The sequence below is a fragment of the Catenulispora sp. GAS73 genome (assembly GCF_041262085.1).
GTDB lineage: Bacteria > Actinomycetota > Actinomycetes > Streptomycetales > Catenulisporaceae > Catenulispora.
In genome coordinates, this window is the sequence record NZ_JBGCCM010000018.1 from 1 (window position 1) to 115,343 (window position 115,343).

The window sequence follows — 115,343 nt, forward strand, 5'->3', positions numbered from 1 at the left end:
GCCTCGGCCTGCTCTGCCGCACCGTGCTCGTGGTCTGCCTCGGCCTGCTCTGCCGCACCGTGCTCGTGGTCTGCCTCGGCCTGCTCTGCCGCACCATGCCCGCGATCTGCCTCGCCCTGCTCTGCCGTGCCGCGCTCACAGTCCGCCTCGCCCTGCTCCGCCGCCGACCGCGACTCCCCGGGTATCGCTGGCTGCTCTGCGGGCGCCGACTGATCGGCCGGCGGAACCGGCGCGTCAGCAGGCGTGCGCTGCTCGGCTGGCTCCGTGTCCTCGACCGGTGCCGGCTGTGCCGTCGACGCTGGCCCAGGTCCGCTCACGCTTTCCGTCGCCCTGGCACGGGACTCGCCTGCGTCCGTTTCGTCGCCATCAGTCGGCGCACCGTCGCGCGCCGCAGTTGTGCCTTCGCCATCCGGACCGCGCACCGCGTCATCGGCGTCGCCCAAATCCGCCGGGTTGCACACCAGCACCGGCGTTCGTGTCGTCGGGCGGAGTGGCCCCGTCGCCGAGAGGGTCGTGCCGGCTAGGGCGTTCAGCAGTGTTGACTTGCCGACGCCGGTCGGGCCGGCCAGGGCGCACAGGAGTGGGGCGTCCGGGGTGCGGAGTCTGGGGAGGATCGCGGCGTTGAGGATGTGCTCGATCTCCGTGCGGGCGCGGCGGGCCGGTTCGGCCGTGGCGAGGTCGAGGGGGAGGGTGATGGCGGTGACCGCTGACAGGAGGGCGGTCGTCGCCTCTATGAGGGCTTCCGGCTGCTGTTCGCTGGGGTCGGCGTCGCCGGTCGCCGCGTTGTCTGTGACCGCCACAGCGCGAAGCATGCCGGAAGCGGCGCGTGCGGGGAACCTGGTTGGCGAAATCGCGGCGGGGTCGTGTTGGTGCACTAGTTCACAAGCGTTGGCGCCGCGTCTGGGGCGCTAGTGCGGCTGGCTCTGTGTGTGGCCCGGCGTGTCGGCGCGCATTGCCGCGAACCGCAGCTCCAGGCCGTCGAGCACGGCCGAGAGTCCGACCTCGAACGCCCGGTCGTCGATCTCTCGCTGGTGCTCGGCGAGTAGGTGCGCCTGGTCCAGGTGCGGGTAGACGCCCTCGTAGACGGATGCGTCGGCCGGGAAGCTCGCCGCGAACGAGCCCAGCGCCGAGCCGATCACCAGCGAGCGCATCAGGGCGCCGATGCTCGTCGCCTCGCGGCGTGGCCAGCCGGCATCGACCAGGCCGCCGAACACCGCGTCGGCGATGTGGAGCTGCGCCGGACGCCGTCCCGAGCCGCGCGCCAATGCGGGGACCACGTTCGGGTGCGCCGCCAGCACCTCACGATACGAACGGGCCCACGTCGCCAAAACGCCGCGCCACGCCGGCTCCTCGCCGACCGGACGGAGGTTCGCCGGGCCGGCCGCGTCACCGACGACCGAGCCGGCGGTCGCGGGGCCGCCCCCTGCCGCAGCAGCAGCGCCAGACCCCCCGCCCCCCGGCTCCAAAGCCAACCCCGACCCCGACGCCAATCCCGACCCCGACCCCAACCCCAACCCCAACCCCAACCCCTCAAAAGCCGAGACATCCACCCCCGCCACCACGCAATCGACCACCGCGTCGATCAGCTCATCCTTCGTCGCCACATGGTTGTACAAACTCGGCCCACTGACCCCCAACTCCGCCGCCAACCGCCGCGTCGACAAAGCCTCCAACCCCTCGGCGTCGACCAGGGCCAGCGCCGCGGCGACGATCCCGTCGCGGCTGAGCAGCGGCGTGCGTGGCCGAGCCATCCGTGCCTCCCTGGAAAACAGCCGTGGGTCCTCGTCGTGGAGAACCCAGTAAACCCCCCACCAAACCTTGCGCCGCTAGTTTCTCCCGACTACGTTCAAGAAAACTCCCGGCGCTAGTTTCTGCAACCCCCGAGGTGTGCCCGATGGACCTGTCCCTCACCGACGAACACGAGGCGATCCGCGCCCTGGCCGGCGACTTCACCGACCGCGAGCTCATCCCCCACGCCGCCGCCTGGGACCGGGTCGAGTCGGTGGACCGCTCCATCGTGAAACGCCTCGGCGACCTGGGCTTCCTCGGCATGACCATCCCCGAGGAGTACGGCGGCTCCGGCGGCGACCACCTCTCCTACTGCCTGGTCATGGAGGAGCTCGGCCGGGGCGACACGGCCGTCCGCGGCATCGTCTCCGTCTCGCTCGGCCTGGTCACCAAGCCCCTGCTCGCCTACGGCACCGAGGACCAGAAGCGCCGCTGGATCCCCCGCCTCACCGCCGGCGACGCCCTCGGCTGCTTCGGCCTCACCGAGCCCGGCAACGGCTCCGACGCCGGCCACCTCAAGACCAAGGCCGTCCGTGACGACGCCAGCGGCGACTGGCTCCTCACCGGCTCGAAGATCTTCATCACCAACGGCACCTGGGCCGACGTGGCCCTCATCTTCGCCCGCACCGGCGACAAAGACGGCCGGCCCGACGACGGCCCGCGCGGCATCACCGCCTTCCTCGTCCCCACCGACACCCCCGGCTTCCAGGCCCGCGAGATCAAGGGCAAGCTCGGGCTGCGCGGCCAGGCCACCGCCGAGCTGGTCCTGGAAGACGTCCGGGTCCCGGACGACGCGCGGCTCGGCGACGTCGGCCAGGGCTTCAAGATCGCCATGTCCACCCTCGACAAGGGCCGCATGTCCGTCGCCGCGGGCTGCGTCGGCCTGATCCAGGCCTGCCTCAACGCCTCCGTCGAGTACGCCACCCAGCGCGACCAGTTCGGCAAGCCCATCGCGCACTACCAACTGGTCCAGGAGATGCTCGCCGACATCTCCGTCGACCTGGACGCCGGCCGCCTCCTGGTCTGGCGCGTCGCCGACCTCATCGAACGAGGCCAGCCCTACGCCACCGCCGCCTCCACCGCGAAGCTCTTCTGCTCCGAGGCCGCCGTCCGCGCCGCCAACAACGCCATCCAGGTCTTCGGCGGCTACGGCTACATCGACGAGTACCCCGTCGGCAAATACCTGCGCGACGCCAGGGTCCTGACCCTCTACGAAGGCACCTCCCAGATCCAGAAGCTGCTGCTCGGCCGCGCCCTGACCGGTGTCAGCGCCTTCTGAGACCATGGGGAAACGGGGTACCCCGAGGCCCCACCGAAACCCAGCACCCACCGTCACGACACCCACCGCACCTCGGCAGGAAGCGAGCGACCAGCCATGACCTCCCTATCGCTGGCCAGCATCCTCGCCGAACCGGCCTGGCGCCGCCCCGACACCGTCGCGCTGATCGAAGGCGACCGCCGCTACACCTTCGCCGAGCTCTGGCAGCAGGTCCTCCGCCAAGCCGGCGCCCTCGTCGAGCAAGGCGTGCGCCCCGGCGACAAGGTCGCCCTGATGTGCCCCAACACCGCCGAGTTCCCGCGCGCCTACTACGCGATCCTCGCCGCCGGCGGCGTCGTGGTCCCCGTGCACCTGCTCCTCACCGCCGGCGAAGCCGAGACCGTGCTCCGCGACAGCGGCGCCACCGTCGTCATCGCCCACGCGATGTGCGCCGACACTGCGGCGGAGGCCGCAGCGAAGGCCGCCGAGCAGACCGGCGCGAAACTCCTCACCGTAGGCCCCGGCGGACGCCTGGAGGAGCTGACCGCGCAGGCCACACCGCTGCCCACCTTCGTCACCCGCAAGCCCGAAGACCCGGCCGTCATCTTCTACACGTCCGGCACCACCGGCACGCCCAAAGGCGCCGTCCTGTCGCACCTCAACCTGGTGATGAACGCGACCACCGACGCCTACGACGCCCGTGACGAGCTCCGCCGCGACGACGTCGTCCTGGCCTCCCTGCCGCTGTTCCACACCTTCGGCCAGACCGTCAGCATGAACGCCTCCTGGCGCCTGGGGCACACCGTCGTCCTGCTGCCGCGCTTCGACCCCGACGCCGCCATCGCGCTCATGGTCAAGGAGCACGTCACGACCTTCCACGGCGTCCCGACGATGTACGTCACCCTCGTCGAGGCGGCGGCGCGCGCCGAGCGGATGCCGACGCTGCGCCGCTGCGTCTCCGGCGGGGCCTCGCTTCCGGTGCCGGTGCTGGAGCGCTTCGAGGCGGCGTTCGGTGCGAAAGTGCTCGAAGGCTACGGCCTGTCCGAGACCTCGCCGGTGGCCTCGGTGAACCAGCTCTCGATCGGCACACGCGCCGGCACCGTGGGCCACCCGCTGTGGGGCGTGGACGTGGAGATCGCGGACCCCGACGTCCCCGACGCGATCGAGCTGCTGCCGCGCGGGGAGCTCGGCGAGATCGTGATCCGCGGCCACAACGTCTTCACCGGGTACCTCGGACGCCCCGAGGCCACCGCGGCGGCGGTCGTCGACGGCTGGTTCCGGACCGGTGACCTGGGGCGGCGGGACGCGGACGGCTTCATCTCGATCGTCGACCGCACCAAGGACCTGATCATCCGCGGCGGCTTCAACGTCTACCCCCGCGAGGTCGAGGACGCGCTGCTGCGGATGCCGGGGCTGACCGAGGTCGCGGTCGTCGGCGTGCCCGACGACGTGCACGGGGAGGAGATCGTGGCGGTCGTCGTGGCGGGGGAGGGGGTTCCGACGGCCGAGGAGATTCTGGCTTACGGCAACGAGCATCTCGGCCGTCACAAGTACCCGCGGCGCGTGGAGTTCGTGGACGCGCTGCCGCTGGGGCCCAGCCACAAGGTGCTGAAGCGAGAACTGCGCGAGCTGTTCGGCAAGCCTACGGTCGGCAAGCCTACGGACTGACCGCGAGGATCAGGTACCCGGCGCACAGGACGAGGTGCGCCCCGCCTTGGACCAGCGTCGCGCGGCCTCGGACGAAGGTCAGCGTGCCGACGGCCACGGTCATCGCCAGCAGCACCATGTGGCTGGCGTCCAGGCCGAGGAGCAGGGGGGTCGAGAGCCAGACCGTGGACACCGCGATGGCCGGGATCGTCAGCCCGATGCTGGCCATCGCCGACCCGAGGGCCAGGTTCAGGCTGGTCTGGATCTCGTCCCGCTGCGCCGAGCGCACCGCCGAGATCGACTCCGGCAGCAGCACCATCAGCGCGATGACCACGCCGACGACCGAGGCCGGCAGCCCGGCCCGGTCGACGCCGCGCTCGATCGTCGGGGAGACGCCCTTGCCCAGGCCGACCACCGCGACGAGGGCGCAGAGCAGCAGGGCCAGGCTGATCAGGGCTTGGCGGGCGGTCGGCGGGTCGCCTTCGTAGCCGTGTTCGTCGAGGGTGAAGTCGGCGTCCTGGTCGCGCCCGCCGGCCTCGCTCCCGGTGTCCACCGGCAGGTAGTCGGGCCGGTGCCGCACCGTGAGCGCGCTGATGAAGAGCCCGTAGACCGCGATCGACGCCAGCGCGGCGAAGGTGAGCTGGGTGTCGTTGAACTCCGGCCCGGGCTGCGAGGTGGTGAACGTGGGCAGCACCAGCGTCAGGCCGGCGAGCGTGATGATGGCCCCGAAGACGGTCGAGGCCCCGTCGGCGTTGAACAGTGCCAGGCCCCGCTTCAGCGCGCCCAGCAGGAGGCACAGGCCCGCGATGCCGTTGCAGGTGATCATGACGGCCGCGAACACCGTGTCCCGCGCCAGCCCGGCGCCCTTCGCGCCCTTCGCGGTCATCATGGTGATGATCAGCGCCACCTCGATGACCGTCACCGCGACCGCCAGCACCAGCGACCCGAAGGGCTCCCCGACCCGGTGCGCGACCACCTCGGCGTGATGGACGGCGGCCAGCACAGCCCCGAACAGGAACACCGCGACGAGCGCTACCACCCACGTCGGCAGATCGCGCCCCCACGTGAACGCCAGCAGCACGATCGCCAGCACCGGGACGACGTTGGACCAACTGGCCCACGCGGGCAGACCTTGCTCGGCTGAGGTGCTCATCGCAGGCCACGATCAGGCAGCGGCGCGGGCGGGGCCAAGTCGGTACGGCTGAATGGGGGAACGGACCCGGTCGCGGCGTCCGGCGCCCCTCACGCCGCAAAAAAGTGGCGGCGGCAAATCGCCGCCGCCACCAAAACCCGCCCCTACCTAAGAAGCCCGCACCCCGTGCAAAGCGGCATAAGCCCCATCCCGAGCCACCAACTCCTCATGCGTCCCGGTCTCCACCACCCGGCCGCCCTCCATCACCACGATCCGGTCGGCGTTCCGCACCGTCGACAGCCGGTGCGCCACGACGAACGTCGTCCGTCCGCTCACCAGCCGCCCCAGTGCCTCCTGGATCAGCCGCTCGGACTGCGTGTCCAGTGCCGAAGTGGCCTCGTCCAGAATCAGCACCCTGGGATCGCGTACCAACGCCCGTGCGATCGCCAGCCGCTGCTTCTGCCCTCCGGAAAGCCGCGCCCCCTTCTCCCCGACGCGCGTGTCCAGCCCGTCGGGCAGCCGCTCGACGAACTCCAGCGCGTTCGCGTCGCGCAGCGCCCTGCGCAGCTCGTCGTCGTCCACCCCGCCGAGGCCGTACAGCACGTTGTCGCGGATGGTGCCGTCGAACAGCGTCGTCTCCTGCGGCACGATCGATAGGTGCTTGCGGTACGTCCGCAGGTCCAGTCCGGCCATGTCGCGGCCGTCCAGCAGGATGCGGCCGCCGGTCGGCCGGATGAAGCCGATGACCAGGTTCAGCACCGTCGACTTGCCCGCGCCGGACGCCCCGACGAAGGCGACCGTCTCGCCCGGCCGGACCACCAGGTCGAAGTCCGCCACGGACGGCCGCTCGGCGTCCGGGTACTCGAAGCTCATGTCCTCGAACCGGAACTCGCCGCGGACCGAGTCCACGACCTCCCGGCCTTCGTTCTCCTCGATGTCCGGGGCCTGCAGGACCTCGCCGACCGAGCGCACCGAGGCCAGGCCGCGGGTGATGACCGGGGTCAGGTTCATCAGGGCGGTGACCGAGCCGACCAGCGTGGTGAAGAACGCGCTCAGCATCACCACGTCGCCCGGTGACGTGCCCAGCGCGCCGGTGTACGCCGCGTACGCGGCGCCGGTGAGGCACGCCACGCCCATGAAGTTCAGCGCGATCCAGGCCATCGCGCCGAAGGTGCCGTTGATCAGGTCCAGCCGGAGGCCGGCGGCCAGCACGCGGCGCAGCGTGCCGTCGACGCGCCGGTAGGCGTCGCGCTCCAGGCCGTGGGCCCGGGTGATGGGGATGAGGTGGGTCATCTCCACCACGCGCGACGACAGTTGTTCCACTTCCTCCCGGAAGGACTCGTTGTCCTGTTTCATCGGCTTGCGCAGCGCCATCGCCAGCAGCACCGTCACCGGTACCAGGGCCGCGAACACCGGCAGCCAGATCGGGTCCCGGAAGGCGATGATGACGGTCGCGCCGACCATCGTCACCAGCGCGCCGATGCCGTTGTCCGAGGTCTGCTGCGCGGCCTGCTCGATGGCCTCGACGTCCCGGATCACCTTGGCCTGCAGCACGCCGGCGCTGACCCGCGAGTGGTAGCCGATGGTGAGGTGCTGCAGCCGCCACACCAGTGCCGAGCGAAGCCGGACGCCCATGCGGCGGATCGAATGGCTGAAACAGCGGACATACAACAGATGCCCCGGAAGGTTGAACAGGAGCAGTACGAGGAGAATGCCCGAATCGATCCAGAGGCCGGATATCGGTCGGTGCTTCACCACGATGTCGATGACGTCCGCCGTCACCAACGGGAGCAGGAAAGTGGGGCTGTGCTTGACGAAATACGCCAAAACACCCAGGGCCAGGCGGCCCCGGTCCTCCTGGAAGAGGTAGGCGAGCGTGCGGATCGGGTGCTCGCCCCGGTAGTGGTGGTCGAGGGGATCGGCGGATGGCAAAGCCATGAACGCACTCCGCGAATACTTGCGGTCGGACGGGATATACGGATCAAGTCTTTCAGAGCGCGTCGAGCCTTGTCAGCCGCGTATCAGAGCGCGGTCGCCCCGCTCGGGCGGTGTCGCATGCCCGCCGACTTTGCCGGGACTTTCTGGTCTGCCTTCCCCCTAGGGGGCTATGGTGGGGCCGAACCTTACGGTGAAGCGGAGGCTACAAACATGGTGACGTCGCCCAAGGAAGCGGCCCATCGCGCGCCCAAGAAATACGTTCCGGTATCCCGGACCGCGATGACGGTGACGCTGGCGACGGCGGCCGCCGGCTCGGTGGCTCTGCTGCCGACCGCCGAGGCCGACCCGAATGCGAACGTCAATGACGTGAAGGCGCAGGTGGACAAGCTCCACCAGCAGGCCGAGCAGGCCGCGGAGGCCTACAACGAGGCCAACATCAGCCTCAACGACCTGCAGCACAAGGTGGACCAGCTGCAGGCCCGCATCACCGCGGAGCAGGGCTCCCTGGACTCCGCGCGCAGCTCCCTGGGCGGCCTGGCCGCCGCGCAGTACGTCAGCGGCGGCGTGGACAGCACCCTGCAGCTGATGCTCCAGCAGTCGCCGGACAACTACCTGCAGCAGGCCACCATGATGGCCCAGGTGACCGACGGCAAGATGGCCACGATGCGCAGCGCCGCGGAGATCCAGCGGCAGCTGAACCAGGACAAGGCCAGCGCCAGCGACGAGCTCGCGATGCTGGCCAAGACCCGGAACCTGATGGCGCAGCAGAAGGCTGACATCGACGGCAAGGAGCAGCAGGCGACGAACCTGCTGAACCAGCTCACCGCCGCCCAGCGCGTGCAGTACAACCGGCTGGTCAACACCACTTCGGGCAACGTGCCCAAGTCCACCGTCAACAACCTGCCGATCCCCAGCGACGCCCGTGCCGCGATAGCGGTGGCCTTCGCCAAGGCGCAGGTGGGCAAGCCTTATATCTGGGCCGCCGCCGGCCCCAACGCCTACGACTGCTCCGGCCTGACGATGGCCGCCTGGGGCAAGGCCGGCGTGATGATGGACCACGGCTCGCGCGACCAGTACGCGGCCTTCCCCAAGGTCTCCGAGTCCAACATGCAGCCCGGCGACCTGATCCTGTACTACGGCGACATGCACCACGTGGGCATATACGTCGGCAACGGCATCATGATCCACGCCGCGAACCCCAGCGCCGGCGTGCAGTACGCGCCGATACACGAGATGCCGATCGCCGGCATCGTGCGTCCCTAGGGACCCCAGGGGCGCGAGCCCGCGAGTAAGGACTTTGCGAAGCGGGCCGGACTCCAGCGGTGAGCCGGCCCGCTCGTTCGTGTTCGTACTTTGATTCAATCCCTGAGTCGGCCCTGCTTCTCCGCCACCCGCTGCGCGATCCACTCGTCCCGCAGAATCCCCCAGACCTGCATGTCGTGCCGCTTCCCGCGGCGCACGTGGCTCGACCGGAACGTGCCCTCGGCCGTCATCCCCAACCGCTTGGCGACGGCCCAGCTGCGCTCGTTTTCCGGGTCGCAGTGCCATTCGGCGCGCGCCATCCCGCGTTCGATCAGCGCGTGGTCCAGCAGGTGCCCGACCGCCGCGGTGATCAGGCCGTGGCCCTGGCCGGCCGGCTCGGTCCAGACCCCGATCTCGCAGGTGCCGCTCTGGTCGTCGAAGTGCGGGAACATACAGCCGCCGACCAGCGTGCCCCGGTACCAGATGCCGAAGATCCGGCCGGAGTCGGCCGCCTGCTTGTCGGCGTAGCGTTGCAGCATCGCGCGGGCCGAGGCCAGGTCGGGGGAGGCGTCGGCGAAACCGATCCAGCGGTTCAGGTGCTCGCGGGCCCGTTCGATGTGGGTGAAGAACTCCGCGGCCTGCCATACCTCCAGCGGGCGCAGTTCGGCGTCTTCGGTGAGCGGTATCGCGAACACGGCACTCCTGGATGCTGCGGCGGCGAGGTGTCCGGCCGGCGGGCCGGCCTCGTAAGGAGCGTACTGGCCTAGTTCCCCTTATGCCGGGCGTGTCGGTCCGCGGCCGATCAAGATTTGGTGACGGTCACCACGTCCCCGGTCGAGGAGGCGGAGACGACCGTGATCGTCACCCCGGCGGCATCGTCGTGGAACGACTGTCCGGGCTGGTAGGCGCCCCAGTCCACGGGCTCGTCGCAGGCGGTGGTGGTCGGCGCGTCCGGCGAGGAGTCCTGCACCCGGATCGGCCCGTCGCCGCTGATGGTCGAGGAGTCCACCTGGTAGATGACGACCCCGCTCTTGCACAGCCCCTTGTCGACGCCGTAGGGCCGGCGCGATTCGGCGACGTCCGCCGTCGTCGGCCCGGTCCGCACCACCGCGATCTTCGTCCCGCCGAGCGACTCCACCTCGTTCAGCCGCACCGAGAACTTCCCGGGCGAGTCCAGGCACGCCACCTGGGAGTCGGCCAGCCACCCGATCTTCCAGTCCTCCCAGCCGAAGTGGTGTGGTGCGTCGCCGTTGATGTTCCCCATGACGTCGAAGCCGCCGACCCAGTGGTGCACGTCGGCGTCCGTGAACGAGTACAGGTCGGGCAGCCCGAAGGTGTGGCTGGTCTCGTGCACCAGCACCTTCGGGCCCCAGAAGTACATGTCCTGCCCGAGGGTGACGCCCCACTTCATCTCCTTGCCGTTCACCACCAGGTTCGGCTGCTTCGGGTCGAAGACGTAGGCGGGGGAGAAGGTGATGGCCGTGGCGTTCTTCGGCGGCACGATGTAGACCATGTCGAACTTCGACAGGTCCACGTACTGCGCCGCCAACTCCCCGGCCTGCTTGACGTACAGTGCCTGCTGGGGCCAGCTGATCCCGCGCACGAAGCCGTACGAGGACGAGTCCTGCGGCATGTGCAGCCAGTGGTTCACTGGCGTGATGCTCAGGTCTACGGCACCGGCGGAGAACTGCGTCATCAGGTCGTGCGCGGGGGCCAGGAACTTGGAGTACGCGTCGGTGGGCTCCGTGGCCGGTGCGTCCGGGAAGTCGACGAACAGCATCGCCGCCGTCCTCGTCCCCTGCGGCCGCTGAAACTGGTTGTAGTCGGTGGTCTCGCCCTCGCCGGTCCAGCCGCTGGGGTTCGGCAGCACGCACTGCGCGCTCGTGTCGCGCCGGTCGGCCCGGACCGGTCCGGCACCGACCAGCGGCACTAACGCGGTCAGCAGCGCCACGGCGCAGGCCAGACCGGTCAGGTGGGCCGCTCGTCGGGAACCGGGCCGGCGGGGGAGCGTGCGCATTCGGGTCCTTCCGTCTGGAGCCAGTGGCGGGTGTCGCAGCTGGTGACGCGCAGCAGAACTGCCCGCAGGGGACGGATGCACACCTCGGTTCCTCCTCCTGCCGAACGGTGATCCACCAAAGGAGGGAACCTGTGTGCAAGGAATTGCCTCGGGCTCGTCCCGGCGGCCGGTTGCGGAGGCCGCGGAAACCCGGCGCCTCAAGCCGCGGGAGCCCAGCGCCTCACGCCGCGGAAGCTCGGCGCCTCGGGCCCGGGACCGCGACCGTCGGTAAGGGATAGCCTGCCCGCATGCTCAATACGCACCGCCTGCGCATCCTGGCCGAGGTCCACCGGTCCGGGAGCATCGCGGGAGCGGCGCGCGAGCTGAAACTGTCCCCGTCGGCGGTGTCGCATCAGCTCTCGCAGCTGGAGAAGGAGGCTGGCGTCAGCCTGGTCGAGCGCGGCGCGCAGAGCCTGCGCCTGACCGCCGCCGGCCGCCGGCTCTCGCTGCGCGGTCAGGAGATCCTGGCCCTGCTCGACGCCGCCGAGAAGGACCTGATGGCGCACTCCCGCGCCGACACCGGGCACCTGTGCATCGGGTACTTCGCCTCGGCGGGGCGCCGCCTGGTGCCGCAGGCACTGTCGCGCTTCGCGCACCGGTACCCGGCCGTCGAGCTGGACCTGGTCGAGGGGCAGCCGCACGAGCTGGCCCCGGCCGTCCAGCAGGGCGAGATCGACGTGCTGGTGATGTTCGAGCACGCCCTGGACCCGTGGTCGCCGCCGGAGGGCGTGGAGGTCCGCGAGCTGTTCAACGACCCGCAGCTGCTGGTCGTCCCGACCGGGCACCCCGCCGGACGACGCGGCCAGGTCCGGCTGGACGAGCTCGCCGGCGAGCAGTGGATCACCAGCTTCGGGACCGGCTCCCCGGTGCTGTCGGTGCTGGAGCGGGCGTGCGCGCTGGAGGGCTTCGTCCCCAACATCCGCTGCCGCAGCGACCACTACGAGGTCATCACCGGCCTGGTCCGCGCCGGCCTCGGCATCGCGCTGATCCCCAGCCTGGGCATCAGCGACACCAGCGGCGTGGAGACGACGCGGATCTCGGGCCCGCGGCTGTACCGCACGATCGGCGTGGCCTCGCGGCCGACGAATCCGAACCCGGTGCTGGCCTCGTTCCTGGCGTATCTGGCCTCCACGGCGGCGAACCTGCGCGCCGCGCACTGATTTTCTCCGCGCCGCGTGCAACCTCCGCCCCGCTCCCGCACTTGAGACAGTGACGGCTGATCGGACGACGGGAGCGGAACCAGGGTGGGTCACGACACAACGGAACGTCTCCGGAGCTTCGAAGAATTCGTCGCCGCACGCTCGCAGTCCCTGATGCGTACGGCCTACCTGCTGGTCGGCACCCGCGAGTCCGCCGAGGACCTGGTGCAGTCGGCGCTGGAGAAGACCTTCCCGCGCTGGTCGCGGGTCCGGCGGATGGACAGCCCGGAGGCGTACGTCCGGCGGATCGTGGTGAACAACGCGCACGCCGCCTGGCGCTCGGCCAAGCAACTGCCGACGGTCGCTCTGCCGACCGGGCCCGACAGCGCGGCGGCGTCGGTGCCCGGCTGCGGGGACCACGCCGAGGGCGTCACGCTGCGCGACAGCTTGCTGCGCGCGCTCGACGAGCTGCCGCACGGGATGCGGACGATCGTGGTGCTCCGGTACTGGGAGGAGCTGAGCGTGCAGGAGGTCGCCGACGTGCAGCGGTGCTCGATCGGCAACGTCAAGTCCCAGGCCGCGCGCGGTTTGGAGCGTCTTCGAGAACTGATGGCCGCCGACGCGAGGAGTGAATGATGAGTGAGGGTTTTGTCGGAGCCGCCGGGGACGCGGACCAGGACGCCGAGCAGCTCCACGACGTGATGGCGCTGGCCACGGCGCACATCGGCGCGGTCGTGGTGGACCGTGCGCGGCTGCGGCGCGCGCAGCGCCGGCACCGGGTGGCCGAAGGCGGGGTCGCGGCGGGGGTGCTGTCGGTCGCGCTGGTCGCCGCGACGGTCGTGATGCAGGGGGGAGGCGGCGCGGGCAAGGCGCCGGGGGGTGGTCCGGGGCCGACGCAGGTGTCGCAGAGCCCGACAGCGGTGGCATCGTCGGCACCGTCGGCGGCGAAGGTTGTCGCGCCGGTGGCGGTGACTGTTTACGACTCCGCTGACGGGCTTGAGGGCAGCGACGAGGTGAAGCGGCTGCTGAACGGGACTGGGGCGTGGGAGACGAATCAGTACTGCCAGGATCGCGCGACGTACCACGGCGTTCCCAAGAGTACGGGCTTGATCTTCGATCTCGGCGCCGCCACTAGCATCGGCGAGGTGACGGTGAGCGTCGGGGTTCCGGGGGCCGATCTGGAGATGTGGACGGCGGACGGTTCGGACACGGCTTTGCCGGGGATCCGCCCGAACCAGCCTCCGGCCGGGTTCACGAAGGTCGCGGGGGCTGCCGACGTCGGGACGACGGTGGTTCTCAGCCCGGCTCATCCGGTGACGACGCGGTACGTGCTGGTGTGGTTCACGGGCACGATTCCGGCGGTGCCGAACCCGAACAAGGCCATCATCTGCGCGCATGGTGACGGGCACCTTTACGGCGACTCCATTACGGCGGTGCGGTTCGCTCGGGGGTAGTAGTGGCGGCGGGAGCCGCCAGCCGAGCCACCGCAGCCCCGACGGCTTGCATCCCCTGCACCATTGCGAACTCGTCTCCGGGGGAGCAGCGGGTCAGTACCGCGTAGCAAACCTGCCGCGCGCCGCGCACCACTCCGACGTCGCACCGCGTCCCCACGTCGGTGCCGGTCTTGTTCGCGACCCATAGCCCGCTGGCCGGGAGGTCGCGGACCGCGAGGTCCTCGGGATCGTGGGGAATCGCGGCGGCCACCATGCTCCGGTCCAGGCAGCCGGCCATCCACTCCATCAGGAGCGGGCCCCACTCGCGGTCGTCGGCGACAACTTCGACGAGCGCCGCCAACTCGCGCGCGGTGCCGACTGCGAAGGTCGGCGGATGCTCCGGCAGCCGGGGCTCGCGAATGCGGTCCAGGATGCGTGTCTGTCGCAAACCGAGTGCTGCGGTGTCCGCCGCGACCCGCTCCAGCCCTACCCGACGCAACAGCGTGTTGGTCGCGGTGTTGTCGCTGACCGATGCGGTGAGGCGGGCCAGGTCGAGGAGGGTCCACTCGCGTGCCGAAAGGTTGCGGAGCAGGCCTGAGCCCGCGCTGTAGTCCTGGTCGAGGAGTGCCAGCTGCTCGTCGGGATCCAGCGCGCCGGCTGCGAAACCCCGCGCCACCGATGCCAGAAGCAAGAGCTTGCCGACGCTGGCCAACGTCAGCACCTCATCCGCACGACGCTCGCCCCAGCCCGGGACCGAGTACGCGAGCGTGCCCGGCAGTGCTGCTGCAAAATCATCGCCGCTCACTAGGCCACCTCTCACTCGCTCTCCGCGCCGCTGCCAGTCCCGCCGCTACACGGCCACTCAAACCGCCACCACACGCCCCGGGCGCGCGGCCGTCAGCACCCCATCGCGCACCGCGATCGCACCGCCGACGATCACGAGCCGCACCCCCTCCGGTGCTGCCAGTCCCGCCGCTACATGGCCCCTCAAACCGCTACCACACGCCCCGGCCGCGCGGCCGTCAGCGCTCCATCGGGCACCGCGATCGCACCGCCGACGATCACGAGCCGCACCCCCTCCGCCGCTGCCAGTCCCGCCGCCGCATGGCCCCTCAAACCGCCACCACACGCCCCGGCCGCGCGGCCGTCAGCACCCCATCGCGCACCGCGATCGCACCGCCGACCATCACGAGCCGCACCCCCTCCGGTGCCGCGAGCGGCTCGGCGAACGTCGCACGGTCCGCAACGCGTGCCGCGTCGAACACCACCAGGTCCGCGTGTGCGCCGTCGCGCAGGACGCCTCGGCCCGTCAGGCCGAAGCGGGCGGCGGTGGCGCCGGTCATCTTGCGGAGCGCCTCCGGCAGGTCGAAGAGTCCTGCCTCGCGCGTGTAGTGCCCCAGGACGCGGGCGAAGGTGCCGGCCCAGCGGGGGTGGGGGCGGCCGGGGGTGGGGACGCCGTCGGAGCCGATCATCGCGAACGGGGCGGACAGGACGCGGCGGACGTCGTCCTCGCACATCGAGTGGCTGATGATCGTCACGTCGCCGTCCTCACTCAGCAGCAGTTCCGCGACCAGGTCGACGGGGTCCACGTCGGCCGCGCCGGCAAGGGCGGCGATGGTCTGGCCCTGGTATGCGGCGTGCCGCAGGGCGCCGGCCACCACGATGCGGTCCCAGCCGCCGTTGCCGACCGTGTTCTCCCAGCCCGGCACGCCCTCGGCGATCGCCTTGCGCAGCGCGTCGCGCTGCCCCGGGTCCCGCAGCCGCTCCAGCAGCCGCGCCGGGCCGCCGTCGTGGGCCCACGGAGGCAGCATCGCCGACAGCTTCGTACTGCCGGCCGTATACGGATAGACGTCGCACGTGACATCCATCCCCGACTCCCGAAGCTCCGCCAGCCGCGCGAGCGTCACCTCAGTCCGTCCCCATGCGTACTTCCCAGCGGTCTTATGGTGCGACACGTGCAGAGCCGCACCACTGTCCCGCGCTATAGCGATCGCTTCCTCTAAGGCGCTCTCCACTCCAGACATCTCGTCGCGCAGATGCGTCACGTAGGGCTTCCCATGGCGTGCGGCGACGGTCGCCAACGCGGTGATCTCCGCAGCATTCGCATAAGAGCCCGGCGTATAGATGAGCCCCGTGGAGAGCCCAACAGCTCCGCTCTCCAGAGCTTCATCCAGAGCCTCAGCCATACGCGCCGTCTCCATGGCCGTGGCAGGACGTGCCTCATGGCCGACGACAAAAGCGCGCAGAGTCCCGTGCCCTACGAGGGAAGCTAAGTGATTGGAGCGTCCGGAAACGCTATGGGCGCGACTGAGTGCAGCGAGCCCTGAGTACGTTCCCGGAAAGGCGCTAACGCCGCAGTTCCCCGCGATCTCCGTCGTGACGCCCTGGAGTACCGAGGCGAATGCTTGAGAGCTATCCAGTCGGCGTTCAGAAGCGTCGATACAAGCCGTGTCGGAGTGCGTATGCGCGTCGATGAATCCCGGCGCGACCACCGAGCCCGAGACGTCCAGAACCTCGTCGGCCTGAGCGACAGTGCCAGGCGTCAGCAGCCTGACCCGATCGCCGACAACCCCCACATCGAGCGCCGCCAAAGGCGCCCCGGTCCCGTCCGCGACCAGACCCCCACGCAGAACAAGCGAGAAACCCCTCACCGCAGTCCCGCCGGCAGCACTCCACTACGAGCCACCAGCTCCTCGATGCTCTCCGCTGCGCGCAACACATGGAAGCGCACCACATCCCCCTCCGACACCTCGAACCCGTACACCGGCGGCATCGGCAGACTGTTGTACTGGAACGGCGAGGAGAAGTAGTACGCCCCCGTGTCCGGCACCACGACGATGTCCTCCGTGGCGAGCTTCGGCAGCTTCCGCTCCCGTGCCATCAGATCCCCCGCGAAGCAGCACGGCCCCGCGACGTCCTGCACTTCCAGCTCCGCCGTACTCGCCAGCCCGTGCCGGTCATACGCCAGCACCCGCAGCGGCCACGACTTGGGGGCGAACACGGTACGCGCCGCTACCTGCGCCCCTGCGTGCGTCAACGCTATAGCGCGCCCGCCAGAGGTCTTCGTGTACTCCACCCGCGAGGCGATGAACCCGTTCCTCGCCATCACCGACCGGCCGTACTCCGTGACCACCTTCAGCTCCCCGCTGAACAGCTCCGGCGCGGCGTCCCGCAACACCGCCACGTGATCGGCGAAGGTGGGATTGTCCTCGTCCCCGCTGAAGTCCACCGGCAGCCCGCCACCGATGTCGATGCCCTCGATCTGCCCCTCCCGCCGCGCGTTCACCTCCTGCGCGAACCGCACCGCCTCGGCCACCCCCGCCGCGTTCAGCTCCAGCGGGATGCCCTGTGAGCCCACGTGCACGTGGACCCAGCGCAGCCACGGCCGCGCCGCGTACGCCGCCAGCAGCCGCTCGCGGTTGCCGGGGTCGGCCATCGCGACGCCGAACTTCGTGGTCCGGCCGGCCGTCGACATGGCCTCGATCGACCCGATCCCCACCTGCGGGTTGATCCGCACCCCGGTCCGCAGCGCCACGGCCCCGTCGGCGACCAGGCGGTCCACGCGCTCCAGTTCCTCGAAGTTGTCGATGTTCAGCGCGATGCCGTCGCGCAGCGCCTCGGCCAGCTCCGCCTGCGTCTTCGCCGGGGAGTCCAGCACGATCCGGGACGCCGGGAACCCCGCGGCGCGCGCCTGCGCCAGCTCCCCGGGGCTGCTCACCTCGCAGCCGAGGCCGTGCCGCAGCAGCAGCGCCAGCACCGGGACCAGCGGGTTCGCCTTGGCCGCGAAGGCGTGCAGCACGTCCAGCTCGCGCGGCCAGGCCGCGAGCAGCTCCGCCGCCGTCCGCGCGATCCCGGCGACGTCGACGAACGCCGCCACCGGCGTGCGCCGCGAGTCGAGCAGGCCCTGGGCGACCGCGGCGTGGACGGCGCGGTCGCGGCGGATACGGCGGGCATGATGGTCAGGCATGACGGGTTCCTCGCAGGGCTCGGGTGGCGCCGGTGGCACGGCGGCTCCCGATCCAGCGTGGGACCTCGGACGCCGGCCGAGCGCGAGCCTCGAAAACCTCGCCGCTCACACTCCAAATCCCGACAACCACCTTGCCGATCGGCTCCCGACGGCCACGATGACGCCTCAGCCGCCTGAATCGATCACCGTACCCGCGCACTACGCACCCCGCACTCCACCGGCGCCGACCGAGCTGAGGAGAACCCGTGACAAAGGCCGACCAACCGTATGGCACCTGGCCGTCTCCGCTCACGGCCACGGACGTCGCCGCCACCCCCGGCGCGCCACAGTGGCCTGCGATCGTCGGCGAGCAGACCTGGTGGTGCGCGCCGGATCCGGCGACGGCCACCGTCGGGCTGGTGCGCCGGGACGCCGACGGCAAGGTCGGACCGGTGCTGGGTCCGGACTGGCCGGTCGGCAACAAGGCCATCGGCTACGGCGGACGTCCCTACCTCGCCACGCCCGACCTCGCGGTCTTCTCCTGCTCCCGCGACCAGCGGCTCTATCTGGTCGCTGAGCCGCCGAAGCCCCTGACCCCCGCCGACCCCGAGGGCGTCACCCGCACCAACTACTCCGACATGATCCTGGGCCCGACCGGCACCGAGATCTGGGCGATCCGCGAGACGCTACAACTCACCGGGGAACTGACCGACCCCGCCCCGCGCACCACCCGCGACGTCGTCGCCATCCCGCTGTCCGGCGCCGGCGCCGACGACCCCGAAGCCCTCCGAGTCGTGGCCCGCTCCCACCACTTCCTGTCCACGATCCGGCTGAGCCCCGACGGCATGCGGCTGTCCTGGCTCGGCTGGGACCACCCGGTGATGCCGTGGGAGACCACCGACCTCATGGTCGCCTCGATCGTCGACGGCGTCGCGGTCGCGCAGGCCCGCGTCCTCGGCGGCGACGAGGTCTCCGTCGCGCAGGCCGAGTGGGCGGACGCCGACACCTTGTACGCGCTCGCCGACCCCGACGGCTGGTGGAACCTGTTCCGCGTCGACCTCGCCGGGGAGCAGACGAGCGCGACCAACGTCTTCCCGACCGAGACCGAGTGCGGCCACGCGATCTGGCGCGTCGGCTCCACGTCGTTCGCCGTCACCGACGCCGGCGTCGTCCTGCGCCGCAGCCTCGGCGACGAGGCGCTGATCCTGTGGGACCCCGAGACCGGCCAGACCTCCGACCTGGCCGCGGACTGGACCGAGTTCGCGACCTCCGTCAGCGGCGACGGCGCCGCCACGATCGCCGTCGTCGCCGCGAGCCCCACCGAACCCTCGACCCCGCTCCGCATCGACGTGGCCCGTCGCCGGGCCGTCCGCTGCGTCGAGCCCGCCGTCCACCCGCACGAAGCCTGGGTCTCCGTCCCCGAACGCCGCCACGTCCAGGTCGCCGGCGGCTGGCAGGTCCCGTACATCTACCACCCCCCGACCAACCCCGAGTACCGCGGTCCCTCCGACACCCCGCCGCCCCTGCTGATCGACGTCCACGGCGGCCCGACCAGCAGCACCGTCGCCACCCGCCACCTGCCCTTCGCGCTGTTCACCTCCCGCGGCTACGCCGTCGCCTCCGTCGACTACGGCGGCTCCACCGGCTACGGCCGCGCCTACCGCGACCGCCTGCGCCACACCTGGGGCAGCACCGACGTCGAAGACCCGGTCGCGGTGGCCCGGGCGCTGGCCGCCGCCGGACTCGCCGACCCGGCGCGCACCGGCATCCGCGGCGGCTCGGCCGGCGGTTGGGCCACCTTGGCGGCGCTCGCGCACAGCGACTACTTCGCCTGCGGTGCCGTCTACTTCCCGATCAGCGACCCCGCGACCTGGTACGACGAACAGACCCACGACTTCGAGAGCCGCTACATCCACTACCTGGTCGGCGACCCCGAGAAGGACGCCGAGCGCTTCGCCCGGGTCTCGCCGCTGGCGCACGCCGCCGAGATCACCGCGCCGTTCATCATGCTGCAGGGCGAGGACGACGTGATCTGCCGTCCCGACCAGGCCGACCGGCTGGTCAAGGCGGTCGAGGCGGTCAACCCGGGGCTGTGCCGGGCCTACCTCCGCTTCCCCGGCGAGGGGCACGGCTTCCGCAAGGACGAGACCATGGCCGTCTGCTTGCAAGCCGAACTCGACCTGTACGCGAGCGTCCTCGGAGCCTGACATGAACGAACCCGGCCGGTCCGTACCCGATCTGACCGCACCCGATCTGACCGCACCCCGCCCCACCGACTCCGACCTCGAAAAGCTCGCCGCCGACGTGGTCGCCGCCTGCTCCCGCCTGATCCGCTTCGACACCAGCAACTTCGGCGCCGGCGAGAGCCGCGGCGAACGCGCCTGCGCCGAATGGGTCGCCGAGCAGATCACCGACGCCGGCTTCGACCCCGTCGTCCTGGAGTCCGCGCCCCGCCGCGCCAACACCGTGGTCCGCATCCCCGGCACCGACCCGAGCGCGCCGGCCCTGCTGGTGCACGGCCACCTCGACGTCGTCCCCGCCGAACCCGCCGACTGGCAGTCCGACCCCTTCTCCGGCGAGGTCCGCGACGGCGCCGTCTGGGGCCGCGGCGCGCTGGACATGAAGGACATGGACGCGATGATGCTCGCGTTCGTGCACCACCTGTCCCGCACCGGACAGCGCCCCCCGCGCGACCTCGTCATGGCCTTCGTCGCCGACGAGGAGGACACCGGGGACTTCGGCGCGGGATTCCTGAGCCGCGAGCACCGGGACCTGTTCGACGGCGTGGAGGCCGCGATCAGCGAGTCCGGCGGCCATTCGGTGCACCTGTCCGACGGCGCGCGCCTGTACCCGATCGCGGCGGGGGAGCGCGGCAGCGCGTGGATGACCGTCACGATGCGCGGCACCGCCGGCCACGGCTCGCGCCGCAACGACGACAACGCGATCGCGAAGCTGGCCGCGCTGGTCACCCGCTTCGCCGAGTACGAATGGCCGGTGCGGGTGGTGCCGATCGTCAGGGCCCTGCTGGACGGCCTGTCCGAGCACTTCGGCCGCGAGATCTCCCCGGACGATCTCAGCGCTCTGGGAGCCGCCGCGCCGCTGCTGGCCGACACGCTGCGCAACTCGGTCAACCCCACGATGCTGCGCGCCGGCTACAAGCACAACGTCATCCCGTCGGAGGCCAGTGTGGCCCTGGACGGCCGCCTGCTTCCGGGCACCGAGGCGGAGTTCTTCGCGACCGTCGACGGACTCCTCGGACCCGACGCCACCCGCACCGGCGAGCACAACCCGCCGGTCAGCGCCGACTTCACCGCTCCGGACTTCTCCGCGATGGCCGCCGCGCTGCGCGCCTTCGACCCCGAGGCGATCGTGCTGCCCTTCTGCATGACCGGCGGGACCGACGCGAAGGCGTTCGCCAAGATCGGCATCCCCGGCTTCGGCTTCGTCCCGGGGCGCACCCCCGAGGGCTTCGACGCCTGGCGGTACGTCCACGGCGTTGACGAGCACGTCCTCACCGACAGCCTGGCCTTCGGCGCCGGCGTTCTCGCCACCTACCTGATGACCGACCCCAGGACGCATACATGATCGCGCCGCCGAGCGCTCGCGGATAGAGCCGCAGGAGTTCTTCCGTAGACCGGCCCCGGCGCCGGCTTGTCGTCAAGGCGCCGGGGGCTCAGACTCGAATTCGCCACCCTTACGCCCCCTCATCAGGCGCAACTCGCGGGCCCCGTCGGCGCGTCCATCTCTCGGTCCCCTGGACCAAGAGCCCCGCAGGTTTTAGATTCTTGCTCGGACAGACCATCCGCTACAGCGTTTAAGCACAGGGTTTGGATTCACAGCGTCACCCGGCTCCGCCACCTCTCGTTCCGGTAACCCAGGAAGGACCCCCGCCGTGGCCGCTGCTCTTCGATGGCGCTTTCGCGCGCCTGGAAAAGGAAATCGCGACGATCCTCTGAGAACCCTGATAGCAGGGCGCGCCGTGCTCCTGATCACGGTCCTTGCCATCCTCTCCGCCGCCACCGGTGCGGTCGCGTTGGCGTCCTCGACAGGGACGTTGAACGCGCCGCCCGCGGTGACCGACCAGGAGCAGGGCATGGTCTCCGGCGCGCCGTTCCAGGATCCGCCCGACGCGGTCATGGCGGCCGGCGCCGGCGGCGGCCTGACCGTCACCCTCGATGCCCACGACACCCAGTTCGACTTGGGCGGGAAGACGGCCGACGGCCAGTCCTACAACGGCTTCTACGTCGCGCCGACGATCAGTTTCAACCCCGGCGCGACGCTCGACGTCCGGCTGGTGAACCACCTCCCGGTGGCCACCAACCTGCACTTCCACGGCCTGCACATCGATCCGATGAGCCATTCGGACGACGACTTCCTGTGTGTCGCCCCGGGCGACACCTACACGTACCACCTCGTGATCCCTGCCGACCATCCTCCGGGCACGTACTGGTACCACTCGCACGCCATGGGTACCACCTGCCCCGGCGGCGTCACCGGCCCGATCAACGGCACGGCCACCGGCACTGGCACTGGCACCGGCATGTCCATGACCGGAGACGTCGAGAACCAGATCTTCGCCGGGCTGTCCGGCGCCCTGATCGTCGGCGACGACAGAACCCTGCTCCCGGCCGCCTATCAGCACGTCATCGCGCACACCTTCGTGCTCAAAGACGTGCAGATCAACGCGAGCGGCACCATCGCGCAGAACACCGCGTCCTCGAAAATCGACTCCAACGCCCCGACCATCCGTCTGATCAACGGCCAGCTCCGGCCGATCGTCGGCATGCGGCCCAACGAGACCCAGCTGTGGCGCCTGATCAACGCCGGAGCCGACATCTTCTACCGCCTGCGTCTGGACGGCTACAAGTTCACCGTGGTCGGCGAGGACGGCGTCCCGGTCGCCGGCATCACCACCGTGGACACCCTGCTCCTGCCCCCGGCCAAGCGCTACGACGTCCTGGTGACGGCGAACAGCACCCCCGGTGACAGCTGGCTGCGCACCACCGCCTACAGCAACGGTCCGCAGGGAGACCAGTACCCGGACACCGCCCTGGCGCAGCTGGACGTCTACGGCACCGCGGTCAACCGCCTCCCGGCCCTCACCGGCGGGGTCAAGACCGCCCCCGCGAGCCTGGCTGACGCCAAGATCGCCCAGCAGCGTACCGTCGACCTCAGCGAGAGCCCCGACGGGCTCAGCTTCTTCATCAACGGCAAGCAGTTCGACCCGACCACCTCGGTCTTCCCCGACCCGGCCAAGCTGGGGACCGTCGAGGAGTGGACGATCCTCAACGAGAGCGGCGAGGACCATCCGTTCCACCTGCACACCAGCACGTTCCAGGAGATGTCGGTGAACGGCACGGCCGTGCCCTACACCCACATGCAGGACGTCGTCCCGGTGCCGCACGCGGTGGGCGGCGTCCCGGGCAAGGTCGTCATCCGCATCCCGATCGAGGACTATCCCGGCCGGTGGATGTTCCACTGCCACATCGGTGCCCACGAGGACAACGGCATGATGAGCTTTCTCAACGTAGTGAGTTGACAGACCAACCCGACCCGCCACAGGGCCCGGAACCGGCGCTCGCCCCGCCGGTTCCGGGCTCGTTTTCGTGCTGTGTAAGGATCTCCTCATGAGCGAGACCATGCGCCCGATGACCGTCGCGGACCTGCACCAGATCCTCGCCGATCTGCCGCGCTACTGGGGCGAACGCGACATGCGGGCGGGCCACCACTACCCGCTGGTGCACGAGTTCGGCCCGACCTGCATGGTCGCCGACTCCCCGGACGGCATCCGCGGCTACCTGATGGGCTGGGTGAACCAGGACCACGTCGGCTACGTCCACTTCATCGCCACCCGCGACGACACCCGGGGCTCGGGCCTGGGCCGCCGGCTGCACGAGGAGTTCGCCCGGTTGGCCGCGGTGCAGGGCGCCACCAGCCTGAAGGCGATCACCAGCGTGGCGAACACCAACAGCGTCGCGTTCCACACCGCCATCGGCTTCACCGCGGAGGTCGTCGACGACTACGCCGGACCGGGGGACCCCAAGGTGGTGTTCACGCGCAAGCTGTGAACGGTCGGCCCTCTCGCGCTACATTTGTTGGGCGCCACTTACCACGGCGCCGCCGGAGCTGAGAGGCGCTGCAACGGATCCTCGAATCCGCCACGCTCGGTCCCGACGACTTTCCCAAGGGCGCCTCCCTCGTGGAGGCGCGCTTCGTGCTTCCCCGGGGTTCCACCACCTCATGCGAAGACGGGAAAGCGAGCATGAAGCACCAACCCCAAGAGATCGACGGCCTGCGGTTCGCCGTCGCCGACCTCGAACTGGCCGAGTACGGCCGCCGGCAGATTGAATTGGCCGAGCACGAGATGCCCGGCCTCATGGCACTGCGCGCCGAGCACGCGGCGGCCCAGCCCCTGCGCGGCGCCCGGATCGCCGGCTCCCTGCACATGACCGTGCAGACCGCGGTCCTCATCGAGACCCTTGTAGCGCTCGGCGCCGAGGTCCGGTGGGTGTCCTGCAACATCTTCTCCACCCAGGACGAGGCGGCCGCCGCGGTCGTCGTCGGCCCCGACGGCACCCCCGACAAGCCCACCGGCACCTCCGTGTTCGCCTGGAAGGGCGAGACGCTGGAGGAGTACTGGTGGTGCACCCGCCAGCTCTTCGACTTCGGCGCGGGTCGCGGCCCGGACCTGCTGGTGGACGACGGCGGCGACGCCACCCTGCTGGTCCACCTCGGCGCCGAGTACGAGACGGCCGGCCGCGTCCCGGAACCGGAGCCGGGCGACCACGAGGAGCGCCGCCAGATCCTGGGTCTGCTGGCCGACAGCCTCAGCGAGGACGACACCCGCTTCACCCGCATCGCCGCCGTCCTCCGGGGCGTGTCGGAGGAGACCACCAACGGCGTCGCGCGGCTGTACAAGCTGGCCCGCGAGGGCCGCCTGCTGTTCCCGGCGATCAACGTCAACGACTCGGTCACCAAGTCGAAGTTCGACAACAAGTACGGCATCCGCCACTCCCTGCCCGACGGCCTGAACCGCGCCACCGACGTCATGCTCGGCGGCAAGACCGCCGTGGTCTGCGGCTACGGCGACGTCGGCAAGGGCGCGGCCGAGGCGCTGCGCGGCCAGGGCGCCCGGGTCGTGGTGACGGAGATCGACCCCATCAACGCCCTGCAGGCGGCGATGGACGGCTTCCAGGTGGCGCGCCTGGACCAGGTCGTCGAGGACGCGCACCTGTTCGTCACCGCGACCGGCGGCACCGGTGCCATCCGCGTGGAGCACCTGACGCGCATGCGGCACAACGCGATCGTCGGCAACGTCGGCCACTTCGACACCGAGATCGACCTGGCCGGCCTGGCCGCGCAGCCCGGCGTGGCCAAGACCGAGATCAAGCCGCAGGTGCACCAGTGGACGTTCGCGGACGGGCACGCGGTGCTCGTGCTCTCCGAGGGCCGGCTGTTCAACCTCGGCAACGCCACCGGCCACCCGAGCTTCGTCATGTCGGCGTCGTTCGCGAATCAGGTGCTGGCCCAGATCGAGCTGTTCACGAACCAGGACAAGTACACGGAGGACGTCTACCGGCTGCCCAAGCACCTGGACGAGAAGGTCGCGCGGCTGCACCTCGACGCCCTCGGGGTGCAGCTGACCGAGCTGTCGGCGGAGCAGGCGGACTACCTCGGTGTGCCGATTGAGGGCCCTTACAAGGCCGAGCACTACCGGTACTGAGCGCCGGTCAGCTCCGCGGCCTGCAGTGTGCGGGCAGGCTGCGGAGCTGACTGCGCAGGGTGACCGAGTGAACACCCTGCGATTTGTCACCGAGGGCAACGGACTGCCAGGGAAATCAGGCTCTTACCCGCGCGGGTCCGGCTTTGCTAGCATCCGCACCTGATCACCCTTAAGCGCCGATCCCTCGGCCGCGGTGCTCGGCAAGGAGTGCGCATGTCCCTTTCGTCCGTGCTGGCCACACTCGTCGCCGTTCTGGTCCTGGCGAACATCGTGCTGGTCCTCCGCTTGACGGACCGTTGTGCGGACGATCGCAAGGAGCACGGCGGGGAGGGCGCGAGCGGGGTCGCCGCGCCCCCGGCGTCGGCCCTCGCTGAGCCCGGGACCGTGGCGCCGGATCGGCGAACCTGATAGACAAGGCGTAGACGGCCGCCCGGGAGACCTCCCAGTTCCCGGGCGGCTGTCACCATTTCTCCGCCGACTGCCGCGCCGACTTCTGCGCCGACGCGGCCGGGGTGATCAGTCCCCGGGCTGAGCCAGCCGGTGCTGCCCCTGGGCGGGCTGCGTCGTCGGGACCACGGCGTCCGACTGGAAAGCAGCACCCTGAGCCGGCCGGTCGGGGTGCGCCAGCGACATGATCCAGGTCTGGCCGTCGGCGCCCGTGACCAGGAACTGCGCGTCGGTCCCGACGAACACGCCGTCCACCGGCGTGGTCACCGGGGCCGGCAGCCGCAGGGCGGGGAGGGCGGGCGCGCCGGGCGCGGTCTTCACCGGCACGAATCCCTGCGCGGCGGTGAACGTGAACGCGGCGACGACGCCGGTGCCGTCCGCCGACACCAGCTGGTCGATCCCGTCGGAGCCCGGAACGGCCTCGATCGCCACCGCTCCGGCGAGCGTCGGGTTCTGCGGCAGCGCCTTCAGCACGGCGGTGAAGGCGGGCTTCACCGCGGCTGCGGCGGCCGGTGCTCCCGCGGCCGGCGCCCCGGCGGCTGCCGCCTCCGCGTCCGGCACGACCGCGTGGTCGGCGCCGGGACCGGCCAGGGGCGTGCTGCCGGAACCCGGAAGGGTCGTGGACCCCGCCCCGGGCAGCGAACCGGCCGGAGACGTCGTCGCGGTGGGCGGCGTCGGCGTGGCGGGCGCGGCGGGGGTCCCCGCCGGCGGAACCGAGAGCGTGATCAGCTGCGCGTGCCCGGCCGCATCGATCCCGACCAGGTCCTCATGCCCGGCCTGGGTGAACGCCCCGGCGGCCAGCCGCGTGAAGGTGTTCCACTGCGGCCCGCTGACAGCACCCTGATCCACGGCCTTGCCGGTGGCGTCGAAGCCGTACAGGTGCGCGGTGCCGTCCTTCTTCACCGCGAGCAGCTGCACCGCGCCGGCCGGGCCCGTGAAGTGCCCGGCGACGAGCGCGGTGACGTCGGCGAAGCCGTTCGCGACCGGCACCGGGACGCCGAACGTCCCGTCGGCGATCCACGGGTACCGCAGCAGCCGGCCGGTAGCGTCGACCGCGACCAGGTCGGCGTGCCCGGCGGTGGCCGAGGGCAGCACGGCCCGGGGTCCGGTGGCCGCGCCGGTGACGGTCACGATCACCGGCCCCCACGTCACTGTCCTGCCCTCGCGGTTCGTCACCGTGACCTTGATCTGGTGCTGGCCGGCGGTCAGGGTCGTGGTGTCCAGGTTCAGCTGGTTGCTGGTGGTCATCGGCTGCGCCATGGCCACGCCGTCCAGCGTCAGCGTCTCCGTGGCCAGGTCCGAGGCCGGGGCCGCGCCGATGCCCAGCGGCACCGTGCCGGACAGCAGCGGTGCGTTCGGGGCGGCGACGGCGACGGTCAGCTGGTGGTTCGTGACGTTGATGGTGACCGGGGCCGACAGCTGCGAGATCGCGCCGTCGTCGGCCATCGCCTGGGTGGTGATCACGTGCGGGCCGTCGGTCAGCGTCGTGGTGTCCAGCGGCAGCAGCGCGCCGCCGGGGGCGTTGTCGATGGCCTGCGCGGACTTGCCGTCGATCCAGTACTGCATGCGGACCGCGGGGTGGGCCGGGTCGGCGTCCGCCGAGCGCACCGTGATGGTTCCGGAGGCCAGGCCGTTCACGGTGTTCGTGCTCGCGGTCGGGGCCGGCGGCGCCGGGTTGATCGCGGTGTCCGGGGGCTGGTAGCCGCTCAGGTCGTAGCCGCCGGTGACGCCGTTCTTCGGCATCTTCCAGCCGGGGTTGTTCGGGTTGACCGCGCCCAGGCGCCAGAACTGCGCGGCCGCCGGCGGGGTCCAGTCGTGCACGCCGACCAGTTCCTTGATGAGCGGCTCGCCGACCCAGTTCGAGTCCACGACGGTGTACGTGCCGTCGCCGTGGTTGCTCAGCACGATCGCGGTGTGCAGCGGGTTGGAGTCGTCGTGGTCGCCGATCTGGATGATGTCGCCCTCGACGGCGGCGGCGGGCGCCACCGGCACCGCGCCGGCCGAGCTGAACCCGACCTGGTAGTTCCCGCCCGGGTCGACCGGCCAGATCTTTCCGCCGCTGGCCAGCGAGACCACGCAGTCCACGAACTCGCGGCACTGGCCAGAGCGGAAGCGGTTGGCGTCCACGCAGGCCTGGCCGCCCCAGCGGCCGACGTAGGCCAGCGCGGTGGTGGCGATCAGCGAGTTGTCGAACTGGCCCGCGCCCGCCGGCGGATGCGTGGGCACTGGCACCGGGTCCGGCGGCGGGATGTAGGGCGCCGGGTTCGGAGCCGGCGGGGCCGGCTGGACCGGCGAGCCCTTGGGGGACGCCGGCGTCGGCGGTACCTGCGCCGGCGGGGCCGGCTTCGTCGTCGGCGGCGCGGTCGGCGTGGGCGGCGGCTGGGTCGGGTCCGGCGTCGGGGTCGGTGCGGACGACGAGGGAGGCGTCGTGGGCGGCGTCGTCGGGGTTGTCGGGGTCGTCGGAGTCGGCGTCGGGGTGGGAGTCGGGGTCGGCGTCGGCGTCGGAGTGGGGGTCGGCGTGGGCGTCGGCGTCGTGCTCGTGGTGGCCGACGTCGGATCCGGCTGGCTCGACGACGTCGACGGAGCAGCCACGGGCGACTGACCACCGGACGGGGCCGTGTCGGCCTGTGCGCTGACGGTGGCCGCCATCGAGGCCGCGCTGACCATGGTGGACACCGCCACCCCGGCTATGAGGCGGCGGCGGACTCGTCGGGCCCTGGCATTCTTCGACATGACCAAAATTTCTACCAGCTGTGGGGCGACAATACGACGTACAAGTAGGGTCCAAGGCGTATCGGGACAATGACAGGCGTCCCGGAGCTGAAAAGTCGCGGCCTGTCAAGGCCCGATCGCCCCACTTTTCCCCGAGAGCCGGTTCAGAGATAACTCCGCTAGGCTCTCGCAGGTGGTTGACGAACATCAGGCCTCGAAGATCGGCGGATTTCCTGAGTCCGCCGTGACCTCGGCGGACGGCGTCGAGAGCATCGACGCCACGCTGATCCCCGGCTGGCTCCCGCCGGAACTGGACACGACGAAAGCCCACACCGCGCGCATCTACGAGTACCTGCTGGGCGGAATGCACTACTTCGACGTGGACCGCGAGGCCGCCGAGACCGCGTTGCGGCACGTGCCGCAGGCCCGCGAGATCCTTCAGGAGAACCGCGCCTTCCTCAACCGCGCGACCCGGTTCCTGGCCGCCTCCGGCGTCACCCAGTTCCTCGACCTCGGCAGCGGCCTGCCCGGCACCGACAACATCGGCGACGTGGCGCGGCGGGCGCATCCGGAGGCGCGCATCGTGTTCGTGGACTACGACCCGATGGTCGCCGTGCACGGCCGGGCCCTGGTGGCCGCCGCCGACCCGGCGCACACCGCGGTGGTGGAGGCCGATGTCCGCCGCCCGGCCGAGGTGCTGGCCGACCCGGAGCTGCGCCGGGTGCTGGACCTGGAGCAGCCGGTGGCGATCGTGATGAACTCGCTGCTGCACTTCATCGCGCCGGAGGAGGGCCCGCACGGCATCGTGGCGGAGTTCCTGGCCGCGGTCCCGGCCGGCAGCGCGCTGGTGGTCTCGCACATCACCGACGGCGGCCGTCCGGTGCAGGCCGAGGCGGCGGTGCGGGCCTGGGACCAGGCGACGTCGAAGATGTACATGCGCGACGAGGCGGAGATCAGGGCCCTGTTCGCCGGGACCGAGATCATCGAGCCCGGGATCGTGCCGCGGCCGTTGTGGCGGCCGGACGGCGAGCTGCGCGAGGACTGGGAGGAGATCTGGGGGCTGGTCGGGGTGGGGATCAAGCGCTGAGCTCGGTCGGCGAGTTCGGCGGGGTCGGCCAGTTCGGTGAGTTCGGCACTGAGTGGCCGGTGCTTAACGCTCAGAACGTGGCGGCGGCCTGTGGGTTCAGCTCGACCAACTGGCGTCCGACCGCGGTGAGCTCGTGCCGCACGCTCTTGCCGTCCCGCGCCGTGGAGACCAGGCCCGCGTTGCGTAGCAGCGCGGCGTGCGTCGAGGCCGTCGGCGCCGATATCCCCAGCCGCCGCGCCAGTCCCGAGGTCGAGGCCGGGGCCGCCAGACTCCGCAGCACCGCCGCGCGTCCCGCGCCGAGCAGCGCCGCGAGGTGGTCGTCGGGGGCGACGTAGGACTCCTCCAGCTCCGCGGTCGGGTAGACCACGACCTGCGTGCCGTCGGCGCCGGGGCCGCAGTGGGCCCGCTGCTGGCCGAACAGGCAGGGCGCCAGGATGAGCCCCGACCCCGGGCCGTGGGGCTCCGTACGGGGCCGCCAGGTGATGTCAGAGTGCAGATTCGTGAGCATCGGCAGCGTCCCGTCCTGCTGCTGGATCTGGCGCCGGCGCATCGACACGTCGCGCTGCAGCCGCTCGGAGATCGTCGGCCAGTCCGGCATGAGCGTGGCGCGGTACAGCGCCAGCAGGCCGTCGACGACGGCGCGCAGCGAGGCGTCCTCCTGGTTGCGCAGGCCGCGGATCAGCCGGTCGGAGTCGTCGGTGCGCCTCGGCCCGGGGCCGGAATTCGCGGCCAGCCGGTAGCCCAGCAGGTGCGGGGGAGTGGCGCGCAGCCGGTCCAGCTCCTGCTCGAAGGTCGGGGTGGCGGCGCCGTCACCGTCTCCGGCGATCGCCAGCGGCAGGAACGCCGGCGCGTCCGGATGCGCGCGGTTGATCAGCGGGACCAGCCGGCCCGAGCCCAGGCTCACCTGCCGCCGGGCCCGCGGCCACCAGCGCTGCCGCCACGGCGACTGCCGGCTGCACGGACCGTCGTGCACCCCGTGGATCAGGTGCCCCAGCGGCGACAGCACGAACCGGACCCGGCCGAGGTCGCCGGTGCCGTAGTCGATGGTCTCCATCCGCTCGAACCTCCGCCTCCGCCGGTCGCTTTCAGTCGTGCACAGCAGTGCGTCCCTGTCAATGGTTTGTGTCCGGCGCGCAATCCAGTGACAGTACCGGGTCGGCGCGGGACGATCTGGACTTCCGGGATGTCGGCTGCGCCGCCCCGGAACCTGGGGGAGCGGTGAGAAACGGGGGGCGGCGTCCGGGGTCGCGAACGAGGAAGGACGCCGCACTCACCGCGCAGGGGCGCGGGGCGCGGGGCAGCATCGCGGCGGGTCGGACCCGGCCGCCGACAGGGTTGTAGGCAGCCGCCACCGTCAGGCCGTGCGGGCCCTTCATCCGGATGGACGCCGTCTTTCAGGCCACCCGGCCTGCCCCGCCGCCGCCCAGCCGGCCTTCCTCAGTTCTGTTGAGCCTTCAGATGCCGCGCACCGCGGACGAAGTCACCGTCGATGGCGGTCTTGACCGTGTAGCGCAGGGTCTGCGGCGCCGTGGCCTCCAGGGTGTCGGCGGCGTGGCCCGCCGCGCGGGTCTCCAACACCGCGGCCACCATGGTCGCGCTCTCGGCCCGGCTCAGGGCTTCCTGCTCGCGGCACAGCAGGGCGGCGGCGTAGTACACCACGGCCCCGGGGTGGGTGATCGGGTGCTCCAGCCGGTAGGCGATCTGTTCGGCGAGCCGGCCCAGGGGCTCGGACGGATAGCGCTCGGCCAGGTGGCGGCACAGTTTGGCCGCGCTGACCAGGTCCTCGGCGCTGACCGTGGTGGTCGGCCGGAGCCGTTCGTCGTCGTCGGCCGGCAGCATGACCGCCAGTTGGTGGGCGAAGTCGTCGCGGTGGATGCGCCGGTCGGCGTAGCCGTAGCGTCCCGCGGTGAGGACCTCGATACCGGTCATCTCAAATCTCCCGTTCCTCGCGCTTATGGAGATGCCTCCATCATCGCGCCGCGCCGCGAACGGCGCTCTGGTGTGGCTGCCATGGCCTCGCCTTCCCGTATGGGGCATTTCCCTCAACAATGGCTAGGCTGGAGCGAGTACTCCTCGTCACCCCTCGCTAGTCCTCGGTATCCCTCGTAACGAACCCACAACCTTTCGCTTGACGCTCACGCCTGGTTCACCGGCGTGGCGGATCGTCGGAAACCATGTGCACAGATGGCTATTGCGAGCACAACGTCGCACCGCTGCCCGAGTCGGCCGACTCCGCCGCCTCCGGCCTGTCCCGCCGAGGCGTCCTGACGGTCGGCGCCGCGACCGCGGCGCTCACCCTGGGCCCCATGACCTTCGCCCACGCCGCCGACAGCACTGGCAGCGCCGGTAGTGCGGGCGGCTCCGGCGCCACCCCCGCCGATGGCACCCAGGTCACCCAGACCCTCACCGGCCACCTCGACACCGGCGTCGCCGACTTCGTCTACCTGCCGGTCGTGATCCCGGCCGGGGTGAAGCAGATCGACGTCAGCTACTCCTACGACCACCCCACCGTCGTCTCCGGCGACAAGACCAACTCCTGCGACATCGGCGTGTTCGACGAGCGCGGCATCGCGCTGGGCGGCCCCGGTTTCCGCGGCTGGTCCGGCGGCTTCCGCACCTCGTTCTCGATCAACGCCACCGAGGCCACCCCGGGCTACCTGCCCGGCCCGGTCAACAAGGGCACCTGGCACATCGCCCTGGGCCCCTACCAGGTGGCGCAGCAGGGCATGAACTACCAGGTCCAGGTGACCCTGACCTACGGCGAGCCCGGCACCCCGTTCGTCCCGAACTACCCGCCGACCCGCGCCAAGGGCCGCGGCCGGGCCTGGTACCGCGGCGACTGCCACCTGCACACCGTCTACTCCGATGGCAAGCGGCTGCCCGGCGAGGTCGCCGCCGGTGCCCGCGCGGCCAATCTGGACTTCATGGTCTCCACCGACCACAACACCTCGGCCTCGCACGGCGTCTGGGGCCAGTACGCCGGCCCGGACCTGCTGATCATCCCCGGCGAGGAGATCACCACCCGCAACGGCCACTGGGTCGCGATGGGCCTGCCGGCCGGCGAGTGGATCGACTGGCGCTACCGCAACCGCGACGACGCCTTCCCGCGCTTCGCCCGCGAGGTGCGCAAGCACGGCGGCCTGGTCGCCCCGGCGCACATGTACTGCGCCTACGTCGCCTGCCAGTGGAAGTTCGGGTTCGAGGACGCCGACGTCACGGAGGTCTGGACCGGCCCCTGGACCTACGACGACGAGCACGCCGTGAGCACCTGGGACCAGAAGCTCGGCGAGGCGGTCCGCTCCGGCGAGCGCTGGCTGCCGGCCGTGGGCAACAGCGACGCGCACAGCGTCCCGCAGGTGATCGGCCTGCCGCACAACGTCGTCCACGCCGAGGACCTGCGCACCGACGCGCTGATGGACGGCCTGCGCGCCGGCCGCAACTGGATCGCCGAATCCAGCGCGATCTCCGTGGACTTCACCGTCACCGGCGCCGGCAAGCAGGCCGGCATCGGCGAGACGCTCAAGGTGCCGACGACGGCCCCGGTGGACGTCCGGCTGGAGGCGCACGGCGTCCCCAACGGCACCGTCCGCCTGATCACCGACGAGGGCCAGATGTTCCAGCAGTCGCTGGACGCCAACGGCGACGGCGTCGTCGTCTGGCGCACCACGCCCTCGCTGGCCGCCTACGTCCGCGCCGAGATCCGCCACCCGATGCCCGACGGCACGCCCGGCCAGGGCAACACGATGGGCGACGCGTTGCTGTTCGGCCCGATGGCCGCGCTGACGAACCCGGTGTTCCTGAAGGGGACCCGCGGTCAGAGCTGATGCGACCCCACGTCGGCGGTGACAGTCCGCAGCGTGTCGCCGCCGACACCCATCAAAGTCTTTACATTGGGCCGAATCAAGCGCCGAATCAAGCACTGAACCGTGCGCCGAAGCCGCGGCCGCACCGTCAAAACCTAGTCAAAACTGCTTTCCCCGGCCCTGTTGAAGGAACCTCGCTGGTGATCACGGCGTCCTAACCCATGAGGGATGTTTAGAACGACAGCGAAGGGACACAGAGCGCGCACACCAAGTGAGATCGGGGTGGAGCCCGGGTGAACTGTGTTGCACCGACCGTGAAGAACAACAGGTCGGTGCCCGCGGCGCCGGATCCGGCCCGGCGCGGGCGGGGGCGATTGTGTCAAGCTGTAGGCAGCGATACGGGTTGATGGGACGGTGTGGCCTTGCTGGGGCGTGGACGAGGGACGGACCCGCAGTGGATCACCCAGGAGTTCGCGAAGGCGGAGGACCTGGCTGCGGTGGGTCAGCAGGAGCGGGCTCGCGATCGTTACGCGCGCCTGGCCCGCCGTCTGGCGTCCGCCCCTGAGGACATGCAGCACTACCGCGGCCTCGCCCTGCTCGGCGAGGCCGAGACCATCCTGGCGATGGGCATCTTCACCGACGCCATGGCGCGCTTCCGCGAGGCCTACCCGCTGCTGCCCGAACCCTTCCGCCAGCTGCCGCGCTGGCTGGTCCGGCAGTTCGCCGAGGAGCGGCTGCGCGCCGAGGACGGCGACCTCAAGCCGATCATCGACTTCCTGAAGGCGATCACCTACGGCCTGGAGCCGGGCGACGAGGACACCGCGATCCGCACCGTCATGTGGCTGCAGAAGGCCTGCACCACCGGCCCCACCGCGCAGCGCGAGGCCACGGCGCGCGCCGCGCTGGCCGCGCTGCCCGGCGTGGACTGGCCGGTGCTGGCGCTGACCACGATGATGCGCCGCGACGGCCGGGTCAAGGAGGCCGAGGACCTGCTGGCCGCCGCCGTACCCGGCGGCAGCGGCGAGCTGTGGTTCCGCTGGGGCATCCAGCTCAGCACCCTGCTCCGCTACGACGACGCGATCTCCGCCTACGACGAGGCCTTCCGCCGCGGCACCGGCCCGGCCTCGCCGTGGTCGCGCGGGGCGTGGCTGCGTCCCGAGGCGCTGCTGTTCCGGGGCCTGGCGCACCAGCAGATGGGCCGCACCGACCAGGCCGAGACCGACCTGCGCACCGCCTCCCAGTACGCGCCGCAGGATCCGCGCATCCACTACTCGCTCGGCCGCCTGGCCGTGCAGCTCGGCGCGGACGACCTGGCGTGGAACCACTTCAGCAACTCCCTGGCCGTCGAGGCCGCGTTCGCTCCGGCACGCCTGGGGCTGGCGCTGCTGCGCGAGCAGTCCGGCCGGCCGGCCGAGGCGATCGCGCATTACCAGGCGGCGCTGAGGCATGACGCGCATTCGCATGCCGCGCGTATTCGGCTCGGTGCCGTACTGCTGGCCGCCGGCCGCGGCAAGGAGGCCCAGGGCGTGCTGGAGCCGGTGTCCGGGCAGTCGTCCTACTGGGGCGGCATGGCCACCTTCCACTACGGACTGGCCCAGCTGCGCGCCAACAACCCGGCCGCCGCCATCGACACCTGGGACCGCCTGGGCACCACCGAACTGCGGGACTGGACGGCCGTGGCCCGCGACCGGGAGGCGCGCAAGCGCCTCGGCAGCGACCCGACGGCCGCGCGGCTCCAGTGGCAGATCGCGTATTTGGACTCCCCGGACGTCATCGAGCACCGAATAGCGCTGCGGGAAGCCGCGCTGCGCGAGGCCGCGTGGATGCTGATGGCCGGCCGGGAGATTCCCGACAACCGGGAGAAAGCGGCTGTCGCGCTCGACCTGGCCGCCTCGCTGCCGGTCTCCGATCGCGTGGACGGCCTGCGCGGCCGCCAGAACCGGCTGCGCGCCCTGGTCGACCTGGCCGGCGGCGCCACGGCCGACCTGGAGACGTTCCTCGACGTCCACGGCCGCATGCGCGACCGCTGCCACCTGGCCGTCGCCGCTCTGCTCGACGACCGCTTCGACGACGCCGAGACGTTGCTCGCCGAACTGCCCGACGACCCCGACTGCGACCCCGCGGTCGCCCGGGCCCGCGCGCTCTACGCCGAGCGGACCGGGCACTGGTACGACGCCGTGCGGTGGTACCAGCGCTTCCTGAGCAACGACGTCGCCGGCGGCTCGGCCGCACCGGAAGTCGAGGCCGGGGCCGACACGGACTCCGACCCCGACGCCTACGTCCTCAAGGACGACGACACCCAGGGCCTGGACATCCAGGAGATCGCCAACGCCGGACCGCTGGTCGCCGCCCAACGGCTGGCCGCGGAAGCCGACCCCGACGAGGAGGAGCCACCGCTGCCGTGCGTGGCCGTGGCCGACGTCGAATGCGGCAAGGACGCCGTCGGCTCCTGCGCCGGCTGCGGACGCGAAGGCTGCCGGACCCACCTGTTCCGCCCCGCGGGCATCAGCTCCTACCGCTGCGAGCGCTGCGCGGGACCGGCGTTGCAGTCGCTGCTGTACGCGGCCCGCAAGGCCGGCGTCCCCGACGAGGCCGAGCGCACCCTGACCTCCTGGGCCGACGCCCTGGGAAGCAGCGCCCTGACCCGCCCGCTGCGCCGCCAGCTCGCCCTCATGCGCGCCGAGGCCGGCGACCTGGACGGCGCGCTGAGCCGACTGCCCGCCGACGCCGAGACCGAAGGCGTCGAGCTGCTGATCCGGCGCGCCGCCGCAGCGATCGAGCACGGCGAGCCCTACCAGGCCCTCGGCGACCTGCGGCACGCGCTGCGGATCCAGCCGGACCAGCCGGAGGCGCTGGCGGCGCTGGAAGCGCTGTCGGAGTACTCCGCGCGGCAGCACGCCGAAGAAGGACGTCATGAAGAGGCGTTCGCGGGGTATCTCGCGTTGGTGCGCGAGGACCCGACGAACGCCCGGCTGCTGCACGCGCTCGGGCTGTCGGCGTACCAGCTGGCGCGGTCCTCCGGCGCCGACGAGCACTGGATGTGGACCATCGGCTGCCTGGTCACGGCGCTGTACGCGCCGGACTTCTGGGTCCAGGTCGTCGGGGTCGCCGACGTCGAGGCCGACCGCGAGCAGATCGTGCGGACCCGGCGCGCGCTGGTGGACGAGCTGAAGAACGACCTGCGGTTCGCGGACCTGTCGGCCTATCGGGGCGGCGACGAGGTGGACGCGTGGTCGGTGCGGCTGGGGATGGACGTGTTTGCCTGCGAGGCGGATCCGGAGACAAGCCCGACGCTGGAGACGTTGCTGCGTCAGCAGCCTGAGACGCCGGCGCTGGCGGAGTGGCGCGAGCTCGCGGACGCGATGCACGCGGTGGATCCGGACGCCGCCGAGGACGACGAGTCGGTGCGGGTCGCCGCGCTGTACGGGCCCTTGGGGCCGCAACACTTCCTGTACGAGGACGGCAAGTACCAGGCGGCGATAGCGGCCCTGGACACCGTCCCGGAGGGGGAGCGCGACGAGGCGTGGACGGCTCTGCTGCGCAAGACACTGGTCATGCGGGGTATGGAGCTGCACCTGGACGAGCAGTGGGCGCCGGCGCTGGAGTGCATAGCCCGGGCGGCGCTGCTGGATCCGGATCAGAAGCCCGACTCGGTGTGGGCGGAGATCGCCGCCGAGTCCGGGCTGAACGCCGCGCACGAGCTCATGCGGCTGGCCGAGGAGGGTGAGCGGCCGGTTTCGGTCGACGCCACGCCGACCGTGAACATGGCGGCGACCGGGACGGCGTTCATCGCGGACGCGACCAAGACGGTGAACATGGCGGCCGTCGGGTTGACGGGGCGGGGTACTGGTAGCGCCGGCAGTGTCGGTGGTGCTGGCGGTGCTGGCGGTGTCGGTTCCGGTGGCGCTGCCGGCGCTGGTGGCGAAGCTGCCGGTGCCGGGGCGGCTGGTGCCGACGGGGACGTGCCCGCGCCGGTCAGCGTGCTGCAGAGCGTCGTCGACGTGCTGGAGCGTGCGCTGTCCGTGGCCCCGGATGTGGCCGCGCTCCAGAACGAGCTGGCCGTCGCGCACATGCGGCGGACCGGGGAACTGCGCTCCGAACAGCAGGACCACGTGCTGGCGCTGTCCCACGCGCGGCGCGCGGTCGAGCTGATGCCGGAGGACAAGGACGCGGCGGCGCTGCTGGAGGTGGTGCTCGCCGAGCGGGCCGGTTCGCTGACGCGGCCGGGGCCGGACGGCGACCTGCTGGAGGCGGTGCAGTGGTGGCAGGAGCTCAGCGAGATCGACCCGTCGCGGGCTGACTACCACGCCGGGCTGTCGCAGGCCCTGAAGCTGCTGGCATGCTCGGCGGCCCTCGGCGATCGCCGGACCCTCGCGCTGGACCGGATGACGTGGGCCCTGCTGGCCGACCAGACCTGGACCGGCGACCCCGACGTCGAGGCCCCGCGCGAGATAGCGACCCTGCTCATCGCCGACGCGATGCACAACACCCAGCGTCCCTTCCACGATCGCGCGCACCGCCTCCGCACGGCGCTGGCGTACCGCGACACGAAGGAACTCCGGGACCTGATGATCGCGTTGTGGAAGAACGAGGCCACGTTCCAGTACGAGACGCGCCACTACGGCCTGTGCGCGGCGCTGCTGGAGGAGGCGGTCCGCCTCGGTGAGGGCGGCAGCCTCGGCGACCCCGAGGCCACCATGCTGATCCCGCGCGTCCCGCGCCCCGACGACCCCCGGTCCGGAGGCCTGCAACCCTTCCACTGGCACCGCTACCCGCGAGCCCGCGCCCTGCTGAAGCGCACCGTGGACCACTTCCCCGACGAAGACGAACTCCGAGAACTCCACGCCCGAAGCACCGCCCCCGAAGACCCCGCGAGCACCTGATGCTGCTGAACGAACCGACCCCCCACCAGACGCGCCCCGCCGCGGCCACCGCCGCCGCAGGGCCGGCCACCCGCGACCTGCCGGCCGTCGAGGTCGACGGCCGTGCGGCGCCGCCGCGCGCGAGTGCCGAGGCGGACACGGTTGCTTTCACGGCGGTGGATGCGGCCGGGGCGGGCAACGGCGCCGCGACGAGCAATGGCGCGCGCAACGGCGTGCACGTGGATCGCGATGCCGACTCGGATGAGGATGCGAGTGCCGATGGCGATGCGCGCTCGGACGGTGGGGTGAACGGCGAGGTCCCGGGGCCGCGATCGAGCGCTGAGGCGCCGACGGTCGGGACGGAAGCGGTCGACTCGGGCTCACTGTCCACCATCGCGCTGGACGTCGAGGCCGTGAAGCGGGCCCTCGCGGAGGGCCTTGAAGCCTCTGACGCGACGGCCACGGTCTCGCTGGATGTGGAGGCCGTCAAGCGGGCGACGAGTGCTGCCGAGGCCGAGGAGCCGACCGTCGCGTTCGGGCCGGTGGATCCCTCCGAGGACGAGGACGATCTCAGCACCCTCGAACTCGCTACCGACACCACTGATGCTCCGAAGGCTGACAGCGAGCTCATCGCCGCAGCCGGTACCGATGGCGAGGCCCCCGCCACTGAAAGCTCGCTCGCCGGCTCGGATCCCGCAGACTCCGCCGCGCCGGCCGCCGATGCCGCTGCCTCCGCCGCCGATGCCGATGCCGATGGCGAAACCCTCGGCGCCGAGCCCCCGGCCACCGAAAGCTCCACCGAGCTGGTGCTGTCCGCCGACGCCGACGACACCACCACCACGACCACCACCGAGCTCGACCTCGACCGCACCATGCCGACCCACATAGCCACGACCAACCTCACCGCGCCCCCGTCGAGCCAGGTCGCGGTGCCCGAGACCGCCGACGACGTCATCGCCACCATCCACGCGGCCGCGACCGCCGTGGCCGCGGCGGATCTGCGGGCCCGGCAGGCGGCGTTCGTGAAGGCCGATCCGTGGACCGGGCTCGATCTGCACCAGCCTCCGGTGCCCGCGCCGGTCGACAATGTGCTGGACCTGCTGGCGCCGGTCCTGGAGCGGCCGCTGCTGGTGGTGGAGCAGCCCGGCCTGCCCGCGGCCGCCGACGTGGTGGCGCTGCACCGGGCCGAGCTCGCGGTCGACTTCGTCGAGCCGCCGGTGGTGGCCGCCGGAGCGGAGCCGCCGATACCGCCGCGCTACGGCCCGGGGTTGTCGGTGCTGCCGCACATCGAGTTCCCGGTCTGATGGGCTCGGGCTCCCTGCCTGATCGAGTTCCCTGCCTGATCAAGTTCCCGGTCTGATCGCGGTCCCGGTCCAGGCACATCCGGACCCGGACCCGATCTCCCCACCCCGCGCCGTTACGTCAGATCCCCGCCAGCGCTCCGGATGTCCGGCAGCACCGGCCGGTCCTCGCTCCCGGGCTGCAGGATCACCGCCGCGAGGCCCCAGTGGTGCTTCATCCGCTCCAGCGGGTCGGCCGGGAGGCCGGACCTCCTGCGGGAGAACCGCCGCGGCGTCGGCGTTTTGTCGCGCGTCCTGACCTTCGCGGTCTCGCGCGCCTCGCCGCCGCTGACCACCACCTTGTCGAAGCGTCCCGCCACCTCGGCGGCCCAGTGGCGGCCGAGCACCCCGACGCGGGCGGCCGGTGCGGCGCGCCGGCCGTCGCGGAACGTCACCTGAACCACCTCCACGCCCGGCGGCAGCATGCCCCACGCCACCGACCACGGCGCCGAGTCGTCGTCGCGGCTGCGCAGGGCGCCGGCGATCAGCGCGGTGTCCGTCTCGGCGGCGAGGTCGGGGTCTTCGGCGCTCATGTGCGCAGCATAGGCGCTTGCGCTCGAACAACGGGCTCAGCCGCCGTGGCCTGCTGGGACGCGCCGGGACGGTCGCCGCCGGGTCCGTGGCCCTGGTCGGCGGAGTCGCCGGAACCGCCGACGCCGCGGCGAACACCGACAGCACCACGAACACGAACACCAACGCCGATGCCAACGCCGGGCCGGCGACGACCGCCGAATTCGGCCCGGCCCGCATCACCCCCACCGACATCCGCTACGACAGCATGCTCCGCGGCGACAACTTCCGCTTCGTCGGCCACCCCGACGAGGTCCGCGTCGTCACCGGCACCGAGGACGTCGTGCGCGAGAACTTCACCGCCGACCCGGCCCTCGAAGTCCTCCTCGACCTGTCCCCGATGAACGCGGTCGGCTACGACCCCGCCATGCGCGCCTTCTCCATCCAGCCCGGCGCCCGCCTCGGCGAGATCTACACCACCCTGTTCAAAGGCTGGGCCGTCACCCTCCCGGCCAGCGGCGGCTACGGCCCCCTGTCCCGCCGCTACGGCTCGGTCGTCGACCACCTCCACGCCGTCGAAGTCGTGGTCGTCGACGAAGACCGCCGCGTCCGCGTGGTCCGGGCCACCCGCGAACCCGACGACCCGCACCGCGACCTGTGGTGGGCGCACGCCGGGAATCGCCGAATGGGCCTTCGATGCCTCCAAGACCCGCGACGCGTTCACCACCATCCTCCGCAACTTCGGCCAGTGGCACGAGCAGCACAGCGCGCCCGGCGCCACCGGCACCGGCACCGGCCTGTACGCCATCCTCGAAATCGGCAGCGTCCACAACGGCGTCTTCACCCTCGTGGTCCAGGCCGACGGCGGCCTGCCGAACGTCGAGGGCCAGGTCACAGAACTCCTCGCCGCGATCTACGCCGGCCTCGCCGACCCGGCGTGGAACACCTCAGGCGTCCCCTGGTCCGAGCTCTACTACAAGGACAACTATCCAAGCTGCAGCAGATCAAGGCGGCCTGGGACCCGGGCAACGTGTTCCGCCACGCGATGTCCGTCGAACTCCCTGCCTAGCGATCCGATCCCATCCGGTCCGGAAAAAACAGAACAATGATTGAGGCCCCTGACGCCCGCCTCGCAGGGGCCTCAATCAGCTCTCAGCCCCAGGGCTCGGTGGGCCAACTGGGGTTCCGCCGGTCCACGACCTCCGGCAGGCCTCTGTCATGCGGCTTGATCAGGTACGCGACGCCGCCGGATCCGTACCCCGGCGTGCCGTCGGCCTTCGTGTAGTTCGTCCGCAGCCACACGGTCTCGAACATCCGCCGCGGATACACCGTGTACACGTCGGCATCGCTCTTGCTGGCCGGGTCGTTGACGATCACGTCGCCGGTGTCGGTGAACCCGATGACGCACCACAAGTGCCCGGCGCTCGCGTAGCGGCCGTTTTCCGCGAGCGTGAACGACTGCGACGTCACCACCGGGAACCCGGCCGCGATGAGTACTTCCAGCTCGGTCATCGAGTTCAGTCGCACGACCATCGCGTCCAGCCCGTACGAAGCCGCGTAGGCGCAGGTGAACGGCCAGTTCCCAGTACCCTGATACCCATAGTCGTAGCTGTACCGCGCCGCGTGGTCCACCGCCGGGTCGGTGTAGCGCGGATCGACCCACGCCAGTTGCTCGGCCGCCGGGCCCCGGCCCCAGAACTCGACCACCATTTCGGTCGACGTCGGGCTGCACCAGGCCTCACCGCCGCCGCCGTACTCGGCGTACTGCCCGTCGTGCACGTACTGCGCGTACGGCTTGACCGCCAGCGTGATCCCCGTGGCGGGCCCGGGAGTACTGGCCGGAACCGTGGTGCGTGCCGGCACGGTGGAAGCGGTCGCGCCGATCTGCCAGACCCGGGGCGTGATCGCAGTCCCGGGGCGGCGCAACAGGGTCAGGCGCAGTTGGTAAGAACGCATCGAGTGCCCGGTCGCGGCGCTCCAGGTGTCGGTGTCGATCTCGCCGTAGGCGTTGCTCTGGCCGTTGACCGAGGTCCGCTTGAGCTCGCTGTCGTCGAACGTCCAGATGCCCATCACCCAGGTGTCGAGGTGGCCGTCCTCCATGGTCGCCAGCAGTTCCATCTTCAGGAATGTGCCCTTCGGTGTGTCCGCGTTCCAGTGCGCGGTCAGCTGCGTCGCGCCGAAGTCCAGCCGGCGCAGCGGGGAGGTCCAGGTCGCGTACTCGTACTGCGTGGTGGTGTTCAGGTAGGGGTCGGTGTAGGAGGTGGTCCCGACCGCCTCCGCGATGACGACGCCCAACCGCGGCCCCGGCAACGGCAGCACGCCGGCCGACTCGCCGCCGCGGAAGTCGGACCACCTGGTCCACCGGTTGAACTGGACCCGTGCCTGGCCTGCGTTCTTCGCCGCGTCGGTGCTCGCGGCCTCGTTTTCCATACCGCTCATGGTCGCGGATGCGGACGCCGACGCCGGCGTCGCGGTCGCGATCCCGGCCACCGCGGCGCCTACGGCAGCCCCGCCGGCGAGCACCACCCGCCGGCGCACCGGACCGCCCGCGTCCGGGCGGTCCGGCTGGGAGCTCGCCGACATCTGTCCTCCAGGGCTTCAGCAAAAGTGTTGAATGCTGTTGAAGATTAGCCCGGAAGTGACCGTGATCGGTAGTAAGTCAACAGAGAGTGACGACCGGTGATGGACGAGATCTGGGGCTACACGAAGTTCTTGTCGATCAGCATCTCCAGCACGTTCACATGGAAGTCCGGGAAGTCCATCGGCACGATCCCGAACCGCGCGCGCTGCGAGGTCCGCGCGTTCAGATACGGGTAGATGGAGTTGTCCATCAATGTCTGCTCAAGGTCCTTCGGGAATTCCAGACCGTCCTGGAGGGACGGCGCGAGGCTCAGGAAGTTCACATACATCGTGGTCGGTGCGGGGTTGCTGTAGGCATTGTCAAACTGCTGCGTTATCAGCTGGCCCTTGGTGCCCGTCGAAACGCCGGTGTAAGTGTCCTGAACGTTGAACTGGTTCGCGCTGTCGGCCCAGTGGATCAGGTTCCACGACGCCGGGAAGGTGAAGTCGGCCGCCAGCACGATCTTGCCGGCCGCTTCGCCGAGCGTCGGCCAGCCGTACATGTGGAACAGCCCCCGATAGCCGAGCGTGTCCATGTAGTAGTTGAAGCGGCGCTGGAACTCCGCGTCGCTGAGCGCCTGGTTCCCGGCGTTCTCGTTCTTCAGCCGCATCACGATCGTCTCGGTCGGCTGCGCGGCCAGGAACGCCTGGCACTGGTCCAGCACGTCCTGCAGCCGGATGCCCTGGTAGTAGCTGGAGTGGTAGATGCCCATCTCGCTGGCCGTGCCCTGCAGGCCGTTGCAGCGGATGTCGACGAAGCGCACCCCTTCGGACAGCTGCTGCGGAATTCCCCAGTTCTGCGTGTGCGACCACTCGGTGCCGTTCGCCGGGTTGGTGGCGCACGTGTCGTGGGTCCCGGGGATCGTCATCCCCAGCAGCGACAGGTTCGGGTCGAGGTAGCTCATCCAGCTGTCGGTGGGCTTGCCGCCCGGCGTGACGGGGGAGTCGGCCCGGGCCGCGGCGGGCAGGCCGAACGAGGCGGCGGCCAGGACGGTGCCGCCCAGCCCCCATTTCAGGACATTGCGACGGGTGGGGTTCATGGGGCGGTTCATGGGGCGCTCCAAGGGATTCGAAGCCGGCTGCGGGTTTGCCCGGCTATATCCGGGCGCTGCGACGGCGTTCACAGTAAGCGCAGTGTCAGGAGGTGGCCATGGTCGTGCGGGGAAAGGTTGAGGGTCGGCCACCGGAACGGTGGCCGACCCCCTGGCGATCGGACGCGGTGATCAGCGCGGCGACTGTCGACTTCGCCGCGAGGCGGTCACCTAGTACGTGTCGACCGTGCAGGAACCGTTGCTGAACATCGGGTTCGTGTCCACCGGCTGGTTGGCGTCCGGATTCACGATGATGTCGAAGGCGCCGGTGATCGACCCCTCACAGTCGTCCAGCGCGGGTTCCGGCTGCATCGCGTCGTTCGGTCCCATCCACAGGTCGACGTGGTAGATCCCGTTGTTCCAGTCGCTGGTGCACTCCACGCACCCGTCCTCCATGATGAAGTACTTCTCCAGGTGGGGGACGTAGATGATGGTGCCCGGGGCGAACTCGTTCTGGTCCGTGGCGAACGTCACCGGCTGGCTGTAGGTGCCCAGGTCCTCGGTGGCGATGCTGTGGATCTGCGGGTAGGCGATCTGCGCGGTGCCGTAGTGGCCGTTGCCGTCGTCGTTGTCGTTGTAGCCGTACGACGTGATGTTGACGTTGATCGTCTGCGGATCGGCGTGGGCCGCGGCCACCGGGCCGGCCGTCGACAGCAGCAGGGCTGCGGCCATCGCGGCCAGTGAGGCCAGGGTTTTGCGGAGCATGGTGGGACTCCTTTCCGGATCAAGTTAGGAAGGTTTCCTAACTCATCGCGGAAAGTAGCGCTGAAACAGGTGGCTGACAATAGCTCGTCGTGACCCGGTCCAGACCCGATCCGGATCAGGCATCCAGAATCCGCACGTCCCCCGCATCCACCCGCATGTCCAGCACATCCGCGCCGACCCGGAACCCGCGCACTGTAAGCCCGTCCCAGGCGCCGCCCGGCAGCGGCTCGAACGCCACGAGGTCCGCCGGCGCGTCCGGCCGCATCCCGACCAGGGCCGAGACCACCGCCACCGACGCCGCCGCGGCCCACGCCTGCGGGCGGCACGAGGCCGGGTACGGCGTCGGCCGGCCGCCGGGCCGCGCCGGGCTTCCGGCGTACAGCTCCGGCATCCGGTATTCGAACCCCGCGGCGGCTTCCAGCAGGCCGTCGATCAGCGCGCGCGCCGCCTCGGCCGCCCCGGGGACGCCCTCAGCCGCCGCCCGCGCCAGTCCCTGTACGGCCACCGCCGTGTCGTGTGTCCAGACCGAGCCGCCGTGGTAACTCAGGGGGCTGTATCCGCCCGCCGAGGTCGCCATCGTCCGCAGGCCGTAGCCCGACGACATCGCCGCCGACCCCAGCCGCGCGGCGACCAGCGCCGACTCCTCGCGGTTCAGGATCCCGGTGCCCAGCAGGTGCCCCATGTTCGAGGCGACGGTGTCCACCGGCTTGCCGTCCCGGTCCAGGGCCACCGCCGGGAACGGGCCGTCGGCGTCGCTGATCCAGAAACGGGCGCGGAATCGCGCGGCCAGCTGCCCCGCCCAAGTCCGCCACTCCTCGGCGCCGGGCCGGCCGAAGGCGTCCAGCAGGGCCGCGCCGCTCATCGCCGCCTCGTACGCGTAGCCCTGCACCTCGCTCAGGGCCAGCGGCGCCGTCGCGATCCGGCCGTCGACGAACTGGATCGAGTCGTGGGAGTCCTTCCAGCCCTGGTTCGCCAGGCCGTGACCCGATTCGTCGACGTAGCTCAGGAATCCGGCGTCGTCCATGCCGTGATCGCGCATCCACACCAGCGCCGCGCTCAGCGGGTCCAGCAGCTTCTCGACCTCCTCGGCCGGCATGCCCCAGCGCCAGGCGTCGTGCAGCAGCATGATCCACAGTGGCGTGGCGTCCACGGTGCCGTAGTACGTCGAGGGCAGCAGGAGCGGCCGGTCGGCGCCGCCGAAGGCGTCGTGGCCGGACGGTGCGCGCCGGATCTCGTGCAGGATCTTGCCCGGCTGTTCGGCGGTCTCCGGGTCGGTCTTCGTCCCCTGACGCCGGGCCAGCGTGCGCAGCGTTCCGGCGGCCAGCTCGGTGCCCAGCGGCAGCAGCATGCGCGCGGCGATGAGCGAGTCGCGGCCGAACAGCGTGAGGAACCACGGCGCGCCGGCGCCCAGGAAGTGGTCGTCCGGCGCCGTGGGGTCGCGCAGCTCCAGGCCGCGCAGGTCGGCCAGCGAGCGCTCGACGAAGCGGCCGACGCGGATGTCGCCGCTGTCCACCCGGAGGTCGCCGATCACCGACGCGCCGTCGGTGCCGAGCACCACCGAGCCGTCGGCGGGGGCGGCGCTCACGTCGATGACGAAGCGTGCGACGTCGCCGGGGGCCAGGTCCACCGGCCAGCGCAGCCGGCCGTTCTCGGAGTCGACGTCCGTGGGCGCGGGTACGGCGCTCGCCTGTACGACGTCGGAGCTCTGTGCACCGGGCCCGGTCCAGCGCAGGCCGCCGTCAACCGCTTCAGCCGGCAGCAGGCCGGGGGAGTGGCCGGACTTCACGACCGAGATCTCGGCGAGGTCGCAGCCCAAGGTGACGGTCAACGTGGTCCGGACGCGGCGGCGTGAGGCCGATCGGATCTCGATGGTCTCCCGCACCAGAGTCTGGAGCCCGTCGCCCCGATCCTCGCCGACCAGCTCACGCCGCCGCTCGATCCACACCGCCGGGTCCGCGCCGTCCTCGCCGAGCCCGCGCGCCACGAGCACGCTGTGGGTCGCGTCTGCTCCGTCGAGCTCGGTGGCGATCGGGGTGAGACGGGCGCCCGACAGGGTGAGATCAGAAACACTCAGGACACGCCGGTCGTCGGCGAAAACCCCCGTCACGCCTCGCCCGGAGAGCGCTCCGCCGGTGCCCGACAGGCCGAAGACGGGGGCCCGCACGGTCGTTTGCAGGTCGTGCAGATAGGGTTGCTGAGCTGGGGTTTCGGCCGAGCCGTCGGTCATTGGGTGTCCCTCGTGTTGCCTTGTGGTTCCCCGGCACTCTATCCATTTGAACGTTCATATGTAAGACTCCACCCCGGAGACTTTGATCGTTCAACTTGAGGAAGGAGGAACGCCGTGGCAATGGACCGCGAGCCCTCACCGCCCCGCCCGACCATCAAGGCCGTCGCCAAGCACGCGCAGGTGTCGTACCAAACGGTATCGAACGCGCTGAACGCGCCGGAGCGGCTGCGCCCCGACACGCTGGCCCGCGTGCTCCGCGCGGTCGACGAGCTCGGCTACCGGCCCACCCAGGCCGCGCGCAACCTGCGGCTGCAGACCACGCGGCTGATCGGGTTCCGGTCCACCCGCTCGGGCGGTCGCGGCATCGGCGCCATCGAGGACCGGTTCCTGTACGCGCTGACCTCCGCCGCGCGCGACCGCGGCTACGGCGTGATCCTGTTCGCCGCCGACGGCGACGAGGACGAGATCGCGATGTTCGAGGACCTGGTCAGCCGGGGCGCGGTGGACGGCTTCGTGCTGTTCGGCTCGCACCGCCACGACCCGCGCACCGCCTGGCTCGCCGAGCGCGACGTGCCCTTCGTCAGCTTCGGCCGGCCCTGGGAGCAGACCGCGTTCGAGTACTCCTGGCTGGACGTCGACGGCCACGCCGGCACCCTGGCCGCGACCCAGCACCTGGCCGAGCAGGGCCACCGCCGGATCGCGTTCATCGGCTGGCCGGAGGGCAGCGAGGTCGGCGACGACCGCTACGCCGGCTACCTGGCCGCCGCCGCGGAGCTCGGCCTGCCGACCCGCGGCCTGACCGTGCGCGGCCTGGACGGCATCGGCGCCGGCACCCAGCTCGCGGCCGGCCTGCTGGCCAAGGCCCACCCGCCGACCGCGTTCGTCTGCGTCAGCGACGCGATGGCCGTCGGCGTGATGCACGCGGTCGAGCACCGCGGCCTGGCCGTGGGCCGGGACGTCGCGGTGATCGGCTTCGACGACAGCCCGCTGGCCACCGTGGTCCAGCCGGCCCTGAGCAGCGTCCGCCAGCCCCTGGAGTCCATCGCGCGCCGCTGCGTGGACCTGGTGCTGGACCGGATCGACGACCCCCGCAGCGCGGTGACCACCTCCGTCGTGGAGCCCACGGTCATAGCGCGCGGCAGCAGCAACCCCTCCCACCTCTCACCCCCCGACGGGGCCTGACACCGCCGCCACCAGCGGGTCTACGTCCCGAGCCTGATCGAAGGCGAAACGAAAGGAACGACAATGAAGTCAGTTCGCGTCCAGCGGATCATCGGCGTCGCCGGTGCCGCCGCGGTGCTGGTGACCGCCGCCGCGTGCGGCAGCAGCGGGCCGAGCAAGAGCGCCGGGTCCTCCTCCGGCGGTACCGGCGGCACCGGCGGCGCCACCTCCGGCGTCACCCTGCAGGTGCTGATCGGGTCCTCCGGCGACGCCGAGACCAACGCGGTGGTGGCCGCGGGCAACGCCTGGGCCGCCAAGACCGGCAACAAGGTCGTCGTGACCCCGGCCAAGGACCTCACCCAGCAGCTCACGCAGTCGCTGGCCGGCGGGACCCCGCCGGACGTCTTCTACGTCGACGCCTCCAAGTTCCAGGGCCTGGTCAAGGGCAACGCCCTGGCCGACGTCGGCGAGAAGATCACCGACTCCTCGGACATGTACCCGAACCTGCAGAAGGCGTTCACCCAGAACGGCAAGTACTACTGCGTCCCGAAGGACTTCTCCACGCTGGCGCTGGAGATCAACACGGACCTGTGGACCAAGGCCGGCCTGACGGACTCCGACGTCCCCACCACCTGGGACCAGCTGGAGACCGTGGCCAAGAAGCTGAGCGGCAACGGCGTCACCGGTCTGGTGATGAGCGACACGCTGGACCGCATCGGCGCCTTCATGCGCCAGGCCGGCGGTTCGGTGGTCTCCGCCGACGGCAAGACCGTCACCGCCGACTCGCCGCAGAACCTGGCCGCGCTCCAGTACCTCCAGAAGCTGGGCAAGGAGGGCGCGCTGAAGTTCCCCAAGCAGGTCGACACCGGCTGGGGCGGTGAGGCGCTGGGCAAGGGCAAGGCCGCGATGACGATCGAGGGCAACTGGATCGTCGGCGCGATGCAGAAGGACTACCCGAACGTCCATTACAAGGTCGTCCCGCTGCCGGCCGGACCGTCGGGCAACGCCACGCTGTCCTTCACCAACTGCTGGGGCGTGGCCCAGAAGAGCTCGCACCAGGCCGCGGCGGTCGACTTCATCGACTACCTGACGACCGTGGACCAGCAGATGAGCTTCGCCAAGGCCTTCGGCGTCATGCCCTCGCGGCAGGCCGCCAAGACCCAGTTCACCACCCAGTTCCCGGACCAGGCGGCCTTCGCGACCGGGGCGGACAACGCCTTCGGCCCGGTCGGCTTCCCCGGCTTCGACGCGGTGCAGAAGGACTTCGACTCCAAGATCCAGGGCCTGTCCGACGGCTCCTCGGACCCCAAGAGCATGCTGTCCAGCTTGCAGAAGAACGCCACCGACGCGCTGAGCAACAACTAGGCGCGGCGCCGGTTCCTCGCGGGCCGGCTCTCAAGCGTCGTCCATAGTCCGGATCGAAAGGCCCCCAGGAAGATGAGCAGAACCAGATCGCAGGAGGACCGGCGTCAAGCCCTCGCCGGATGGCTCTTCGTCTCGCCGGCGTTGCTCGGCCTGATCGTCTTCCTGGTGGTCCCGATCGTGCTGGCGCTCTACGTCAGCTTCACGAACTGGGACGGCCTGTCCAACCCGCTCGGCGGCGACGTCAAGTGGGTTGGACTGCACAACTACCAACAGCTGCTCACGCACGACGGCCTGACCCGGACCACGTTCGCCGGGGCGCTGCGCAACAACTTCTGGTTCGTGCTGTTCGTGGTGCCGACCCAGACCGCGCTGGCGCTGTGGCTGGCCGTCCTGGTCAACAACAAGTACCTACGCGGGCGCAGCTTCTTCCGGACCGCGTTCTACTTCCCGTCGATCACCTCCAGCATCGCGATCACCCTGGTCTTCCTGTTCCTGTTCCAGGGCGGCGGCGCGGTGAACGGGATCCTGAACTGGTTCGGCGTCAAGGGCCCCAACTGGCTGGCCGACCCGCGGGGGGTGGTGCACGTCTGGCTCAGCGGCGTGGGGGTCACCAAGCCACCGGGCTGGACTCAGCACTCGGTGATGGGCCAGTCGTTGTGGGACTGGTTCAGCGGTCCCTCGATCGCGATGATGGTGATCATCGTCCTGGTGATCTGGACGACCGCCGGCACCTTCATGCTGATGTTCCTCGCGGCGCTGCAGAACGTGAACGAGGACCTCTACGAGGCCGGCGAGCTCGACGGCGCCGGCTCCTGGCAGCGCTTCCGCCACATCACCCTGCCGAGCCTGCGGCCCACGCTGCTGCTGGTGCTCACCCTCGGCCTGATCGGCACCTGGCAGGTGTTCGACCAGATCTACCTGACCGGCAACAACCCGGCCACCCGGACGCCGGCGTACATGTCCTTCGACCAGAGCTTCCAGAACAACCACTTCGGCATCGGATCGGCGATCGCGTTCCTGCTGTTCGCCCTGATCATGGGTCTGACCCTGCTGCAGCGGCGACTCATCCCCGAGGAGATCGACTGATGGCCGCCGTCCGCGAGCGCCGCTCCCCGTCCCGCCGCGTCCTGATGTACGTGGCGCTGGGCGCCTTCGCGCTGCTGTTCCTCGGGCCGTTCGTGATCCAGATCGCGACCTCGTTCAAGACCGACCCGGACGCCACCAACCACCCGCTGAACCTCGTCCCGCACCCGGCGACGCTGGAGGCCTGGAAGCGCATCTTCGGCTACAGCGCCGACCAGCCGGTGCCCTTCGGCACCTGGCTGCGCAACAGCATCATCGTCGCCACCTCGATCACCCTGCTGCGGGTGTTCCTGGACAGCCTGGCCGGCTACGCCCTGGCCCGGCTGAGGTTCCCGGGCCGGCGCGCGGTGTTCATGCTGATCCTGGGCACACTGGCGGTGCCGAACGTGGTGCTGCTGATCCCGCGCTTCCTGGTGCTGAAGGAGCTGAACCTCTACAACTCCTACGCGGGCATGATCCTGCCGATCGCGATGGACGCCGCCGGCATCTTCCTGATGCGCGGGTTCTTCATGCAGGTGCCGCAGTCGATCGAGGAGGCGGCGCGCATCGACGGCGCGGGCGCGTTCCGCACGTACTGGGACATCGCGCTGCCGCTGGTGAAGCCGGGGATCATCACACTGACGATCCTGTCGTTCCAGGGGTCGTGGAACGAGTTCAGCTTCTTCCTGGTGGCCACGTCCGACCCGAAGTACGACACGCTCACGACCGGTCTGGCGAAGTTCAGCGGCGGGTCTCTGGGCTCGGGGAACCAGTTCCCTGTCACGCTGGGGGCGGCACTGCTGTCGACGATCCCGGTGGCGATCTTGTTCTTCATCTTCCAGCGGCAGATCGTCCGCAGCCAGATGAGTTCCGGGGTGAAGGGGTAGCGGGGCGGTTGACGCGCCAGCGCTTCGCTCGCGGCAAAAGGTATGCATCACCTTCCTCAGGCGTAATCGGTTGAAATCGCCGACGAGGCTGGAACAATGGGACGCCAAGCGTCCAGCGGCGTTCCCGAGCGACTTCAAGGAGGCCGACAGTGGCAGCGGCAAGCGGGCAGCCCCTCCCCGGCACCGGCCGAACCACCTTCGAGGTGGCCTTCGACCTCAAGACCGAGGCCCCGAACTGGCCCCCGGTCTCCGTGGAGCGCCTCTGGGGCGAGAAGACCACGGTCGAATTCGAGATGCGCCTGCTCAACGTCCCGTTCTTCGCCCGCGGCGTCGCCTACGGCGACCTGGTCCACGTCCGCCCCGACCAGAACCGCCACGAGTTGGTGTTCGAAAGACTCAACGGCGAATCCGGCCACTCGACCCTCCGCATCACCCTCCTGGACAAGCGCGCCCGCCGCGAGGTCCAGGACCGCCTGCGCGAGGTGGGCTGCTCATGGGAGACGGCGGCGCAGTTCTCAGCGCTGCTGGCGGTGGACGTACCGGCCGACGGAGACTACCGCGCGCTGCGGGAGTGGCTGAAGGCGCGGGCCCGGGAGGGGGTCATCGAGTTTCAGGAGAGTGCGATTTCCGCGCTGCATCTTGAGCAGTTGCCGAACTTTCCTTAGTGGCGAAGGTCGGCCGTCGCGCTCGCAGGCGCGACCGCCGACCGTTGTCGGTATCTCAATCAGCTCACGAAACCTTCGTGATCGCCACCGCCTGCCCCGCGTCCCCGAACGCCTGCCCGGCCAGCTGCCACGTGCCGTTCACGGACTCTAGCGCCAGCCCGCTGTTGCGGTTGACCAGCTTGTACTGCCCCACGCCGGCCAGCGACGTGTTCGTCGCCGCCGCGATGTCGTGGTGCGTCTGGCCGACGGCGTGCGGGAGATCACCCTGACCACGTCCCGGGGCCGCGCACTTCCCGGCCCCGGCCATCGCGCTGGACCGTCTGACCCTGCTTTTGGCTGTGACCGTCGAGGAATCCGCGCTGGTGCTGGACGTCGAGAGCCGCGAGCGCCTGGCCGCGACGGCGAGCATCCTGACCGGCGGCGAAGTGCTGCGCCTGGGGCGCTTGGCGGTGGAAGAGGTGGAACGGTACGTAGCCGGTCTGCCACTACGGTATGAAGTGCTTCCCGACCAGCTGGACCGGCTGGCGTGAGGCCACAGCCGAAGAGCAGGACGAGAGGAGCGGTCAGGGTGCCGACGCCGCAGGGCAAGCCGCCGCGGACACCACGGGCGCGACGGACGCCGCGGGAGACCGCCGGCCCCAAGCGCGCCACGGTCCAGGAGGTCGCCGAGGCCGCGGGGGTGTCCACCGCCACCGTCTCCCGGGTCCTCAACGGCAACTACCCGGTCGCCGCCGAGACCCGCCGCAAGGTGGAACAGGCCGTGCGCACGCTGGGCTACGTGGTCAACGCGCACGCCCGCGCGCTGGCCGGCTCCCGGACCCGCACGGTCGGCATCATCGTCCAGGACATCATCGACCCCTTCTACACCTTCATCGCGCACGGCGTGCAGCGCCAGGCCGCCGAGGACGGGAAGCTGTGCCTGGTGTGCAGCACCTACGGCGTGGTCGGCGGCGAGCTGGACCTCATCGACGCCCTGCACGAGCAGCGCGCGGACGCCGTGATCCTGGTCGGCGGCGGCGTGGACGACCCGGCCTACCGGCGCAAGCTCGCCGACCGGGCGCGGGCGCTGAACCGGGAGGGCTCGTGGCTGGTGCTGTGCGGACGGCCCGCGCTGGAGTCCGGCGCCCCGGCCGGGGTGGTCGACTACGACAACACCGGCGGGGCGCACGCGATCACGGACTACCTGCTGGGGCTCGGGCACCGGCGGATCCTGTACGTCGGCGGGCCGGAGCAGCTGTCGGTGCACCAGGCACGCGTGGCCGGCTTTCGGCGGGCCCACGCGAGTCGGGGGCTGGAGGTCGACAAGCGGCTGATCCAGCCGGGCGCCTTCAGCCGCCGCTTCGGCTACGAGCGCACCGCTCAGCTGCTGCGGGACGGCTCGGCCGGGGAGTTCACCGCGGTCTTCGGCGCGAACGACGGTGTCGCGGTCGGCGCGATGCAGGCGCTGCGCGAGGCCGGGCTGCGGGTTCCGCAGGACGTGTCCGTCGTCGGCTACGACGACATCCCGCTGGCCGCCGAGGTCACGCCGACGCTGACCACCGTGCACCTGCCGCTGGAGCAGATGGGACGGGAAGCGGTGCGGCTGGCAGTCGCGCTGCGCGGGGAATCCGACGGCCCCACCGACACCCGGCACGTCGGGACGCATGTGGTGATCCGGGATTCGACGGCGCCGCCGGCTCCCGCCAGTACTTGATCGAAAGGCTCGACCCTTGTTCTCACGCGCCGTGCCCTCCCGCGCCGACTGGGAAGCCGAGGCCGACCGCTGGCTGCTGACCGCACGTAAGCACGCGGTGAGCGGCGGGGCGCTGATCTGCCCGCCGGGCCCGGTCTCGCAAAGCGGGCCGATCAGCGATGGCGTCGAAGGTTTCGCGCGTAGCTTCATCATCGCCGGTGCGCGGCTCAGCGGGGGAGACGGCGATCCGCTCGGACACGCCGAGTGGTACGCCGGAGGACTCGCCGCTGCCATGGATCCCACGAGCGGAGGGTTCTGGCCGCGTGCCGTCGGCTTCGAGGACTGGCCGCACGCCGGGATCACGCAGCCGGCCGTGGAGGCCGCGAACCTGGCCTTCGGGCTGGCGTTGTGCCGGGAGCAGGTATGGGATCAGCTCCCTGATCCGGTGCGCGAACGGCTCGCCGACTGGCTGACGCACCACGCGCGGCTGCGGGTGTGGCAGCACAACAACTGGCTGCTGTTCCCAGCGGTCATCGAGGCGTTCCTGGAGTCGGTCGGGGTTTCGGTCGAGGGCGGACACGGCGCGGAGAATGTCGAGCGCGTCGAGTCCTGGTATCTCGGCGACGGGTGGTACAACGACGGGCCGCCGGCGGCGCCGGGGCGGAACATCGATCACTACAACTCGTGGGTGTTCCAGCCTTTCCTTTGGCAGTGGTACCTGTTGCGCGGGGACGCCGAGCCGCAGTGGCGGGTCGAGCGGTTCCGGGAGCGGCTGAGCGAGTTCGCCTCGTCGTACGCGCTGCTGTTCGGCGACGACGGCGCGCCGTTGCAGATGGGCCGTTCGCTCGCCTATCGGCACGCTGTGCTCGGCGGGTTGTGGACCGCAGCGCTGGCAGGTGTCGATCCGCTCGGGCCGGGCGCGGTCCGAGGGATCGCCGGGCGAACGTTGGACTACTTCCAGCGGCTCGGGGTGGACGGTGCTGAGGCGCCGAGCCTCGGCTGGGGTGCGCGGGAGTTCCTGCCCGCGGTGCAGGAGTACAGCGGCCCGGGCTCTTCCTACTTCGCCGGGATGGGGTTCCTGGGCTTGGCCGCTCCGGCTTCACATCCCTTGTGGTCAGCCACCGGCCCGGCGGAATCGTGCGCGTCGTCAACCACGGCAGCGACCACGCCACCTACGCCGACGACCCCGGCGACCCGCACTACGCGAAGTTCGCGTACTCGACGCGCACAGCTCCCGGTACCGGCGTCGCGTGGTCGGACCGTGCGTGGGCGACCGGCGTGGACGGCCACGCGGCGCTCGTCGACAAGTGGGGCCGGGCGACGCGGCGCGGCCGGATCATGGGGACAGCGACGGGGAAGGGGTACGTCGCGTCGTGGCACGTGCCGCGGCTCGGGGCTTCGGGGCGGGAGCTCGCCGGGGCGCGGATCGTGACGGCTTCGCTGGTGACGGCCGCGTACGAGCTGCGGTGTCACCTGGTGACGGCGTCCGCCGGGTGGTCGCTGCGGGAGGGCGGGCACGCGGTCGCCTCGGATGTAGAGCTCGACTGCGAGTCCGACGCGTCCGGCGCCTGGGCGGTCGGCGACGGAGTGCGGTCGATGGTGCTCGGCGTCTTCGGATACGAGTCCGCCGGGGTCGTGCGCTACGAAGGCGCGAACGCGTTGGGGATGTACAGCGCGGCGCCGTATCTGTTCGCGCGGGCTTCGTCGGGGGAGTCGGTCCACGTCGCGCTGCATGTCCTGGATTCCGGCGCCGACATCCGACTCGCCGGTGCGGTCGATGCCGCCGATGTGGTCGAGGTCGAGGTGTCCGATACCCAGGTGACGGCACGCTGGGCCGAGGGGTCTACTGTCACGGTCAACTTGGGCGACCTTTTCGAATCCCGGAGCACCGATGTCAGTACCGATGCCACTGCTTGAGCTGGTTCGCGCCGACCACGCAGAGGCTCTGCTCGCCTTCGAGCGGGAGAACCGCGAGTACTTCGCAGCTGTGATCCCCGACCGGGGCGACGAGTACTTCGCCGAGTTCGCCGCCCGCCACGCCCAGCTCCTGGAACGGCAGGCCGCTGGCACGGATTACTTCCACGTCCTGGTCACCGACCGCGGCGAGATCGTCGGCCGCGTCAACCTCGTCGAGGTGAAGGACGCCTCCGCCGAGCTTGGCTACCGCGTCGCGGAAGCCGCCGCCGGTCAGGGTGTGGCCACCGCCGCCGTCGCCGAGATCCGCAAGCTCGCCGCCACCACCTACGGCCTGGCCAGCCTGCGCGCCAAGGTGACGCTCGACAACCCGGCCTCGCACCGAGTGCTGGAGCGCAACGGCTTCGTGGCCACCGGCGAGCGGATGCTCAACGGGAAGCCCGCGGTGACGTACCTGTGCGAGCTCGACTGACGCCTGCCGGGTTCTAGCCTTCCGGCCGCACAATCCGCTCGACCATCTCCCCGACCGCCTCGCGTATCGCCGCCTGCTCCAACGTCGCGTTCGGATTCGCCGTGACGCCGAACGGGAACGCCGGCGACCACGCCGTCGCCAGCGCCATGACCGCCATCAGCAGCAGCTCCGGCGGCACGCCGCCGTTCACCGCTCCGGCGCCCTGCTGCTCGCGGATCAGCGGGATCTTGCGGTCGTGCTCCTTCTCGCGCGCCGGGGGCCGCGCCGCGGTGCGCTCCAGGGTGGCCCAGGCGAGGAGCCGGTAGACGTCCGGGTTCGCCTGCGCGTAGTCGAAGACGCGGCGGGACAGGTCGGGGAGGTTCTGCGGGGTGAACTCCAGGCCCGCGTAGGCGTCGGCGAGGTGCTGGTCCAGGACCGTGGCGAAGAGGTTCTCCTTGCTGTCGAAGTAGACGTAGATCAGGTTCTTGTTGCAGCCGGCGTTCTTCGCGATGCGGTCCACGCGGGCACCGGCCACGCCGTACTCGGCGAATTCCTGGAAGGCGGAGGCGAGGATGCGCGCCTTGGTTTCCTGTGCGGCCATGCGATCAGCTTATCGGTTGACTAACCGGTTAGTGAAGTCCTAGATTTGACTAACCGGATGGTTAAGCAACGATCGAAAAAGGACCTGCCATGAACCACATCACTGTTGCCGGACGGCTCGCATGACCGGGCTGGCGCTGGTCACCGGCGCTTCCTCGGGGATCGGGCAGGCCTTCGCGCGGCGCCTCGGCGGCCTCGGGCACGACCTGATCGTCGTCGGCCGCCGCCGCGACCGCCTGGAGGCCCTGGCCGAGGAGCTGCCGCAGGTCAAGGTGCGTCCGCTGGTCGCCGACCTGGCGACCGACGAGGGCGTCGCGGCCGTCGCCGACGTCTGTGCGGCCGAGCCGCTGACGCTGCTGGTCAACAACGCCGGCGTGGCGCACTACATGCCGTTCGCCGAGCTGCCGGCCGCCAAGGCCGCGGAGCTGGTGCACGTGAAGGTCGCCGCCCCGATCATGCTGTCCCGCGCCGCGGTCCCCGGCATGCTGGCCCGCGGCGAGGGCACGATCATCAACGTCGCCGGCATGATCGCCTTCAGCGGCCCGGCCACGCTGGAGCAGACGCCGGTGCGCCGCGCGGTCTACGCGGGAACGCTGGCCAACAGCGTCGCCTTCTCCCAGGTGCTGCACGAGGAGGTCAAGGCACAGGGACTGCGGGTGCAGGCGCTGTGCCCGGGCGTCGTGGCGACGGAGTTCCACGAGCGGCAGGGGATGGACCTCAGCGCGGTGCCGCGCATGTCGGCCGACGACGTGGTCACGGCCAGCTTGCGGGGGCTGGAGCTCGGCGAGGTGGTGTGCGCGCCGGGTGTGGAGCGTGCCGAGCTGCTGGACGCGGTGTTCGCCGCCGACCTCGCGGCGTTCGGGGCCCAGTCACCGGAGCTCGCTCAGCGCTATCGCGACTGACTGGGCCGCGCCCGAATCGCTGACACATCCGATCTCTGAGATGCGATACGCAAGCTAAAGCGGCCATTTCCGCACCCGGGGTTGACAGACATCCGAGGAATCATCAGGGTGACGCCTGATGAGTAAAGGATGTTAACGGAGGTGGCGGATGATCAGGGTTCGAAGACGAGCCGGACGCGTCGCGGCGGCGCTCGGAGCGGCCGCGGCACTCGCCGCCGGGACCACGGCGGCGGCATCGACGGGAAGCAGCCCCGACAATCACCGGGTCACCACGGTGTTCGTCTCCCCATGGGGCAACGATCGGGACAGCGGCGCGAACCCCGGCCGTGCCGTGCACTCGTTGCAGCGTGCGCAGCAGATCGTCCGATCGCTGGACTCTGCGATGCGCGGCGACATCCGCGTTGAACTCGCCGACGGCACCTACCAGCTGTCGCAACCGCTGGCCCTGGACGCCCGCGACTCCGGGACGGACGGCCACACCGTGATCTGGACCGCCGCCCCCGGCGCGCATCCGGTCATCAGCGGCGGCACGCTGGTCAGCGGGTTCCGGCCCTCGGGCCGGACGTCGGGCGGCGCGCAGATCTGGTCGGCTCCGGCGCCGGCCGGACTGCCGTCGCGCGAGATGTACATCGACGGGCACCGTGCGCAGCGTGCGTCGGGGGTGGTGCCGGTGACGCTGACCGCGACCCCGACCGGCTACACCGCGTCGTCGGATCTGATGGCGTCGTGGGGCGATCCGACTGACATCGAGTTCGTCTACAGCGGCGGCGACGGGTACTGGTCGTTGCACACCGGCGGGCTCGGCGCCTGGACTGAGCCGCGCTGCCCGATCGCGTCCATATCCGGCACGACGATCACCATGGCGGAACCCTGCTGGATCAACTCCACGCAGCGCGTGATGCGGACCGACGGCTCCGGCCGGACGGTGAACCTCGTCGGCCCGGCCTCGGTCGGGAACCACGAGCTGCCGACGTCGGTGGAGAACGCGCGCGAACTTCTGCAACAGCCGGGCCAGTTCTACTACGACGCCAAGGCCGGACGCGTGGATTACATCCCGCTGCCGGGGGAGAGACCGAACCACGCCGACGTCGAGCTGGCGACGGCGCAGACGCTGGTCAGCGGGACCGGCACGGCCGATGCGCCGGTCCACGACATCGCGTTCTCCGGGCTCCAGTTCTCCTACGGGACGTGGGACCAGCCGAGTTCTCCCGAGGGCTTCTCGGAGATCCAGGCCGGTTACACGATCACCGGCGCCGACGGATACGCCACGCAGGGACTGTGCCAGTTCATCGCCGGCGGCACGTGTCCGTTCGGCAACTGGACCAAGGAGCCGGGAAACATCTCCTTCAATCATGACCAGCGGATCTCGTTCAGCGGCGACGTCTTCACGCACCTGGGCGCCGCAGGCCTCGATCTCGGCGACGGGTCGCAGAACGCCACGGTCAAGGGCTCGGTGTTCACCGACATCTCGGGCAACGGCCTGGAACTCGGCGGCGTCGACGACCCGGAGCCGGCCGTCGCGGGCGACCACACCGTCGGGAATCAGATCACTGACAACCACATCTTCTCCACCTCGGTGGAGTACCGCAGCGGCGTCGGGATCGACGTGGGCTACGCGGAGAACTCGCTGATCTCGCACAACCAGCTCGACCACACCCCCTACACCGCGATCTCGCTGGGCTGGGGCGGCTGGCCGGACAAGATCAAGGCGCCCGCGATCGCCAACTCCAGCCACGGCAACGTGGTCTCGGACAACCTGATCTACGACGCCATGCAGTACCTCGCCGACGGCGGCGCGATCTACACGCAGGGCATCACCGGGACCTCGCTGGCCGACGGCGAGCAGATCACCGGCAACGTCATCCACGACATCCTCGACCACGGACACGCGATCTACTGCGACAACGGCTCGACGTTCATGACCATCACTTCGAACGTCGAATACGACAACCAGAACGACTGGGGCTCGCGGCACGCCGACTACGTGCCGCCGGCGACCGGCTCGACCGACGACCCGCTCGACGTCGAGCACAACTACTGGCAGCAGGGCGACCGGGATTCGACGGCCCGCAACGTGACCGTCGCGAGCAACACGATCATCACCGGTCCGCAGGACGCGCCGAGCGCCATCGTGGACGCGGCCGGTCTGGAGCCGCGCTACCGCGGGCTGCTGAGCGTGGATCCGGGACGCGGCCACGGCGCGGTGCCTTACGCCCCACAGCAGGCGGCCGCGTTCGCGGGGGAGGGGGCGGCGTACGTGTCGTTCACGCCGACGTTCTTCGACCAGGGGCGGCCGGTGACCTCGTACACGGTGACCGCGTCGCCAGGCGGCAAGCAGGTGACGGTGGATGCCGCAGCGTATTTGAAAACGTTCTACGTGCTGGTCCCGGGGCTGACGGACGGGACCGCGTATACGTTCACTGTCACGGCCGGCACGTCCGATGCCCGGCACGGCAGGGCCGGGACTGAGGCCGCTTGGGCCGGAGCGCACAGCGCGCCGTCGCTGCCGACCGGCGCCGTGACCCCGGGGCCGACGACCGCGCTGCCGGCCGCACCTGCTTCGGCCTCGGCCGATGTCGGGGTCGGCGACGTGAGCGTGCACTGGAACCCTGAAACCGTGGCGGGCGGCACGACGCCGACCCTGTCCTACGACGTGACGCTCACGGACCAGAAGACCGGCACGGTCACCACTGTCACCGAGACCGGCAAGACGGAGGTCTGGGCGACTAAGGGCCGTGACACGTTCGCGGTCGTCGGCGGGCTCACGCACGGCGACGCCTACGCCGTCACGGTCGCGGCCAGGAACGCCGCCGGGCTCGGACCCGCGGCGTCCGCGGGGGTGGTGACGATCGGCTGATCGGCCGGTGTAGCGGATCGCGCGGCGGCCAGAGGCTGGTAGAGCTCCGGCCGCCGCGCCTCCATCCACCACCGCCCGACCGAGCCGGAGGCCAGACCCAGATCGAGGTCGGCGCCGACCATGTCGTCCTCGATCGCCCGGCTCTCGGCGATGACCCGGCCGCAGGGGTCGACGACCATCGCGCCGCCGGTGCGCACCTCGTCGTCGTCGCGGCCGACGCCGTTGCTGAACACGATGAACAGGCCGTTGTCGTGGGCCCGGGCCGGCAGGTGGAGCTGGAGCCAGTCGCGCCCGGTCGGGCCCGCGAACGCTGTGCGGACGGCGTCGAGGTCGGCGGCGGTGAGGCTGTCTCCTTCGGAGATCCCGTTGTAGCCGGCGGTGTGCAGCTCGCGGTGGATGTGCTCTGACGTGGGTGATCGAGGGTCCGTCTTCGGGCTCTGCGATGTCGCGCTCTTCCTCCGACAGTCTGGTCAGGTGCCAGCCGACTATTCCGCGGCACCCTCGCCGAGATACGCCGCTCGAATCCGGCTGCTGCTCAACAGCGCCGAAGCCGCGTCGCTCATCACGATCGAGCCGGTCTCCAGCACATAGCCGCGATCGGCGAGCTTCAGCGCCTGCGCCGCGTTCTGCTCCACCAGGAGCACGGTCGTGCCCTGTTCGTTGATCTCGCGGATGATGGTGAAGATCTGTGTCACGATCAGCGGCGCCAGCCCCATAGACGGTTCGTCCAGCAGCAACAACACGGGCCGCGTCATCAGGGCGCGTCCGATCGCCAGCATCTGCTGCTCGCCACCGGAAAGGGTGCCGGCCTCCTGCGTGCGCCGCTCCGCCAGCACCGGGAAGAGGGTGAACACCCGGTCCAGGTCCTCACGCCGCGCGCCGCCACGGAACCGGTACGCCCCCATGCGCAGGTTTTCCAGGACCGTCATCAGGGGGAACACCCGGCGCCCCTCGGGCGAGTGCCCGATGCCCAGCCGCACCACCTCGTGCGGCGGCAGGCCGTCCACGCGCTCGCCGTGGAAGCGGATCTCGCCCCGGCGCGGCCGCAGCAAGCCGGATATCGCCTGGAGCGTGGTGGTCTTGCCGGCGCCGTTCGCGCCGAGCAAGGTCACCACCTCGCCCTCGCGCACCTCAAGGTCCACCCCCTTCAGCGCCTCGATCGCGCCGTAGGCCACGTGCACCTCGCGCAGCTCCAACACCGGCGGTGCGGCGGCTCGCGGCGAAGCAGGTTCCTCACTCATCGTTCGCCGTCCCCAGATACGCCTGCACCACCGCCGGATCCCGCTGGACCTCCGCCGGCCGCCCGCGCGCGATCACCTTGCCGAAGTTCAGCACCGTCACCTCGTCCGCGACCGACATCACCAGCCGCATGTCGTGCTCGATCAGCAGGACCGTGACTCCGCGCTCGGCGTTGATCCGCCGGATCAGCCGCTCCAGTTCCAGTTTCTCCGTCGGGTTGGTTCCGGCGGCCGGTTCGTCCAGCAACAGCAAGCGCGGCAGCGTGGCCAGCGCCCGCGCTATCTCCAGCCGCCGCTGCACTCCGTACGACAGCGACGAGGCCACCTCGTCCGCCATCGGGCGCAGCGCGACGAAGTCCAGCAGCTCCTCGGTCAGGGCGTCGCTGCTCGCGTCGTTCGCGCGGGCGTTGGGCAGGCGCAGCATGGCACCGATCGGTCCGGTGCGGCCGCGGGTCTCGGCGGCGATCTTCACGTTGTCGAAGGCTGAGAGCGCCGCGAACAGCCGGATGTTCTGGAACGTGCGGGCCACGCCGATCCGGTTCACCACGTGCGGTTTGCGACTGCGCCGCCGCCGCGCCGAGCCGGTGACCAGCTGCGTGGTCGCGCCGTCCGTGGTGAGCTCGATCGTGCCCTCCTGCGGGGTGTAGACGCCGGTCAGGCAGTTGAACAAGGATGTCTTGCCCGCGCCGTTCGGTCCGATCACCGCCAGGATCGCGCCGCGCTCCACCGTCAGGTCGACGTGGTCCAGGCTGGTCAGTCCGCCGAACCGGAGCGTCACGTCGTGCACCGCCAGCAGCGGCGACGCGCCGGCGTGCCGGGGGACCTGCTCGGCGGCGGTGGTGGCGCTCATCCCGTTCCCCGCCCTTCCGGCGCCTCGGACATCGCGTCGGCGTCCGCGACGCCTTCCGAGGCCAGCCGCAGCTCACGCCGCCGCCTCCGGGACGGGATCAACCCCTGTGGCCGAACCAGCATCATCGTGACCAGGATCGCCCCGATCCACATCGGGATGTCCTCCTGGCGCACGATGTTCTGCTCCTGGAACACCGCCGGCAGGAACGTCAACAGGGCCGAGCCCGCGATCACCCCGATGATCGACCCCATGCCGCCGAAGATGACGTACGACAGCACACTGATGGACAACACCACCGGGAAGCTCGCCGGGTTGATGTAGCCCAGCCGCGAGGCGTACAGCACCCCGGCCAGTCCCGAGGTGGAGGCCCCGATCGCGAACGCCATCAGCTTGTACTTCACCGTCGGCACGCCGTTGGCCGCGGCGGCGACCTCGTCCTCCCGGACCGCCGTCCACGACCGGCCGACCTTCGAGTGCTCCAGCCGGGAGAACAGGAACACCACGATCGCGAGCATCCCGATGAACAGGTACCAGTACGGCAGCGAAGCCAGAGTCCACTTGTAATGGATCCCGAAAAGATTGATCGAGAAGTGCGGCACCGGCTTCGACACACCCTGGTTGCCGCCGGTCCAGTTGTTCTTGTTCACCAGGAACAACTGCACGATCTCGTGGAAGCCCAGCGTCACGATCGCCAGATAGTCCCCTCGCAACCGCAGCGTCGGGGCGCCCAGCAGCAGCCCGGCGACCAGGCACACCACCACCGCGACCGGCAGGATCACGAACGGGTTCAGCGTGAACGGCGGTGCCACCGGCAGCGCACCGGTGAAGTAGGCGCAGGTGTAGGCGCCGATGGCGAAGAACGCCACGTATCCCAGGTCCAGCAGGCCGGCCCAGCCGACCACCACGTTCAGGCCGACCGCCAGCAACACGAACACCGCGACCTGGTCCACCAGCACGCGCTGGTAGAACTCGGACAGGAACTGCGGCAGCACGATCGCCGCGACCACCACGGCCAGCAGCGCCGCCCGGCGGCTCAGCGCGCGGTCGGCGACCGTGCGCCACTGCCGGCGCACCCCGGTGGTGCGCGACGTCACCAGCGCGCCGATCTTGCGGGCCCGCCACAGCTCGGTGAGCACCCACATGATGAACCCGGCGACCAGCCAGCCGATCAGCTTCGTGGACTTGAACGCCGCGTCGACCACCAGCAGGTGGTTCGTGGACGTGCCCTCGGTGGTGACCGTCATCAGCCGCAGCAGGGCGCCGAGCACCAGCCAGCCGAACAGGCGCACCAGACGCGGGTCGACCTTCCGGGACTGCTTCACCCGGATCGGGAGTCCGCCGACCTGGCTCATGCCGCCCTCCCCAGCCGCTGACCGAGGATTCCGGTCGGCCGGAACATCAGCACCAGGATCAGCACCACGAACGCCACCACGTCGATCCACTGGCTGGACATGCACGACTGGCTCAGGCTCTCCACGATGCCCAGCAGCAGCCCGCCGATCATGGCCCCGCGGATGTTCCCGATGCCGCCGAGCACGGCCGCGGCGAATCCCTTGATGCCGGGCAGGAAGCCCATTTGGTAGTGCACGTTCAAGTAGGCGCCGAACAGGAACCCGGCCGCCCCGCCCAGCAGCCCGCCGATCACGAAGGTCTGCGAGATGACCCGGTTGATGTTGACCCCCATCAGGCTCGCGGTCCGCGAGTCCTGGGCCACCGCGCGGATCCCGGACCCGAGCTTGGTCCGGTTCACCACCACGTCCAGCAGCAGCATCATGCCGACGGCGGCGCAGATGATGATCACCTGCTGCACCCGCACCTGCGCGCCGAAGACCGTGAACACCACGCCGTTGGTGTACATCGCCGGGATGTTCACCTTGTCCCGGCCGAACAGCTTGCCGGCCAGGTTGTACAGGAACAACGAGGCGCCGATCGCGGTGATCAGGTAGATCAGCCGGGGCGCGTTGCGGCGGCGCAGCGGACGGTAGGCCACGCGCTCCAGCAGGAAGGCGACGATGCCGCCGAAGACCGCGCCGCAACTCAGGCCCAGGAACATGTCCAGCCACGACTGCGCGCCGTGCGGGACCACGCCGCTGTTCGTCAGCGCCTGCACCATGAACAGCCCGGCGAAGCCGCCGGTCATGAAGACCTCGCTGTGCGCGAAGTTGATCAGCTGCAGCACGCCGTAGACCAGGGTGTACCCGATCGCGATCAGCGCGTACAGACAGCCCAGCGTGATCCCGGGGACCAGGAACTGCCAGAAGTGCTGGCTCAGACACATGGGCGGGCCTCCTGCTCCGCCGATGAGCCCGGCCCCGGCGGTGTTGCGATGGTGCCGCCGTGGCGTCGCGGTGGTGGGCCGCGCCGGGGCCGGTGCTCCAGTGGCATCACCCGGTGGAGATGAGCTTGTCCACGGTGCCCAGCTCGGTGATCTTGCCGTTCTGGACCGCGTAGACGTAGATGCCCTTCTCCGTGACCTCACCGTTCGGCTGGAACTTGATCTCCTTGGTGAGGCCCTTGTAGTCGACAGTCCGAAGGCCGTTGACGACACCGGCGCGCGTCACGTTGGTCCCGAGCGTCTTCATCACGGTGATCAGCGTGTTCGTCACGTCGTAACCCTCGGGGGAGTACGTCCCCGGAGGCTGGTTGGCCGAGGCGGTGTAGTCGCTGACGAACTTCTGGGTCGTCGCGTCGGTGGCCGCCGAGGCCGACAGGCACGGACAGGTGAACTGCCAGCCCTCACTGGCTGGTCCGGCCAGGGAGATGAACTTCGGGTCGTTCGTGCCGTCGTCGCTCAGGGTCTTGCCGGTGTACGACGTGTTCTTCAGCGCCTTGGCCAGCGGCGCCGCGTCGGCGTAGTAGCCGCAGTAGTACGTGGCCTGGGTCCCGGAGTTCGAGATCTTGGTCGCCACCGCCGAGTAGTCGTTGGTGCCGGCCGCGACGCTGTCACTGGTGACCGTCACGCCGTCGGTGCCGAGCTGGGTCTTGATGTTCTGGCACAGCCCGACGCCGTAGTCCGACTTGTCGTCGAGCAGGTACACGGACTTGGCCTTGAGCACCTTGGCCAGGTAGTCGGCGGCCGACGTGCCCTGCGCCGAGTCCGGGGGCACGATGCGGAAGAAGGTCTTGAAGCCGTTGGCGGGATCGGTCAGCGTGGTGTTGGTCGCCGACGCGCTCACCGAGGCCAGACCGGCCTGGGTGAACAGCGGCTCGGCGGCCTTGGTCGCCCCGGAGAACGTCGGGCCGACCACGCCGACCACGCTGCCGTCGCCGATCAGCTGCTGCGCGGCCGTCGGGCCCTTGGCCGGGTCGCCCTGGTCGTCGGCCTCGGCCACCTTCAAGGTGAACGGCAGCTTCCCGCTCTGGTTCGCCTGCTGGACGGCGAGCTTCACGGCGTTGTCGATGTTGATGCCCAGCTGGGCGTTCGGCCCGGTCAGCGGGCCCTGGAAACCGATGGTGTACGTGGGTTTGCCGCCGCTGGACGACGAACCGCTGCTGCTGCTCTTACTGCTGGAGCAGGAGGCCAGCGCCAGTGTTCCGATCAACACCGGCGCGGCAGCCACGATGATCTTTTTTCTGGGCACGGCGCACCCCTTTTCAACCCGGGGGCGTGAGCGAGGCTGGCGGGGGAGTCTCGCGAGCAGGGCTCGCGTCCTTTTGCCCTTATTATTCGGTTATCCCGCTATTCGGGCGGCGTGCAATAGGGATGGGCCATTCAGGTGACATCCACCCCGCGCCGGCCCCCTGGCGCGTGTCGCAGCCTCCATATGGTCCGGGGGCGGCGCGGGGCGGAATGATCGGGGTGTGGGCGAACCAGTGGAGAGTACGGCGCCGCAGCGTGTGGTGGTGGTCGGCAGCATCAACGTCGACGAGGTCCTGGGGGTCGCGGTACTGCCCGCGCCGGGGGAGACGGTGCTCGGGCGGGAGCGGGCCACCGGGCTCGGTGGGAAGGGCGCCAACCAGGCGGTGGCGGCTGCGGCTGCTGGTGCGGCTGGTGGCGGGGTCGCGCTGTTTGGAGCGGTCGGCGCGGATGCGCGTGGCGCCGGGGCGCTGGAACAGCTGGCGAAGTACGGTGTCGACACGTCGATGGTGGCGACGCTCGACGACGTGGCCACCGGGCGCGCGCTGGTGATTCTGAGCGAGGCCGGGGAGAACGAGATCATCGTGGTCGGCGGGGCGAATCAGGCCTTGGATGTCGGGGCCCTGACTCGCGATGTGCTTCGCGATGCCGCGGTGGTGGCGTTGCAAGGCGAGGTGGCGCCCGAGGTGAACCGGACGGCGCTGCGTCTGGCGGCGGAGCTCGGGGTGCGCGCGGTGCTCAACCTCGCGCCGGTGCAGGACCTGGGCAGCGACCTCGCACGCGCGGATCCGTTGGTGGTCAACGAGATCGAGGCCGGCCAGCTCGTCGGCGCCGAGTTGGCGACCGTGCAGGACGTCACCGCCGCAGCGCCACGACTGCGCGCGCTGGCACGCTCGGTCGTGGTGACGCTCGGCGCGTCCGGCGCCGTCCTCATCACCCCCGAAGCCCTCGACCACGTCCCCGCACCCCGCCCCGACCGAGTCGTCGACACCACCGGCGCCGGCGACGCGCTGGCCGGCGTCCTCGTCGCCGCGCTCGCCCAGGGCTTCGACCTCCGCGCGGCGGTGGAGCGTGCGGTGCGGGCGGCGAGTCTTTCGGTCACGGAGGTCGGGGCGGCTGCGAGCTACGAGGCGTTTCGGGGGCGGTTGGATGAGGGGCCTTTCGCGCCGTGAGGTGTTTGGAGGTGCACTGGAGGCGACTTCGCCGCACCGGCCCGACAGCTACCCCGCCGCTTCCAACCGTTGGCCGCTACCCCACCCGGTGCAAGCTCGACGTCCGCACCACCAGTTCCGGCTGCAACACCACCGCCCGATGCTCGTGTCGGCTCTTGCCGCCGTTCTGGCTTCCGTTCTCACTTCCGTCCTCACCCGGCGCGTCGGCCTCGGCCAGCAGCATCTGCGCCGCCAGTCGTCCCATCTCCGCGGCCGGCTGGCGCACCGAGGTCAGGGGGACCGCGACCGCGGAGGCGAACTCGATGTCGTCGTAGCCGACGATCGCCACCTCCTCCGGCACCTTCACCCCGGCCGCGTACAGCGCCTGCTCCAGGCCGAGTGCCAGGAGGTCGTTCGCGCAGAACACCGCGGTCGGGCGGTCGGCCAGGCCGAGGAGGCGCGCGGCGGCGTCGCGGCCGGCGGCGATGGTCATGTGGGCGGTCGGGAGTTCGTGGAGGGTCTCCGGGGGGAGGCCGGCGGCGGCGATCGCGTCGAGGGCGCCGGTGCGGCGGTCGCGGATCTGTTGCAGGTGCGGCGGTCCGCTGATGTAGGCGATGCGGCGGTGGCCCTGGGTCAGCAGGTGTTCGACCGCCAGGCGGCCGCCGACCACGTCGTCCACCGACACCGAGCAGACCTCGGCGTCCTGGACCAGGCGGTCCACCACGACGTACGGGATCCGCTGGCGGCGCAACGGTTCCAGCGAGTGTCCGGTCGGGTCGGCCGGGATCACCAGGACGCCGCGGACCTGCTGTTCGGTGAACAGCCCGATGTACTCCGCCTCCTCGGACGGCGACTGCGCGCTGGTGCACACCATCACGCCGAGGCCGGCGGCGCGGGCCGCGCGCTCGGCGCCGTTGGCGACCTCCACGAAGAACGGGTTCGCCAGGTCCAGCACCAGCAGGGCGACGATGCGGCTGGTGCCGGTGCGCAGCTGGCGCGCGGACTCGCTGCGGACGTAGCCCAGGCGCTCGACCACCGCCAGGATCCGCGCGCGGGTCTCCGGCGCCACCGAGTCCGGGCGGTTGAAGCTGTTCGACACCGTGCCGACGGACACGCCTGCTTCGCGGGCGACGTCCGAGATCCCGACTGTCTTCTTGGCCACTGGGTCCGCCTGCTCGTAGGGACGGGAACTGAATGGTTTCACCAGTCGGGGTCACCTTACAGCGCGTGCCCCTCACCTGGCTCACCTGGGTGTTCGTTCATGATCGCGGGCGCGGCCCGAGATCGGCTCTTGACGTCGTCCGGACGGCCGCCTAGGGTCGGCAGCATCGAGGCATTGAATCGATTCAATACCCATCCGCTCAATGTTCAATACAGATCCGCGAGGTGGAGCCATGCCCGACCTGTCGGCTGTGAAGGCCGCTCTGCAGGCCCAGGAGATCGAGACCCCGTCCTGGGGTTACGCGAACTCCGGCACCCGGTTCAAGGTCTTCGCGCAGGCCGGGGTGCCGCGGGACCCGTTCGAGAAGCTGGCCGACGCCGCGCAGGTGCACGCTGTCACCGGGGTCGCGCCGCTGGTGTCGCTGCACATCCCCTGGGACCGCGTCGAGGACTATGCCGCGCTGGCCGCGCACGCCGCGGATCTGGGCGTCCGTATCGGGATGATCAACTCCAACACCTTCCAGGACGACGACTACAAGCTGGGCTCCGTGGCGCATCCGGACCCGGCGGTGCGGCGCAAGGCGGTGGAACATCTGCTGGACTGCGTCGACATCATGGACGCCACCGGCTCCGACAGCCTGAAGCTGTGGTTCGCCGACGGCACCAACTATCCGGGCCAGGACGACATCGTGGCCCGGCAGGACCGGCTCTTCGAGGCGCTGTCGCAGGTCTACGAACGGCTCGGCGACGACCAGCGGATGGTGCTGGAGTACAAGCTCTTCGAACCGGCCTTCTACACCACCGACGTCCCGGACTGGGGCACGTCCTACGCACACTGCCTGAAGCTGGGGCCCAAGGCGAAAGTCGTCGTGGACACCGGGCACCACGCGCCGGGGACCAACATCGAGTTCATCGTCGCGTTCCTGCTGCGCGAGGGGAAGCTCGGCGCGTTCGACTTCAACTCCCGCTTCTACGCCGACGACGACCTGATGGTCGGCGCCGCCGATCCCTTCCAGCTGTTCCGGATCCTGCACGAGGTGGCGAAGAACGGCGGCTTCGACCGGGCCACCGGCGTGGCCTTCATGCTCGACCAGTGCCACAACATCGAGGCCAAGATCCCGGCGATGATCCGCTCGGTGATGAACGTGCAGGAGGCCACGGCCAAGGTGCTGCTGGTGGACCTGCCCGCGCTGCGCGAGGCGCAGGCCGCCGGGGATGTCCTCGCCGCGCACGCGGTGCTGATGGACGCCTACGACACCGACGTGCGGTCGCTGCTGCGCGAGGTCCGCGAGGAGATGGGGCTGGCGCCGGATCCGGTGGCCGCCTACAAGGCGACCGGGTACGCCGAGAAGATCGCCGCCGAGCGGGTCGGCGGCGTGCAGGCGGGATGGGGCGCGTGATGAACGAGGTCGTGCAGGCGTTGATCGGCCGGTCGAACCGGCTCGGCGCCGATCCGAAGAACACGAACTATGCCGGCGGTAACACCTCGGCGAAGGGTGCGGTCACCGATCCAGTCACCGGCGAGGATGTCGAGGTGGTCTGGGTCAAGGGCTCCGGCGGCGACCTGGGGACGCTGACGCCTGCCGGCCTGGCCGTGCTCCGACTGGACAGGCTGCGGGCCCTGGTCGATGTCTACCCCGGGGTCGAGCACGAAGACGAGATGGTCGCGGCGTTCGATTTCTGCGCGCATGGCAAGGGCGGCGCCGCGCCGTCCATCGACACCGCGATGCACGGCCTCGTGGACGCCGCGCACGTCGATCATCTGCACCCTGATTCGGGCATCGCGCTGGCGTGCGCGGCCGACGGGGAGAAGCTGACGGCCGAGTGCTTCGGCGGCGCCGTGGTGTGGGTTCCCTGGCGGCGCCCCGGATTCCAGCTCGGTCTGGACATCGCGGCGATCAAGGCCGCCAATCCGCAGGCGATCGGCTGCATCCTCGGCGGGCACGGGATCACGGCATGGGGTGCGACGTCTGAGGAGTGCGAAGCCAACTCGCTGCGCATCATCCGCACCGCCGAGATGTTCCTGGCCGAGCGCGGCGCCGCCGAGCCGTTCGGCCCGGTGGTCGACGGGTTCGAGCCGTTGGCGCCGGATGAGCGGCGGGCCCGGGCCGCCGCCCTCGCGCCGTATGTCAGTGCCCTGGCTTCGGCGGACCGGCCGCAGGTCGGGCACTTCACCGACGCCGTGGCGGTGCTGGACTTCCTGGCCCGCGCCGAGCATCCGCGGCTGGCCGCGCTGGGCACGTCGTGTCCGGACCATTTTCTGCGGACCAAGGTGCGGCCGCTGGTGCTGGACCTGCCGCCGACCGCGCCGGTCGAGGACGCGATCGCCCGGCTGGCCGAGCTGCACGCCGCGTACCGGACTGAGTACGAGGCCTACTACCGTCGGCATGCGAGCCCTGATTCGCCGCCGATGCGCGGCGCGGACCCGGCGATCGTCCTGGTCCCCGGAGTCGGGATGTTCTCCTTCGGCCGGGACAAGCAGACCGCGCGCGTGGCCGGGGAGTTCTACGTCAACGCGATCAACGTGATGCGCGGCGCCGAGGCGGTTTCGACATACGCGCCGATCGAGGAGTCGGAGAAGTTCCGGATCGAGTACTGGGCGCTGGAGGAGGCCAAGCTGGCCCGGATGCCCAAGCCCAAGCCGCTGGCCACGCGCGTGGCGGTGGTGACCGGCGCGGGGTCCGGGATCGGCAAGGCGATCGCGCACCGGCTGGTCGCCGAGGGTGCGTGCGTGGTGGTGGCGGACCGGGACGCTGAGAACGCCGCCGCGGTCGCGGCCGAGCTCGGCGGTGCCGACAAGGCGGTCGCGGTGACCGTGGACGTCACCTCCGAGGAGCAGATCAAGGCGGCCTTCGACGCGGCGGTGCTGGCCTTCGGGGGCGTGGACCTGGTGGTCAACAACGCCGGCATCTCCATCTCCAAGCCGTTGCTGGAGACCACGAGCGCGGACTGGGACCGGCAGCACGACATCATGGCGCGCGGCTCGTTCCTGGTCTCCCGTGAGGCGGCTCGGATCATGATCGAGCAGGGACGCGGCGGTGACATCGTCTACATCGCGTCGAAGAACGCTGTGTTCGCCGGACCGAACAACATCGCGTATTCGGCGACCAAGGCCGACCAGGCGCATCAGGTCCGGCTACTGGCCGCCGAGCTTGGAGAGCACGGCATCCGGGTCAACGGCGTCAACCCCGACGGTGTGGTGCGCGGCTCCGGCATCTTCGCCGCCGGGTGGGGCGCCCAGCGCGCAGCCACCTACGGCATCCCGGAGGACAAGCTCGGCGAGTTCTACGCACAGCGCACCATCCTCAAGCGCGAGGTGCTGCCCGAGCATGTCGCCAACGCGGTGTTCGCCCTGGTAGGCGGCGACCTGACCCACACCACCGGCCTGCACGTGCCGGTCGACGCCGGCGTCGCCGCCGCGTTCCTGCGATGAGCACCAGCACGAGGACCGTCGCGGCGGTCGACTTGGGTGCGTCCAGCGGACGTGTCATGGTCGGCCGCGTCGGCCGGGACACTCTTACGTTGGACGAGGCGCACCGGTTCGCGAATCGGCCGGTGCGCGTCGGGGGGACGCTGCACTGGGACGTGCTGGCGTTGTATCAGGGGATTGTCGACGGTCTGCGCGCCGCCGGTCAGGTCGCCTCGGTGGGCGTCGACAGTTGGGCCGTGGACTACGGGCTGCTCGACGCCGACGGTGCTCTGCTCGGCAACCCGGTGCACTATCGCGATGCGCGGACAGAGGGGTTCGCACCTCGGGTCTGGCAGACGGTGCCGGCCGAGACGCTGTATGCGGTGACCGGGATTCAGTACGCGCCGTTCAACACGCTGTATCAGCTTATTGCGGCACAGGGCTCGGCCGCGTCGGCCGCGGCTCGGCAGGCGCTGCTGATCCCGGACCTGATGGGCTACTGGCTGACCGGCGTCGCGGGCACGGAGCTCACCAACGCCTCCACCACGCAACTGCTCGACGCGGCCGGCCGGACGTGGTCCGCCGAGCTGGCCGAACGGCTCGGGCTGGACGTCGGGCTGTTCCCGGCACTGCGGCAACCGGGCTCGCGCATCGGCGAGCTGCTGCCCGAGGTGCTGGAGGAGACCGGCCTGCGCGGACCGATCCCGGTGACGGCGGTGGCCTCGCACGACACGGCTTCGGCGGTGGTCGCGGTGCCGGCAGCGGGGGAGCGCTTCGCGTACATCAGTACCGGAACATGGTCGCTGGCCGGGCTGGAACTGGAGCGGCCGGTGTTGAGCGAGGCCAGCCGGCTCGCGAACTTCACCAACGAGGCGGGCATCGACGGCACGGTCCGGTACCTGCGCAACATCATGGGCCTGTGGCTGCTGCAGGAGTGCTTGCGTGAGTGGGAGGTCGACTTGCCGCCGCTGTTGGCGGCCGCTGCAGAGCTGTCGCCGTTGTGCTCGGTGATCGATGCGGCGGATCCCACGTTCCTTGCGCCGGGCCGCATGCCCGACCGCATCCGCGAGGCCTGCCGCACCACCGGCCAACCGATCCCGGCCACACCCCCGGAGATCACCCGCTGCATCCTCGACTCCCTCGCATTGGCCCACCGCCGCGCGATCGAGGACGCGCAGCGCTTGGCCGACCATCCCGTCGACGTGGTGCACATCGTCGGCGGCGGCGTGCACAACACTCTGCTCTGCCAGCTCACCGCCGACGCCTGCGGCCTCCCGGTCGTGGCCGGGCCGGCCGAGGCGGCGGCGCTGGGGAACGTGCTGGTTCAGGCGCGCGCGCTCGGTCTGGTCGGCGACCTCGGCGAGATGCGGTCGCTGGTGGCGCGCACCCAGAAGCTCACCCGCTATGAGCCCGCCGGCGATCGGAGGGCGTGGGACCTGGCAGCCGCGCGCCTGAATTCGTAGCCTTGAGCATGGACGTCCTCGAATTCCGCGACGCGACCGAGTGGGACACCTGGCTGACCGCGCACGGCGCCGAAGCCCCCGAGGCCTGGCTGCGGATCGGCAAGCGGCGCTCCGGCCTGGAGCTGATCACCATCGAGCCCGCGCTGGAAGTGGTGCTCTGCCACGGCTGGATCGACGGACTCCGCCGCTCGCTGGACGAAGGATCGTTCCTGCAGCGCTACTCACCGCGCACGAAGCGCAGCCCCTGGTCGCGCATCAACGCGGCGATGGCCGAGCGCCTGATCGCCGAGGAGCGGATGACGCCCGCCGGGCTCGCGGCGATCGACGCGGCGCGAGCCGACGGCCGGTGGCCTGATGGCGAGGCGCCAAGGCCCTAGCTTTATGCGCGGTCCCGTTGGCCTGCGGTGGCGTAGTTCATTTGTGCCCCGCAGGTTCGGCTGGCGGCCGGTGGCTGGCGGTATGGCTGCGCAAGACCGTGCGTCGGAACGCGATCAGCCAGCCGTAGCCCCGACCCCGACCTCCGCCCCGGCAGCGACCGCCACGTCTCCCTCCTCAACCTCCACCATCTCCACATCCACCGGCAGCGTCAGCGCCACCTCGAACCCGCCGTCCGGCGTCCGCCCGGCCGACAACTCGCCGCCGTACAGCGCCGCGCGCTCGCGCATGCCGGTCAGCCCCACGCCGGAGCCGCTGTGGCGTGCGGCCTGCGTGATCGCCGCGGCCGGGATGCCGGCTCGGCGGGTGGAGACGGGGTGGGTTCCGGTGTCGTTGATGGTGACCCGGACCGAGTCCACGTCGTATTCCAGCCGGACCTCGACCGACGAGCCCGGCGCGTGCTTCAGCACGTTCGTCAGCGACTCCTGCACGACGCGGTAGACGCACAGCTCCTTGCCCGCAGGCAGGGGACGCTGCCGTCCGGCCACCGTGTACCGCGACGGTGTGCCGGACAGCCCGACGCGCTCGATCAGCACCGGCAGCTGCGCGATGCCCGGCGCCGGCGGGTCGGAGGTCTGCGCGCGGGCGCCTTCGTCGTCGTCGGGTCGCAGGAGGCTGATGAGGCGGCGCAGTTCCGCCAGGCCCTCGCTGCCGACCTCCGATATCGCGCGCAGTGCCTGGTCGGCCGTGTCCGGCTCCTTGTCCAGGACGAAGCGTGCGACCCCGGCCTGGACCGCGATCACCGACAGGTGGTGCGCCGTCACGTCGTGCAGTTCCCGCGCGATGCGGATCCGCTCCAGCAGCACCGCGCGCTGCTCGCGGTCCCGGTGCTTGCGCTGCTCCTGCTCCTTGTACGCGGTCATCAGCGCCCGGCTGTCAGCCAGCCGCCGCGCGCCGTCGGCGATGATCGCCACGGCTCCGACCCACATCGCCGTACCGATATAGATCCAGGTATCCGAGCCCGACCACGAGTAGACGTGGTCGAACAAGAGCTCCGCGTAGGTCACCCCGGCCGCCAGCGCCGCCCACGGCCGCCCCCGCAGCGCCCCCACCGTGAACATCGCGAGCAGCAGCGCCGCCTGCGCCAGCCCCAAGCGGTACCCGTAGGCCTCGAAAACGGCGACCAGTGCCGCGCTGATCCCCAGCACCGATAAGGGGAACCGGCGGCGGAGTACCAAGGCGACGCCCATCGCGACGATCAGGACGACGGCGACGGCGTCGATGTGCCGGCCGGCGTGCGCGACGAGCGAGGCGTGCGGCCGGACCGCGGCCGCCACGGCGAGCCAGGTGACGCCGGCGGCGATGGCGAGGTCCAGGACGAGCGGGGGTATCGACGCCAGGGGTTTGGCGGCGTCGTGCATGCGGAGCATCCAGCCAAACTAGGGAGCACATCCGGGCTTTGTCCTCAGTTGGAGCCCGGTTTCAGCCTAACGAGGGTAAACCTTTGCGGTATGCGTGCCTGCTGCGGTAGGTAGAGATCAGATCTTGATTGTCAACCTGTGGGTAACGCGGCGGACCGACTCCGCCTGGAACCCTAGACTTTTGCGCGGTCTGTGCGCGCCTCGCGGCGTCGCGCCTTGTAAGCGTTCGGAACAAAACTGGGTGGCAGGCGATGAGGTTCGTCCATCGGGACGCGGGCGTCGAACGCGACATGGAGCTGCGGCTCGGCCGCCAGGACGCGGTGGTGGGAGACCTTTCCACCTCGCTGGGCGGCTACGGCGGCGCCCTGATGATCGACGGCCGGATGGCCGCGCCGGCCACGCCTTTGTCTGGATCAGGGCTCGTCATGGGCTCCGAGGTGTCGCTCACCGTGACCCCCGAGGCCGACACCGGCACGATGTCCGACCGCGGCTTCGTGCTGCGCGTCATCGGCGGCCTGGACGCCGGGCTGTCGGTGCCGCTGATGCCCGGCCGGTACAAGCTCGGCCGCGGCGAGCAGGCCGACGTCCGGGTCGACAGCCCGGACCTGTCGCGGCTGCACTGCGAGATCGACGTCACCCGCGACGGCCTGGTCCGGGTCCGCGACCTCGGCTCGCGCAACGGCACCGACCTGAACGGTCAGCGGCTGACGGGACCTGCGCGAGTCGGGCCGCAGGACATCGTCTCGGCCGCCGGCCGCGTCCCCTTCCGCGTGCTGCCGGTCGCCGACCTGGGCCCCGTGCAGTACGTCAACCCGGCCCACGAGGCCGGCTCCGGCGGCACCCTGCCGTTCAACCGCGCCCCGCGCCTGGCCGCCTCCGCCGACGCCGGACCGGTCAAGCTGCCGCAGCCGCCCAAGCGCTCCGGCTCCCAGCCGCTGCGAATAACCAGCATCGTCGCCCCGATCATCCTGGCCGCGGTCATGGTCATCATGCTCAAGAACGCGGCTTTCGCGCTGTTCGCGCTGTTCAGCCCGGTCATGATGATCGGCACCCAGCTGGAGGACCGGACCCGCGGCCGGTCCGGCTTCCGCCGGGGCAAGCGGGCCTACGCCGCGAGCCTGGCCGAGGTCCACGACGAGCTCCAGGAACGCCGCGAGGACCAGGAGGACCGGCTGCGCGAGGAGTACCCCGACCCGGCCGAAGTCCTTTACCGCGCCTCGGTTCCCGGCCTGCGCCTGTGGGAGCGCCGCCACGGCGCCGCCGACTTCCTCAAGCTTTCCGCAGGTCTGGCCGACCAGAACTGGACCCCGCCGGTCGATCACGGCAGGCGTACCGGAACTGATCAGGAGCCTGATCCGGCCATCGCCGACGCCATCGCCGACGCCTCCTGGCTCAGCCAGGTCCCGGTGGCGGTGAACCTGGCCGACGGCGGCGTGCTCGGCCTGGAGGGCGACCGCCCGGCGGCGCTGGCCGCGGCCCGATCGCTGCTGTGCCAGGCCGTCACCGAGAGCGGACCGGCGGACGTCACGGTCGTGGTCTTCGCCGACGGCGACCGCATCGCCGACTGGGACTGGACCAAGTGGCTGCCGCACGGCGCCGACCCCCGGTCCAGCGCCTCGCGCTACGTCGCCGTCGGCGCCGAACACTGCGAGACCCTGGCCCGCAGCCTGCTGGCCGAACTCGCCGAGGCGAACGCCGGGCCCGGCGGCTTCGGCGGCGGACGCCCCGCCGACCCCTCGGTCACCGGCATGCCGACTCTGCTGCTCGTCGTCGACGGCGCCACCCTGCTGGAGGGCCGGCCCTGCGCGCTGCGCGACCTGCTCGGCGGCCAGGCTGGACCGGTCGCCGGGATCGTTCTGACCCGGCGGCTGCCCGCGGTGTGCACCGAGGTCCTGTCGGTCTCGGCCGACGGCTTCGGGCGCCTGCACCGGGTCGCCTCCGGCCAGCGCGTGGACGACGTCCTGGTGGCCGGCATGAGCCGGAACCGGGCCCGCGCCGTGGCCCGCGGCCTGGCCCGGTTCGAGGACCCCGAGGTCAAGGCGGCCGGGGCCGGCCTGCCGGACCGGGTGAACTTGCTGCCGCTGCTGCACCTGACCGGGGCCCTGGACGCCGCGCTGGCCGACCGCTGGCGCACCACCGTCGGCACCCTGCGGGCCCGGGCCGTGCTCGGCGTCACCGACCACGGCGAGTTCGAGATCGACCTCGACGACGACGGCCCGCACGGCCTGATAGCCGGCACCACCGGCTCCGGCAAGAGCGAGCTTCTGCGAACCCTGATAGCCGCGCTCGCCGTCGGCGCCGACCCCGAGCACCTCACCTTCGCCCTCGTCGACTACAAGGGCGGCGGCGCCCTCGACGAGTGCGCGCGCCTGCCGCACGTCGTCGGCCTGGTCACGGACCTGGACGAGCAACTCGGCGAGCGCGCCCTGCGCTGTCTGGAAGCCGAGCTGCGGCACCGCGAACACGCGCTGCGCGGTGTGGGCCTGAGCCACGTCCGCGACTACCAGCGGCTGCGCGACGCCCAGCGCCCCGACCTGGAACCGATGCCGCGCCTGGTGGTCGTCATCGACGAGTTCGCCACCCTGGTCAAGGCCCTGCCGGAGTTCGTCGACGCGCTCGTCAGCATCGCCCAGCGGGGCCGCAGCCTGGGCATGCACCTGGTGATGGCCACCCAGCGGCCCTCCGGCTCGGTCAACGACGCCATCAAGAACAACGTCAAACTTCGCCTGGCGCTGCGGCTGGAAAGCAGCGCCGACTCCGCCGACGTCATCGACTCCCCGGTGGCCGCCGGTATCGGCAGCCGGCAGTGGGGCCGCGGGTTCTACCGCGTCAGCGCCGGCGAAGTCCTCCCGGTCCAGACCGCGCTGTCCACCGGTGTCACGCCCATCGACGACGCCGCGGGCCGGCTGTCCCTTCTCCCCTTCAGGCTGACGTCGGGGGAGCGCGCCGGAGCCGTCGTGGCCCCGCAACAGGCCGCCGCCGGCCAGCCGACCGACCTGGCGCGCCTGGTCGAGGCCGCGCAGCGGGCGAGCTACGGCGCCGGGTTCGCCCAGCCCCGGCGGCCCTGGCCGGACCCGCTGCCGACGACCATCCCGCTGCACGAACTCGGCCCGGCGGTGAAGGGCCTGCAGACCGACGCCACGGGCCTGGCGGCATACGCGCTGCTCGACGATCCGGACCGGCAGGCGCAGTACACCGTCGGCTGGGACCCAGCCGTCGGCAACATGCTGATATACGGCGGGGTCAACTCCGGCACCTCCACGGCCCTGGCCGCGCTCGCGCTGGCCGCCGTCTCCGCCGAGGCCCCCGACCGGATGCACCTGTACGTGCTCGACCTCGGCTCCGGCGACCTCGCACCCCTTCAGGGACTCCCGCACACCGGCGCCTACATCGGCTCCGGCGACCGGGCCCGCCAGACCCGCCTGATCAGGATGCTGCGAGCCGAGCTCAACAACCGCAAGGCCGGCGGCTCCGTCCGCGACCCCTACAACCCCGGCCCGCCGCGCGTGCTGGTGCTCATCGACAACGTCGGGTCGCTGCGCTCCGAGCTGGAGAAGGACTTCGGCGGCATGCAGGTCCTGGACGACCTGGAACGCGTCTTCGCCGACGGCCCCGCGGTCGGGCTTTACATCGCGGCCACCGGCGACCGCCTCGGCGCGATCCCCGGCGCCTGGGGCGCCCTGAGCCGGCAGAAACTGTTGCTGCGCCTGGCCGACGCCGCCGACTACGGGAGCTTCGACATCCCGCGGCGCGCCGTGCCCGCCGCGGTGCCGGGCCGCGCCGTGGTCGTGGCCACGCGCCAGGTCGTGCAGATCGGCTACCCCGGCGCCGACCTCGCCGCCGCCGTCAGCGGGGTCGCGCAGCGCTGGACCGGAGCGCAGCGCACCGCGAACAAGGTGCGCCTGCTGCCCGAGCTGATCCCGATCGACCGGATGCACCGCGCCGGGGTCTCGGCCGACACCGGCGGCGAACCGTGGTCCATCCCGGTCGGCTTCACCGACAGCACCCTGGCCGCGGCCGTGCTCCGGCTGCACGACCACGAACACGCCCTCATCGCCGGGCCCCCGCGCTCCGGCCGCAGCAGCGCCCTGGTGGCGATCGCGCACATGGTCCTGAACGGGTCGCGGCCGCCGGCGCTGGTGACGTTCGCGCCCCGGCGCTCGCCGTTGCGCGACCTGCCGCCGACGGTCATCGGCTGCACCGAGTACTCAGATCTCGAACGTGCTCTGAACTCCGCGGGGGACCGGGCTCTACTCCTGGTTGACGACGCCGACACCGTGACCGACACCCTGGGGGTGCTCGACCGGTTCATCGCCAAGCCCGGCCGGCACGTGATCGCGGCCGGCCGCACCGACGGCATCCGCAGGCAGTTCGGGCAGTGGACACAGAAGATCCGCGAGGCACGCTGCGGTGTTCTGCTGGTCCCGGACCACAACCAGGACCACGACCTGCTCGGCACCCCGCTGCCGCGGCACAACCCGATGGCGCCGCTGCCCGGCCGGGGCTACCTGATCTGTGACGGGACGATCGAGGGAGTGCAACTCGTGCTGGCCACACCCGGCGACTTCTATAACGAACGCGGTAGTAGCGAAATACACCGCTCGTTAGACGACCGGACGAGCCGCTGACCGTAACGTTTTCGTCGTACCGCCGAGGGATTCCACGGCGCACCAATAGCCACTCGGCGGGTCCGTCCCAATACGGATCCGCGGAACGCAAAGAAAATGGAGCACCATGATGGCTGACGGCACCGTCAAGGTCACTGCCGAAGCGCACCTGCACATCGGTCAGCTGATGAACCTCCTGCAGGGTCCGCTGGGCGACGTGCTGTCCCAGATCACCTCGCACGGCCTGGCCCTGACCGACCCCGCGGTCTGGGAGGGCCCGGCGGCGTCGCTGTTCAGCAGCAGCATCTGGCCGGCGGCCCAGCAGCAGCTGGACACCGTCCGCGCCACCCTGATGGAGCTGCAGCAGCAGGTCGGCGGCGTGCTGGGCAACGTCACCCAGGCCGGCAGCGGCCTGCCGGTCGTGGGCCAGCTGCCGGTGGTCGGCGGCCTGGTCAACGGCCTCACCGGCGGTCTGTAGGACTTCCGGCCGGCGCGCCGGATGGAGCGAGCGAGCGGACTGAACTGAACAGCAAGCACCCACCCGGCGACGGCGGTGGTGTGGCGACACGGAAAGAGCGTGCCGCCCCACCACCGCCTCGTCGTGCTTTGCCGGGGAGATCGCGGATGTCACGGATGTCGTGGAACGGACGGGAACGCAGGTCATGACACGCCATGGTGGTTCGATGGGTACGACGCCGCAGGGGACTCAGGTCATGGAGTCCCCTGAGCACGTCCCGGGATATCGGGATTTAACGCGCATCGGGCACGGCGGCTTCAGCGTGGTCTACCGGGCCGTGCAGGAGTCGTTCGAGCGCGACGTCGCCCTGAAGCTGCTGACCATCGTCGGCCCGGACGAGGACGCCCGGCGCCGGTTCGTGCGCGAGGTCCGGCTGGCCGGCCGGCTGAGCGACCATCCACACGTGGTGACCGTGCTGGACACCGGGACGACGGCCTCGGGCCGGCCGTACCTGGCCATGGACCTGTACGACGGCGGCTCCATGAAGCAGTGGCTGAACCGGCGCGGCCCGCTCCCCGGGGCGCAGGCCGCCGGGGTCGGCGCGAAGATCGCCGACGCCCTGCACGCCGCGCACGCCCTCGGGGTACTGCACCGGGACGTGAAGCCGAACAACATCCTGGTCTCCCGCTACGGCGAGCCGGCGCTGGCCGACTTCGGCGTGTCCTGGCTGCTGGACGCCAGCAACTCCAGCTCGGTGCTCGACGTCTTCTCCCCGCAGCACGCCGCGCCGGAGCTGATGACCCGGGGCGTGCCGACCGCTTCCTCCGACGTCTACGCGCTGGGCTCGACGCTGTACGAACTCGTGGCCGGGCACCCGCCGTTCGGCGGGCCGGGCCAGGACGTGCGCCGGACCATATATCTGGCGCTGAGCGAACCGGCGCCGAGGCTGAAGTGCCCGGATCTGCCGGGCTTCGCCGAGGTCATCGAGCGGGCCATGGCCAAGGAGCCGGCCGACCGGTTCCCGGACGCGGCCTCGTTCGGGCGGGCGCTTCGAGCCCTGATACCCGACGGGACTGCCACCGCTCTGGTGATGCCGACGGATGCGACGCTCACGGCCACGGCCGCGATGCCGCTCGCTGTGGAGTTCCCGGCGCCGGTCGATCCGTCGCGCTCGATCGACATGACCGACGCGATGTACCTCTATCCCGGCACCGGCTATTCCGGGGACGACGATTATGTCTCGCGTCCGGACGACACCATGGTCCGTCCGGACCGGGTGGACGGCGACGCGCCGATCCCGGCTCCGCGTAACTCTGGCGGTAGGCGCCGTCCGGAGGATCGCAGGGGACCGGGTGACCGGCGCGGCGGCCCGCACAGTCCCCGGGCGGTTGCCGATGACCGTGACAAGCGCGGCGTGGGCAAGCCGTTGGCGCTGGTCGCGGCGGTCGCCGTGGTCGTCGTCGGGGCGTGGGCGCTGGTGACGTCGCAGGGCTCTGCCTCGAACCACAAGGACACGAACGCGGCCGGGCAGACGCCGGGGGCGTCCAGCTCCGCCTCGGGCGGCGCTTCGTCGGCCGCGCAGAGCACGCCGAGCGCCACCCCGACGCACTCCAGCTCCAGCAGCTCGCCGTCGGCGACGCACCACACGTCGACCTCCGCGGAACCGACGCACACGGTCACCACCACGGCGGCCTCCTCCAGCGCGGTGGTGCCGCCGCCGTCGGCGCCGAGCTCGTCGACCGGACCTCTGCTGCCGTCGAGCTACCATCGGTTCCAGAACTCGGGCAGCGGGAGCTGCCTGGCCGGGGGCCCGGGGCTCCAGGCCTGCGCCGACAGCAAGACGCAGGGCTGGCAGTCCAAGGCGTCGGGGATCCTCGGGCTCGGTGCCGTCACCGGACAGGAGGAGTTGGTCAACGGCGACAGCAACGAATGCCTGTCCGGCGGGCCCGGCGGGCTCAGTGTGAAGTCCTGCACAGGGGACCTGTCGCAGGTGTGGTCGAAGACCGGCGGTTCCGGCGGCGCCACGGAGCTGCAGAACGGCGCCGACATGCTGTGTCTGCAGGCCTCGGGCGGTTCGGTTGCGGAGGCGGCGTGCAACGGCAACCCGAACCAGCTGTGGTCCGAGGACGGGAACGTCTGAGAACTTCAGCCATTTGTTAACAACTGAGCATGCATGGTCCGGTAGCGTCGGGGTACAGCGAGTGCGGCGACGGTCGCCGGCGGGAACAGAAGGCGGCGGACGGTATGGTCAAGGTTCTGATCGTCGACGATCAGGTGCTGATCCGTGCCGGGATGGCGGCCATACTGCGGGCCGCCCCCGGCTACGAGGTGGTCGGTGAGGCGTGCAACGGTGCCGAGGCGGTCACGATGGCCGCGCTCACCGAGCCCGACGTGGTGCTGATGGACATCCGGATGCCGGACCTGGACGGGATCGCCGCGACCCGCGCGATCCTGAGTTCCGGCCGCGAGAACCTGCCGCGCATCCTGATCCTGACGACCTTCGACATGGACGAGTACGTGTACGAGGCCCTGCGTGCCGGCGCCGACGGCTTCGTGTTGAAGGACACACCGCCCGAACGCCTGCTCGCGGCCCTGAAGGCGGTCGCCGACGGCGACACCCTGTTCTCCTCGGCCGTCACCCGCCGCCTGGTTCAGGCCTACGTCACGGCCTCCGGCCTCCAGGACGTGGCCCCGGCCGGCCCGGGCCCCGGGCCCGGTGCGGTCCCCGGCGGCGCCGCGGACTGGCCGACGGCGGGCCTGGTACCCCGATCGCGGCGCCCGGAGGGCCCGTCCTCGGCCGAGCGCGCCGCGCTGGCCGCGCTCACCACGCGCGAGACCGACGTCCTGCGCCTGGTGGCCACCGGCCTGTCCAACGGCGAGATCGCCGAGCGCTTGGTGGTCAGCGAGGGCACGGTGAAGACGCACCTGAACCGTGCGATGGCCAAGCTGAACTTGTCGAGCCGCGCTCAGGCCGTGGTGCTCGCCTACGAGTCCGGTCTGGTGGTCGCCGGGCAGCCGCAAGCCCAGGTATAGCCCCGGTATAGCCCCGGTATAGCCCTGGTTGACCCCCGATCCGGGATCCCGTCCCGGTCTGCCCGAGTCGCAACACGCAACCCCGTTGATAACGCCTGGACCTGTCAGTGCCGGGCATCAGAATATTGGTGTTCCTCAACACGGGCGTCCGGGGACCAGCGGGGAGCCGTTTCTGGCCCCGCGCGATGGGGATGGGGTACGGGAAATGGTCAACAGTCTGATATCGCGATCTCACACCCGGGGTGCTCGCACCCTGGCCGGTGTTCTTCTGGCCGCCTCGTTGGCGGCTTGCGGGGGCGGGAGCAGCGGTTCCTCCGCCAATCAGTACACGGACACGAACTCCTCCGACACCTCGGCCGGTTCGGATTCCGGCGGCGTCACCACCACCACGTCGGCCAGTCCCACGGCCATGAGCTCCGCGGCCTACGGCCAGAGCCTGTCCGCGGTGAACTCGCAACTGGCACCGGACTTCCAGGCGGTCGTCAGCGCCGAGTCGCAGGACGCTGTGAAGACCGCGTTGAGCAAGCTGTCCTCGGACGCGCAGAGCCTGTCGAACGGGCTGCCCAGCGATCCGCCGGACGCGCTGTCGGCGCCGACCTCGCAGCTGTCGCAGGCCCTGAGCAGCCTGTCGTCCTCGGCGAACGCCACCGCCGGCGACGTCGGGTCGGGGGTGTGCACCTCGGCTTCGGCGCTGGCCGAGTTCACGCGCTCGGACGGGGCCAAGGCCATGCGGTCCGCCGCGACGGCGCTGTCCGCGATCGACGCCTCCTACGGCAAGGACGTCGCGGCCTTCCTCCCCGCGCCGATCGCCGACAAGACCCGGCAGCTGCCCAACGGCGACGTGCTCCGGCACTCCGACGGCCCGGGCTCGCTGACCATCAACAACTCCGGCACCGACGCCATCGTCACGTTGACCAAGACCGGCACGAAGACCCCGGTCGCCTCGGTCTACGTGCGGGCCAATGCCGATACGACCCTCGACGGCATCCCCGGCGAGGCCTTCGACATCTACGTCTCCTCCGGGACCGACTGGGACAGCGCGGCGCAGAAGTTCACGCGGCAGTGCTCGTTCAGCAAGACCGACAAGACCTGGGACTTCACCGACTCGGACTGGTCGCTGACGCTGACCCCGCAGGTCAACGGCAACCTGTCGTCGTCCACGCTGAACCCCGGCGACGCGCCGAACCCGTGATGGTGAACGAGCACTGATTGCCGGAACTACCCGACTTCCCCGACCGGCAGAAACGGTGGGACGACATGGCTTCTTGGACACTGCGAGGCGTCATCACCGACCGGCGCCGCCTGGCCGGTGCGGCGGTGGCCGTGGTCCTGGCCGCCGCGGCCGGGGTCGGGGTGTGGAGCTGGCCCGACGGCGGCGCGAAGGCCGCGCCGCCGCAGAGCGTCGGGCCCCGGACCGACTTCCTCGTCTCCTACTCCGCCGCGGCTTCCCGGCTGACCGGCCTCAACGCTTCCGACACCGCCGACCAGGTCCGCGACTGGATCCGGACCGCGCTGGCCGCGCACCTGGGGATGAGCACCGCCGCGGTCCGCGACGCCTCCTACGACACCCTGCCGGTCCGCGACCAGGGCTTCACCGACCTCGCCGACCAGCAGGTCGGCCCCGGCCGGGAGATCGCGGACACCAGCGGCGTGCTGCATCTGCTGGTCCCGCACGGCGATCCGCACGAGAACCGCACCGTCGGGCTGCTGCTGGACCAGTACCGCACCGACCACGGCGCCGACCCCGAACTGGTTCAGATCCACCACTACGCGATCGACCAGAACGCGCAGACCGTCGACGTCGTCGCCGACCCGGTGAGCACCCCCGACCAGGTCCGCACCGCGCACGGCTACGTGGGCACGGCGATCACCGGCCTCGGCGATCTGTCGTCGTTCCTGTCCAAGACCCAGTCGCTGTCCGAACTGTCGCTCCAGAACGGCCAGGTCTGGGCCTACGGTTGGTCGTGGCCCGGGGTCCCCTCGGTCCCGATGACCGTGGACGACGTGAGCGTCCTGCAGAACGGCTACCAGGCGCACGCCGCCGGCAACGGGCTGGCGCCGGGCTTCTCGCTGGACCCGCTGTCGGCGCAGAGCGTCGCCGACGTCAAGGCGATGGCACCGTCGGTGAGCTCTGACTTCGCCACGCGCCTGCTGTCCAACAACTGGGCCGGCTCGCCCTTCGCCTCGGCCGCCGACGCCAAGACCCAGGTCGACGACGAGCTCTACAACCCCAGCGCCGACCAGGACGCGGCGATGGCCGCGCTCGGCCTGCCCACCGACCGCGCGCAGCTGTGGGCGCTGGACGCCGCGCTCTCCGGCCAGACCACGATGAGCCAGGCCCGCTACGACGGCGGCCTGGCCGGCACCGCGGTCGGCGACTCGCTGGCCTACGTCGACTACGTGACCAAGAACTGGGTCGCCGGCGTCGGCCGGGGCGTGCCGACCACGGCCGTCGGCGGCTTTCTGCCGGACCCTTCGGCCGTGACGCCGTGGAGCGAGTGCGCCGGCCCGAACGACCCGACGACGGAGTCCGGCCGGCTGTGGTTCGGCCGCAACGACGGCGCGTTCGCCTCCACCTCCGACCACATCGACGTCGGCGCCCAGGCGGCCCGGCTGTTCGTCCGTGACGACGGCCCGAACGGCACCGAGGTCGAGCCGAGCTATGCCTTCGGCCGGGCCCTGCAATGGTGGGACGTGCACCAACAGGACATTGAGGACTACGAGCCGCAGTACCAGCGCCTCGACCAGATCATGCGCTGGAGCGGGGCGCTGGAGTGGCTGACCCACCAGGGCACGGCGCTGCTGCCGACGGAGGCGCAGAGCCCTGCGCCGGTCTCGTTCAAGGACTGGTACGCCGCGCACAACGACCTCAAGGAACGCGCCCCGATCGACTTCGTGACGCCGCCCTCAGCGCTGAGCCGTCATCAAAATCAGGAGGAGGCGCTGATCGTCAACCCCAGCCGGGACTACCAGGACTGCGGGTTCGTCGAGATCGAGGGCGGGGTGTCGCTCAGCGACCTCTACGACCGCACCAACGGCCAGAACTACCGCCCGGACCTGCCGACCTCGGTCACGCGCGCCGGGCTGTTCGACGCGAAGTCGACGTACGACGACACCTCCGGCACCGGCGAGATCAGCAGACTGTCGATCGACGACTCGGGGAAGGTCTCCGAGCGCGTCGACCGGACGCTGTCCACGAACGGCGACACGGCGACCGTGGACATCAAGGCGACCGGCCGGAAGGTCGTCCCGATGGGAGACGTCAAAGTCTGGCGCTCGTCCGACGCGAACCGCGAGCTGACCTACAGCGTCGAGGCCACGGGGCACACCGTGGACGAGAACCTGACGTATCAGGGCAAGGACTTCGGCTCGCTGGACACCACGGACACGGCGAACATCGTCACGGTCAAGTGGCGCTCCGGTGTGGTGGACAGGGTGCGGCAGGCGCTGTCCTCGGTCCAGGCCAAGCTGTCCCGCGGCGTCTCCGGTTCGGTCCCGGCCGCCTCCGACGGCGTGCTGTACGAGATGAAGAACGCCGACGGGACGTTCAAGGACCGGATCGGCGGCCCCGGACAGCCGTGGCTCGCGGTCGCCGCCACCGTGCCGACGGTCGGGGATTCCCTGACCTTCCGGATCGGCGGACCGGACGAGACCAAGGGCAGCCCGTCGTTCATGTCGGGCAGCTTCACCGCCGGTCCCGGACCGCCGACTGACGGCGACAACTATCTCAGCGTCCTGCCACCCTCGGGCGGAAACCCCGCAGTGGCCGCGTTCACAGGCCCGCCGGACCGTTCGGATCCCACCGTGACCATCAGGACCCTGAGCGGCCAGACCGCTACGCTCTTCGAGGCCGGTGCCGGGGTCGTGGTCTCCGCGACCGATCCGGTGCTGGGAGTGGACGGTTCGGTGGAAGGTGCGGCGTTGCTGAGTGATTTCCCGAAGATCAAGAAACTGATAGAGACCGCGGAGGAAGCCAAGGACGGCAGGCTCCGGGCCGCCGCGCTCGGCGAGGACGGCGTCGCGTTCGCCGCCGGCGACGGCACGGTGACCGTCGCGCCGGTGGACAGCGCCGTCGGCGATCGCGTGCTGCGCGCGCTCGGGCCGGAGATGGACGGCACCGCCGTCTTCGACGTCCTGAAGGAGCACGCCGGGATCCCGGACGAGATCGAGCAGGAGGACGCCGGTCCTCTGACCCCCACCGGCGCGCCGGTCACGATGTACCTGGGCAGCGTGCTGCGGATGCCGGGGGTGGACGCCGTGTACTTCAGCCCGGGCCTGCGCACCGCACTGCACCTGGCGGCCGGCCCGATCGTGCCGGAGCCGTTGTCGCCCAGGTACGAGGTGACGGTGCTGCCGGTGTCGGCCGGCGACGATCCGCGAGCCACCAGCAGCACGGCCCAGCCGGACGTGCGGACGTTTGAGGGCGCGTCCTGGTGGCTGGTGAGTACCGCGGGGTTCATGGACGCCGCCGGACAGTCGGCGTGCCCGCCGTTCGGCGGGACGCCGGTGACGACCGGGCCCGGCGGCGGCGCTCCGACGACGCCGTCGCCGTCGTCCTCGGCGGGGGTGCCGTCCGGATCGACGGTGGGCACCGGCACGATCCTGCTCGTCACGCCGGTCAGTACGGGGCAGCCGGTGTGCTGATCCGGACAGGGGCCGATCGGACTGGCCGATCGTGAGTGAGAGCTACTTCCTCGACGGCGGGGAGCCGCTTGCCGAAGCCTTGGAAGCGGCGCGTGCGGTCGCGCGTCAGGCGGATGCTAGCGCGAGTGTCGGCGCCGCCGTCAGCCTGGTGGAGCAGGTGGACGCCGCGTACGGCCGGGTCCTGGAGTTGGTCCCGGCCGACGAAACGGGGCTGTGGGCGGTGCTCGCGGCCGAGCATGTCGGTGTCGTCCGGGCGATCGGCGCGTTGACCACCGCTGCCCTCCGGTGCGATCGCTATCTGCCGGAAGTACGGGCCCTGAGACATCGCCTGCCGCTGCTGATCGAGCGCGCTCAGGTGCGCTCCGAGTCCGGGGCGCACGCCGGCGCCGCCGCCGACGCGGCCGAGATCCGCAAGGCGCTCGACAGCGATCCGGACGCCGGACTCGACCTCGCCGACCAGGCCCGACTGCGCCGCGTGGAAGGCCTGGCAGCCGCGGCTGTGGGGGACCGCGTCACGGCCGACCGCTTTCTGATCGAGGCGCGCGGCGCGTTCCAGTCCGTCGGCGACTCCGACGCCGTGGCCGTCATCGACCGCGATCTGCGGCTGATCCGGGCGCGCGGCGGCTCCGATCAGGCCACTTCAGCGATCCTCGCCGAGGACGCGCGGGTCCAGGCGATGTCGGCACCGCGCGCCCTGGCTCACGCGCTGGCCCTGAAGAACCAGCACCGGTATGAGGAGGCCTTGCAGGTCGTGGTGGCGTTGCTGGCCGCGGACCACCTTGACGACGCGTTGCGGCTGCCGGTGCTTGAGGAACTGGTCGGCCTGCTGGTGGCGCTGCGCCGCGGCAAGGCGCTGAAGGCGCTCAGTGCGGAACTGCCCCAGAGCTTGGTGACACAGACATCGGTGAGGGCCGGCGGTTCGGTGGAGGGGACCGAACCGCCGGCCGTACGTTTCATCAGGGTCCTGCTGAACTGCTTCCGGCTGCTCGACGCGGGACAGGCCGAGCGGGCCCGGACCGAGCTGAACGCCGTCCGCGCCTTGGCCGTCTCCGACCGGGATCGGGCGCACTGGCACGTGGCGTCCGGGGAGGTCTGGATCGCGGCGTTCAAGCGCCGCAAGTCGGAGTCGGACCTCGACGGGGCGGTGTGGGATCTCGGCGCGGCCTGCGAATACGCGGTGGCGGATCAGCTCCTTGAGGTGCGCATTCGGGCCCTGCGACTGCTCGGCGAGGCTTTCGAGCTGCGCAGGGAACCCGATCAGGCGTCGGACCGCTGGGCCCGGGCGCACGCGCTGGAGGAGGACCTGGTCGCCCGGCAGGTCAGCGACGAGGTGCGGACCACGCTGCTGGAGGACATCCCCACCGAGCACGACGAGCGGGTCCGGGTCGCGGCCGAGCTCGCGGTGTCCGGGCCGGACGGCGTCGCGGCGGTGACCGGCGTCGCGTCGGCGATCGTGGCGATGGAGTCGGCGCGCGGTGCGGCGATCCTGGGGCGGATCGCTCCGGACGCGGAGAGCTCGCTGCGGCGGCTGCCGCCGGCCGGCGACGGCGCCGCCGCATGGGAGTGGCTGCGGGGGATCGCCGACGCGACGGCGCGGGACGAGGCGATCTGGATCATGCACGCCCGGCCGGACCGCGTGCACCACGGCATCGTCGGACGCGGTCTGGTGCATCACGTCGATCTCCCGGCCGACCGGGGCGAGTTGGAGAAGCTCGTCAAGGCGCTGCGCAGGGAGTGCAACGAGTTCCGGCTGGCGCAGGCCGCGGGACGTGCGCGGGTGTCCGAGCTGATCGAGCGGCTCGGGGCCGCGATCGGCGTCGAGACGGTGCTGGGGTTGGTGCCGCGGCGGGTCAAACGGCTGGTGGTGATCGCCGGGGGAGTGCTGTCCGAGATTCCGTTGGCGGCGTTGCCGATCAGGGCCGGAACCCTGTCGGCGCCCATCGTTTCCCGGTTCGCGGTGTCGGATCTGCCGTGCCTGTCCGCGCGTCCGCTGCTGCGTCAGAGGTCTGTCGGCAACCGGGGCGGTCGGGCGTTGCTGGTCAACGCGTTCGAAGCCACGCCCGAGGATTTCGAACGGGAGCTCCGGCGGGTCCACTACCGGCGCGTGCGCATCCTCGGCCACGGCCAGTCCGACGCGAAGGACGCCTCCCAGACCTGGCTCCAGTTCGCCGGCAAGAAGAGCGATCGGGACGGCCGGATCCACCCGGGACGGTTCCAGCAGGCCGATCTGCGGGCCTGCGGGACGCTGATGCTCGGGGCGTGCGAGTCGGGGATGGCTCAACGTGTCGGACGGGACGAGCGGACCGGTTTCGTGCGGGCCGGACTGCACGCCGGCGCCGCCTCGGTGGTGGCCGCACGGTGGATCGCAGAGGTCTCTGTCACCACCGCGCTGCTCGACCGGTTCGAGGACTACCTGCGCTATCTCCCTCGCGACGTGGCGCTGCAACGCGCGCAGCTCGACGTCCGCGCCGGGCGGGTGGCGCCGGCCGCGGCCGTGCCGGAGCCGGAGCATCCGGCGTGGTGGGCCTGCTGGACTTTGTACGGGGATTCGGGGCATCAGGTCAGGGCGCCTATATTGCGTGCGTCGGCTTGTCGGCCGGCGCAGCTTTTCCGCCGCCTGTTCCGCACACCTTGAAACCGAATGAGACAACATGCCGCATCATCGTGAGGGGCGTGGTCCCGCCGTCTTCATCTCCTACGCGACGGCCGACCGCACCGAGGTGCTGAAGTTCCACCAGGACCTGCTGGAGCGGGGGATCGACCCGTTCCTGGACATCATGGACATCCTGCCCGGCGACGACGTGGTGATGAGCATCAACGGCGCGCTGGAGCGGTCGGACTTCTACGTGCTGGTGTGGTCCGCGGCGGCACGCGACCGGTACTGGGTGAACAGCGAGATCTCCGCGGCGATGGTGCTGGAGCAGCGGCGCGCGCGGCCGTTCGTGTTCATCGTGCGCCTGGACGACAGCGAGCTGCCGCCGGTGCTGGCGCCTCGCCGGTACCTGGACGCGTTCGGCGGACGGCGGGCGGCGGCCGCCGACCAGCTGACGGCGGTGTGGACGCGCGACCGCGCGGTCGGGACCAAGGTGCTGCCCGCGCCGGTGCCGGTGGCCGAACCGGCTGTGGCCGACGAGGCGCTGCTGCACCTTTACGCACGCAACCAGTCGCTGAACGTTTCACACGAAGTCAGGATCCACGAGGGCGCGACGGCCCAAGAGCTCGTCGCCGCGCTCGCCGAGCAGCTGGCGCTGCCGACCGAGGCGTCGGAGTACGGCGGCGCCGTGGGCGTCCGCTTCAGCTACCGGTACCAGCTCGGCGGCGCGGCGCTCGTCGCGGATTCGGACTCACACTTCGACGCCCCGCTGGCGCTCGCCGAGGGCGATGTCGTGGACATCGAGGTGGTCGTGGAGCCGTTCGGCCCGGACGGCGCGCTGGCGGATCCGGTGTCGTTCCTGCCCGCGCGCGACTACGCGATTCCGCCCGAGATGATCAGGGAGCTGTGTCAGAAGGCGATCGAGCATCTGCTCGCTGATGAGCCGGACACTGATCAGGACTCTGATGAGGACTGAGCAGCCCTCACACTGTTCGCCGATGCATCCACTTGTGCCATTCGGTCGCCTCCGAGCTGTGGCCGTTGCGGCGGAAGGCCTGCTGCATCGGGACGTTCAGGGTGTCCGTGTCGCAGAGCACGGCGTGGAAGCCGAGATCCCGCGCCGTGTGGTTGGCCAGCTTGAGCAGCGCGTCGACGTGGCCACGGCCGCGCTGCCCGGGTGCGACGGCGATGTAGGTGATGGTTCCCACGCCCGGGTCGAACTCGCCGACGGACACGAAACCCACGGCCTGGCCGCTCGCCGTGTCCTCGGCCAGCAGCCAGGTCGAGTCGGTCGCGCTGTCCAGGAACGCCCTGGCCCACTTCGCCGGACCCATCGCGGCCATCGCGTCGGCGTCGATGCGGTCCAGCGTGCCGGTCGAGCAGGCGGCGATCAGTTCAGCGAAGCGGTCGGCGCCGACCTCTGCCAGGCGCCGCACGGTGATGCCTTCCGGCAGCGGCAGGTCCCGGCCCTCGTCGGCCCACCAGAACCCCTCCTTCTCCTGCCACAGCTCGAAGCCGCAGGACTCCAGCAGCGCGACGCGCTCGGCCGGGGCACGATGCACGGCGACGTTGGTCGAGGCGTTCAGCACCTCGCTGGGACGGGCCGCGGCGATCGCCGCTTCCAGCACGAGCCGCGCGGCGTCCCGGTGGCCGGGCCGCCATCGGACATCGACCAGGCGGCCGGTCTCGTCTCCCATCCAGGACTTCGCCATCAAGTCGCCCTCGGCGACCTGGACGCCGTCGGCGACGGCGATGAAGGGGGTGCGTGGGCCCAGCGGGTGCGCGTCGGCGATGTCGTCGAGGCGGGTGACTACTGTCAATTCGGTCCCCGGTTTCGGTGGTGCGGTCTCGCTGTGGTGCGATCCGGGGCAGATTACGGGGCCACGCCGCGGCGTTCAAGCCGATAAACGCTCGCTGAGGTGTCCGAACGACAGCAGCGCGTAGGCGCTGCCCGCGTGCCGGATCTGGCCGGACCACACCAGTTCCAGGGCCTGTTCGTAGGTCAGCCAGCACAGCGCCATGTCGGCCTCGCCGCCTTCGCGCGCCGCCTCGCCCTGCGTCAGCCCCTGCGCGGCGAAGACGTGGTCGACGTGGTTGGTGAGGCTGTCGGCGCCGTTGACCGCGCCGATGGCGGACCAGCGGACGGCGCGCAGCCCGGTCTCCTCGGCCAGTTCGCGGCGGGCGGCGGCGATCGGGCGATCGTCGTAGGGCTCGATGGTGCCGGCGGGCAGGCGCCACTGGACGCCGCCGTGCGTGTAGATCCATTGGCGGGTCAGCAGGACCCGGCCGTCGTCGGCGACCGGCAGGACGGTCACCGAGCCGAGGGTGGCGACGTGGTGGTAAACGTCGGCGGCGCCGTCGGGGCGGATCACGGCGTCCTGGCGGACGTCGAACCAGGGCGTGGCCAGGACGACGACACTGTCCAAGCGGCGCCAGTCGGTGGCTTCGGTGGTTTCGGCGGTTTCAGTAGTGGCCACGGCTTCCGTGGCTTGTACGGGTCCTGCGATTCCTGCGGATGGTTCGGCTTGTTCCTCGGCGGCGCCGGTCCCGCTCGCGCTCGCGCTGTCAGTGTCCATCAGGCACGTCGGGTGTCGACGAGCGCTTCGTCGAGGCAGTTTCGCAACTCTCGTAAGGCACGGACGTTGTGGTGGCGCATCAACGCCCGGGACAGGCCGCGCAGTTCGGCGTTGGCACCCGCGGAGCGCACCAAGCCGACGTCCTCCAGGACTTGGAGCGTCACGACCTGCATCTCGTCCAGCTCGCCCGCGGCTTCGTAGGCGAGCGCCAGCCTGGCTCCGAACAGCGCGCGGGAGCGGTGTGCCTCGGTCGGCGTCCGGTCCAGGGCATCGGCCAGGAACTCGCTGGCCCGCTGCGGACGTCCCAGGTCGTAGTGGCACCAGCCGGCTATCGCGTTGTCCAGCCCGCCGACGGTGACCGAGCCCACGACCGGTTCGTCCTGCGCGACGCGTTCGGGATGCAGCAGGTCGCGGGCGTGGTCCAGGGAGCTGAGGCAGCGTGCGTGGTCGCCGCGTACCGCGAACGCCTGCGCCTGGCGGTGCGCGGCCAGGCCGCGGCTGCGGGCCCGGGCCCGCGGGTCCTCCAGTACCCGGCCGGCCAGCTCCACGGCGGTCGCCGGATCCCCGTCGTACAGCGCCAGTTCCGCCTCCCGCACCAGCGTGTACACGGCCAGGTCCGCGGCCTCGGCGCGGGTCGCCAGCTCCGCGGTGCGGCGGGTCCAGGCCAGCGCGTGGTCCAGGCGTCCGGCCTCCTGGCACATCCAGCCGATGAACTCGGCGTAGCGGGCGGCCAGCAGGCACAACCGCGGCGCGGCCGTCTGCGAGATCTGCGCCAACTCCATCAGGGTATTGAAATCGACGATCAGCCGGCGCAGCACCAGCTCCGGCGGCAGCTGCTGGCTGAGCTTGCGGTGCCGGTCGAACTCCTCGCGGTAGTGCGCCAGCAGCCGCAGCTCGTCGGCCTCGGCGCGGGCCGCCGACGGCCGCAGCGCTAGCGGCACGGACAGGGCGTCGCCGAAAGCGACCAGCTCGCGTCCCCAGTCCGGCTCCCCGTCCGGACCGGCCGCGGCGCCGGATCCGCCCCGACGCCGCGGCTCTTCGGGCACCAACGCGACCAGGTCTCCGTCGGCGCCCAGCTCCACATCGATCAGGGTGGCCAGCCGCCGGTTGGCCGGCAGCCGCCCCGTCTCGATCTTGCTCAGGTAGCCCTTGTCGTAGTGCACGCTCTCAGCCAGCGCGGCCAGCGACTTCTCGCGGCGCATGCGCAGGCGGCGCATCTCGATCCCGAACTCGGACACGTTTCCACCATAGCCAGCGTTGAGCCTGTGAAAGAGGTCTGAGACAGCTTTGTTGCCAGGTTGCGTGTTGTACGTATCCGACGGAGGTCCCGTGGCCGACGACATCGAGGCGCTGGAGGCGGAATTCCGGGACGCATTGCGGCAAGTCGACGAAGACCTCCGGTTCGCCATCAGCGAGGTGGCGCCGGAGTTGGTGGAGCGAGCGCATCTCAATCCGCCGCCGACTTTGCGCGCCCGTCCCACCATCGCCGACTACGACCGCGACCTGGCGCGGGTGCGGCGGCCGGGGCTGGACGCCTTCGGGCACCTGCGCGATCTGGTGCTGATCGGGATCCGGGTCGGCACGATCAGTGTCGAGGACGTGTACCTGCGGGTGCGTCCGGCGACGGTCGCGCTGACCGTGCTGCTGGATCCGGGGGCCGGGGCGACGGCGGCGGCGCTGGCGCGCCGGATTCGGCGGGGTGCCGGGTGGGGCGCGGGGCGGGGTCTGGGTCGGGGTCTGGGTCTGGGTCCGGGTCTGGGGCGGTGGGTCGAAGCGATCGTCGCTGTCGACCACTGGCCCGGGAGTCTTCACAGTCTCCTGCGACAGGAGCCGCAGGACGAGGGCGGTCACCCGCCGCACACCCTGCTGGGCATGGACGACCACCTGTGGCGCGGCGGGAACATCCTGCTCGCGCTGGCGCCGCCGGGGACGCTGTCGCGCATCGCGTCGGAGGCGGCGCCGATGGGCGTCACCGGCCGCATCGTCGGCGAGCCGCAGGCCGTCCGGTATGCCAGGGCCCTGTTACGCCTCGCCAGCCATGCTCCGCTGTCCCGGACGTTCGTCGACTACGCGCTGACCGAGCAGGCCAGTGCGCGGGTGCGGATCGCGCTGGCTTCGAACGCGCTCACGCCGAACGCCACGCTCAGCAGACTGGTGACGGACGGAGTCACGGACGCCGAGCCGGGGGTCGCTGCCGCGATCAGCCTGCACGAGTGCGCTCCGCCGGCCGTGCGGCTCGCCGCGTTCCGCAAGGTCCGGGACCCCGCGGTCTTGTCCGAGGCGCGCGAGACGCTGCGGCGCGACGTCGACGTGGTCCGCCGGATCCAGCGGATCGCCTCGGCCTCCGCCGACGAGGCGGACCTGGTCCACGCCCTGCTTCGGGACGCCGGTCCCGAGCTGCCGTTCCAGGCCCGGCTGTTCGCCTACGCGCATCTGGCGCGGATGTCAGGGCCCGAAGCGGTCTGGGTGTTGGAGATGGGCCGGGCCGGCAGCCTGGAGGCGATGCATCCGGCGGTGCGGGCGTCGATGGCGGCGGGCTCGGCTCTGCCGCTGCTGGAGGCGGCGGTGGCCGATCCGTATCGGGGCATGCATCACGACGCTGTCAGCTCGGTGGCGGCGCTGCGCCGGGAGGAGCTTTTGGACTGGCCGTTCCCTTGGCAGGACTCTGCTGATCCCGCCGAGGTCTCTGATCCTGCCGACCCTGCCGACCCGGCCGACCCCGATCAGCTCGACTAGGCCGCGGGGGGTCAGAACTCCCCACATAAGAGTGATCAATCCGCGATTCGTCCTGTGACCAGACCGCTACAGCACTAAGGTGCGCCGTGTGGAGATCGGAAGTCCGCGGCGTGAACACGTCGACCAGAAGATTGCCGAGCTGACGAGGCTCGCCGCGCTGATGCTGGAGCGGGCTGACGAGATCACTGACACGGTGATGACCCGCGTCTACGAGCAGTTTCCCGTCTACGCCGGCATGGTCAGCCGCGACCTGCTGCGCGAATCAGTCCACGACCACGTGGTCTCGGCGTTCGACCCGATGGCCCGCCGCCAGAAGGCCGACCTGCGTATCGCGGGGCCCACCGGCCGGATAGGGGCCGCCGACGGCATCCCGCTGACCGTGGTGATGGACGGCTACCGGGTCGCCTTCCGCGTGGTGTGGTCGGCGATCGTCGAGACCGCGCGCGGCATGGGGATGTCGGCCGACGCCTGCCTGGACGCCGCGACCATCCTGATAGCGTCCCTGGAGGCCTTCACCCGCGAGATGTCCACCGGCTACCGCGACGAGCTGAGCCGCCAGATCCGCAGCGAGGAACAGCGGCGCGCCGCGGTGGTGCAGGCGCTGCTGGAAGGACGGCTGGCCGACACGAACGTGTGGGAGGCCGCCGAACTGCTGCGCCTGCCGGCCAGCGGCCCGTTCGTGGTCATCGCCGCCCGCGTCCCGGAGATAGGGCGCCACGCGCTGCCGCACATCGAGCAGGGACTCGGCGTCCTCGGCATCGACTCGGCCTGGCGACTGATGCACGACGTCGAGATCGGCGTCGCGGCCCTGCCCGGACCGAACCCCCAACTGGACCGCCTGGTGACGGCCCTGCGCGCAGGCGAAGGCGCGCGCGTCGGCGTCTCCCCGCCCTACGACGACCTCCGCTCGACCTCCCTGGCCCTGCGCCTGGCCCGCATCGCCCTCCACGGCGCCGCCGACCGCCGCCGCGTCGTGGTCTTCGGCAGCGACCCCCTGTCCGCCGTGGCAGGCAGCGCCCCGGACATCATGACGCGCGTAGCCCGCGGCATCCTCGCCGGCCTCGACGAACTGACAGTCCAGGACCGCACCCTCCTCCTGGACACCTTCGGCGCCTGGCTCGACGCCGACGGCTCGGCCGGCGAGGCCGGCGCGCGCCTGTTCGTGCACCCGAACACAGTCCGCAACCGCCTGCGAAGGCTGGAGAAGCAGACGGGCCGCTCGCTGTCGAACCCGCGGGCCATCGCGGAGCTGATTCTGGCGTACGAGATCGATGCCGGAGCGCGGGCGAAGGTGGCGGACGCGGCGGCTGGGTAGGCGCGGGGTGGGCGCGGGGTAATCGGCGCGGGGGCGGGCTGCCTGCCGGGCGAGCGCGGCGGCAGCTTGGGGCAGAACTGGCGCGGTGGCGGCGAGCCTGGTGCTGGGCCGGCACGGCAGGGCCGGCGGTGCGGCACGAGCTGCCTACCGGGCTGGCGGTGCGGCAGCGAGCTGCCCACCGGGCTCGCGGTGGGGCAGCGGGCTGGCGTTGCGGCTGAACGAACTGCCCACCGGGTTCGCGGTGCGGCTGAGCGAGCTGCTTACCGGCTCTGGCTCGGTCGCGGAGCGCGCGAGCCAAAGCGGCTGGCGCGGCCGGGTAGGCGATGCGGTGGTGAGTTTTTGCTGGGCGGCGCGTGTGTGGGGCGTCGGTGTTACTGGTCGAGGTAGCGGCTTTGGCCGGCCCTAGCGTCCGAGCCCCTGCTCCAAGACAGCGGCGGCTCTCCGCACATCTTCGGTGACCGCCGCAGCAAGCTGATCCACCGACTCCGCCCCATCCAGCCGCCGCTCCAGGCTGCGAAACTGTACTCTCCACAGCCCCAACAGCGCCGCCGCCGTGATCTGCGGCTCGGGATCCGCCGGATCCTGCGCGCCCCGCTCGGCCAGCACCTTCGCCGCCTCGGCGGTCACCCGCTCGGTGACAGCGTTCTGATGCGCCCTCAGCGCCGGCGTCGACCATAACAGCGTGCTGAATCGCCGATACAGCTCCGCGCCTTCCCGGAAGTTCTTCCGCGCGGCCAGCTGCCCCATCATCATCGCCAGCTCGTCGGCCAGTACCTCCAGCGCCGCCCGCACCGGCGCCACGCCCGGATCGGCCAGCGCCGCCAGCAGCGCGTCGGAGGCGCCGTCGAGGCGGTCCATGATCAGCGCTTCCTTGGTGGGGAAGTAGTTGAACACCGTCTTCTCCGAGACCCCGCAGGCCTCGGCGATCTCGCTCACCCGCACCCCGTCGAAGCCCCTGGCCAGGAACAGCTGCGTCGCGGTGTCGGCGAGCAGCTGGCGGGTCTGGCGCTTCTTGCGCTCGCGCAGGCTCTCGGGCGGGCTCATGCCGTCCAGTCTAGTGCCGTCACAGAAAAGTTTCTGTTACAGTAATTTTTCAGTGACAGTAAACAACCTTCGGAGGCCCGCATGAGCGCCATCCATCTCGTCAACGACTACCCGCGCCCCGCCGACGTGGTCTGGCGCGCCCTCACCGATCCGGAGCTGATACCCCGCTGGACCGCGACCGGGGCCGGCGGCCGTCCCGTCGGGTTCGACACCGTGGTCGGCACACGCTTCCAGTTCGTCGCCAAGCCCAAGCCCGGGTGGGACGGCGTCGTCGACTGCGTCGTGCTGGAGGCCGACGCCCCCAGGCTGCTGCGCTTCTCCTGGGCCGACAGCGGCGGCGGCGACCAGTCCGAGGTCGCCTACCGGCTGTCGGCCACCGCCGAGGGGACCCGCCTGCACTACGACCACACCGGCTTCACCGGGCCCAGCGGCTTCTTCATGGCCCGGCTGCTCGGACATGTCCGGCGCCGGATGCTGACCGTCGGGCTGCCGCCGGTGCTGGCCGAGCTGGATCGGTCTGTTCGTTGATCGCGGCCCCGCGTTAAACGCGGCCGCTGGCCTTCTGCGTGCGCCGCGCCACCGAGTCGATGACCACCGCGGCCAGCAGCACGGCGCCGGTGACCATGAACTGGATGCTGTTCGCCAGCCCCTGGATGTTCATGCCGGACTGGATCGAGCCGATGACCAGCGCACCGAGCAGCGCCGACCAGGTCTTGCCGCGTCCGCCGAACAGGCTCGTACCGCCGATGACCGCGGCCGCGATCGCGTTCATCAGCAGGTTGCCGCTGCCGGAGGTCTGGGACGCCGACTCGATCTGGCCGGCCAGGAACATGCCGCCGACCGCCGACATCAGGCCGCAGATCATGAACACCGTGATGCGGATGAACGGCACGCTGATACCGGCCCGGCGGGCCGCCTCGATGCTGCCGCCGACGGCGAAGATGCGGCGGCCGTAGACCGTGCGCCGCAGGATGAAGTCGCCGACCACGATGAAGATCAGGAAGATCAGCGGCGCCAGCGGCAGGCCCTTGTACTGGTTGAACACGTACGCCACCACGAAGGCGACGATCGCCAGCAGGATCACCCGCGCCGCGATCTCGCCGATCGGCTGCGCCGGCACCCCGGCCCGCTGCCGCCGCAGCCGGCCGTAGAGCGCGACCAGCGCGTAGAGCACGACCGCGATCGCCGCGGCGCCGTAGCCGGCGGCCTGCTGGCCGTAGATGGTGGTGTAGAGCTTGGAGACGATGCCGTTGTTCGGCAGGTTGACGGTGCCGGTGGCGCCCAGCACCTTCAGCATCAGACCGTTCCACGCCAGGTTGCCGGCCAGGGTGACGACGAACGCCGGCACGCCGATCCGGGCGAAGAAGAAGCCGTGGACGAACCCGGTGGCCGTGCCGGTGGCCAGCGCGAGGATCAGCGCCAGCCATTGGTTCACGCCGTGGTTCACCGACGTCACGGCGAACACCGCCGCGGCCAGTCCGGACACCGAGCCGACCGACAGGTCGATCTCGCCGAGCAGCAGCACGAACACCACGCCGAGGGCGATCATGCCGGTGCCGACGATCTGCTGCGAGAGATTCGACAGGTTCTGCGCCGACAGGAACGTGCTGTTCAGGCTCCAGAACACGATCCAGATGATCGCCAGGGCCACGATCACCGGCAGCGAGCCCAGCTCACCGCCCTTGACCCGGCGCATGAACTCGTTCCAGTAGCCGCCCACGCCGCTCTGGCGCTGCAACAGCCGCGGGTCGGCGGCCGAGCCGGCCGCCGGGACCATGGTCTCGACGATCTCCCGGACCACGTCCTTCGACTCGCCGGTCGCCTTCGCGGCCTGGGCCGTGGCCTCCGCCGGGGTGGCGCCGGCGGCCAGCAGTTCCTCGACCTTGTCGCTGACCGAGCCGCCGCCGGCCGGCACCGGCCGGTCCTCGCCGCTGTAGTCGCCGGCGCCGGTCGGAATCGGCGGCGGGACCTGGCGGCCCTCGCCCTCGCGGTCCCCGCGCGTGCCGCCGCTGTTCGGGTCCTGGCTCATTCCTGTCCCTCCGGGTGCCGGGCCGCCCGCCGGGTGACGGCGTTGTCGGTGGCGCCGGTGATCGCCGAGATGATCTCCTGCTCGTTGGTGTGGTGGCCGTCGAAGAACCCGTTGTTGCGGCCCAGCCGCAGCACCGCCACGGTGTCCGCGACGGCCATCACGTCGACCATGTTGTGGCTGATCAGGATCACCCCGAGGTTCCGGTCGCGCAGCCGCTCGACCAGGTCCAGCACCTGCGCGGTCTGCTCGACGCCCAGGGCCGCGGTGGGTTCGTCGAGCAGCACCACCTTGGGGTCGCCGATCAGCGAGCGGGCGATGGCCACGGTCTGCCGCTGGCCACCAGACAGCGAGGCCACCGGGATGCGGACGCTCGGGATGCGGATCGACAGCGTCTGGAGCAGCTCGCGGGAGCGGCCCTCCATCGCGATCTCGTCGAGGATCCCCGCCTTGCGGATCTCGCTGCCCAGGAACAGGTTGCCGACCACGTCGAGGTTGTCGGCCAGCGCGAGGTCCTGGTAGACGGTCGCGATGCCGAGCTTCTGGGCGTCGTGCGGGCCCTTGATGCCGACCGGGCTGCCCTCCCAGACGATCTCGCCCTCGTCCGGCTGGTTCACCCCGGCGATGGCCTTCACCAGGGTGGACTTGCCGGCGCCGTTGTCGCCGACCAGTGCGACGACCTCCCCGGCGTGGACTGCCAGGTCGACGCCGGAGAGGGCCTGCACGGCGCCGAACCGTTTGGAGACACCGCGCAGTTCCAGCACGGGTTGCGAAGTCGTGTCGGGCATGGGGGTACCTCCGCGTTGGCTCGGGGCTTCGGCTTCTGCTGCTGCTCTGTAGCTCTCAGGCGGGCCTCGGGGGAGGGCGCACTCGGGCGAGTGCGCCCTCTGCCTCAGGCGGGCCTGGAAGGGACCAGCAGGATCAGCAGGTGATGCCGACCTGCGCGGCGGTGTACAGGCCGTCCTTGACGACGGTGGTGCAGACGTTGCTCTTGTCGACCACGGTCGGGGTGATCAGCTTCGAGGGCACCGACTGTCCGGAGCCCGACGTCTGCTTGTCCGGCAGCAGGTCCGTGCCGGGGGTCTTGCCCTGCGCGAACTGCACGGCCACGTCGGCCGCACCGGTGGCCTCGGGCTTGTACGGCTTGTAGATGGTCATGGTCTGGGTGCCGGCCTCGATCCGCTGGAGCGCGTCGAGCTGCGCGTCCTGACCGGTGAGCGGCACGTGCAGGCCGCTCGCGCTCAGCGCGGTGGCGATACCGGCGGCCATGCCGTCGTTGGCGGAGTAGACGCCGTTGATGCTGGCGGCCCCGAGTGCCGTGATGGCGCCGGCCATCTCCTGGTTGGCGGTGTTCGGGTCCCAGTTCGGGGTGTCGTACTCCTTGCCGATCTTCACCTTGCCGTTCAGCACCGACTGCGCGCCGGCCTTGAACTGCGCGGCGTTCGGGTCGGTGGGGGAGCCGTTGATCATCACGATCTGCTTGCTCGCGGCGCCCGACCCCAGCGCGGTCAGCAGGGCGGTGCCCTGCAGCTCGCCGACCTTCATGTTGTCGAAGGAGACGTAGGCGTCGACCGGGCCCTGCGCGAGCCGGTCGTAGGCCACGACCTTCACCCCGGCGTCGTGCGCCTTCTGCACGGAGGCCTGGATGGACTTGGAGTCCACGGCGTCCAGGACGAGGACCTTGTCGCCCTTGGTCAGGGCGGTGTCGACCTGGGTCTGCTGGACCGTGGCGTCCTGGCCGGCGTTGTAGTAGTCGATCTGCACGCCGGGCATCTTGGCGTTCAGCTCGGCCTCCAGCAGCGGCTTGTCGAACGCCTCGTACCGGGTCGTCTTCGACTCCGGCAGCAGGATGCCGATGCGGGTGCTCGAATTCGAGCCGGTCGCGCCGCCGCTCCCGCTGGACGAACTGGACTTGCTGCTCTTGGCACTGCCGCAGCCGGCGGCAGTGGCGGCCAGCACGGCCGCGGCGAAGAATATCCCGGCGGCGCGGGCCGGACGCAGGTGCTGCATGATGCGCTCATTCCTCTCGCGGCCCCCGGATTCGGCGGCCTACTGTTTTCCCACTAGAGATCCACTAGGGGTGGGGCGCCAGTTGGAGAGGGCCATAAGGGTTGTGCGCGCGGCGAGGGTGGCGGGTGGGAGGTCGCGGGGCGCGGGGGTTCAGGGCTCGGCGGGCGTGAACGTCCGCCGATAGGCGTTCGGGCTGATCCCGGTGGTCCGCTTGAACCGGTCCCGGAACGCCGTCGCCGACCCGAACCCCACCTGCGCCGCGATCCGCTCCACCGAGTGCTGCGTGGTCTCCAGCAGGTGCTGCGCGCGGCGGGTGCGGGCCCGGTGCAGCCACTGGAGCGGGGTGGTGCCGGTCTGGTCGCGGAAGCGGCGGATGAGGGTGCGGGTGCTCAGGCCGGCCTCGGCGGCGATGTCGGGGAGCGTGAGGTCGCGGCCGAGGTTGGCGCCGAGCCAGGTGAGCAGCGGCTCCAGGGTTCCGCCCCGCGGGGCGGGGGTGTGGTCCTGGACGATGAACTGCGCCTGGCCGCCCTCGCGCTCCAGCGGCATCACCGACAGGCGCGCGCAGTGGGCGGCGACGGCGGAGCCGTAGTCCTTGCGGATCATGTGCAGGCACAGGTCCAGGCCTGCGGCGGCGCCGGCCGAGGTGAGGAACTGGCCGTTGTCGACGTACAGGACGCGCGGGTCGACCTCGATCGCGGGATAGGCGGCGGCGAGTCGGTCGGCGGCGAGCCAGTGTGTGGTGGCGCGCAGGCCGTCGAGCAGGCCGGTGGCGGCCAGGGCGAAGGTGCCGACGCAGATTGAGGCGATGCGGGTGCCGTTCTGCGCGGCGGCGCGCAGGGCGTCGCGGACGGCGGTCGGGAGGGGCGTGAGGGGGTTTTCGACGCCGGGGACGATGATCGTGTCCGCGTCGTGGAGGGCTCGCAGGTCGTAGGGCGCGCGCAGGGTGAAGCTTCCGGCGTTGAGCTCGGGGTGCTCGGCGCACACGCGGACCTGGTAGCCGGGGCGTCCGTCGGGGAGGCGGGCTCGGTTGAAGACTTCGATCGGGGTGGAGAGGTCGAAGGGGATCACGCCGTCCAGGGCGATGATGGCGACGGTGTGCATGGCGAGAACATACCTCGGCGGGGGTGGGTGGGGTGGCGGTTTGTCGCGTTGGTTTGAGTATTCTCGCTGTTCAGAGCATCTCTTACTGCGGTGGCGTTTTTCCGTTGAAACCTGGCACTATTGCCACTGGGGATCGGGTCGGCGGCTGGATAGCGTCACGAGGTGACCAAATTCTTGCTGTCGCTGCACGTTCTGGCGGCGATCATCGCGGTGGGGCCGGTGGCCGTCGCCGCGAGTATGTTTCCCAAGGCTCTGCGACGGGCTCATGAGGATGCTGAGGGTGCGGCCTCGCCTCGTCTGCTTTATCGGGTGTGCCGTGTGTACGCGGGTGTCGGTATCGCTGTTCCCGTCTTCGGGTTCGCTACGGCGAGCAATATGGGGGTTCTGGGTAGCGCGTGGCTGATCACGGCTATCGGCCTGACGGCCGTGGCGGCAGGCGTTCTTGCGCTGTGGATTCTGCCGGCGCAGCACGCTGCTCTTGAGGGATTGGATGATGCAGCCGCTGGTGGCGTCGGCGTCGCCAAGGTCGCTGCCCGGCTTGGTGCGGCGACCGGGGTCTTCAACCTGTTGTGGGCGACTGTCACGGTTCTGATGATCGTGCGTCCGGGTTCGACGACGGGGGCGTGACGGTGGCTGCTCGCTTCTTCCGTGTCGCTGCGTTCGTCGAGCTCGTCACGCTGATCGTGTTGTTGGGGAACCTCGCCACGCTCCATGCGAAGCCGGTGACGTCGCTGATCGGTCCGACGCACGGTTGCGCGTATCTCGTCATCGTTCTTGCGACGTGGCGTAACGATCGCGCTGTTCTCGCCGTCAAGCTGGCGGCGTTGTTGCCCGGTATCGGAGGGTTCCTGGTGCTTCGGCTGCTGAGGCCTTTGATATCAGATGCATGAGTCCGGGGCGTCCCCTCTGGGAACGCCCCGGATCGGCTGGCTGGATCAGCCAGCCTTCGCAGTGCCTTCGTTACTGGCGTGCGGCTTCGCGCTGCTCCATCGGCGCCGCCCCGGCCGTCGCACGGCCTGCGAGCTGCGCGTTCTGCGCGGCGCTGAGCGTGTCCGCGCCGCCGGTGTCTCCGGCGCCGACGACGTTCGTGATGCGGAACTTCACCGGCGGGCCGTCGCCCTTGTTGGGCTTGTCGTGGGCCCGGCACATCACGACCGAGCCGACCTCCAGCGGTTCGTCGAGGTTGCCCGGGACGTAGGCGCGGACCTGTTTACCCCCGTTCATCGGGGTCAGGACCGCGACTCGGGGCATGAGCTTCTCCGAACCGTCGGGCTTCATCTCGCGCCGGGTGAAGTCGGCGAACTCCGTCACCTTGTAGCGGTGGCGCACGTCGGACTTCGCGACGTGGTCACCGCCCTCGTTCTTCTTGCCGGACTTGGACATCGCCTCGGGCCTCCTTCGGTCGACCGAACCCCCACCCCAGCAACTCATCGGCGGCGGCGGCGTGTCCTGTCGGTCGCGGTCATCCGGGTGATTTCGAGGAAAGGTGGTCGAGGTGCACGGTGACTGTCACCTGGTGCTGCGGATTCACGGCGATGGTCACGTCGATGTCGTGGTCCGGCTTGCTCGGCGTGGTCGAGGGCGGCGGCGGGGTGGCTGTGGTGGTCGGGGTGGTCGGGGTGGTCGGCGGCGCGGGCACGCTTGAGGGCGGCGGAGTCGGCGTGGGTGTGGTGGTCGTGCTGGAAGGCGGCGGTGTGACCGGAGGTGTGCTCGGCGGCGGTGACGCAGGGGACTGCGTCGCCACCGGCGTCGGCTGCGGTGTCGCAGGGGCCTGAGCGGCGGGAGCTTGCACCGGTGCGGCCTGAGTCTGGGTTGGGGCCGGTGTGTGAGCTGGCGCCGGAACCTTGGGCGCGGCATGGCGAGGCGTGTAGTGGACCGGCGCCACCGGCTGCTGCGGAGGTGTAGTCGCCGGGGCAGGCGCTGGCGTCGAGGGCTTGAGCGCTGGCTTCGAGGGTGTGGTCTTGGCCACGGGTGCCGTGGTCTTGGCGGGCTGGGTCTCGACGGGTGTCTGCGGGGTGGCGCTCGAATGTGCGGCACCGCCTGTCAAAGCCACCGCCGCGACAGCGATGGCAGCCGAACCCATCACACCCGCCGACACCACAGCCGCCTTGCCGGCACCGCTCGAAACCCCGTGCCGCAGCTTGCCGCCGACATGGCGAAGGTGACGCGTCGCGCCGACAGCGCCAGCAACCCCGCCGCCCTTCGCACCGCCGACCGCACCGGCTGCCTTCGCGCCGGCGGCGCTGGCACCAGTCTTTGCGCCGATCGCGCCAGCCGTACCGCCAGCCTTCGCGCCGGCAGCGCTGCCGCCAGTCTTTGCGCCGATCGCGCCGGCCGCCCCGACTACCTTCGCGCCAGCAGCGCTGCCGCCAGCCTTCGCGCCGGCCGCGCCAACCGTTCCAGCGGTCTTCGCGCCAGCCGCCGCGCCGCCAGCCGCGCCAGCCCCCGCGCCCGCACCAGCTCCCACGCCCACGCCCGCACCAGCCCCCACCGCGAACAGCCACCGCGACCCGCCGCCCAGCGTGAGCAGCAGCAGCGCCGGGCCGAGCAGCACCGGCAGTCGCAGGTTGACCTGCTGCAGCGCGGCCATGCGCGCCCGGCAGTCGTCGCACTGCTCCGCGTGCGCGCGCAGCGAGTCCGTCTGTCGTGCCGACAGGCCGCCGCGCACCAGCGACGGCAGCTTCTGCCAGTGCTTCGCGCACGCCTCGTCCGCCGGCGCTCCCGGGTAGCCGCGCAGGAATGCCTGGCGCAGCCCCTCGCGTGCGCGGTTGAGCAGCACGGCGGTCGCGTTGCTGTTCGCGCCGATGTGGCGTCCGACCGTCTCCAGCGGGAGGTCCTCGACCTCTGACAGCCACAGGGCCTGGACCCAGCGTTCCGGCAGGTCCTTCAGGAGGCGCGTGATGAAGTCCACGTGCGCTACCTGCTGCGACAGGTCCTCGGTGCCGGTGCTCGGGTGCGGGCGGCCGAACGCCGCGGCGGCTTCGGCGGATTCCGTCGGGAGGGGGATCTCGGTCGTGGCGCGGTGGAGGGTGTTCGCGAGGTTGCGGATGGTCGTGGCCAGGTAGGCCGGGATGTTCTCGACCGCGTGGCCGGCCGCGATGCGGCGCCAGACGCGGAAGTGGGCCTCGGCGACCAGGTCCTCGGCGGTGGAGGGGTTGCCGGTGAGGGTGCGGGCGTAGGCCGTGAGGCGGGCGTTGTGTTCCTCGTAGACGCGGGTGTACGCCGCGAGGTCGGCACCGGGCGGGCCCGGTTCCGGCTCCGCGTCGTCGGATGCCGGTTGGTCGTTTACGGCCGCTTCGGTCACGATCGCACCCCATGTCGTCGCTGTGCGTACCGATGGTACCGAAGATCCGTTTCGTCCCGGGTGTGGCCTAGATCACAGGGAATCCGGCGAAAACGGCGTAATGTCAGGCTCCCTTCACAAGTCCTTGTTGTGATAACGCCAGTACAGCGGCCGGATGGTGACGCCGTCCGGTCGGCCGACAGCAAGGAGTGACAGCGATGCTCGCCACCCACGAACAGCCGCTCAAGACCCACGTGGTGACCTCCGACACGCGGATGGCCGGAGTGCCCGCGGTGCTCCGCTTCCGCTCCGACGACCCGTTCGCGGTCCGACTGGCGTTCCTGGACGTCGACCCCGACCGCGGCGAGGACGGCGGCGCCGTCGACGGCATCGAGTGGGTCTTCGCCCGCGACCTGCTGACCGACGGCCTGCACACCCCGACCGGCGAGGGCGACGTGCACGTCTGGCCCTTCGGCCCCAGCGATCTGATGATCGAGCTGCGCAGCGGCGCCTCGACCGCCCTGGTGATCACGCCGCAGGTCGCGGTGCGGATGTTCCTGTGCCACGCCTACGCGATCGTCCCGGCCGGCTCCGAGCCCCGACACCTGGACCTGGACCGCGCGCTGGCCCGGCTCGTCGGCCAGGGATGAGGGGAAAGAAGGAACCGGCGCCGGATCAGCAGGCTGCCATCCACGCGGCCGGATCGCCGTGCACGCGCCGGATGACGGCCGTCGCCGCGCCGGTCACCGCCGCCGCCGTCCCGCGCCGCGACACGCGTACCGCGACCGGGGCCCAGGCCGCGGAGACCACATGCTCGGCCAGCGCCTTCTCCACGCCGGGTACCAAGGCGGCGAACTCCGGCCGGGCGTACGCGCCCCCGAGCACGACCGCGGGCAGGTCCAGCAGGTTGACGGCGGCCGCCGCCGCCCGGCCGAGCGCGGACGCGGCGGCCTCGGGCCCGTCACGCCGCAGCGCCTCCAGCCCGGCGACGGTCTCCAGGCAGCCCCGGGCGCCGCACCGGCAGCGGGCCCCGTCGGGCACGACCGTGACGTGCCCGATCTCGCCGGCCCAGCCGCGCGCGCCCCGGAAGAGCTCGCGGTCCAGGATGACGCCGGCGCCGACGCCGATCTCGCCGGAGACGTAGAGGAAGTCGGTGAGGGGCGCCGGCCGTTCGGCCGGGGTGTTGCCGTTGGAGCTCGGAACCCGGGTGCCCGCATCGCGCTCGGCTGGCATGCCGGGATCAACTCGCGCATCAAGCCCTGCGCCGGAGGCGCCGCCTGCCGCGCCGCCGATCCCGTCCAGCGCGCCCCCCACATCCGGCGCCCCATGGGCCTCGGCCAGCGCCGCGAAGTCCGCCTCGTTCCCGATCACCGGCTCGAACGGCATGTCCGGCAGTGCCCGCCCCAGCGCCGCCCCGATCTCCACGTCCTGCCACACCAGGTTCGGCGCCCGCCGGATCCGGCCGTGCGGCGCCTCGACCAGACCCGGCACCGCCAGCGCCGCGCCGGCGACCGTCAGCCCGGCCGCGGCCGTCGCCTCGCCGGCCGCCCCGGCCAGGTCGGCCAGCACCTCGGCCACCGCGCGCCCCCGCTGGTCGCCGTGCCGGATGACGGTCGCGCGCACCGCGCCGGTCAGGTCCACCACGCACGCCGCCAGGTAGTCGACGTTGATCTCCAGCCCCAGCCCCGCCGGTCCGTCCGCGGCCGGCACGAGTCCGGCGGCCGGCCGGCCCGCGCCGGTGGCCGGCGGCGGTGAAACTTCCACGATCAGCCCCGCCTCCAACAACGCGTCCGCCAGGGCCGACGCGGTCGCGCGGGTCACCCCGGTGGCCGCCGCCAGCGCGGCGCGCGACAGTGGGGCGGGAGCGTCCAGGATCAGGCGGTAGACCAGCGCCAGGTTGGCGTTGCGGATGCTGGCCTGGCGCGCCGGGTTGGGGATCGCGCGGTCGGCGGGGCCGGCCGGGCGAACCGGTTCGGCGGCGGCCCGGTCGGCGCGGTTGTCACGGTCGGCGGAAGCGGCGGCAGCGGTGGAGGCAGCTGTGGCGGAGTCGGCGGAATCAGCGGCGTCGGCGGGGCTGGTGGGCGCGGGCATGTCTTGACAATGCCACAGCCGGACCATAAGTTCATCCATTGAACAATTCCCCTCGATCGTGCCAGGAGCCGGCCATGACCGTCGCACCGTCACCCGCGGACAAATTCACCTTCGGCCTGTGGACGGTCGGCTGGCAGGCGCGCGACCCCTTCGGGGACGCGACCCGCCCCGCGCTGGACCCGGTCGAGACCGTGCACCGGCTGGCCGAGCTCGGCGCGTACGGCGTCACCTTCCACGACGACGACCTGATCCCCTTCGGCAGCTCCGACGACGAGCGCGCCAAGCACATCGCCCGGTTCCGCGAGGCCCTGGACGCCACCGGCATGAAGGTGCCGATGGCCACCACCAACCTGTTCACCCACCCGGTGTTCAAGGACGGCGCGTTCACCAGCAACGACCGCGACATCCGGCGCTACGCGCTGCGTAAGGTCATGCGCAACCTGGACCTGGCGGCCGAGCTCGGCGCCCACACCTACGTCCTGTGGGGCGGCCGGGAGGGCTCGGAATCGGATGCGGCCAAGGACGTGCGAGCCGCGCTGGACCGGTACCGCGAGGGCTTGGACATGCTGGCCGAGTACGTCATCGACCGCGGCTACGGCATCCGCTTCGCCCTGGAGCCCAAGCCCAACGAGCCGCGCGGCGACATCCTGCTGCCGACGATCGGCCACGCGCTGGGCTTCATCAGCACCCTGGAACACCACGAGATGGTCGGGCTGAACCCCGAGGTCGGCCACGAGCAGATGGCCGGCCTGAACTTCGCCCACGGCATCGCGCAGGCGCTGTGGCAGGGCAAGCTCTTCCACATCGACCTCAACGGCCAGCGCGGCATCAAGTTCGACCAGGACCTGGTCTTCGGCCACGGCGACCTGCTCAACGCCTTCTTCCTGGTGGACCTGCTGGAGACCGGCGGCTACGAGGGCCCCCGGCACTTCGACTACAAGCCGGCCCGGACCGAGGACATCACGGGGGTCTGGCAGTCCGCCGCCGCGAACATGAGCACCTACCTGCTGCTCAAGGAGCGCGCCGCGGCGTTCCGCGCCGACCCCGAGGTCGCCGAGGCCCGCGCGGCGGCGCGCGTGGACGAGCTCGCCACGCCGACTCTGGCCGCCGGCGAGACCTACGCCGACCTGCTCGCCGACCGCACCGCCTTCGAGGAGTTCGACGCCGACGAGGCCGCCGAGCGCGGCCTGGGCGCCGTCCGCCTGACCCAGCTCGCCGTCGAGCACCTGATGGGCGCCCGGTGAGGCAGGCCGCGAACAGGCACCGAAGCCCGAGCGCGGTGGGGTCCCGGTGAGCACTGAGGTCCCGGTGAGACTTGTCGCCGGCGTCGACTCCTCGACGCAGTCGTGCAAGGTCGTGATCCGCGACGTGGACAGCGGAGCCCTGGTACGCCAGGGCTCCGCCCCGCACCCGGCCGGCACCGCGGTCGACCCCGAGGCGTGGTGGCAGGCGCTGCACGCGGCCATCGAAGCGGCCGGCGGCCTGGAAGGCGTCGAGGCGCTCGCGGTCGGCGGCCAGCAGCACGGCATGGTGTGCCTGGACGAGCGCGGCGAGGTGATTCGGCCGGCTCTGCTGTGGAACGACACGCGATCCGCGCACGCCGCCGACGAGCTCGTGCGCGAGCTCGGCGCCGAGGCCTGGGCCCAGGCGGTCGGCTCGGTCCCGGTGGCCTCGTTCACCGTCACCAAGCTCCGCTGGCTCGCCGAGCACGAGCCCGAGAACGCCGCGCGCGTCGCAGCGGTCTGCCTTCCGCACGACTGGCTCACCTGGCGGCTGCGCGGCAGCACCGACATCAGTGAGCTGACCACCGACCGCAGCGACGCCTCCGGCACCGGCTACTGGTCGCCGAACACCGGCGAGTACCGCCTCGACCTGCTCGCCAGGGCACTCGGCCGGGAGGTCGTCGTGCCGCGCGTGGCCGGGGTCCGCGAGGTGGTCGGGCACTTCGGCGACCTCGCGCTGGCCCCCGGCGCCGGCGACAACGCCGCGGCCGCGCTCGGCCTCGGCGCGCGGGTCGGCGACGTCGTCGTGTCGATCGGCACCTCGGGAACCGTGTTCGCGGTCAGCGACCTGGCGACCGCCGAGGCCACCGGCACCGTCGCGGGCTTCGCCGACGCGACCGGCCGCCACCTCCCGCTGGTCTGCACCCTCAACGCCGCACGCGTCCTGGACGCCGCCTCGGCGATGGCCGGTGTCGACCTCGAAGAGCTTTCCCGACTGGCGTTGTCCGCACCGCCCGGGGCCGACGGCCTCACGCTGATCCCGTACCTCGAAGGCGAGCGCACCCCCAACCTGCCCGACGCCGCCGGCTCGATCCACGGCCTGCGCCTGGCCAACGCGACCGCCGCACACCTGGCGCGCGCGGCGGTGGAGGGCATGCTCTGCGGCCTGGCCGACGGCCTGGACGCGCTGACCGAGCTCGGCGTCCCGGTCGGGCGCGTCCTGCTCATCGGCGGCGGGGCGCGCTCGGAGGCCGTCCGTGCCGTCGCCCCGTCGATCCTCGGCTATGCGGTGACCGTGCCGCCCCCGGGCGAGTACGTGGCCGACGGCGCGGCGGCGCAGGCCGCCTGGGCCCTGGCCGGCTCCGACGATCCGCCCCGGCGCGTGACACAGGGCACTGAGACGTACGACGGCAAGCCGCTCCCGGAGATCCGAGAGCGCTACCACGAGTTCCGCGATCGCGCCGCCTGACCGGCGAGGACGCGGATGAACAGCCCGGTGCCGCCGGTGAGGGTCGGCGGCACCGGGCATCAGCTGCGCACGGAACTGGTCGCGGAGCCGGCCGCGCGGCGATCGGCTCCGCGGCCGCTCAGAACGTGGCCAGGTGCGCCTTGTATCCGGCGCCGTAAGCCGTCGGCGTCCCGTCGTAGGCGCTGATCAACGAAGGACCCTGCGAACAGTCCCAGGTGTTCCAGGTCCACGCCGAGTACCCGGTGTGGTGGCTGTCCAGCCACGCCATCAGCGTGTCGATGTAGGAGTGCCCGCAGTCGTTCTCCCCGATCTCCCCGGGGATCACCGGCACCTGCGCGATGACCGGTGCCACCTGGGAGTCCCAGCATGACGAGGACGAGCACGAGTTGAAGTTGTACGAGTGCCACGAGGCCGCGAGGTTGTGCAGCGGGTCCGTGGGTTCGTGCGCCAGCCACTGGCTCAGGTCGTTCGAGTACGCCACGCCGCCGAGCATCAGGACATTGCTTGCCCCGGCGCCCCGCACCGCGTTCACGAGCGACTGCATCCCCGCGACCTGATACGTGATGCCGGTGCAGGTGCCGCCGTTCTGCCAGCACGACCAGCCGGCCGCGGAGTTGAAGCCCGCGGCGAAGTCCGGGTACGGCTCGTTGAAGAGGTCGAAGACGGTCGACTTGTCGTTCTTGAAAGCGCCGGCCACCGAGGCCCAGAACGCCGGGGCGTTCGCCGCGTCCGGCATCGGCTTCTGGCACGTCGCGGTGGCCACCGAACAGGCCGAGGACTGGCCGGTGTAGACGCCGTCGGTCCAGTGCAGGTCGAGGATGACCGCCAGGCCGTGCTGGTGCAGCAGGCTGACGAAGCTCTCGATCGCGGCCTGGTACGTCGCGCCGCCGTACTGCGGCAGCACGTTCGACTCTCCGAGCCAGCAGTCCTCGTTCAGCGGCACCCGGACGATGTTCGCCTTCCAGGACGCGATCGCGGCCACCGAGGCGTCGTCGACTGGACCGTCGAAGATGCTCTTGCCCTGGACGCACGCGAACTCCGCCCCCGAGCGGTTCACTCCGTGCGGGACGAAGACCTTCCCGGTGCTGTCCACGAGCTGGTTGCCCGAGACGTGCAGGGCCGGGGCGCCGGACGACGGGGGAGTGGAGCTCGGGGTGGTGCTGGGCGTCGTGCTGGGGGTGGTGCTCGGGGTCGTACTAGGGGTCGTACTAGGCGTCGTGCTGGGTGTGGTGCTCGGCGTCGAGGACGGCGATCCCACGCCGTTGCACGCGGTGCCGTTGACGCTGAACACGGTCGGCGCGGCGTTGCCGCCGGTGTAGGTGAAGTTGGCGCCGATGCTGGTGTTCGCGCCGGCCGCCACCGAACCGTTGTAGGAGGCGTTGGCGACCGTCACGGCGTGGCTGGACTGCGACCACGTGCCGTTCCAGCCGTTCTGCAACGTCTGGTTCCCCCCGTAGGAGTACCCCAGCGTCCAGCCGCTCCACGCGCTCGCGCCGACGTTGGCGATGGTGATGTTCGCGGTGAAACCCGTCCCCCAATCGCTGCTGACCGAATACGTGACCTGACATTGGACCGCCGTGGCGGCGCTCGCGGTTCCGGGCACGAGCACCGCGGCGGTCGCCGAACCGGCCGCCAGCGCCACCCCGGCCACGGCGCCGAGCGCCGCCCTCAGTCGCGGGGACATAAGCCTCCTCCATCGGTTTGACACATCGCCGCGGAACGTAGGAAGCCTTTCCACCGCAACGCAAGGCCGAGATCGCGAAACACCAGGAAGGCGCGCGGTCCGCGATGAAACTTTCACGACGAAATCGTTATCGACCCTCGTCGTACCGGGCACCGCGCGGATCCGGCAGCCGTGCCCTTGACAACTCCGGGCACTGCGACGACTTTGCATGAGAGCGCTCTCATGAACCAGACGTGAGCTGTCCGACATCCGGTGTTCACCCGCCCCCCCACGAGTCGGAGAACTTAGAGATGACCCGTTCCGCCACCCCGGGTCCGCGCCCCACCCTGGCCGACGTGGCCGCGTTGGCCGGCGTGTCCCCGGCCACCGCCTCGCGTGTGCTCAACGGCACCGCGGGCGTCAGCGGCACCGCCCGCACCGAGGTGCACAACGCCGTGTCGCGGCTGTCCTACGTCCGGCAGCGGGCCCGTGCCTCGCGCCGCTTCAAGGTCAGCTCGATCGCCGCGGTGGTCTGCGAGGACGGCGTACGCCTGTTCGCGGACACGTTCTTCTCCCGGATCCTGCTCGGCGCCGGCCAGGCGCTGCGCTCCGGGGACATCCAGCTGGTGCTGCTGGTGGTGCGCGGGCCGGCCGACCACGGCTCGGTCGAGCGCTACCTGTCCAAGGGCCTCGCCGACGGCGTCCTGCTGATCAGCGCCCACGATCGGGACCCGCTGGTCCCGATGCTGCGGGCGATGCGCGTGCCGACGATCGCCGCCGGCCGGCCGATGACGCCGGGGGAGATGCCCTACGTCGACGCCGACAACCGTTCGGGCGCGCACGAGGCGGTCAGGCATCTGCTGAACTCCGGACGCCAGAAGGTGGTGTCCATCGCCGGACCGCCGGACATGGCGGTGGGCGCCGACCGCCGCGCCGGCTACCGGGACGCGATCTCCGAGGCCGGCGCCGTCGGCAACATCGTCTACGGCGACTTCACCCCGACCTCCGGCGAGCACGCGATGCAGCGGCTGCTGGAGCACCACCCCGACCTCGACGCGGTGTTCGCCGCCTCCGACCTGATGGCCCTGGGCGCCCTGCGCGCCCTGCGGCGGGCCGGCCGGCGGATCCCGGACGACGTCGCGGTCGTCGGCTTCGACGACGCCCCGCTGGCCCTGCACACCGATCCCCGCCTGACCACCGTCCGGCAGCCCGTGGAGGACATGGGCGAGGCGATGGCGCGGCACCTCACCAGGCGGCTCATCGGGGAGGTCGACATGCCTCCGGCGACGGTGTTCCGCACCGAGCTGGTCGCGCGCGACTCCGGCTGAGCACCGCCGCACACCGACCTCCGTCCCGCGTCGCGGGACGGCCATCTCGCCCTGCGTCCACGGACAGCTCTTCGGGGCCTGACACAACACACAGAGAGGAGAAGTTCATGGAACAAGGCAATGATCGCAAGGCTCGACGGCTCACCAGCGCCTTCGTGGCCGCGGCCGTGACCCTCGGGGTCGCGGGCGGACTCGCCGCGCTCACGACGGCGAGTTCGAACGCTGCGACCACTCCCGGGTGCACCGCGGTGTACTCCACGACGTGGGACTCCGGGAGCGGGTTCGGGGCGCAGGTGGTCATCACGAACAACGGCCCGGCGTGGACGAACTGGACGCTCACCTACTCCTACGCCGGGAACCAGACGCTGCAGAACGGCTGGAACGGGACCTGGTCGCAGTCCGGACACGCGGTGACCGTCGCCAACGCGTCCTACAACGGCGCGGTGGCCTCCGGCGGATCCGTGACCCCGGCGGGGAACTTCACGTACTCCGGGACCAACGCGGCGCCGACGTCGTTCGCGGTCAACGGGATCACCTGCGGCGGGACGACGCCGCCGCCGACCACCACGCCGTCGACGACCCCGTCCACCACGCCGTCCACCACCCCCTCGACGACGCCGTCCACGACGCCGTCGACCACCCCCTCGACGACGCCCTCCACGACGCCGAGCACCGGCGGCGGCGGGGGCGGCCACGTCGTCAACCCGTTCGTCGGCGCCTCGCAGTATCTGAGCCCCGACTACACCGGCGAGGTCAACGCGCAGGTGGCCGCCGACCAGTCGAACCCGACGCTGGCGGCCTCCGAGGCGAAGATGGCCGGCTACTCGACCGCGGTGTGGATGGACCACATCGGCGCGATCGCCGGCGACCCGGGCAGCGTGCACCACGGCCTGCAGTGGCACCTGGACCAGGCACTGAGCCAGCAGAAGGCGGGGACCCCGATCACCTTCGAGGTCGTCATCTACGACCTGCCGGGCCGGGACTGCGCCGCGATCGCCTCCAACGGCGAGATCCCGGCGACCGCGGCCGGCCTGACGGAGTACGAGTCGCAGTACATCGACCCGATCTCCGCGATCCTGGCGAACCCGAAGTACGCCGGCATCCGGATCGTGGCCGTCGTCGAACCGGACTCGCTGCCGAACGCGGTCACCAACCAGAGCAAGCCCGCGTGCGCGACGGCGACGCCGTTCTACGAGACAGGGGTCGAATACGCGCTGAACAAGCTGCACGCGATCCCGAACGTCTACAACTACGTGGAC

At 71.0% G+C, this 115,343-nt stretch carries 91 protein-coding genes and 1 pseudogene (1 of these 92 running past the window's edge); 53 read left to right on the plus strand and 39 right to left on the minus strand.

Going from position 1 to position 115,343, the window contains the following annotated elements:
• Together ABH935_RS25950 and ABH935_RS25955 are read right to left on the minus strand one after the other, a co-directional pair.
• A partial coding sequence (locus ABH935_RS25950; protein ID WP_370380535.1) for a GTPase occupies positions 1-800 on the minus strand: 800 nt, incomplete at its 3' end.
• Between the two features lie 108 nt (positions 801-908).
• A complete protein-coding gene (locus ABH935_RS25955; protein WP_370380536.1) occupies positions 909-1,751 on the minus strand; it encodes a TetR/AcrR family transcriptional regulator in 843 nt (280 codons plus the stop codon).
• Between the two features lie 143 nt (positions 1,752-1,894).
• Here ABH935_RS25955 and ABH935_RS25960 point away from each other — a divergent pair, with 143 nt between their 5' ends.
• Positions 1,895-3,067 carry an acyl-CoA dehydrogenase family protein gene (locus tag ABH935_RS25960; protein WP_370380537.1) on the plus strand — a complete coding sequence of 391 codons (1,173 nt, stop codon included), beginning with the start codon at positions 1,895-1,897 and terminating at the stop codon, positions 3,065-3,067.
• A gap of 96 nt (positions 3,068-3,163) precedes the next feature.
• Positions 3,164-4,714 (plus strand): long-chain fatty acid--CoA ligase, encoded by a 1,551-nt coding sequence (locus ABH935_RS25965; RefSeq protein ID WP_370380538.1) that lies wholly within the window; start codon positions 3,164-3,166, stop codon positions 4,712-4,714.
• On the opposite strand, the gene ABH935_RS25970 is transcribed toward ABH935_RS25965, so the two are convergent.
• Together ABH935_RS25970 and ABH935_RS25975 are read right to left on the minus strand one after the other, a co-directional pair.
• Entirely contained in the window at positions 4,704-5,846 is a 1,143-nt protein-coding gene (locus tag ABH935_RS25970) for a calcium:proton antiporter (protein WP_370380539.1), read from the minus strand. The genes ABH935_RS25965 and ABH935_RS25970 overlap by 11 nt on opposite strands.
• Before the next feature lie 147 nt (positions 5,847-5,993).
• Positions 5,994-7,763 (minus strand): ABC transporter ATP-binding protein, encoded by a 1,770-nt coding sequence (locus ABH935_RS25975; RefSeq protein WP_370380540.1) that lies wholly within the window; start codon positions 7,761-7,763, stop codon positions 5,994-5,996.
• A 210-nt stretch (positions 7,764-7,973) separates the two neighbouring features.
• Here ABH935_RS25975 and ABH935_RS25980 point away from each other — a divergent pair, with 210 nt between their 5' ends.
• Positions 7,974-9,026: an NlpC/P60 family protein gene (locus ABH935_RS25980; protein WP_370380541.1), complete on the plus strand. Its 1,053-nt coding sequence runs from the start codon at positions 7,974-7,976 to the stop codon at positions 9,024-9,026.
• Between the two features lie 95 nt (positions 9,027-9,121).
• Here the strand turns inward: ABH935_RS25980 and ABH935_RS25985 are convergent, their stop codons facing one another.
• Both ABH935_RS25985 and ABH935_RS25990 read right to left on the minus strand, forming a co-directional pair.
• A complete protein-coding gene (locus ABH935_RS25985; RefSeq protein WP_370380542.1) occupies positions 9,122-9,700 on the minus strand; it encodes a GNAT family N-acetyltransferase in 579 nt (192 codons plus the stop codon).
• Positions 9,701-9,807: 107 nt separating this feature from the next.
• Positions 9,808-11,022: a peptidase M6 gene (locus ABH935_RS25990; protein WP_370380543.1), complete on the minus strand. Its 1,215-nt coding sequence runs from the start codon at positions 11,020-11,022 to the stop codon at positions 9,808-9,810.
• A gap of 287 nt (positions 11,023-11,309) precedes the next feature.
• Between ABH935_RS25990 and ABH935_RS25995 the strand changes: the two genes are divergently transcribed.
• The 3 genes from ABH935_RS25995 to ABH935_RS26005 all read left to right on the plus strand — a co-directional run bounded on the left by ABH935_RS25995 (position 11,310) and on the right by ABH935_RS26005 (position 13,654).
• Positions 11,310-12,221, plus strand: coding sequence for a LysR family transcriptional regulator (locus ABH935_RS25995; protein ID WP_370380544.1), 912 nt, complete (start codon positions 11,310-11,312; stop codon positions 12,219-12,221).
• 84 nt (positions 12,222-12,305) lie between these two features.
• Positions 12,306-12,836: a SigE family RNA polymerase sigma factor gene (locus tag ABH935_RS26000; RefSeq protein ID WP_370380545.1), complete on the plus strand. Its 531-nt coding sequence runs from the start codon at positions 12,306-12,308 to the stop codon at positions 12,834-12,836.
• Positions 12,836-13,654, plus strand: a complete 819-nt coding sequence (locus ABH935_RS26005; RefSeq protein WP_370380546.1) for a hypothetical protein — start codon at positions 12,836-12,838, stop codon at positions 13,652-13,654. The genes ABH935_RS26000 and ABH935_RS26005 overlap by 1 nt, the downstream gene beginning before the upstream one ends.
• Here ABH935_RS26005 and ABH935_RS26010 read toward each other — a convergent pair.
• From ABH935_RS26010 to ABH935_RS26020, 3 genes are all read right to left on the minus strand, one after another.
• Positions 13,626-14,438, minus strand: a complete 813-nt coding sequence (locus tag ABH935_RS26010) for a serine hydrolase (RefSeq protein WP_370380547.1) — start codon at positions 14,436-14,438, stop codon at positions 13,626-13,628. The genes ABH935_RS26005 and ABH935_RS26010 overlap by 29 nt on opposite strands.
• A 307-nt stretch (positions 14,439-14,745) precedes the next feature.
• Positions 14,746-16,284, minus strand: a complete 1,539-nt coding sequence (locus ABH935_RS26015; protein WP_370380548.1) for an amidohydrolase family protein — start codon at positions 16,282-16,284, stop codon at positions 14,746-14,748.
• Complete coding sequence (locus ABH935_RS26020) at positions 16,281-17,600, minus strand: diaminopimelate decarboxylase (protein ID WP_370380549.1); 1,320 nt, start codon at positions 17,598-17,600, stop codon at positions 16,281-16,283. The genes ABH935_RS26015 and ABH935_RS26020 overlap by 4 nt, the downstream gene beginning before the upstream one ends.
• Positions 17,601-17,845: 245 nt before the next feature.
• On the opposite strand from ABH935_RS26020, the gene ABH935_RS26025 reads away from it, so the two are divergent.
• From ABH935_RS26025 to ABH935_RS26050, 6 genes are all read left to right on the plus strand, one after another.
• Positions 17,846-19,786, plus strand: coding sequence for an alpha/beta hydrolase family protein (locus ABH935_RS26025; protein ID WP_370380550.1), 1,941 nt, complete (start codon positions 17,846-17,848; stop codon positions 19,784-19,786).
• 1 nt (position 19,787) lies between these two features.
• Entirely contained in the window at positions 19,788-21,164 is a 1,377-nt protein-coding gene (locus ABH935_RS26030) for a M20/M25/M40 family metallo-hydrolase (protein WP_370380551.1), read from the plus strand.
• A gap of 394 nt (positions 21,165-21,558) precedes the next feature.
• Positions 21,559-23,118 (plus strand): multicopper oxidase family protein, encoded by a 1,560-nt coding sequence (locus ABH935_RS26035; protein WP_370380552.1) that lies wholly within the window; start codon positions 21,559-21,561, stop codon positions 23,116-23,118.
• An 88-nt stretch (positions 23,119-23,206) separates the two neighbouring features.
• Positions 23,207-23,647: an N-acetyltransferase family protein gene (locus tag ABH935_RS26040; RefSeq protein ID WP_370380553.1), complete on the plus strand. Its 441-nt coding sequence runs from the start codon at positions 23,207-23,209 to the stop codon at positions 23,645-23,647.
• Positions 23,648-23,841: 194 nt separating this feature from the next.
• Positions 23,842-25,302 (plus strand): adenosylhomocysteinase, encoded by a 1,461-nt coding sequence (gene ahcY / locus ABH935_RS26045; RefSeq protein WP_370380554.1) that lies wholly within the window; start codon positions 23,842-23,844, stop codon positions 25,300-25,302.
• A gap of 213 nt (positions 25,303-25,515) precedes the next feature.
• Positions 25,516-25,710, plus strand: coding sequence for a hypothetical protein (locus ABH935_RS26050; protein WP_370380555.1), 195 nt, complete (start codon positions 25,516-25,518; stop codon positions 25,708-25,710).
• Positions 25,711-25,818: 108 nt separating this feature from the next.
• Here the strand turns inward: ABH935_RS26050 and ABH935_RS26055 are convergent, their stop codons facing one another.
• Positions 25,819-27,975, minus strand: coding sequence for a hypothetical protein (locus tag ABH935_RS26055; protein WP_370380556.1), 2,157 nt, complete (start codon positions 27,973-27,975; stop codon positions 25,819-25,821).
• A gap of 73 nt (positions 27,976-28,048) precedes the next feature.
• Between ABH935_RS26055 and ABH935_RS26060 the strand changes: the two genes are divergently transcribed.
• Both ABH935_RS26060 and ABH935_RS26065 read left to right on the plus strand, forming a co-directional pair.
• Positions 28,049-28,351 (plus strand): hypothetical protein, encoded by a 303-nt coding sequence (locus tag ABH935_RS26060; RefSeq protein ID WP_370380557.1) that lies wholly within the window; start codon positions 28,049-28,051, stop codon positions 28,349-28,351.
• 303 nt (positions 28,352-28,654) lie between these two features.
• A complete protein-coding gene (locus ABH935_RS26065; protein ID WP_370380558.1) occupies positions 28,655-29,548 on the plus strand; it encodes an SAM-dependent methyltransferase in 894 nt (297 codons plus the stop codon).
• A 70-nt stretch (positions 29,549-29,618) separates the two neighbouring features.
• Here ABH935_RS26065 and ABH935_RS26070 read toward each other — a convergent pair whose 3' ends face one another.
• Both ABH935_RS26070 and ABH935_RS26075 read right to left on the minus strand, forming a co-directional pair.
• Positions 29,619-30,602: a winged helix-turn-helix domain-containing protein gene (locus tag ABH935_RS26070; RefSeq protein ID WP_370380559.1), complete on the minus strand. Its 984-nt coding sequence runs from the start codon at positions 30,600-30,602 to the stop codon at positions 29,619-29,621.
• Positions 30,603-30,985: 383 nt separating this feature from the next.
• Positions 30,986-31,477 (minus strand): hypothetical protein, encoded by a 492-nt coding sequence (locus ABH935_RS26075; protein ID WP_370380560.1) that lies wholly within the window; start codon positions 31,475-31,477, stop codon positions 30,986-30,988.
• 245 nt (positions 31,478-31,722) lie between these two features.
• Here ABH935_RS26075 and ABH935_RS26080 point away from each other — a divergent pair, with 245 nt between their 5' ends.
• The 3 genes from ABH935_RS26080 to ABH935_RS26090 all read left to right on the plus strand — a co-directional run bounded on the left by ABH935_RS26080 (position 31,723) and on the right by ABH935_RS26090 (position 39,517).
• Positions 31,723-33,372, plus strand: coding sequence for a CehA/McbA family metallohydrolase (locus tag ABH935_RS26080; RefSeq protein ID WP_370380561.1), 1,650 nt, complete (start codon positions 31,723-31,725; stop codon positions 33,370-33,372).
• A gap of 401 nt (positions 33,373-33,773) precedes the next feature.
• Positions 33,774-38,234 (plus strand): tetratricopeptide repeat protein, encoded by a 4,461-nt coding sequence (locus ABH935_RS26085; protein ID WP_370380562.1) that lies wholly within the window; start codon positions 33,774-33,776, stop codon positions 38,232-38,234.
• Entirely contained in the window at positions 38,234-39,517 is a 1,284-nt protein-coding gene (locus tag ABH935_RS26090; RefSeq protein WP_370380563.1) for a hypothetical protein, read from the plus strand. Before ABH935_RS26085 ends, ABH935_RS26090 begins: the two co-directional genes overlap by 1 nt.
• 113 nt (positions 39,518-39,630) lie before the next feature.
• On the opposite strand, the gene ABH935_RS26095 is transcribed toward ABH935_RS26090, so the two are convergent.
• A complete protein-coding gene (locus tag ABH935_RS26095; protein ID WP_370380564.1) occupies positions 39,631-40,086 on the minus strand; it encodes a hypothetical protein in 456 nt (151 codons plus the stop codon).
• Positions 40,087-40,103: 17 nt separating this feature from the next.
• Between ABH935_RS26095 and ABH935_RS26100 the strand changes: the two genes are divergently transcribed.
• On the plus strand, positions 40,104-41,132 hold the full coding sequence (locus ABH935_RS26100) for a BBE domain-containing protein (protein WP_370380565.1): 1,029 nt from the start codon (positions 40,104-40,106) through the stop codon (positions 41,130-41,132).
• A gap of 83 nt (positions 41,133-41,215) precedes the next feature.
• Here ABH935_RS26100 and ABH935_RS26105 read toward each other — a convergent pair whose 3' ends face one another.
• From ABH935_RS26105 to ABH935_RS26120, 4 genes are all read right to left on the minus strand, one after another.
• Positions 41,216-42,646 (minus strand): C39 family peptidase, encoded by a 1,431-nt coding sequence (locus ABH935_RS26105; protein ID WP_370380566.1) that lies wholly within the window; start codon positions 42,644-42,646, stop codon positions 41,216-41,218.
• Between the two features lie 116 nt (positions 42,647-42,762).
• Positions 42,763-43,734: a phosphatidylinositol-specific phospholipase C gene (locus ABH935_RS26110; protein WP_370380567.1), complete on the minus strand. Its 972-nt coding sequence runs from the start codon at positions 43,732-43,734 to the stop codon at positions 42,763-42,765.
• A gap of 210 nt (positions 43,735-43,944) precedes the next feature.
• Positions 43,945-44,478 (minus strand): hypothetical protein, encoded by a 534-nt coding sequence (locus tag ABH935_RS26115; RefSeq protein ID WP_370380568.1) that lies wholly within the window; start codon positions 44,476-44,478, stop codon positions 43,945-43,947.
• Positions 44,479-44,593: 115 nt separating this feature from the next.
• Positions 44,594-46,705 carry a glycogen debranching N-terminal domain-containing protein gene (locus tag ABH935_RS26120; protein WP_370380569.1) on the minus strand — a complete coding sequence of 704 codons (2,112 nt, stop codon included), beginning with the start codon at positions 46,703-46,705 and terminating at the stop codon, positions 44,594-44,596.
• Between the two features lie 120 nt (positions 46,706-46,825).
• Between ABH935_RS26120 and ABH935_RS26125 the strand changes: the two genes are divergently transcribed.
• The 5 genes from ABH935_RS26125 to ABH935_RS26145 all read left to right on the plus strand — a co-directional run bounded on the left by ABH935_RS26125 (position 46,826) and on the right by ABH935_RS26145 (position 51,845).
• The gene (locus ABH935_RS26125; protein ID WP_370380737.1) at positions 46,826-47,887 is read left to right on the plus strand and encodes a LacI family DNA-binding transcriptional regulator; all 1,062 of its coding nucleotides are present in this window, start codon (positions 46,826-46,828) and stop codon (positions 47,885-47,887) included.
• Positions 47,888-47,950: 63 nt separating this feature from the next.
• Complete coding sequence (locus ABH935_RS26130; RefSeq protein ID WP_370380570.1) at positions 47,951-49,231, plus strand: ABC transporter substrate-binding protein; 1,281 nt, start codon at positions 47,951-47,953, stop codon at positions 49,229-49,231.
• 72 nt (positions 49,232-49,303) lie between these two features.
• Positions 49,304-50,317, plus strand: coding sequence for a carbohydrate ABC transporter permease (locus tag ABH935_RS26135; protein ID WP_370380571.1), 1,014 nt, complete (start codon positions 49,304-49,306; stop codon positions 50,315-50,317).
• Positions 50,317-51,180 carry a carbohydrate ABC transporter permease gene (locus ABH935_RS26140; protein WP_370380572.1) on the plus strand — a complete coding sequence of 288 codons (864 nt, stop codon included), beginning with the start codon at positions 50,317-50,319 and terminating at the stop codon, positions 51,178-51,180. The genes ABH935_RS26135 and ABH935_RS26140 overlap by 1 nt, the downstream gene beginning before the upstream one ends.
• A 149-nt stretch (positions 51,181-51,329) precedes the next feature.
• Positions 51,330-51,845, plus strand: a complete 516-nt coding sequence (locus ABH935_RS26145; protein ID WP_370380573.1) for a DUF4265 domain-containing protein — start codon at positions 51,330-51,332, stop codon at positions 51,843-51,845.
• Positions 51,846-51,909: 64 nt separating this feature from the next.
• Here the strand turns inward: ABH935_RS26145 and ABH935_RS26150 are convergent, their stop codons facing one another.
• The gene (locus ABH935_RS26150) at positions 51,910-52,152 is read right to left on the minus strand and encodes a hypothetical protein (protein ID WP_370380574.1); all 243 of its coding nucleotides are present in this window, start codon (positions 52,150-52,152) and stop codon (positions 51,910-51,912) included.
• 31 nt (positions 52,153-52,183) lie between these two features.
• Here ABH935_RS26150 and ABH935_RS26155 point away from each other — a divergent pair, with 31 nt between their 5' ends.
• Genes ABH935_RS26155 through ABH935_RS26175 form a run of 5 tightly spaced genes read left to right on the plus strand, consistent with a single transcriptional unit; the run spans position 52,184 to position 55,903 of the window.
• Positions 52,184-52,375, plus strand: a complete 192-nt coding sequence (locus ABH935_RS26155; RefSeq protein ID WP_370380575.1) for a hypothetical protein — start codon at positions 52,184-52,186, stop codon at positions 52,373-52,375.
• Positions 52,376-52,413: 38 nt separating this feature from the next.
• Positions 52,414-53,538: a LacI family DNA-binding transcriptional regulator gene (locus tag ABH935_RS26160; RefSeq protein WP_370380576.1), complete on the plus strand. Its 1,125-nt coding sequence runs from the start codon at positions 52,414-52,416 to the stop codon at positions 53,536-53,538.
• Between the two features lie 16 nt (positions 53,539-53,554).
• A complete protein-coding gene (locus ABH935_RS26165; RefSeq protein ID WP_370380577.1) occupies positions 53,555-54,949 on the plus strand; it encodes a DUF2264 domain-containing protein in 1,395 nt (464 codons plus the stop codon).
• A complete protein-coding gene (locus tag ABH935_RS26170) occupies positions 54,946-55,434 on the plus strand; it encodes a hypothetical protein (RefSeq protein ID WP_370380578.1) in 489 nt (162 codons plus the stop codon). The genes ABH935_RS26165 and ABH935_RS26170 overlap by 4 nt, the downstream gene beginning before the upstream one ends.
• Complete coding sequence (locus ABH935_RS26175; RefSeq protein ID WP_370380579.1) at positions 55,421-55,903, plus strand: GNAT family N-acetyltransferase; 483 nt, start codon at positions 55,421-55,423, stop codon at positions 55,901-55,903. The genes ABH935_RS26170 and ABH935_RS26175 overlap by 14 nt, the downstream gene beginning before the upstream one ends.
• Before the next feature lie 13 nt (positions 55,904-55,916).
• On the opposite strand, the gene ABH935_RS26180 is transcribed toward ABH935_RS26175, so the two are convergent.
• Positions 55,917-56,483, minus strand: a complete 567-nt coding sequence (locus ABH935_RS26180; RefSeq protein ID WP_370380580.1) for a TetR family transcriptional regulator — start codon at positions 56,481-56,483, stop codon at positions 55,917-55,919.
• A 121-nt stretch (positions 56,484-56,604) separates the two neighbouring features.
• Here ABH935_RS26180 and ABH935_RS26185 point away from each other — a divergent pair, with 121 nt between their 5' ends.
• Together ABH935_RS26185 and ABH935_RS26190 are read left to right on the plus strand one after the other, a co-directional pair.
• Positions 56,605-57,384 (plus strand): SDR family NAD(P)-dependent oxidoreductase, encoded by a 780-nt coding sequence (locus ABH935_RS26185; protein WP_370380581.1) that lies wholly within the window; start codon positions 56,605-56,607, stop codon positions 57,382-57,384.
• 148 nt (positions 57,385-57,532) lie between these two features.
• The gene (locus tag ABH935_RS26190; protein ID WP_370380582.1) at positions 57,533-60,241 is read left to right on the plus strand and encodes a right-handed parallel beta-helix repeat-containing protein; all 2,709 of its coding nucleotides are present in this window, start codon (positions 57,533-57,535) and stop codon (positions 60,239-60,241) included.
• Here ABH935_RS26190 and ABH935_RS26195 read toward each other — a convergent pair.
• The 6 genes and pseudogenes from ABH935_RS26195 to ABH935_RS26220 form a co-directional block, all read right to left on the minus strand.
• Positions 60,163-60,573 (minus strand): annotated as a pseudogene (locus tag ABH935_RS26195) (nitrilase-related carbon-nitrogen hydrolase); the annotation flags it as partial. The gene ABH935_RS26190 and the pseudogene ABH935_RS26195 sit on opposite strands and share 79 nt — an antisense overlap.
• Positions 60,574-60,726: 153 nt before the next feature.
• Positions 60,727-61,482, minus strand: a complete 756-nt coding sequence (locus ABH935_RS26200; protein ID WP_370380583.1) for an ABC transporter ATP-binding protein — start codon at positions 61,480-61,482, stop codon at positions 60,727-60,729.
• Positions 61,475-62,329 (minus strand): ABC transporter ATP-binding protein, encoded by an 855-nt coding sequence (locus tag ABH935_RS26205; protein ID WP_370380584.1) that lies wholly within the window; start codon positions 62,327-62,329, stop codon positions 61,475-61,477. Before ABH935_RS26205 ends, ABH935_RS26200 begins: the two co-directional genes overlap by 8 nt.
• A complete protein-coding gene (locus tag ABH935_RS26210; protein WP_370380585.1) occupies positions 62,326-63,681 on the minus strand; it encodes a branched-chain amino acid ABC transporter permease in 1,356 nt (451 codons plus the stop codon). Before ABH935_RS26210 ends, ABH935_RS26205 begins: the two co-directional genes overlap by 4 nt.
• On the minus strand, positions 63,678-64,607 hold the full coding sequence (locus tag ABH935_RS26215) for a branched-chain amino acid ABC transporter permease (protein ID WP_370380586.1): 930 nt from the start codon (positions 64,605-64,607) through the stop codon (positions 63,678-63,680). The genes ABH935_RS26210 and ABH935_RS26215 overlap by 4 nt, the downstream gene beginning before the upstream one ends.
• A 106-nt stretch (positions 64,608-64,713) precedes the next feature.
• Complete coding sequence (locus ABH935_RS26220) at positions 64,714-65,910, minus strand: branched-chain amino acid ABC transporter substrate-binding protein (protein WP_370380587.1); 1,197 nt, start codon at positions 65,908-65,910, stop codon at positions 64,714-64,716.
• 220 nt (positions 65,911-66,130) lie between these two features.
• Between ABH935_RS26220 and ABH935_RS26225 the strand changes: the two genes are divergently transcribed.
• Positions 66,131-67,078, plus strand: a complete 948-nt coding sequence (locus ABH935_RS26225; protein WP_370380588.1) for a PfkB family carbohydrate kinase — start codon at positions 66,131-66,133, stop codon at positions 67,076-67,078.
• A gap of 76 nt (positions 67,079-67,154) precedes the next feature.
• Here the strand turns inward: ABH935_RS26225 and ABH935_RS26230 are convergent, their stop codons facing one another.
• Positions 67,155-68,219, minus strand: a complete 1,065-nt coding sequence (locus ABH935_RS26230) for a LacI family DNA-binding transcriptional regulator (protein WP_370380738.1) — start codon at positions 68,217-68,219, stop codon at positions 67,155-67,157.
• 232 nt (positions 68,220-68,451) lie between these two features.
• On the opposite strand from ABH935_RS26230, the gene rhaI reads away from it, so the two are divergent.
• The 4 genes from rhaI to ABH935_RS26250 are packed head-to-tail and all read left to right on the plus strand — an operon-like array spanning position 68,452 to position 73,467.
• Positions 68,452-69,618, plus strand: a complete 1,167-nt coding sequence (rhaI, locus tag ABH935_RS26235) for an L-rhamnose isomerase (RefSeq protein ID WP_370380589.1) — start codon at positions 68,452-68,454, stop codon at positions 69,616-69,618.
• Positions 69,618-71,651 carry a bifunctional aldolase/short-chain dehydrogenase gene (locus tag ABH935_RS26240; protein ID WP_370380590.1) on the plus strand — a complete coding sequence of 678 codons (2,034 nt, stop codon included), beginning with the start codon at positions 69,618-69,620 and terminating at the stop codon, positions 71,649-71,651. Before rhaI ends, ABH935_RS26240 begins: the two co-directional genes overlap by 1 nt.
• A complete protein-coding gene (locus ABH935_RS26245; protein WP_370380591.1) occupies positions 71,648-73,090 on the plus strand; it encodes a rhamnulokinase family protein in 1,443 nt (480 codons plus the stop codon). The genes ABH935_RS26240 and ABH935_RS26245 overlap by 4 nt, the downstream gene beginning before the upstream one ends.
• A gap of 8 nt (positions 73,091-73,098) precedes the next feature.
• Positions 73,099-73,467: a YdeI family protein gene (locus tag ABH935_RS26250; RefSeq protein WP_370380592.1), complete on the plus strand. Its 369-nt coding sequence runs from the start codon at positions 73,099-73,101 to the stop codon at positions 73,465-73,467.
• Between the two features lie 114 nt (positions 73,468-73,581).
• Here ABH935_RS26250 and ABH935_RS26255 read toward each other — a convergent pair whose 3' ends face one another.
• A complete protein-coding gene (locus ABH935_RS26255) occupies positions 73,582-74,895 on the minus strand; it encodes a sensor histidine kinase (protein WP_370380593.1) in 1,314 nt (437 codons plus the stop codon).
• A gap of 242 nt (positions 74,896-75,137) precedes the next feature.
• Here ABH935_RS26255 and ABH935_RS26260 point away from each other — a divergent pair, with 242 nt between their 5' ends.
• The 8 genes from ABH935_RS26260 (at position 75,138) to ABH935_RS26295 (ending at position 91,196) form a co-directional block, all read left to right on the plus strand.
• A complete protein-coding gene (locus ABH935_RS26260; RefSeq protein ID WP_370380594.1) occupies positions 75,138-79,514 on the plus strand; it encodes an FtsK/SpoIIIE domain-containing protein in 4,377 nt (1,458 codons plus the stop codon).
• Between the two features lie 109 nt (positions 79,515-79,623).
• Entirely contained in the window at positions 79,624-79,971 is a 348-nt protein-coding gene (locus ABH935_RS26265) for a hypothetical protein (RefSeq protein ID WP_370349684.1), read from the plus strand.
• A gap of 205 nt (positions 79,972-80,176) precedes the next feature.
• Positions 80,177-82,090 (plus strand): protein kinase, encoded by a 1,914-nt coding sequence (locus tag ABH935_RS26270; protein WP_370380595.1) that lies wholly within the window; start codon positions 80,177-80,179, stop codon positions 82,088-82,090.
• Positions 82,091-82,194: 104 nt separating this feature from the next.
• Complete coding sequence (locus tag ABH935_RS26275) at positions 82,195-82,983, plus strand: response regulator (protein WP_370380596.1); 789 nt, start codon at positions 82,195-82,197, stop codon at positions 82,981-82,983.
• A 409-nt stretch (positions 82,984-83,392) separates the two neighbouring features.
• A complete protein-coding gene (locus ABH935_RS26280; RefSeq protein ID WP_370380597.1) occupies positions 83,393-84,175 on the plus strand; it encodes a hypothetical protein in 783 nt (260 codons plus the stop codon).
• A gap of 65 nt (positions 84,176-84,240) precedes the next feature.
• On the plus strand, positions 84,241-87,627 hold the full coding sequence (locus ABH935_RS26285) for a hypothetical protein (protein WP_370380598.1): 3,387 nt from the start codon (positions 84,241-84,243) through the stop codon (positions 87,625-87,627).
• 31 nt (positions 87,628-87,658) lie between these two features.
• Positions 87,659-90,262, plus strand: a complete 2,604-nt coding sequence (locus ABH935_RS26290; RefSeq protein WP_370380599.1) for a CHAT domain-containing protein — start codon at positions 87,659-87,661, stop codon at positions 90,260-90,262.
• Between the two features lie 16 nt (positions 90,263-90,278).
• A complete protein-coding gene (locus ABH935_RS26295) occupies positions 90,279-91,196 on the plus strand; it encodes a toll/interleukin-1 receptor domain-containing protein (protein WP_370380600.1) in 918 nt (305 codons plus the stop codon).
• 7 nt (positions 91,197-91,203) lie between these two features.
• Here ABH935_RS26295 and ABH935_RS26300 read toward each other — a convergent pair whose 3' ends face one another.
• The 3 genes from ABH935_RS26300 to ABH935_RS26310 all read right to left on the minus strand — a co-directional run bounded on the left by ABH935_RS26300 (position 91,204) and on the right by ABH935_RS26310 (position 94,034).
• Positions 91,204-92,040 (minus strand): GNAT family N-acetyltransferase, encoded by an 837-nt coding sequence (locus ABH935_RS26300; protein WP_370380601.1) that lies wholly within the window; start codon positions 92,038-92,040, stop codon positions 91,204-91,206.
• Positions 92,041-92,115: 75 nt separating this feature from the next.
• Complete coding sequence (locus tag ABH935_RS26305) at positions 92,116-92,697, minus strand: NUDIX domain-containing protein (protein ID WP_370380602.1); 582 nt, start codon at positions 92,695-92,697, stop codon at positions 92,116-92,118.
• A 98-nt stretch (positions 92,698-92,795) separates the two neighbouring features.
• Positions 92,796-94,034: a helix-turn-helix domain-containing protein gene (locus ABH935_RS26310; RefSeq protein WP_370380603.1), complete on the minus strand. Its 1,239-nt coding sequence runs from the start codon at positions 94,032-94,034 to the stop codon at positions 92,796-92,798.
• Positions 94,035-94,125: 91 nt separating this feature from the next.
• Here ABH935_RS26310 and ABH935_RS26315 point away from each other — a divergent pair, with 91 nt between their 5' ends.
• Together ABH935_RS26315 and ABH935_RS26320 are read left to right on the plus strand one after the other, a co-directional pair.
• Positions 94,126-95,532: a hypothetical protein gene (locus ABH935_RS26315; RefSeq protein ID WP_370380604.1), complete on the plus strand. Its 1,407-nt coding sequence runs from the start codon at positions 94,126-94,128 to the stop codon at positions 95,530-95,532.
• An 88-nt stretch (positions 95,533-95,620) separates the two neighbouring features.
• A complete protein-coding gene (locus ABH935_RS26320; RefSeq protein WP_370380605.1) occupies positions 95,621-96,847 on the plus strand; it encodes a PucR family transcriptional regulator in 1,227 nt (408 codons plus the stop codon).
• A 402-nt stretch (positions 96,848-97,249) separates the two neighbouring features.
• Here the strand turns inward: ABH935_RS26320 and ABH935_RS26325 are convergent, their stop codons facing one another.
• Complete coding sequence (locus ABH935_RS26325) at positions 97,250-97,891, minus strand: TetR family transcriptional regulator (protein ID WP_370380606.1); 642 nt, start codon at positions 97,889-97,891, stop codon at positions 97,250-97,252.
• Positions 97,892-97,972: 81 nt separating this feature from the next.
• Here ABH935_RS26325 and ABH935_RS26330 point away from each other — a divergent pair, with 81 nt between their 5' ends.
• Entirely contained in the window at positions 97,973-98,419 is a 447-nt protein-coding gene (locus ABH935_RS26330) for an SRPBCC domain-containing protein (RefSeq protein ID WP_370380607.1), read from the plus strand.
• A 13-nt stretch (positions 98,420-98,432) separates the two neighbouring features.
• Here the strand turns inward: ABH935_RS26330 and ABH935_RS26335 are convergent, their stop codons facing one another.
• The 4 genes from ABH935_RS26335 to ABH935_RS26350 form a co-directional block, all read right to left on the minus strand.
• Positions 98,433-99,668, minus strand: coding sequence for a sugar ABC transporter permease (locus tag ABH935_RS26335; protein ID WP_370380739.1), 1,236 nt, complete (start codon positions 99,666-99,668; stop codon positions 98,433-98,435).
• A 248-nt stretch (positions 99,669-99,916) separates the two neighbouring features.
• Positions 99,917-100,705: an ATP-binding cassette domain-containing protein gene (locus tag ABH935_RS26340; RefSeq protein ID WP_370380608.1), complete on the minus strand. Its 789-nt coding sequence runs from the start codon at positions 100,703-100,705 to the stop codon at positions 99,917-99,919.
• Between the two features lie 133 nt (positions 100,706-100,838).
• Positions 100,839-101,927 (minus strand): sugar ABC transporter substrate-binding protein, encoded by a 1,089-nt coding sequence (locus ABH935_RS26345; RefSeq protein WP_370380609.1) that lies wholly within the window; start codon positions 101,925-101,927, stop codon positions 100,839-100,841.
• 150 nt (positions 101,928-102,077) lie between these two features.
• On the minus strand, positions 102,078-103,028 hold the full coding sequence (locus tag ABH935_RS26350; protein WP_370380610.1) for a GlxA family transcriptional regulator: 951 nt from the start codon (positions 103,026-103,028) through the stop codon (positions 102,078-102,080).
• 162 nt (positions 103,029-103,190) lie between these two features.
• Here ABH935_RS26350 and ABH935_RS26355 point away from each other — a divergent pair, with 162 nt between their 5' ends.
• Together ABH935_RS26355 and ABH935_RS26360 are read left to right on the plus strand one after the other, a co-directional pair.
• The gene (locus ABH935_RS26355) at positions 103,191-103,655 is read left to right on the plus strand and encodes a hypothetical protein (protein WP_370380611.1); all 465 of its coding nucleotides are present in this window, start codon (positions 103,191-103,193) and stop codon (positions 103,653-103,655) included.
• Positions 103,652-103,918 (plus strand): DUF3817 domain-containing protein, encoded by a 267-nt coding sequence (locus ABH935_RS26360; protein WP_370380612.1) that lies wholly within the window; start codon positions 103,652-103,654, stop codon positions 103,916-103,918. The genes ABH935_RS26355 and ABH935_RS26360 overlap by 4 nt, the downstream gene beginning before the upstream one ends.
• A 70-nt stretch (positions 103,919-103,988) precedes the next feature.
• Here the strand turns inward: ABH935_RS26360 and ABH935_RS26365 are convergent, their stop codons facing one another.
• A complete protein-coding gene (locus ABH935_RS26365) occupies positions 103,989-104,411 on the minus strand; it encodes a hypothetical protein (protein WP_370380613.1) in 423 nt (140 codons plus the stop codon).
• 79 nt (positions 104,412-104,490) lie between these two features.
• A complete protein-coding gene (locus ABH935_RS26370; protein WP_370380614.1) occupies positions 104,491-106,332 on the minus strand; it encodes a sigma factor in 1,842 nt (613 codons plus the stop codon).
• Between the two features lie 197 nt (positions 106,333-106,529).
• On the opposite strand from ABH935_RS26370, the gene ABH935_RS26375 reads away from it, so the two are divergent.
• Positions 106,530-106,961 (plus strand): SsgA family sporulation/cell division regulator, encoded by a 432-nt coding sequence (locus ABH935_RS26375; RefSeq protein ID WP_370380615.1) that lies wholly within the window; start codon positions 106,530-106,532, stop codon positions 106,959-106,961.
• Positions 106,962-106,986: 25 nt separating this feature from the next.
• Here the strand turns inward: ABH935_RS26375 and ABH935_RS26380 are convergent, their stop codons facing one another.
• A complete protein-coding gene (locus ABH935_RS26380) occupies positions 106,987-108,402 on the minus strand; it encodes an ROK family protein (RefSeq protein WP_370380616.1) in 1,416 nt (471 codons plus the stop codon).
• A 74-nt stretch (positions 108,403-108,476) separates the two neighbouring features.
• Between ABH935_RS26380 and xylA the strand changes: the two genes are divergently transcribed.
• Positions 108,477-109,646, plus strand: a complete 1,170-nt coding sequence (gene xylA / locus ABH935_RS26385; RefSeq protein ID WP_370380617.1) for a xylose isomerase — start codon at positions 108,477-108,479, stop codon at positions 109,644-109,646.
• A gap of 64 nt (positions 109,647-109,710) precedes the next feature.
• Positions 109,711-111,093: a xylulokinase gene (gene xylB, locus ABH935_RS26390; protein WP_370380740.1), complete on the plus strand. Its 1,383-nt coding sequence runs from the start codon at positions 109,711-109,713 to the stop codon at positions 111,091-111,093.
• A 118-nt stretch (positions 111,094-111,211) separates the two neighbouring features.
• Here xylB and ABH935_RS26395 read toward each other — a convergent pair whose 3' ends face one another.
• Entirely contained in the window at positions 111,212-112,777 is a 1,566-nt protein-coding gene (locus ABH935_RS26395; RefSeq protein WP_370380618.1) for a cellulase family glycosylhydrolase, read from the minus strand.
• A gap of 290 nt (positions 112,778-113,067) precedes the next feature.
• On the opposite strand from ABH935_RS26395, the gene ABH935_RS26400 reads away from it, so the two are divergent.
• Both ABH935_RS26400 and ABH935_RS26405 read left to right on the plus strand, forming a co-directional pair.
• The gene (locus tag ABH935_RS26400; protein WP_370380619.1) at positions 113,068-114,084 is read left to right on the plus strand and encodes a LacI family DNA-binding transcriptional regulator; all 1,017 of its coding nucleotides are present in this window, start codon (positions 113,068-113,070) and stop codon (positions 114,082-114,084) included.
• 107 nt (positions 114,085-114,191) lie between these two features.
• Positions 114,192-115,343: the 5' portion of a glycoside hydrolase family 6 protein gene (locus ABH935_RS26405; protein WP_370380620.1), read on the plus strand. It continues 720 nt past the right edge of the window; the window shows 1,152 of its 1,872 coding nt (coding positions 1-1,152); the start codon lies at positions 114,192-114,194; its stop codon lies beyond the right edge, outside the window.

What these genes read in the sequence shown, in the direction of transcription:
- ABH935_RS26005 (WP_370380546.1), top strand. Translation starts at nt 12,836, where the DNA reads ATGAGTGAGGGTTTTGTCGGAGCCGCCGGGGACGCGGACCAGGACGCC.
- ABH935_RS26250 (WP_370380592.1), top strand. Translation starts at nt 73,099, where the DNA reads ATGGACGTCCTCGAATTCCGCGACGCGACCGAGTGGGACACCTGGCTG.
- ABH935_RS26105 (WP_370380566.1), bottom strand. Translation starts at nt 42,646, where the DNA reads ATGTCGGCGAGCTCCCAGCCGGACCGCCCGGACGCGGGCGGTCCGGTG.
- ABH935_RS26380 (WP_370380616.1), bottom strand. Translation starts at nt 108,402, where the DNA reads ATGCCCGCGCCCACCAGCCCCGCCGACGCCGCTGATTCCGCCGACTCC.
- ABH935_RS26080 (WP_370380561.1), top strand. Translation starts at nt 31,723, where the DNA reads ATGTGCACAGATGGCTATTGCGAGCACAACGTCGCACCGCTGCCCGAG.
- ABH935_RS26350 (WP_370380610.1), bottom strand. Translation starts at nt 103,028, where the DNA reads ATGCACACCGTCGCCATCATCGCCCTGGACGGCGTGATCCCCTTCGAC.
- ABH935_RS26040 (WP_370380553.1), top strand. Translation starts at nt 23,207, where the DNA reads ATGAGCGAGACCATGCGCCCGATGACCGTCGCGGACCTGCACCAGATC.
- ABH935_RS26270 (WP_370380595.1), top strand. Translation starts at nt 80,177, where the DNA reads ATGGGTACGACGCCGCAGGGGACTCAGGTCATGGAGTCCCCTGAGCAC.
- ABH935_RS26275 (WP_370380596.1), top strand. Translation starts at nt 82,195, where the DNA reads ATGGTCAAGGTTCTGATCGTCGACGATCAGGTGCTGATCCGTGCCGGG.
- ABH935_RS26395 (WP_370380618.1), bottom strand. Translation starts at nt 112,777, where the DNA reads ATGTCCCCGCGACTGAGGGCGGCGCTCGGCGCCGTGGCCGGGGTGGCG.
- ABH935_RS26215 (WP_370380586.1), bottom strand. Translation starts at nt 64,607, where the DNA reads ATGTGTCTGAGCCAGCACTTCTGGCAGTTCCTGGTCCCCGGGATCACG.
- ABH935_RS26030 (WP_370380551.1), top strand. Translation starts at nt 19,788, where the DNA reads ATGAACGAACCCGGCCGGTCCGTACCCGATCTGACCGCACCCGATCTG.
- ABH935_RS25995 (WP_370380544.1), top strand. Translation starts at nt 11,310, where the DNA reads ATGCTCAATACGCACCGCCTGCGCATCCTGGCCGAGGTCCACCGGTCC.
- ABH935_RS26175 (WP_370380579.1), top strand. Translation starts at nt 55,421, where the DNA reads ATGCCACTGCTTGAGCTGGTTCGCGCCGACCACGCAGAGGCTCTGCTC.
- ABH935_RS26130 (WP_370380570.1), top strand. Translation starts at nt 47,951, where the DNA reads ATGAAGTCAGTTCGCGTCCAGCGGATCATCGGCGTCGCCGGTGCCGCC.
- rhaI (WP_370380589.1), top strand. Translation starts at nt 68,452, where the DNA reads ATGCCCGACCTGTCGGCTGTGAAGGCCGCTCTGCAGGCCCAGGAGATC.
- ABH935_RS26255 (WP_370380593.1), bottom strand. Translation starts at nt 74,895, where the DNA reads ATGCTCCGCATGCACGACGCCGCCAAACCCCTGGCGTCGATACCCCCG.
- ABH935_RS26185 (WP_370380581.1), top strand. Translation starts at nt 56,605, where the DNA reads ATGACCGGGCTGGCGCTGGTCACCGGCGCTTCCTCGGGGATCGGGCAG.
- ABH935_RS26295 (WP_370380600.1), top strand. Translation starts at nt 90,279, where the DNA reads ATGCCGCATCATCGTGAGGGGCGTGGTCCCGCCGTCTTCATCTCCTAC.
- ABH935_RS26240 (WP_370380590.1), top strand. Translation starts at nt 69,618, where the DNA reads ATGAACGAGGTCGTGCAGGCGTTGATCGGCCGGTCGAACCGGCTCGGC.
- ABH935_RS26260 (WP_370380594.1), top strand. Translation starts at nt 75,138, where the DNA reads ATGAGGTTCGTCCATCGGGACGCGGGCGTCGAACGCGACATGGAGCTG.
- ABH935_RS26375 (WP_370380615.1), top strand. Translation starts at nt 106,530, where the DNA reads ATGCTCGCCACCCACGAACAGCCGCTCAAGACCCACGTGGTGACCTCC.
- ABH935_RS26180 (WP_370380580.1), bottom strand. Translation starts at nt 56,483, where the DNA reads ATGGCCGCACAGGAAACCAAGGCGCGCATCCTCGCCTCCGCCTTCCAG.
- ABH935_RS26280 (WP_370380597.1), top strand. Translation starts at nt 83,393, where the DNA reads ATGAGCTCCGCGGCCTACGGCCAGAGCCTGTCCGCGGTGAACTCGCAA.
- ABH935_RS26125 (WP_370380737.1), top strand. Translation starts at nt 46,826, where the DNA reads ATGGACCGCGAGCCCTCACCGCCCCGCCCGACCATCAAGGCCGTCGCC.
- ABH935_RS26070 (WP_370380559.1), bottom strand. Translation starts at nt 30,602, where the DNA reads ATGGAGACCATCGACTACGGCACCGGCGACCTCGGCCGGGTCCGGTTC.
- ABH935_RS25970 (WP_370380539.1), bottom strand. Translation starts at nt 5,846, where the DNA reads ATGAGCACCTCAGCCGAGCAAGGTCTGCCCGCGTGGGCCAGTTGGTCC.
- ABH935_RS26090 (WP_370380563.1), top strand. Translation starts at nt 38,234, where the DNA reads ATGCTGCTGAACGAACCGACCCCCCACCAGACGCGCCCCGCCGCGGCC.
- ABH935_RS26050 (WP_370380555.1), top strand. Translation starts at nt 25,516, where the DNA reads ATGTCCCTTTCGTCCGTGCTGGCCACACTCGTCGCCGTTCTGGTCCTG.
- ABH935_RS26190 (WP_370380582.1), top strand. Translation starts at nt 57,533, where the DNA reads ATGATCAGGGTTCGAAGACGAGCCGGACGCGTCGCGGCGGCGCTCGGA.
- ABH935_RS26110 (WP_370380567.1), bottom strand. Translation starts at nt 43,734, where the DNA reads ATGAACCGCCCCATGAACCCCACCCGTCGCAATGTCCTGAAATGGGGG.
- ABH935_RS26210 (WP_370380585.1), bottom strand. Translation starts at nt 63,681, where the DNA reads ATGAGCCAGGTCGGCGGACTCCCGATCCGGGTGAAGCAGTCCCGGAAG.
- ABH935_RS26340 (WP_370380608.1), bottom strand. Translation starts at nt 100,705, where the DNA reads ATGCCCGACACGACTTCGCAACCCGTGCTGGAACTGCGCGGTGTCTCC.
- ABH935_RS25955 (WP_370380536.1), bottom strand. Translation starts at nt 1,751, where the DNA reads ATGGCTCGGCCACGCACGCCGCTGCTCAGCCGCGACGGGATCGTCGCC.
- ABH935_RS26400 (WP_370380619.1), top strand. Translation starts at nt 113,068, where the DNA reads ATGACCCGTTCCGCCACCCCGGGTCCGCGCCCCACCCTGGCCGACGTG.
- ahcY (WP_370380554.1), top strand. Translation starts at nt 23,842, where the DNA reads ATGAAGCACCAACCCCAAGAGATCGACGGCCTGCGGTTCGCCGTCGCC.
- ABH935_RS26115 (WP_370380568.1), bottom strand. Translation starts at nt 44,478, where the DNA reads ATGCTCCGCAAAACCCTGGCCTCACTGGCCGCGATGGCCGCAGCCCTG.
- ABH935_RS26075 (WP_370380560.1), bottom strand. Translation starts at nt 31,477, where the DNA reads ATGACCGGTATCGAGGTCCTCACCGCGGGACGCTACGGCTACGCCGAC.
- ABH935_RS26265 (WP_370349684.1), top strand. Translation starts at nt 79,624, where the DNA reads ATGGCTGACGGCACCGTCAAGGTCACTGCCGAAGCGCACCTGCACATC.
- ABH935_RS26365 (WP_370380613.1), bottom strand. Translation starts at nt 104,411, where the DNA reads ATGTCCAAGTCCGGCAAGAAGAACGAGGGCGGTGACCACGTCGCGAAG.
- ABH935_RS26285 (WP_370380598.1), top strand. Translation starts at nt 84,241, where the DNA reads ATGGCTTCTTGGACACTGCGAGGCGTCATCACCGACCGGCGCCGCCTG.
- ABH935_RS26200 (WP_370380583.1), bottom strand. Translation starts at nt 61,482, where the DNA reads ATGAGTGAGGAACCTGCTTCGCCGCGAGCCGCCGCACCGCCGGTGTTG.
- ABH935_RS26205 (WP_370380584.1), bottom strand. Translation starts at nt 62,329, where the DNA reads ATGAGCGCCACCACCGCCGCCGAGCAGGTCCCCCGGCACGCCGGCGCG.
- ABH935_RS26330 (WP_370380607.1), top strand. Translation starts at nt 97,973, where the DNA reads ATGAGCGCCATCCATCTCGTCAACGACTACCCGCGCCCCGCCGACGTG.
- ABH935_RS25965 (WP_370380538.1), top strand. Translation starts at nt 3,164, where the DNA reads ATGACCTCCCTATCGCTGGCCAGCATCCTCGCCGAACCGGCCTGGCGC.
- ABH935_RS26140 (WP_370380572.1), top strand. Translation starts at nt 50,317, where the DNA reads ATGGCCGCCGTCCGCGAGCGCCGCTCCCCGTCCCGCCGCGTCCTGATG.
- xylA (WP_370380617.1), top strand. Translation starts at nt 108,477, where the DNA reads ATGACCGTCGCACCGTCACCCGCGGACAAATTCACCTTCGGCCTGTGG.
- ABH935_RS26245 (WP_370380591.1), top strand. Translation starts at nt 71,648, where the DNA reads ATGAGCACCAGCACGAGGACCGTCGCGGCGGTCGACTTGGGTGCGTCC.
- ABH935_RS25975 (WP_370380540.1), bottom strand. Translation starts at nt 7,763, where the DNA reads ATGGCTTTGCCATCCGCCGATCCCCTCGACCACCACTACCGGGGCGAG.
- ABH935_RS26120 (WP_370380569.1), bottom strand. Translation starts at nt 46,705, where the DNA reads ATGACCGACGGCTCGGCCGAAACCCCAGCTCAGCAACCCTATCTGCAC.
- ABH935_RS26150 (WP_370380574.1), bottom strand. Translation starts at nt 52,152, where the DNA reads ATGGCCGGGGCCGGGAAGTGCGCGGCCCCGGGACGTGGTCAGGGTGAT.
- ABH935_RS26020 (WP_370380549.1), bottom strand. Translation starts at nt 17,600, where the DNA reads ATGCCTGACCATCATGCCCGCCGTATCCGCCGCGACCGCGCCGTCCAC.
- ABH935_RS26095 (WP_370380564.1), bottom strand. Translation starts at nt 40,086, where the DNA reads ATGAGCGCCGAAGACCCCGACCTCGCCGCCGAGACGGACACCGCGCTG.
- ABH935_RS26325 (WP_370380606.1), bottom strand. Translation starts at nt 97,891, where the DNA reads ATGAGCCCGCCCGAGAGCCTGCGCGAGCGCAAGAAGCGCCAGACCCGC.
- ABH935_RS25960 (WP_370380537.1), top strand. Translation starts at nt 1,895, where the DNA reads ATGGACCTGTCCCTCACCGACGAACACGAGGCGATCCGCGCCCTGGCC.
- ABH935_RS26345 (WP_370380609.1), bottom strand. Translation starts at nt 101,927, where the DNA reads ATGCAGCACCTGCGTCCGGCCCGCGCCGCCGGGATATTCTTCGCCGCG.
- ABH935_RS26135 (WP_370380571.1), top strand. Translation starts at nt 49,304, where the DNA reads ATGAGCAGAACCAGATCGCAGGAGGACCGGCGTCAAGCCCTCGCCGGA.
- ABH935_RS25980 (WP_370380541.1), top strand. Translation starts at nt 7,974, where the DNA reads ATGGTGACGTCGCCCAAGGAAGCGGCCCATCGCGCGCCCAAGAAATAC.
- ABH935_RS26335 (WP_370380739.1), bottom strand. Translation starts at nt 99,668, where the DNA reads ATGGTCCCGGCGGCCGGCTCGGCCGCCGACCCGCGGCTGTTGCAGCGC.
- ABH935_RS25990 (WP_370380543.1), bottom strand. Translation starts at nt 11,022, where the DNA reads ATGCGCACGCTCCCCCGCCGGCCCGGTTCCCGACGAGCGGCCCACCTG.